Annotated in this window: 70 protein-coding genes; 37 read left to right on the top strand and 33 right to left on the bottom strand. The window is 45.8% G+C overall.

The window, feature by feature from the left end; genetic code table 11:
* The first annotated feature begins 307 nt into the window (after window positions 1-307).
* Window positions 308-556, top strand: a complete 249-nt coding sequence (locus JNN12_14620; protein ID MBL7979570.1) for a hypothetical protein — start codon at window positions 308-310, stop codon at window positions 554-556.
* Here the strand turns inward: JNN12_14620 and JNN12_14615 are convergent.
* Window positions 553-966, bottom strand: a complete 414-nt coding sequence (locus tag JNN12_14615; protein ID MBL7979569.1) for a hypothetical protein — start codon at window positions 964-966, stop codon at window positions 553-555. The genes JNN12_14620 and JNN12_14615 overlap by 4 nt on opposite strands.
* Window positions 967-1,297: 331 nt before the next feature.
* On the opposite strand from JNN12_14615, the gene JNN12_14610 reads away from it, so the two are divergent.
* Complete coding sequence (locus JNN12_14610; GenBank protein ID MBL7979568.1) at window positions 1,298-3,751, top strand: TonB-dependent receptor; 2,454 nt, start codon at window positions 1,298-1,300, stop codon at window positions 3,749-3,751.
* Window positions 3,752-3,847: 96 nt separating this feature from the next.
* On the opposite strand, the gene JNN12_14605 is transcribed toward JNN12_14610, so the two are convergent.
* The gene (locus tag JNN12_14605; protein ID MBL7979567.1) at window positions 3,848-4,267 is read right to left on the bottom strand and encodes a hypothetical protein; all 420 of its coding nucleotides are present in this window, start codon (window positions 4,265-4,267) and stop codon (window positions 3,848-3,850) included.
* Between the two features lie 163 nt (window positions 4,268-4,430).
* Between JNN12_14605 and JNN12_14600 the strand changes: the two genes are divergently transcribed.
* On the top strand, window positions 4,431-5,795 hold the full coding sequence (locus JNN12_14600) for a peptidoglycan DD-metalloendopeptidase family protein (protein MBL7979566.1): 1,365 nt from the start codon (window positions 4,431-4,433) through the stop codon (window positions 5,793-5,795).
* A gap of 106 nt (window positions 5,796-5,901) precedes the next feature.
* A complete protein-coding gene (locus JNN12_14595) occupies window positions 5,902-6,216 on the top strand; it encodes a hypothetical protein (protein ID MBL7979565.1) in 315 nt (104 codons plus the stop codon).
* A 281-nt stretch (window positions 6,217-6,497) separates the two neighbouring features.
* Here the strand turns inward: JNN12_14595 and JNN12_14590 are convergent, their stop codons facing one another.
* The 3 genes from JNN12_14590 to JNN12_14580 all read right to left on the bottom strand — a co-directional run bounded on the left by JNN12_14590 (window position 6,498) and on the right by JNN12_14580 (window position 10,034).
* On the bottom strand, window positions 6,498-7,997 hold the full coding sequence (locus tag JNN12_14590) for a cysteine--tRNA ligase (GenBank protein MBL7979564.1): 1,500 nt from the start codon (window positions 7,995-7,997) through the stop codon (window positions 6,498-6,500).
* A gap of 194 nt (window positions 7,998-8,191) precedes the next feature.
* The gene (locus tag JNN12_14585; protein MBL7979563.1) at window positions 8,192-8,551 is read right to left on the bottom strand and encodes a P-II family nitrogen regulator; all 360 of its coding nucleotides are present in this window, start codon (window positions 8,549-8,551) and stop codon (window positions 8,192-8,194) included.
* A gap of 61 nt (window positions 8,552-8,612) precedes the next feature.
* Window positions 8,613-10,034 (bottom strand): ammonium transporter, encoded by a 1,422-nt coding sequence (locus tag JNN12_14580; protein MBL7979562.1) that lies wholly within the window; start codon window positions 10,032-10,034, stop codon window positions 8,613-8,615.
* A 323-nt stretch (window positions 10,035-10,357) separates the two neighbouring features.
* Between JNN12_14580 and JNN12_14575 the strand changes: the two genes are divergently transcribed.
* Window positions 10,358-12,013, top strand: coding sequence for a T9SS type A sorting domain-containing protein (locus JNN12_14575; protein MBL7979561.1), 1,656 nt, complete (start codon window positions 10,358-10,360; stop codon window positions 12,011-12,013).
* A 320-nt stretch (window positions 12,014-12,333) separates the two neighbouring features.
* On the opposite strand, the gene JNN12_14570 is transcribed toward JNN12_14575, so the two are convergent.
* The 3 genes from JNN12_14570 to JNN12_14560 are packed head-to-tail and all read right to left on the bottom strand — an operon-like array spanning window position 12,334 to window position 14,338.
* Complete coding sequence (locus JNN12_14570) at window positions 12,334-12,948, bottom strand: hypothetical protein (protein MBL7979560.1); 615 nt, start codon at window positions 12,946-12,948, stop codon at window positions 12,334-12,336.
* 13 nt (window positions 12,949-12,961) lie between these two features.
* On the bottom strand, window positions 12,962-13,987 hold the full coding sequence (gene arsB / locus JNN12_14565; GenBank protein ID MBL7979559.1) for an ACR3 family arsenite efflux transporter: 1,026 nt from the start codon (window positions 13,985-13,987) through the stop codon (window positions 12,962-12,964).
* Between the two features lie 39 nt (window positions 13,988-14,026).
* Window positions 14,027-14,338: a winged helix-turn-helix transcriptional regulator gene (locus JNN12_14560; protein ID MBL7979558.1), complete on the bottom strand. Its 312-nt coding sequence runs from the start codon at window positions 14,336-14,338 to the stop codon at window positions 14,027-14,029.
* A gap of 216 nt (window positions 14,339-14,554) precedes the next feature.
* Between JNN12_14560 and JNN12_14555 the strand changes: the two genes are divergently transcribed.
* On the top strand, window positions 14,555-15,124 hold the full coding sequence (locus tag JNN12_14555) for a GNAT family N-acetyltransferase (protein MBL7979557.1): 570 nt from the start codon (window positions 14,555-14,557) through the stop codon (window positions 15,122-15,124).
* Here the strand turns inward: JNN12_14555 and JNN12_14550 are convergent.
* The 5 genes from JNN12_14550 to JNN12_14530 form a co-directional block, all read right to left on the bottom strand.
* Window positions 15,121-15,549 (bottom strand): hypothetical protein, encoded by a 429-nt coding sequence (locus JNN12_14550; protein ID MBL7979556.1) that lies wholly within the window; start codon window positions 15,547-15,549, stop codon window positions 15,121-15,123. The two genes, JNN12_14555 and JNN12_14550, sit on opposite strands and share 4 nt — an antisense overlap.
* Window positions 15,550-16,101: 552 nt before the next feature.
* Window positions 16,102-17,505, bottom strand: a complete 1,404-nt coding sequence (locus JNN12_14545; protein ID MBL7979555.1) for an inorganic phosphate transporter — start codon at window positions 17,503-17,505, stop codon at window positions 16,102-16,104.
* A gap of 119 nt (window positions 17,506-17,624) precedes the next feature.
* Window positions 17,625-21,038 (bottom strand): transcription-repair coupling factor, encoded by a 3,414-nt coding sequence (mfd, locus tag JNN12_14540; protein MBL7979554.1) that lies wholly within the window; start codon window positions 21,036-21,038, stop codon window positions 17,625-17,627.
* Window positions 21,039-21,141: 103 nt separating this feature from the next.
* A complete protein-coding gene (gene murQ / locus JNN12_14535; GenBank protein MBL7979553.1) occupies window positions 21,142-22,056 on the bottom strand; it encodes an N-acetylmuramic acid 6-phosphate etherase in 915 nt (304 codons plus the stop codon).
* Window positions 22,057-22,118: 62 nt separating this feature from the next.
* Entirely contained in the window at window positions 22,119-24,830 is a 2,712-nt protein-coding gene (locus tag JNN12_14530; GenBank protein ID MBL7979552.1) for a CHAT domain-containing protein, read from the bottom strand.
* A 313-nt stretch (window positions 24,831-25,143) separates the two neighbouring features.
* Between JNN12_14530 and recF the strand changes: the two genes are divergently transcribed.
* Window positions 25,144-26,265: a DNA replication and repair protein RecF gene (gene recF / locus JNN12_14525; protein ID MBL7979551.1), complete on the top strand. Its 1,122-nt coding sequence runs from the start codon at window positions 25,144-25,146 to the stop codon at window positions 26,263-26,265.
* 36 nt (window positions 26,266-26,301) lie between these two features.
* On the top strand, window positions 26,302-27,804 hold the full coding sequence (locus JNN12_14520) for a M48 family metalloprotease (protein ID MBL7979550.1): 1,503 nt from the start codon (window positions 26,302-26,304) through the stop codon (window positions 27,802-27,804).
* A 52-nt stretch (window positions 27,805-27,856) separates the two neighbouring features.
* Here JNN12_14520 and JNN12_14515 read toward each other — a convergent pair whose 3' ends face one another.
* Window positions 27,857-28,063 (bottom strand): hypothetical protein, encoded by a 207-nt coding sequence (locus JNN12_14515; GenBank protein ID MBL7979549.1) that lies wholly within the window; start codon window positions 28,061-28,063, stop codon window positions 27,857-27,859.
* Window positions 28,064-28,250: 187 nt separating this feature from the next.
* Between JNN12_14515 and JNN12_14510 the strand changes: the two genes are divergently transcribed.
* Window positions 28,251-29,936, top strand: a complete 1,686-nt coding sequence (locus JNN12_14510; protein MBL7979548.1) for a CTP synthase — start codon at window positions 28,251-28,253, stop codon at window positions 29,934-29,936.
* An 820-nt stretch (window positions 29,937-30,756) separates the two neighbouring features.
* Here the strand turns inward: JNN12_14510 and JNN12_14505 are convergent.
* On the bottom strand, window positions 30,757-33,219 hold the full coding sequence (locus JNN12_14505; protein MBL7979547.1) for a DNA internalization-related competence protein ComEC/Rec2: 2,463 nt from the start codon (window positions 33,217-33,219) through the stop codon (window positions 30,757-30,759).
* A gap of 149 nt (window positions 33,220-33,368) precedes the next feature.
* Between JNN12_14505 and nusB the strand changes: the two genes are divergently transcribed.
* Both nusB and JNN12_14495 read left to right on the top strand, forming a co-directional pair.
* Window positions 33,369-33,863 carry a transcription antitermination factor NusB gene (nusB, locus tag JNN12_14500; GenBank protein MBL7979546.1) on the top strand — a complete coding sequence of 165 codons (495 nt, stop codon included), beginning with the start codon at window positions 33,369-33,371 and terminating at the stop codon, window positions 33,861-33,863.
* Window positions 33,864-33,952: 89 nt separating this feature from the next.
* Window positions 33,953-34,627 (top strand): serine/threonine protein phosphatase, encoded by a 675-nt coding sequence (locus JNN12_14495; GenBank protein ID MBL7979545.1) that lies wholly within the window; start codon window positions 33,953-33,955, stop codon window positions 34,625-34,627.
* Window positions 34,628-34,684: 57 nt separating this feature from the next.
* Here the strand turns inward: JNN12_14495 and JNN12_14490 are convergent, their stop codons facing one another.
* Window positions 34,685-35,185: a hypothetical protein gene (locus tag JNN12_14490; GenBank protein ID MBL7979544.1), complete on the bottom strand. Its 501-nt coding sequence runs from the start codon at window positions 35,183-35,185 to the stop codon at window positions 34,685-34,687.
* 170 nt (window positions 35,186-35,355) lie between these two features.
* On the opposite strand from JNN12_14490, the gene ychF reads away from it, so the two are divergent.
* Window positions 35,356-36,456 (top strand): redox-regulated ATPase YchF, encoded by a 1,101-nt coding sequence (gene ychF, locus JNN12_14485; protein MBL7979543.1) that lies wholly within the window; start codon window positions 35,356-35,358, stop codon window positions 36,454-36,456.
* A 55-nt stretch (window positions 36,457-36,511) separates the two neighbouring features.
* Here the strand turns inward: ychF and JNN12_14480 are convergent, their stop codons facing one another.
* Entirely contained in the window at window positions 36,512-37,618 is a 1,107-nt protein-coding gene (locus JNN12_14480) for an AI-2E family transporter (GenBank protein MBL7979542.1), read from the bottom strand.
* A gap of 306 nt (window positions 37,619-37,924) precedes the next feature.
* Between JNN12_14480 and JNN12_14475 the strand changes: the two genes are divergently transcribed.
* The 4 genes from JNN12_14475 to JNN12_14460 all read left to right on the top strand — a co-directional run bounded on the left by JNN12_14475 (window position 37,925) and on the right by JNN12_14460 (window position 43,227).
* Entirely contained in the window at window positions 37,925-38,620 is a 696-nt protein-coding gene (locus tag JNN12_14475) for a succinate dehydrogenase cytochrome b subunit (protein MBL7979541.1), read from the top strand.
* Window positions 38,621-38,665: 45 nt separating this feature from the next.
* Window positions 38,666-40,585, top strand: a complete 1,920-nt coding sequence (locus JNN12_14470; GenBank protein MBL7979540.1) for a fumarate reductase/succinate dehydrogenase flavoprotein subunit — start codon at window positions 38,666-38,668, stop codon at window positions 40,583-40,585.
* 81 nt (window positions 40,586-40,666) lie between these two features.
* Window positions 40,667-41,413, top strand: coding sequence for a succinate dehydrogenase/fumarate reductase iron-sulfur subunit (locus JNN12_14465; GenBank protein ID MBL7979539.1), 747 nt, complete (start codon window positions 40,667-40,669; stop codon window positions 41,411-41,413).
* Between the two features lie 419 nt (window positions 41,414-41,832).
* Window positions 41,833-43,227: a hypothetical protein gene (locus JNN12_14460; protein ID MBL7979538.1), complete on the top strand. Its 1,395-nt coding sequence runs from the start codon at window positions 41,833-41,835 to the stop codon at window positions 43,225-43,227.
* Window positions 43,228-43,301: 74 nt separating this feature from the next.
* Here the strand turns inward: JNN12_14460 and typA are convergent, their stop codons facing one another.
* Window positions 43,302-45,131, bottom strand: coding sequence for a translational GTPase TypA (gene typA, locus JNN12_14455; GenBank protein MBL7979537.1), 1,830 nt, complete (start codon window positions 45,129-45,131; stop codon window positions 43,302-43,304).
* A 271-nt stretch (window positions 45,132-45,402) separates the two neighbouring features.
* Here typA and JNN12_14450 point away from each other — a divergent pair, with 271 nt between their 5' ends.
* The 3 genes from JNN12_14450 to JNN12_14440 all read left to right on the top strand — a co-directional run bounded on the left by JNN12_14450 (window position 45,403) and on the right by JNN12_14440 (window position 51,959).
* Window positions 45,403-47,004: a PKD domain-containing protein gene (locus JNN12_14450; GenBank protein MBL7979536.1), complete on the top strand. Its 1,602-nt coding sequence runs from the start codon at window positions 45,403-45,405 to the stop codon at window positions 47,002-47,004.
* A gap of 348 nt (window positions 47,005-47,352) precedes the next feature.
* On the top strand, window positions 47,353-48,813 hold the full coding sequence (locus tag JNN12_14445) for a PKD domain-containing protein (GenBank protein MBL7979535.1): 1,461 nt from the start codon (window positions 47,353-47,355) through the stop codon (window positions 48,811-48,813).
* A gap of 119 nt (window positions 48,814-48,932) precedes the next feature.
* Window positions 48,933-51,959, top strand: coding sequence for an N-acetylmuramoyl-L-alanine amidase (locus JNN12_14440; GenBank protein MBL7979534.1), 3,027 nt, complete (start codon window positions 48,933-48,935; stop codon window positions 51,957-51,959).
* Between the two features lie 67 nt (window positions 51,960-52,026).
* On the opposite strand, the gene JNN12_14435 is transcribed toward JNN12_14440, so the two are convergent.
* Both JNN12_14435 and JNN12_14430 read right to left on the bottom strand, forming a co-directional pair.
* Window positions 52,027-53,808 (bottom strand): M28 family peptidase, encoded by a 1,782-nt coding sequence (locus tag JNN12_14435; GenBank protein MBL7979533.1) that lies wholly within the window; start codon window positions 53,806-53,808, stop codon window positions 52,027-52,029.
* Window positions 53,809-53,958: 150 nt separating this feature from the next.
* Window positions 53,959-54,897: a hypothetical protein gene (locus tag JNN12_14430; protein MBL7979532.1), complete on the bottom strand. Its 939-nt coding sequence runs from the start codon at window positions 54,895-54,897 to the stop codon at window positions 53,959-53,961.
* 212 nt (window positions 54,898-55,109) lie between these two features.
* On the opposite strand from JNN12_14430, the gene JNN12_14425 reads away from it, so the two are divergent.
* A complete protein-coding gene (locus JNN12_14425) occupies window positions 55,110-56,864 on the top strand; it encodes a formate--tetrahydrofolate ligase (GenBank protein ID MBL7979531.1) in 1,755 nt (584 codons plus the stop codon).
* Window positions 56,865-56,967: 103 nt separating this feature from the next.
* Entirely contained in the window at window positions 56,968-58,113 is a 1,146-nt protein-coding gene (locus tag JNN12_14420; GenBank protein ID MBL7979530.1) for a hypothetical protein, read from the top strand.
* A gap of 124 nt (window positions 58,114-58,237) precedes the next feature.
* Here the strand turns inward: JNN12_14420 and JNN12_14415 are convergent, their stop codons facing one another.
* The 4 genes from JNN12_14415 to JNN12_14400 form a co-directional block, all read right to left on the bottom strand.
* A complete protein-coding gene (locus tag JNN12_14415; protein ID MBL7979529.1) occupies window positions 58,238-60,940 on the bottom strand; it encodes a hypothetical protein in 2,703 nt (900 codons plus the stop codon).
* Window positions 60,941-61,645: 705 nt separating this feature from the next.
* Window positions 61,646-62,260 carry a hypothetical protein gene (locus tag JNN12_14410; GenBank protein ID MBL7979528.1) on the bottom strand — a complete coding sequence of 205 codons (615 nt, stop codon included), beginning with the start codon at window positions 62,258-62,260 and terminating at the stop codon, window positions 61,646-61,648.
* Window positions 62,241-63,464, bottom strand: coding sequence for a 6-bladed beta-propeller (locus JNN12_14405; protein ID MBL7979527.1), 1,224 nt, complete (start codon window positions 63,462-63,464; stop codon window positions 62,241-62,243). Before JNN12_14405 ends, JNN12_14410 begins: the two co-directional genes overlap by 20 nt.
* Before the next feature lie 72 nt (window positions 63,465-63,536).
* Window positions 63,537-63,902, bottom strand: a complete 366-nt coding sequence (locus tag JNN12_14400; GenBank protein MBL7979526.1) for a hypothetical protein — start codon at window positions 63,900-63,902, stop codon at window positions 63,537-63,539.
* 667 nt (window positions 63,903-64,569) lie between these two features.
* Between JNN12_14400 and JNN12_14395 the strand changes: the two genes are divergently transcribed.
* On the top strand, window positions 64,570-65,088 hold the full coding sequence (locus JNN12_14395) for an NUDIX hydrolase (protein ID MBL7979525.1): 519 nt from the start codon (window positions 64,570-64,572) through the stop codon (window positions 65,086-65,088).
* Here JNN12_14395 and JNN12_14390 read toward each other — a convergent pair.
* Window positions 65,058-65,396: an antibiotic biosynthesis monooxygenase gene (locus JNN12_14390; protein MBL7979524.1), complete on the bottom strand. Its 339-nt coding sequence runs from the start codon at window positions 65,394-65,396 to the stop codon at window positions 65,058-65,060. The genes JNN12_14395 and JNN12_14390 overlap by 31 nt on opposite strands.
* A gap of 239 nt (window positions 65,397-65,635) precedes the next feature.
* On the opposite strand from JNN12_14390, the gene JNN12_14385 reads away from it, so the two are divergent.
* From JNN12_14385 to uvrB, 9 genes are all read left to right on the top strand, one after another.
* Complete coding sequence (locus tag JNN12_14385; protein ID MBL7979523.1) at window positions 65,636-66,898, top strand: acetyl-CoA hydrolase/transferase family protein; 1,263 nt, start codon at window positions 65,636-65,638, stop codon at window positions 66,896-66,898.
* Window positions 66,899-67,232: 334 nt separating this feature from the next.
* A complete protein-coding gene (locus JNN12_14380) occupies window positions 67,233-68,726 on the top strand; it encodes a CoA-acylating methylmalonate-semialdehyde dehydrogenase (protein MBL7979522.1) in 1,494 nt (497 codons plus the stop codon).
* Window positions 68,690-70,063 (top strand): aminotransferase class III-fold pyridoxal phosphate-dependent enzyme, encoded by a 1,374-nt coding sequence (locus JNN12_14375; GenBank protein MBL7979521.1) that lies wholly within the window; start codon window positions 68,690-68,692, stop codon window positions 70,061-70,063. The genes JNN12_14380 and JNN12_14375 overlap by 37 nt, the downstream gene beginning before the upstream one ends.
* A 71-nt stretch (window positions 70,064-70,134) precedes the next feature.
* Window positions 70,135-71,841, top strand: a complete 1,707-nt coding sequence (locus tag JNN12_14370; GenBank protein ID MBL7979520.1) for an NCS1 family nucleobase:cation symporter-1 — start codon at window positions 70,135-70,137, stop codon at window positions 71,839-71,841.
* A gap of 23 nt (window positions 71,842-71,864) precedes the next feature.
* On the top strand, window positions 71,865-73,247 hold the full coding sequence (gene hydA / locus JNN12_14365) for a dihydropyrimidinase (protein MBL7979519.1): 1,383 nt from the start codon (window positions 71,865-71,867) through the stop codon (window positions 73,245-73,247).
* 72 nt (window positions 73,248-73,319) lie between these two features.
* Window positions 73,320-74,153 (top strand): acyltransferase, encoded by an 834-nt coding sequence (locus tag JNN12_14360; GenBank protein ID MBL7979518.1) that lies wholly within the window; start codon window positions 73,320-73,322, stop codon window positions 74,151-74,153.
* A gap of 85 nt (window positions 74,154-74,238) precedes the next feature.
* Window positions 74,239-75,573, top strand: coding sequence for an FAD-dependent oxidoreductase (locus JNN12_14355; protein MBL7979517.1), 1,335 nt, complete (start codon window positions 74,239-74,241; stop codon window positions 75,571-75,573).
* A 28-nt stretch (window positions 75,574-75,601) separates the two neighbouring features.
* Window positions 75,602-76,954: an NAD-dependent dihydropyrimidine dehydrogenase subunit PreA gene (gene preA / locus JNN12_14350; protein ID MBL7979516.1), complete on the top strand. Its 1,353-nt coding sequence runs from the start codon at window positions 75,602-75,604 to the stop codon at window positions 76,952-76,954.
* 146 nt (window positions 76,955-77,100) lie between these two features.
* Window positions 77,101-79,143, top strand: a complete 2,043-nt coding sequence (uvrB, locus tag JNN12_14345) for an excinuclease ABC subunit UvrB (protein ID MBL7979515.1) — start codon at window positions 77,101-77,103, stop codon at window positions 79,141-79,143.
* An 83-nt stretch (window positions 79,144-79,226) separates the two neighbouring features.
* Here the strand turns inward: uvrB and JNN12_14340 are convergent, their stop codons facing one another.
* The 4 genes from JNN12_14340 to JNN12_14325 all read right to left on the bottom strand — a co-directional run bounded on the left by JNN12_14340 (window position 79,227) and on the right by JNN12_14325 (window position 86,021).
* Window positions 79,227-80,648 (bottom strand): RtcB family protein, encoded by a 1,422-nt coding sequence (locus JNN12_14340; protein ID MBL7979514.1) that lies wholly within the window; start codon window positions 80,646-80,648, stop codon window positions 79,227-79,229.
* Between the two features lie 29 nt (window positions 80,649-80,677).
* A complete protein-coding gene (ribD, locus tag JNN12_14335) occupies window positions 80,678-81,799 on the bottom strand; it encodes a bifunctional diaminohydroxyphosphoribosylaminopyrimidine deaminase/5-amino-6-(5-phosphoribosylamino)uracil reductase RibD (protein MBL7979513.1) in 1,122 nt (373 codons plus the stop codon).
* A 362-nt stretch (window positions 81,800-82,161) separates the two neighbouring features.
* Window positions 82,162-85,131, bottom strand: coding sequence for a TonB-dependent receptor (locus JNN12_14330; protein ID MBL7979512.1), 2,970 nt, complete (start codon window positions 85,129-85,131; stop codon window positions 82,162-82,164).
* 206 nt (window positions 85,132-85,337) lie between these two features.
* Window positions 85,338-86,021, bottom strand: coding sequence for a DUF3592 domain-containing protein (locus tag JNN12_14325; protein MBL7979511.1), 684 nt, complete (start codon window positions 86,019-86,021; stop codon window positions 85,338-85,340).
* Between the two features lie 172 nt (window positions 86,022-86,193).
* Here JNN12_14325 and JNN12_14320 point away from each other — a divergent pair, with 172 nt between their 5' ends.
* Window positions 86,194-87,927 (top strand): NAD+ synthase, encoded by a 1,734-nt coding sequence (locus JNN12_14320; protein ID MBL7979510.1) that lies wholly within the window; start codon window positions 86,194-86,196, stop codon window positions 87,925-87,927.
* A gap of 188 nt (window positions 87,928-88,115) precedes the next feature.
* Entirely contained in the window at window positions 88,116-88,733 is a 618-nt protein-coding gene (locus tag JNN12_14315; protein MBL7979509.1) for a YIP1 family protein, read from the top strand.
* Between the two features lie 85 nt (window positions 88,734-88,818).
* On the opposite strand, the gene JNN12_14310 is transcribed toward JNN12_14315, so the two are convergent.
* Together JNN12_14310 and JNN12_14305 are read right to left on the bottom strand one after the other, a co-directional pair.
* The gene (locus tag JNN12_14310) at window positions 88,819-90,177 is read right to left on the bottom strand and encodes a hypothetical protein (GenBank protein MBL7979508.1); all 1,359 of its coding nucleotides are present in this window, start codon (window positions 90,175-90,177) and stop codon (window positions 88,819-88,821) included.
* Between the two features lie 123 nt (window positions 90,178-90,300).
* Window positions 90,301-91,446, bottom strand: a complete 1,146-nt coding sequence (locus JNN12_14305; protein ID MBL7979507.1) for a pyridoxal phosphate-dependent aminotransferase — start codon at window positions 91,444-91,446, stop codon at window positions 90,301-90,303.
* Between the two features lie 384 nt (window positions 91,447-91,830).
* On the opposite strand from JNN12_14305, the gene JNN12_14300 reads away from it, so the two are divergent.
* The 4 genes from JNN12_14300 (at window position 91,831) to JNN12_14285 (ending at window position 95,687) form a co-directional block, all read left to right on the top strand.
* Window positions 91,831-92,667 (top strand): ParA family protein, encoded by an 837-nt coding sequence (locus JNN12_14300; GenBank protein MBL7979506.1) that lies wholly within the window; start codon window positions 91,831-91,833, stop codon window positions 92,665-92,667.
* Window positions 92,668-92,711: 44 nt separating this feature from the next.
* The gene (locus JNN12_14295) at window positions 92,712-93,656 is read left to right on the top strand and encodes a ParB/RepB/Spo0J family partition protein (GenBank protein ID MBL7979505.1); all 945 of its coding nucleotides are present in this window, start codon (window positions 92,712-92,714) and stop codon (window positions 93,654-93,656) included.
* 7 nt (window positions 93,657-93,663) lie between these two features.
* The gene (locus tag JNN12_14290) at window positions 93,664-94,284 is read left to right on the top strand and encodes a hypothetical protein (protein ID MBL7979504.1); all 621 of its coding nucleotides are present in this window, start codon (window positions 93,664-93,666) and stop codon (window positions 94,282-94,284) included.
* 131 nt (window positions 94,285-94,415) lie between these two features.
* A complete protein-coding gene (locus JNN12_14285; GenBank protein MBL7979503.1) occupies window positions 94,416-95,687 on the top strand; it encodes an aminotransferase class I/II-fold pyridoxal phosphate-dependent enzyme in 1,272 nt (423 codons plus the stop codon).
* A gap of 208 nt (window positions 95,688-95,895) precedes the next feature.
* Here JNN12_14285 and JNN12_14280 read toward each other — a convergent pair whose 3' ends face one another.
* Together JNN12_14280 and JNN12_14275 are read right to left on the bottom strand one after the other, a co-directional pair.
* Complete coding sequence (locus tag JNN12_14280) at window positions 95,896-97,281, bottom strand: FAD-dependent oxidoreductase (GenBank protein ID MBL7979502.1); 1,386 nt, start codon at window positions 97,279-97,281, stop codon at window positions 95,896-95,898.
* A 296-nt stretch (window positions 97,282-97,577) separates the two neighbouring features.
* Window positions 97,578-98,279, bottom strand: a complete 702-nt coding sequence (locus tag JNN12_14275; GenBank protein MBL7979501.1) for an SDR family oxidoreductase — start codon at window positions 98,277-98,279, stop codon at window positions 97,578-97,580.
* Window positions 98,280-98,435 lie beyond the last annotated feature (156 nt).

Below are 98,435 nucleotides of genomic sequence, written 5' to 3'. Positions count from 1 at the left end.
GGCAACGCTGACGAAATGCGTGGCTCTTGCCATTTCGATAGCCATGTTCCAGTTCTGCACGCTGTTTTGCGCTTAAATTGATCTCTAATTTTCTACCCATGTATTTTTAGGGGTATTAAAATAGTAGTCAATTATTTTATTACCGTACTTATATGACTTTTTTATATAATTTCTTAATGTGTTTTGGAGCATAAATTTACCCTACATATTTTTGAATCATGCTCCCTATTACCATCCTAACTTTTATAATAAAAAAGCTGTGGTTGGTGAAAAATTTAGCGTTTTGTATGGTTTTAATACGGATATCATGAGTGATTGTGTTTTTAAACAAACGCCCCACCTGCGATTAGAAATCTCGGACGAGACGGTTGTGAAGTCACTTTTACCACCCATAGACCCTAAAAAAACACAAGAAGAGCGTTCTTATCGTTCACATCCGCTTGTGGCACGGCGTCCGGGAAAAGCAGAACTTTACCTACATTATACCAAACTTTATCCACGCAAGTACCACATTGGCCGCGTTTGGGTGAGCGAGAAACCGCCCGAGAAGCCTTAGTATGGCCCAAAGGAAGGCGTGGTGAGATAGGTTGCCCGTACTTCTAGGCGGTTGTTACTATGCGATAGAATTTGCCATTGTTGGATTGTGTTTTGTTCCGGGAATTCCGAATAGGTGACGATCAATTTATCGGGTTTGGATAATTGCCAAGTCCCCTTTAGTTTGTAATAGACCAAGGGCGGGGTTCCACAAAAACCAAACGTGTTCATCTCCATTTTCCCATTGCCCTTAAAAGTAATCCACCATGCGTCTTCTTTTGGGGTGGTCTTTTCATAAACCAGCCGATATTCGTCTGCCTCCACGATTTTCCACGTCCCAATAAAAGGGGCGCTTTCTTCGTGTGTATCAAACATAGAGCAGCCAGTAAGGGGCATAAGAACCACAAACAACAAGTATATCCACTTTTTCATTTCAGTACGGGTTATGGAGTAGGATTTGTTTTATTACCCTGCTGTGAGTACCCATACCCAACGCCTCCTTCACATCCTTCATCTCCAATTCAAGAAACGGTGTAACCATTTCCCCGTCTTTCCCGTAGTTAAAACCCGTTGCCAAACCAACTGCGCTCTTTTAACCGTGTAACACACGTCCTCCACTGTCCCCTATGCAGTTATCAGGCGTTTGTCTTCCACCCTACTTGGCTTAGCGCTTCCTTATTTGCAACATGGCCCATCCTCGGTTTTTGTCGGGGACACGTTTTTTACGTGCTTTTTATTGAAACCAAACCAATACACACAGAAAATGAACCTCCATCGTATTGCATCCCTCGTTTTATGGTGTTTTCTTATAACACCCGTTTTTGCCCAGAATCAATCCTCTGTACGTGGGAAAATTCTGGATCCAGAAGGCAAGGCCATGCCGTTTGCCACCGTTATGCTCATGCGTAGTGCGGATAAGGCTTTTGTAAAAGGGGCCCTTACCGATACCGCAGGGGTTTATCTGTTACCCAAGGTCGCTGCCGGGCAATATTATGTATCCGCCTCGTTTGTGGGGACTAAAACAGCTACCTCCGAGCCGTTTATGGTTCAGGCTGGAGACGAGGTTCAGGTACCTCTCCTGCGCCTGCTTCCCGTCGAAAACAGTACGCAAGTAACCATCACAGGGCAACGCCCGCTCATACAGTTAGAGCCAGACCGCGTGACGATGAATGTGGAAGGAACCACGAATGCAACAGGCTCCAATGGTCTCGAATTGCTCCAGAAAGCACCAGGTGTAACCATTGATAACGACGATAACATTAGCCTTCAAGGCCGGAACAGTGTTAAAATCTATATTGATGGCCGCCCAACGCAGATGACGGGGAAAGACTTGGCCAACTTCCTCCGTTCCATGCAGTCCAGCAACGTAGATCGGATAGACCTCATCACCAATCCTTCGGCCCGTTACGATGCCTCTGGCAATGCGGGCATTATAGACATCCGGCTGAAGAAAAATACCGCTTGGGGAACGAACGGAACCTTTTCGACGGGTGGCGCACAAGGTCGAAATACACGGTATAACGGAAATATGACATTCAACAACCGTAGCGAGAAAACCAATATTTTTGGCTCGGTTGGGCATAATGGCGGCCCCAATGCCAACGACCAATTGATTTACCGCGTGCAAGCAGGTCAGATATATGACCAAACCTCTAAAACAGTGGCCGATTACAACAATACCAACCTAAAATTGGGATTGGACTACACCTTAGACAAGAAAAAAACTTTGGGGCTAATGGCCGACGGTAATTATGCGACTGGAACTTGGTCTTCCAATGGACGCACCCCAATCCTCAACTTAGACAATACCCCAAAAGAATTGCTTGTAGCTTCCAACCGCATTCCTGGTTCTCGGAGCAATTTTAACATAAACCTGAACTACCGATTTGCGGATACGCGGGCCAAAAAAGAGTTTAACCTGGATGCAGATCGCGGGGGTTTCCGGAATCGTGGTGATTCCTACCAACCCAACACCTACTACAATCCTGCTGAAACCACGATTCTACGCCAATTTATTTACAAAAACAGCACCCCGACTGATGTGGATATTTATACCCTCAAAGGGGATTATACCCAACCACTTGGGAAAGCAAAATTAGATTTAGGCTTTAAGGTGTCTTATGTTATAACGGATAATACGTTTACCTTCTGGGATGTGATCAATAATGTGGATGTAAAAAACTTAGACCGTAGTAATCAATTTACCTTTAAGGAAAACATCAATGCGGCCTATGTAAACTACGGCAAGCGCCTTACACCCAAAGTCAATCTGCAAGCTGGGTTACGCTTGGAACAAACCAATTCGGAAGGCCTACTTACCAGCGCCAAGCCACAAAACGATGACGAAGTAACCCGTAATTATTTAGATGTCTTCCCGTCGGCTTCGGTTAGCATGAACCTTAATCCAAAGAACATGCTCAATGTATCGGCCACTCGCCGGATAGACCGCCCGTCTTATCAACAACTGAATCCGTTCGAGAATAAACTCGATGAATTGACGTACCAAAAAGGAAATGCGTTCTTGAAACCTCAGTACACCAACAAACTAGATTTGGCGCACACCTATAAGTATAAATACACAACCACCTTTAGCTTTAGCCGTACCCGCGACTTCTTTACCCAGATTATGGACACAACCGAGACCAACCGGACGTTCATTACGCAGAAGAACTTGGCCAAACAAGAAGTGATGAGCCTGAATATTGGTGCCCCCCTTCAGATTAAAAAAGGTTGGAATGCCTACTTAAACGCTAATGTGAACCGTTCGTTTTATAAAGCCGATTTCGGGCAAGGAAAAATAATTGACCTGACGGCGATTGGTTATACCTTCTATGGACAATCCACCTATGCTTTGAGCAAGAACGCCACTGCGGAGGTTTCCGGTTTTTATAATGGCCCCTTTATCTGGGGTGGGACGTTTAAAAGCAAGCCTATGGGAGGCTTGGATGTGGGTGTCTCGCAAAAACTCTTTAATGACCGTGGAAGCCTGAAAGTGACCGTTTCGGATGTTTTGGGAACCTTACGTTTCAAAGGAAGCAGCACGTTTGGCGGTATCAACACCACCGTTGGCTCCAACTGGGAGGCGCGGCAGTTGCGGTTTACGTTCTCTTACCGTTTTGGCTCCAACGAAGTAAAAGGTAGCCGACAACGCAAAACTGGTTCCGAGGACGAGTCTCGCCGGAGTTCTGGCGGTGGCGGTGGCATCGGTAGCAAATAATCCGAAGGTGTAGCCAATTACAGCAAAGGCCGTTCTCTTTTTAAGTTCTAGAGAGAACGGCCTTTTTGATTTGTAAGTTCTGGTATGCGTTGACTTCTATTGTACTTCTTTCCATTTTTTCCTCAGTTTGCGCCAGAGGGCTTCTAAAGAAACGTATAAAATCAAAACCATCAACATCCATTGTAAGGCAAGTCGGGCCCATACTCCTCCCCCGCCAGCCCACAGCACTCCCATCAACAACAAGCTAAATACGATACCGAACGAAAACAACATCATGTCTTCCTGTTCCAGTTCTAACCACCGAGAAGCAATGATAAAAGCAGGTATGAGCGTCCCAAAAAGCGGTGGGGTGATAATCTCAAAGATGTTTTGGGGATTCCATGGACCACTTCGATGTAAATAATCGTAAACAAGGCCGCCTCCAAATATAAGTAGCCATAGGATGATTAGTGGAATGGTGATGGGTAAAAAATCTCGTTGAAACAACGACCTGTTTGTCTTGTGTTCTGTAGTCATAGGTAGGTATTACAAAGGAAGAGACTCAAAATTAAGAAACCAGAAGGCCCAAGTACAAAAAACGAGTCTGAAAATATATTTATTTTGAATGCCAATCTTCTTTCGCACGCTTTTTGAGGGGTATATTGGGTGTTTGTGATCCATTAACCCATGTTTTATTTGTATGCGTTCGTTGCCACTGCTCATTTTAATATTATTGCCACACCTTCTTTCTGCGCAAGATGGTGGCGGAAGCCTCTCATTGCCCGAAGATCACTTGACGTCCGGTGATTATTTAAGGATTCACGCCGATTTGGCGAACCAAACCTACCTCCTTGCCCAGCAAGGACTTCTTCTACAAAAAACCGAAGCGGTGAGTTTTGGATGGCCGATACGTACGGCAGCGCACATCGCGGATCCGGCTCTTTATGGCATCTCCAATTTTGTAGATCAAGATAAAACGACGGGCATCCGTGATTTTAATTGTGGCTCTCGAACGTATGATGGACATAATGGAACTGATATTTTTCTGTGGCCTTTTCAATGGCTGGCCATGGACCAAAATAGTGTAGAAGTGGTTGCCGCTGCACCGGGTGTTATCTTGCAAAAAGTGGACGGTAACTATGACAGAAGATGTGACTGGACCACCGACCCCAATTGGAATGCAGTCTTTATTCGTCATGCCGATGGGTCCACCACATGGTATGGTCACCTTAAACGGGGTTCACTTACCTCAAAAGCCATTGGCCAAAGCGTGGCACAAGGAGAATATCTTGGTTTGGTTGGTAGCTCTGGCAAGTCCACCGGACCGCATCTACACTTTGAAGTATATGATCCTGCGGGGAAACTAATAGACCCTTATGCTGGAAGTTGTAATTCACTCAATACTTCCTCTTGGTGGTCAGAAAATAAGACCTACTACGACTCTGGCATTAATGCACTACGACTACATAGCAAACCACCCGTGTTTAACACCTGCCCAACACCGGAATCTACCTTTGACAAAACAGTTTTTACACCGGGATCACAACTAATTACAGCCGCATACTTCCGTGATCAGCAAGCTGGCCAAAGTGTGAGTTATCGCCTTATTCAGCCTAATGGCAACACGTGGCTTAGTTGGTCACAAACCATGAATACGTATTATCCGGCTTCTTATTGGTATTGGACCTATTCACTTCCGGCATCTCCGACAGGAACATGGCGATTTGAGGCTATCTATCAGGGGAAAACCGTTTCTAAAACTTTTACGCTATCAGCAATTGCCTCAACCGACAATGAAATGCCGGATCAGTCTTATGTTTCTATGCTATATCCAAGCCCCTTTACTTCAAAAATCAGCATAGACCTCCATCTGAATAAGTCTCAGAAAGTAAATGCCATTTTGTACAATACACTGGGGCAATCCATTAAAACAGTATTTGATGGGGTTCTTCCTGCCACTGGTATGGTACATTGGGAGATAGATACATCAGGCTTGCCACATGGCATGTATTTTGTTCAGGTTCAGGGTGAAGATTTCACGATAACACGAAGTGCCGTGAAGTGATATTGGCGGAATTCAGTCGTATCTACAGAGTGCTGCCAAAGGAATAACCTATTTTGCGGTTTCAATTTCAATATCGTTCCTTATTTTCCTATTGATTGTGTGTTGCATGAGTAAACGAACACCTATCCAGAAAACAAAACTTCGGTTAATTATTTTTCAGGCATTGTATGCAATTGGCCTTCCCTTTTGGCCACAGGCCGTTGGGCTTTCTCGACGCGCATTCATGGATGGCCCATCCTTAGATGCCTTTATGTATGTATTGCCTATTTGGCCTTATCCATTTATTTTTATTGGGTGTTCGTTGGGCGCATGGTATTATTTGCGGCAAGGTGAACTTCGTAAGGCCAAGTTCCTAAATATCATACCACTACCTTTTTCACTCGCCATGTGGACAATGCTTCCTTTATTGGGTGTGTTTTAACGCACAAAAGAAGTTGCTCCTATAGGATAAACAACAATTTCGTGGATCTTAGGGTAACCGAAACCGTATTGCGATCATGATTAAACACGATGTTCTTTTCAAAGACTCCTCCAGTTCTCGGACGGGCACGAACGGCCAGAAGTGGACATGCTCGTTGAGGTCACAGCCCGTGTATCCCATTGCCATTTTATTTTCGACACCCTGCTACGCCCATATAATTGGCTGTGCGCATTGAGACGTGGTATGGTTTCGCTTCCGTAACGTTCGCTAGAGCCGAAGTTTCAGGATAGCTTCTTAGTTACCTTGCTTCCTTCTTTAGTAGTCCTGACTTCGAATCCTTTTTCGAGTAAATCTGCACGGATCGCATCCGCACGTGCAAAATCTTTTTGACTACGAGCAGCGTCTATAAGTTGCGCAAGTGCTTGGGCTGCTTCCATATCAGCGTCGGTTGTGTCATCGGTTTCGTTTGAGGTTGGGTCACGGCGAATAAATCCCAATAGGGCATTAACTTTTTGAAACCAATTTGAAGCTTGTTTAGCGGCTTCCCTTCCCATTCCAGACAGCGCGCCTTGAACCATTTTCTGACCCGCGTGGGCCTTTGCAAGGGCTTCGGGTGTATTCAGGTTTTGGGTCATTGCCAAAAGAATTGCATCATAGTTTTCATTCAACCGTTTACCCAGAAAGTCTGTCCCGTTTGGTTTGTCGGAGTGCAGTATTTCTTCTACGAGGCTCCAAGCGTCTTGGTAGCGGCGAACGATTTTGGCCGCGTCTTTCAGGTTCTGAATCGTAAAATTAAAAGGTTTCCCATAATGGCCAGAAAGCAAAGCAAGCCGTAAAGCAAGTGGGTCAAACCCTTTTCCACCCTCTGTATCTGGTGCTACTAAGTCCTTTACCCTATAAAAATTGCCTAAAGACTTAGACATTTTCTGGCCTTCAACTTGCAAAAAGCGGGTGTGTACCCAATAATTTGCAAAGGGTTTTCCAGTTAGTGCCTCTGATTGTGCAATTTCGCATTCGTGATGAGGGAACGCAAGGTCTTCGCCGCCACCGTGAATGTCAAATGTTTCCCCCAGATACTTCATTGCCATTACCGAACATTCTAAGTGCCATCCGGGAAATCCCCACCCCCATGGAGAAAACCATTGCATCAGGTGTTTATCATCTTTTTTCCACAACGCAAAATCTCTGGGATCCCGTTTGTTAGTGTCTTTTACGACATCCCGTACCCCCTCTTCCAATGCATCTGCACGGGTATTGCCAGAAAGTTGACCGTATGCCTTAAAACTCGGTACCGAAAAATAGACGGCATCTGGTGTTTCGTAAGCATGTCCAGTTTTAATAAGTGATTGAATTGCTTCAATTTGTTCTCGCATGTGCTCGGTTGCACGTGGGCGGACAAAGGGCTTTCGGAGGTTAAGTTGCTGCCATTCTTCTACAAAAGCATCGGTATAGAACCGTGCGAGGTCCCAGACATTTGCAAAGAGTTCACCTTCCTTCGACCGAAGGGCTTTGGCCATTTTATCTTCGCCTATGGCATCCGCATGGTCATCATCGGTAAGGTGGCCAACATCTGTAATATTGGTCACATAAGTGACTTGCCAACCGAGTGCTTCTGCCGTCCGAACAACGAGGTCTGCCGTCAGGAATGTTCGAAAGTTCCCAATATGTGCATAAGAATAGACGGTGGGGCCACAAGAGTAAAACCTTAAATGCCCAGACTCTATCAATTTAATGGATTGTTCTTTTCTGGTCAGGCTATTATATAAAATAAAATCTGGCATGTGAATTAGATGCAATTCAGAAATACAAAGGTATTATGTAAAGAAATTTCTTTTTTTGAGAAATTGTTCCAAATCTACTACATGTCTTGAGAAAATCCCCGAATTTCCCAGCAACCTCACATTATACCAAAAGAAAACAGGCAAATAACCGAATTGGTCATCTGCCTGTAAGCACACCAAGAACTATTGTTGCATTAGATAGAGAGCGGAACCGGTGTAACAGCCGCTGCATCTTCTTCCCCTGTTCGGATACGATAAACCTTATCTAGTGGGAGTACGAAGATTTTACCATCCCCAACTTCACCCGTTCGAGCCGCACTCATAATGGCCTCCACCGTTCGTTCCACAAAAGACTCCGATACGCCTATTTCTAGCCGAACTTTTTCGTTCAGTGTCATTTTTACGGTCGTTCCGCGATAGGTTTGAACGACCTCGGCTTCGGCACCATGGCCTTCTACCTTTGAGGTTGTAAAGCCGCGTACATCAATTTTATACAAGGCCCTAAGCACATCATTTAGCTTTTCAGGGCGGATCATGGCAACTATCAGTTTCATACAAGTACCTATTTATAAATTTGTTTAATCAGTACATACTTCGTTCACCATAGGTGATTATTTAGGTGAGTGCCGGACGAAATTCACGAACCGGCGCGGGAGCCTCAACTGACTGAAGTTCCGAGTCTAAAACCAGAATGGCTCCTTCGCCAGACGTATAGGCTTCCTCGCCATGCTGGGTAATGTCCATCCCCAATCCTTCTTCTTTTTCGTTGGGACGAATAGGTAAAACCAGCCCGACCAACTTCACCAATAGGTACGTCATAACGGCACTAAAGACAATCGCAACCAAGATTGCAACAAATTGGATGACCAACTGAGCAGGGTTGCCGTATAACAAACCGTCCAATCCAGCAGCATTAACCGATTTTTGAGCAAAAACACCCGTGAGAATGGCACCCGTAAATCCTCCAACTCCATGAGCAGCCAAAACATCCAAGGAATCATCTAATTTTGTTTTAGCCCGATACTCAATCGCAAAGTAGCAAGGGAAAGCTGCAATTAATCCAATAAGGATCGCATTAGAGGTGGACACAAATCCTGCAGCAGGTGTAATGGCTACCAAACCAACCACGATGGCTGTGGCAGTTCCAACGGCTGTGGCATGGCCCTTTTTAAAAATATCCAATAAGTTCCAGGCGACGAGTGTAGCCATTGGTGCAACAGCAGTATTGACAAAAGCAACAGCGGCCAATTCGCCCGAAGCCCATGCACTTCCAGCATTAAACCCGAACCAGCCAAGCCACAAGAGGGCAGCACCCAATAATACAAACGGGACATTATGCGGCAAGATTGCTTTTTTTGCATAGTCCTTCCTTGGACCAACCATCAGTGCTACCACTACTGCAGCAACCGCTGCATTGATATGAACCACCGTTCCACCAGCAAAATCTAAAGCAAAAAGACTGACAAAAGAGCCGCCCATCAAATCACCGATTTTTGCCATGATACCGCCACCCCAAACCCAGTGGGCCATAGGCGCATACACCAAAACGGCCCACAAGGTGATAAAAGCGATGTAAGCTGGAAACTTCATCCGCTCTACAACAGCGCCTGAAATAAGCGCGGCTGTAATAATTGCAAAAGTACCTTGATAAAGCGCGAATAGCAAATGCGGGATGGTAATTGCGCCTACGCCTAAACCCGTATTATCTGCCGCAGTGGTAACATTGTTGAAAAAGGCAAAGTTAAAGTCTCCAAGAAACAGGTTTCCTGCACCAAATGCCATTGTATAGCCAACCGCTATCCATGCGATCCCAACAAACCCCAAGGCCGAAAAACTCATGGACATGGTGTTGAGAACGTTCTTGGAACGAACCAAGCCGCCATAAAAAAAAGCAAGTGCAGGCGTCATCAGCAAAACCAATGCCGCAGATAACAGCATCCAAGCAGTGTCTCCACTGCTTATTTCCTGAGGATCTGCCCATGCCATATGGCTAAACACAAGAAACAGAGCAAGTGTTATGAATGTTTTACGCATCATTTTTTTGATTAAATAAATAAGGTTGATTGATATAATATCTTAATTAATTTAGAATCTACGACCTTAAATCTTGATTTGAAAGTACTCCAACACCTTACAAATTAAATAAAAGCGCTTTCATTTCCTAAATTTATTATTTCTTTACACTATCCAACCATATTAAATAAGAAATCTTATTTCGATAGCAATGAAACCCGTCTATGAATCGCATTCATCAGGTCGAAATGTTTCATTCATCTGTTGTCTCGCCTTATATTAAACGTCAACCCTCGATTTACTTTTAACGGATGCCTTGTCTCGTGAATTCACTCTACCGCATATCCATGCTGATAGCGATTTTTCTTTTATGCAGTATAGAAAGGTCGCAAGCGCAATTCACCGAAGTTGCCGAACCTATTTGGGTTCGGGAAGGACAAGAAGCGAATCTTTTTTATCAATGGCAGGGCAGAGAACCCATAGAGGGTTTTCAGCTATCTCTACCGCGTGGCCTACACCTTATAGAGGCCTTTGTGGTAGCTTGGGCAAACCCAACTCCACAGGCGATGCATATCCGTTATGCTGGTAAACAGGCATTTATCATCCCAAGGGCCACACTAAGAGGAGGTTGTACCCTCGTATTACGCGCCATTGCGGAACGTGAGGGACGTGATGTTATCGAAATAGTACCCATAAAAGGATACGACCCCAATAAATCCGCCTCGGCGGAAGTACTTCTACATGGGCTCTCTATCCGGAGAGAAGTACAAATTGCCCGCTCATTTACAAGTTCGAATGGAAAAGCTTTATATCTAACAAAACACCTTTCCAAGCCCTTAGAAATTCGACGAAATGCGTTGCCCTTACTACATCAGGATGATCCCTACTCTCTTTTTTGCTGGATAAAGACAGTTGGCTTAAATGTTGTTGTTTTAACTACGTGGAATGGCAAGGAGTCTTCTGCATATCCTTTAGAGATTCGGATTAATGCAATGGGGCACCTTCAGGCTTTCCGAGGCCAACCGGGTTATCATGAATCCCTTGTATCACGAAAACCAGTTGCCGACGGACAATGGCACCATATAGGCGTGGTTAATAATCCTCAAGCACGCAAAACCTATTTAGTTGTTAATGGGGTCTATGTGGATTCTCTTGTCCATCGTGTACAATTAAACACGTATAGTAATCGGCAAAATCTTATGATTGGCATGAGACCCGACGGAAGCCGAGGAGGCTCGTTCGAGGGACATCTCCAAGAATTGATGTTTTGGAACCGTGCCCGAAGTGCAGGTGCCATTCGAAGCACAATGCGCCAATCTATTCAATGGAGCAACGATGGGCTGTTTAAAATTACTTTTAATGAATCTGGGCGGGAGCCCTTCGCTTATTGGCCCCCAGAGGCAAGACTGGTCTCGTCCGACCTTCTTTTACGCTACCCCATTCAAGATCTTTCGGTTGTGCAGCGGGCATCCTCTGTTTTTTTAACGTGGCGTTCTCAACAAGATGACTCACGACTATTTGAGGTAGAGCGTTCCGATGATGGGCAATATTTTGAGAAAATCGCCGCTATTTCTGGAGATAAGGGAGTAGGATTTGAAGGTGGGAAAACATATAGTTTCAATGACCAAACCGCTCCCAACGAGGGCGTGTTGTATTACCGCGTAAAGCAATATTTTACTGATGGTGCAGAACGGTTCTCTGGTTTAGTCAAAGTGGGCCGCGGAGTTGGGGAAGCTTTGGCTGCGGAGCTGATCGGAAATTCGCCCAATCCATTTAATCCTCAAACCCGTATCAGCTATCAGTTACGCAAACCACAAACGGTGGAACTGACCGTTTGGAGTGTTGCAGGGAATCTGATTAGCACCTTGGTTGCCACCGAATACCAAGAGCCGGGGATATACTACGTAGATTTTAATGGGAGTGACTGGCCGAGTGGCACTTATCTGGTACGGCTTCAAACCGAAGCTGCAGCACAAGTTATCAAGATTGTATTGGCTAAGTAATGTACTTTTGATCGGTGCTTGACAGGGCCTCATATCACTATTCAAATTAAATGGTTGCAAAAAATATCATTACAAAGAAGCGATAAAAAAACAACCAAAATACACCTCTTAATGACTATTTACCTCATCTAAATTTAAGAAAAAAAATCATATACCATTATTTCTTGAATATTTCTTTTTTAATTAATAATATAAAATGGATATTTTACAATTAATTATTGATTAATATCTTTCATTTATTTACATTAGACACAACCTGCCTATAATATTTATAGGGCTTTCAGACGCGTTCTTATTTTCTTATTTAATGATGGAGCAAATTATTTAATTAAAGAAAAAACATACATCATTTCGGTTGCAATTTGCAGAAACCGAGCACTGTAAGTCTGGCTTTCTAAGGGTGTACCATCAGAGGATTTGGGGTCTTGATACGTGGTTCCAACCCTCAACTCCGCACCAAAAATTACAGGGCAATTCTGGTCTGCATCCGAGCAAGTCATGATAGCAGCAAAATCTTTAGGTGGATTGGAAGGGTGGTTATATACTTTTGAAAAACAGGTGGTAGTAGCATTTTCCCCAAAACGAACCAACCAGAGCGGGTTTTTTATATTTTGGTCTGCTGTGGTCACCTCAAATCCCAAATGATTAAGGGCTTGTATGGCATTTGAATGAAATGCTGTTGCCTCGGTTCCACCGGAAAAAACGCGCACGTTTTCGATGCCATAATAATAAGCAGCCACTGCCGCTGCAACTTGACCAAAATGACTGCGGCGAGAATTGTGGGTACAGATAAAAACGAGGTTAATAGGCAAACCTTGTTCCTTTTTGCCTTGAATATATGTGGATATTTTTTTAAGGATTTCTTTGCGACTTTCAGGAATGGCCTCAAATTTAAAAGCCAATTCTTGGAAAATAATTTGCACCTTTGAAAACATTATTATCTATGGTTTAATATTTATAGAATAATTTTTTACTTGTATTAACCAATAAAATTAATACTGGAACTTCTACCAAAGGACCAATGACGCCCACAAATGCTTGTGGTGAATGAATTCCAAAAACAGCAATCGAAACGGCAATAGCCAACTCAAAATTATTGCCTGTAGCTGTAAAAGAAATGGAAACATTTTTATCGTAAGGAACTCCCAAATATTTATTTAAAAAGAAACTAAAAAAGAACATCAATGCAAAATACATAATCATTGGGATAGCTATTTTAAATACATCAGAAGGTAATTCTATTATTTGATCTCCTTTAAGACTAAACATTAAGACAATAGTAAAAAGGAGAGCATATAAGGTAATGGGCGAAATTTTTGGTATAAACTTACGGCTATACCATTCTTTTCCTCTATATTTAATTAAAAAATAACGACTTAAAAACCCTGCAATAAACGGGATTCCTAAATATAGGAAAACACTTTCCGCAACGTCTTTTAGCGGAACAGAAATGCTAAATTGGCCCATACCCAATGTTGAAGGTAAGACATTAATGAAAAGCCAAGCATAAAAACTATAGGTAAAAACTTGAAAAATGCTATTTAGTGCAACCAATAAAGCGCCATACTCACGGCTTCCGCCTGCCAGATCGTTCCATACGATCACCATGGCAATACAACGGGCTAACCCAATTAGCATTAGACCTACCATATAATTTGGTTCATTTGATAAAAAAATAATGGCAAGAACAAACATTAATACCGGACCAATAATCCAATTTAATAATAAGGATAAAGACAATATCTTTTTATCTTTAAATGCAATAGGTAAGAGCGAATAATCTACTTTTGCTAAAGGCGGGTACATCATCAAAATCAATCCAATAGCGAGAAAGATATTGGTGCTTCCGATAGAGAAAGTGTTTGTAAAAATGGCAATTTCTGGAAAGAAGAATCCGAGCACAACACCAAGGGCCATGGCCAAAAATATCCAAAGTGTTAAATAGCGATCGAGGAATTTAAGTTTTGTTTTCATGATGATCCTGATGACTGCGGGGTATGTGATGGGGAAAACTCAGCAACATTCGGTGAACAATTCCTGAAACAACAACTTGGCTTCGTTCCAATTTTCTTTGTTTATGCAGTAACGAATTGTGGGTGGATTGATCGCCCCTTGAATTAAGCCCGCTTCCTTGAGCGCAGATAAGTGCTGCGAGACTGTGGAGTTTGCTATTGGCAATTGTTCCGAAAGGTCTCCCGCAAAGCAACTGCATTGGGTTTCTAAAAAGCGCAGGATAAAAACCCGTGCTGGATGCGCAAGCGCCTTGGCATAACGGGCTACTTTTTTATCAATAAGGGGGTAAGGTAATGCGGTTGTTTTTGACATAGATTTTGTATTTCGTAAAATAACGAAATACAAAATAAAACGTTACGAAGAGTGGCCTTGTTAAGTACGCAAAAACATTGCAAGAACACGAAGTGAAGTAACTTGCCATCGGTTGAAACTTGCAACCCGATTGGTTGTTAATTACGGACCTTAACAAAAGACAAAGCCTTTTATGAACAGAAGATACAGACCTGATGCCCTCAACCATCCACCTTTATGATTCATATACACCCCTTGAGTGACCGCTTTGTAGCGGAAATACAGTTTCATGCCAGTAATCCAAACGTGGCGGCGATGACCTATTTACCAGAGCCTTATCCCGAAAATGGAGCACAAACGTTTGTGGATTTATTTGTACCATTGCTTGAACAAGGGGTAGAATTTCCCTATATGATTTTGGAGAACGATCATTTTGTGGGTATGACGGGCATTACTCGGATAGATTTTGGTACCATGACGGGCGAAGTAGGATATTGGCTGGGTGAGTCATTCTGGGGTAAGGGGATAGCAAGCTACGCTTTAGCTTTGGCAACTGAAATGGGATTTACGGTTGTAGGGCTGGAAAAAATTGTAGGCATTGTCCTTTCCCGCCACCCCGCCTCGATGCGGGTATTAGAAAAAGTGAGATACATATGTACCGGAACCATCATCGAAGATGCCCCAAAATTTAAGGGGGAGACATCGGTGGTTTATGAAATGGAAAAAAACCGCTGGCAACAAGTGCGGCCAAAACATATCCGGCTACTGACGTTTCCCAAAAATGGCTTCAGCCTTGAAGAAGATTAAAACTGCTTTACACCCGACTTTAAAGCCCGCAATGCACCTACCCACCAATCGGCATCACGAGTGATTTCTCGAATAGTGACCTCCGAAAAACGTGGTAAGAGAGTGATCAAGAAGTCTGGAATTTTTTGCCATTGATCAGCCAGTACAAGTTGTGTCAACTCTTGTGCCGCAGTACGACTCCAACGCCATTTTTCACGCATGTCTTCGGCCTTTTTCCAATAGTTCCGGTCGTCCCAAGCCTGTACGCTCTCGTTAATGGTTTCATAAATGCCCCGAAGGTTAAACACCAAAAAAGCGGTCATATCTTTGGCTTCGTCATCGAAAGTTGGTTTGGAAGCAAGCAGCCGAATGACCTCGGCACAAGAGCGGATATGGTTTTGGCGCAGTTTTGCTGAATCGGTGCTACCAACACGTTTAAGGGCCATGTTTTTGGTTGCAAAATAAGGGGAAAATGAAAAAGGTCAAGGGCGTTTAAGGGTAAAAAATATGGTTCTCAGACAATTTATGAGATGCCCCCTTGCCTGCATAGACCGCGTCTTCGGAGCTGAGGCATCTCCTCTACGTAGCTTTTCAACAATAGGTGGCTTTGCGACAAAGAATATCTACCAACCTCGGAGCGGCTAATCCTAATGGTGCTTTTTCATCATTACGCATACTTCCTTCTGGCAAAGACCTACGCAAAGAGCCTTGTTGGTTGGCCGTCCAACGTAGCCTGTTCAAAAGATGAATTAAGTTGTGGACATTTTAGAACGGCGATATCCATTTATAATAGCGGTGATAGCACTTGCGCAAGAGGCTACTTTATAAAGAATGTCACACACCTAAAATTGATTGCGGTATTATGTAGTGATCACGATTTGGATTATCGCTTTTGGCTACCTCTTCAATCTAATCCTATAATTACTTTCTATGCTGGTCTTCAAGCAAAAAGCCCCAATTCAACAAAATGGGGCTTCACTATAAAAATTTATTTTTCTTTAGTTTACAAACAACGTGCTAAACAGCCAGAATAGACATCCTGCGAGAAGCATCGTTACGGGCAAGGTAAGTACCCATGCCGATAGAATGTTTCGGATGGTTCCAACTTGTAGGTTTCGTAGGCCACCATGTGCCACCATCGTTCCGGCAACCCCTGAAGATAAAACATGGGTGGTACTCACAGGAAGCCCTAAATAGGTGGCTGCAAAAATAGTACTAAAGGCCATAAGCTCGGCCGAAGCCCCTTGCGCATAAGTAAGATGCGTTTTCCCAATTCGTTCTCCGATGGTCACCACAATTCGCTTCCACCCAACCATTGTCCCAACGCCAAGAGAGAGTGAAATACCAAAAATCACCCAAAACGGCGCATAATCGGTGTAGGTTTTTAGTTCTTTCAAATCCGCTTTTATACTTCCAGCCGCCTGGCCCGAAAGGGTTATTTTTCCACTCTCAAATGCCTTTTCTAGGTCTTTACTGGTTTTTGTAATGTCTGCACGAACACGGACATGTTCTTTTTCTGGGATAAAGCCAGCAACCTTAGATTCTGCCAAAACCACTTTCAGATCGGAAATTTTGGCTTTAGATTTTTCCAACACTTTTTTGCCCTCGGCACCAGATACCGCCGCATCCGAAATAGCGGCCAGTTTTTGTTCCAATCGTTCAACCGTCGGTTGCATGGTCATCAGATTCTTTGAATGATCCAGTGCATAATGAGCAGGGATAATAAGAATGAGAATCAGCATCACCAAGCCCACCCCTTTTTGGCCGTCATTTGAGCCGTGTGACAAACTAACCCCTGTACATGTTGCAATCAAGACCAGCCGAATCCACATGGGGGGTGGATCTTCCGAGGCTTCTTCGGCGAATAGACGCGGGTCTTTAATCAATTTTTTCACCATAAAGACCAAGCCCATCGCACATATAAAGCCAAATAAGGGTGAAATTAATAGGGCCAACCCAGTTTCTTCCGCTTTTTTCCAGTTAACACCAGCCTCGTTCCCCATAAGCATAAAAGCAATCCCTACCCCTAAAATAGAACCAATGAGTGTATGCGAGCTAGAGGCTGGAATACCAAAATACCACGTCCCCAAATTCCAAATTATGGCTGATAGCAGCAGAGCCATCACCATTGCAATCCCTTCACCTGCATGGGTAGCTACCAAAGCCTCGGCCGGTAATAGGTTAATAATACCCATCGCAACCCCAATTCCACCGATAAATACGCCCGTAAAGTTACAGATGCCAGACCAAATTACAGCCGTCCATGGACGTAACGACTTGGTGTATATTACGGTTGCCACGGCATTGGCTGTGTCATGAAAGCCATTTACAAATTCAAAGGCAAAAGCACAGGCCAAACAAACCATGAGCAGAATGAACAAGGCAGGTTCTAATCCAAACATGTTTTTTTATTTTTCTGAAAAATAACAGTTTGGCAATTTACACCTAACCCCTTGGGCCAGTATTTTTATAATGTTAAGTTGCGCTTTATCTACATGTAGATTTGGATAATTAATTTTCGCTATAAAATCTTCCGGACAACCCTTACGGCCTCTTCCATATCTGGAATTTGTTGAATAATGATCCTTAACTTACCTTCGGTGTCTTTAAGTACATACCGATTACCTGTTTTAGCTACTTTTTCAAGAATATTTTTGAATATATTTTGATAAAAATAAACATCTTCATTAGGAGGCATGGTAAGGAAAAGTCTTTGGTTTTTGAATTGTACTTTGGGTAAACGCAGTGGTTCTACTTGTACTTTGAGTTCCATCACTGAAAGTAGGTTTTGCGCCTCTATCGGAATAGGTCCAAATCGGTCCTGCCATTCCTCTCGAATCTCGGACAACCGTTTTGCATCTTTACATTCACTCAACGCCCGATAAAGGTTAAGACGTTCCACCCGATCCTCTACATAATAATCCGGAATGTAGGCGTCCACGTCCAAATCAATGAGCGTTTCGGTTAATGGTTTAGGTGGCAGATTGCTTTGCTCAAAAAGATCACCAAATTCCTCCGCCTTAAGTTCCAGAATAGCCTCTTCTAGAATACGCTGATATGTTTCATATCCGACATCGGCAATAAAGCCACTTTGCTCGCCTCCCAAAAGGTCTCCGGCTCCGCGAATATCCAAATCGCGCATGGCAACATTTAACCCACTTCCCAACTCGGAGAATTGCTCGATCGCTTGAAGCCTTTGTTTGGCTTCTTTTGTCATGGATTTAATGTTTTGCACCAATAAGTAACAAAAGGCTTTCCGATTAGAACGCCCCACCCGACCTCTTAGCTGGTGTAGTTCTGCCAGACCAAATCGCTCTGCATGATTAATGATGATCGTATTCGCATTGGAAATATCCAAACCACTTTCGACAATATTGGTACTCACCAAGACCTCGTATTTCCGCTGCATGAAATCCATCATTTCTTTTTCCAGACGTTCACTATCCATTTGACCATGTGCGGTTTTTATGCGTACTCCCGGAACCAATTGGCGCAAGGTGGTTGCCATTTCCTCGATTGACTGCACCCGGTTATGAATAAAAAACACTTGTCCTCCTCGACCAGTCTCATATAGAATGGCATCTCGAATCAGGTTTTTATCAAAGCTATGGATTTCCGTTTGGATAGGCTGACGATTTGGCGGCGGTGTATTGATGTAGGACAAATCCCTGGCTCCCATTAACGAAAATTGGAGCGTTCGCGGAATGGGCGTTGCCGTAAGGGTTAGGGTATCCACGTTGGCCCGCATTTGACGTAAACGCTCCTTAACCGCCACTCCAAACCGTTGCTCCTCATCAATGACCAACAAACCTAACGCTGGAATATCCATACGCTTCGCAGCAATCCGATGTGTTCCAATAACAATATCCACCTTACGCTCTTTCAAACGTTTCAAGGTCTCTTTAATCTGGACTTCGGTCTGAAACCGAGACATCACTTCTACAGTCACCGGAAATTGCGCCAAGCGTTCTGTAAATGTTTTGTGGTGTTGGGCAGCAAGAATAGTGGTTGGTACCAAAACAGCCACTTGCTTACCATCTTGAACAGCCTTAAATGCTGCACGGACTGCTATTTCGGTCTTTCCAAATCCCACATCACCACATACCAAACGGTCCATAGGAATGCCCTTTTCCATATCTGCCCGCACTTCATCCCATGTTTTGGCTTGGTCTGGTGTGTCCTCAAACTCAAAAGAAGCTTCCAGTTCCCGAGACCAAACCGAGTCTGGCGTAAACCCAAAGCCTTTGGCTTTTTTGCGTTCCGCGTATAACTTTATTAAATCACGCGCAATGTCTTTAACTTTTTTCTTGGTGCTATTTCTAGTGCGTTCCCATTCTCCAGTACCTAATTTGGACAGTTTGGGCTGATGACCTTCTTTACCTGTATAGCGATGCAGTTTATAAAGAGCGTTTATGTTTACATACAAGACATCGCTATCCCTGAACACCAACCGAACCACCTCCTGCTGTTTACCCCGCACCTCAATTTTCTGAAGCCCCTCGTATTTTCCAATTCCATAATCAATATGCGTTACAAAGTCTCCAGGTGTCAGGTTTATCAATTCTCGGAGACTAAATCCGCCGTACCGCTGTTTTTGCTTCCTGACCGTTGGGCGATGATACCGATTAAAAATTTGATGATCGGTATAGAGTGCTACTCCAATCTCATTCCACTCAAACCCTTCTGCTAATGAAGCCAGCATAAACCGAAGCCCTTTTTTTTCGGTGGCCTCTTGTTCTTCCTCTTCTTCTATATGCCAACTTCTGGCATGATTCCGTTCCTGAGAACTATAAGGATCCAACAATTCCCTAAGCCGTATTTCCTGCCCTCGGCTATCACAGAGCAGAAGGGTTTGCCAACCTTTTTCGTGATTGGCTACTATTTTTTTACGCACAAAATGGATCTTGCCGTTAAAATCTGGCGGGGGCTGTGTCCTAAAAGCAATTTCAACACAGGGCTTATGTCCCAAGCCTATATAACTCCCATAATGAACTTGTCGAAAAGGTGTAATTTCTTCAACCAAATGATTGCCGTCTAAATACAGTTCTTCAGGAAGTAACAAATTTCCCTCCTCCCCTCCTTTTCTTTTGAATACTTCGGCGGCACGACCAAAAAGCTTATTTGCAACCTCTTCCACATGCAACAAATCCCGAATAAAGACAACAGCGTCTCTATGCAAATGTTTCAGCAAAGAGGTACGTGCACCTTTTTGAACTTGCCGAAGGTTCGGCACAATCGTTACTTGTGTTAAACGACTAACGGAACGTTGATTAGAGGGGTCAAACTCTCTGATGGTATCTAACTCATCTCCAAAAAACTCAAACCGAACCGGATAATTCCCCACATAAGAAAAGACATCTACAATCCCACCCCTTCGGGCAATTTCTCCTGGATGCTGTACATACGTTACCAACTCAAATCCTTGCTCTATCAGCAGTTCTACCAGCAACTCAGGCCCCAACATATCCCCTATTGCCAATGACATAGATGCTTTTTCGAAGACTTCTGGCAACGGAACCATCTCTGCGAGAGCGTCTGCGCTTGCAACCAATACGCCCTTAAACCCTTTGCTCAAACGTTGAAGCACTTCCGATCGTTGAACCATGCGTTGATTATCCGCCACCTGTTCCACGTCGTATGGGTGTTGATCTGTTGCGCCAAACAGCAATAAATGCGCTTCATTTTTGCTGCCCAAAATCTGCGATAAATCAGAATAGAGATATGAAGCCATCTCGTATGATGGCAATATACAGACCACAAGCGACTCTTTTCGCAAAACTGACGCCACCAAAAATGCATCCAACGATCCAGAAACGCCTTTTAGCAACAACGGCTGAGCCTCAAAAGCCCCCGAAACACCCAATAAGTGGGACTTGAGCTTTTCAACCTGTGAATTTGAATCAATTTTATCTAATAGCAGAGATAGGTTTTTCACAACGCTTACCCTTTAGAATGTTTCACGTGAAACACTGTTTAAACGAATGGCTTTACTTACAACGAACTTGTTTCACGTGAAACATTGGTCACAACATATTTATTTACTGAACCAACTTTCTGACAAAACCACCCGCTTCCAACAGCCTTGAACGTGCTTCACTGGCATCAATCTTATTCAAAATCATTACGATGGCCACCTTTACATGTCCATCGGCGGCCTCTAATGCGGCATGTGCTTCGTCGTAGGAGGCTTCGGTTGCAATCATAACAATACGTTTAGAGCGTTCAATTAGCTTCTCGTTTGTCATTTGAAGATCCACCATCATGTTCTTATATACCTTCCCGAGCCGAATCATCGCAGCGGTTGTGATCATGTTTAATACCAATTTTTGTGCGGTTCCAGACTTCATGCGCGTTGAACCCATCACCACTTCAGGCCCTACAACCGGACAAATCACCAAATCCAAAAAAGTATCTTCTGAATTCCCTGGATTAGTCGTCACCAGAATTGTCTTGGCGCCCACTTGATGTGCATATTCCAGTGCACCAAAAACAAAGGGTGTTCGGCCACTGGCGGCAATTCCACACACCACATCACGCCCTGAAACCGATCTATTACGCAATTCCTGCATTCCATCCTCAGGATCATCTTCAGCACCTTCTTTTGAGCGAAATACAGCATCAGGACCACCCGCAATGAAGGCATCAACCCATTCTGGCGGAACGCCATATGTAGGTGGACACTCAGAGGCATCCAAAATACCCAACCTGCCGCTTGTACCTGCTCCCACATAAATCAGCCGGCCACCCGAACGAAAGGCCATTTCCACCCACTCTACTGCACGGGCAATTTGTGGAATCTCGCGACGAACAGCTATTGGCACCAAATGGTCTTCCGTATTTATAATTTCGAGAATATTCCAAATAGACTCCATGTCAATGTTTTCAGAGGCAGGATTACGCTGTTCGGTCGTAAGGATTTGTAACGTTGAAAAGAGGGCTGGATTGGCGTTCATATACAAAATGTTTGTGGTTTACAACATCCTTTAAAACCTATTTATGGGTTAAAGATTCCGCTTTAAGCAAATCTCTTATTTTGATGCTGAAATTGCCACTGATAGAACAACAACAACAATATCAACAACAAAAAAGCAGCAACGTGCTGACGAGATAGTGCAGCAAAAACAGGTTTAAAAGAAAGCGGAGAAGAATCACCATACAAAAGCAGGGATGCCCAGTAATAAGGGCTTTTCTCTATACGACTCCCAGAATGTAGCAGGTGTAATTGGGCATTTCGCAAAGCCTGATCTTTCGGAAGGCCAGACTTAAGACCTCTATAAAACTTTTGCATCAAGTTAGGAAAAGCATTATCAGCTGCTGGCCAATTGGTTGCTAAAACACTTTTAACCCCCGCAGACCGCAAGGCATATTGCATCCCTGCAAATCCTTCTCCAGATAGCCGCTCCCCTACCCCAGAGTTACAACTGCTTAGGGTCACCAATTCCGTATGAAGTCGGTTATAAAAAAGCTCAAACAGAAAAAGTTTTCCATCATTGTTTCCAGATTTCCGCAACGACAAAAACGTATATAAGGGGTTTTCTGCATTCATAATGGTGTGGGATGCCAAATGCATTAAATAGCTCTTTGCCATATCTCGCTTAAAATTAAACTCCTTTGCCCCACCGTCTAAACCAATTTTCACCCACGGCAAAAGGCTGCCAATAGTCTTTACTTCTGGGTAAACACCAGGTAAAGGGGCAAGAAACTCTGCACTTCCAAACTGGCTCCGACCAAAAATCAGATTGTGGGAAAAGGAAGTAGGAGCATTCCGACGCTGAGATTGTCCTGTATAAAGAGTAACCGATAATTCCTGAGAGAATGAAAACCGGCGAACTAAAAAATCCGCATGACCATAGTCAAATCTATTTTTGGGTGGCTGAGCTACCAGCATAGAAAAAGGCAAGCGAACCAATACATCATCTTTAAACAGAACCACCCTTTGATACCCATTAATCACATTTTCTACAGGAGCAAAGAGCCCCTGATATAATTGATAGAGAGTCCGAAGATCGAAATGTATAGAGCGCTCTCTGGTACGATATAAGGAGTTTAGCAAGTTCCCCACCTCTTGTCCATGAACCCTAAGCGGAACAAAGTGAACAGATTCTGGAGTGACCACCACCACATATGATTGGATGGCCCTAAGAATTGTTGGATCGGTCTCTCGATCTAAGTAATAAAAGAGGGCCACCTGATGTTGCTCACGGAGTCTTGCCTGTAACTGCTTCAAAAAATCAGAGGAATACTGATCTCTTTTCATCTGCGTAAGGCTATGGCTGGATTTCCACAAACGATTCGCCTTAGACTGAAGTAATATCTGTTCTACATAAGTCTTTAACTCCGATATATGATTATGATTCCCTTGTTGTTTGTCATTCTTTGTAGCACTTGCACGAAGGAAGGCAATACGGCTTTCTATGGTACTTAACTCGCGCTGTTGACTCTGAGGTAGTCCTGCTACCCAGTTTGCGTATTCATTTAGATTTTCTAAAAAACGCCCCCGAGTGGCATCTAACCAATATAAAGCCTCTTCAAACCGCTTGGTCTGAATGAGTATCCGCACCAAACCTAAAAAACTAGCGTTTTCGTTACTCAAAAAATTGGTCTTACCAAAATCCGTAATACCCATATCCGCTCTTGCATTTTCAGCATCCAAAATGTACTGTCTATAAACAGCCTCCGCCTCTACAATCCGACCAGCCTGCTCAAGAGAAAATCCGTAACGATTTTGGATACGCGAAATCAGGTAACGACTATTGGTACTTGTTGCCAAATGAAGCGCTTTTTCAAAAAATAAAATCGCTTGCCTGATTTGGTTCTGTTGTTGGGAAAGCTGTCCCATTCGGTAATAAATAAATGCAAGTCTTTCTGTCTTTTGAACCCTAATTGCGATCTGACGCGCTTGTTCATAGGAAGAATAAGACAAATTAAATTCTTTCAAATAAGAATACAATTGACCAATACCAATGTAAACATTAATCAATTGATCATATTTATTATTTTTTTCCAACAAAATTATATCTTCTTTCAATGGCTGGATCAGTTTTCTTAGCTCTACATTTTCTTCCATGCTCCCTTCACTCAGATCCACCTTTTCCAAAATATAATTATCTACCATCACAGAATGAAGACGAGATTTCAAGGAGACGATTTCCGAAGGATTGCCCTTGTAATGGTTCAAGAGCTCCTGCGTGAGTGTCAAAAATTTTCGAGCATCTTTAGGATTGTTGCTGTTCTCCAAAACCAATGCCATACTCAGCGCGATTGCCGCCTGTTCGTAAGGAGAAGTAAGGGAGTCGAAACGAGAAAACGCTTGAGCATAATTCCATGCGGCCTCAAACTTAGACCTCCTCCAGGCGAGGTTTCCATTGAGGCGAAACCAAATAGCTTCTTCATTTCCAGACAGGTATGGAAGTGTTTTTTTTGCAAGATTCAAAAGATGGCTCACCTCGCCGTATCCTTTACCGCCCATTTGTGCCGCACGTATCCCCGTAATCAGTACCTTAAATTGTTCTGCCTTGGAGGTCTTGCAGAAATATAAATTTCGTGAGGTGGTAAATATGGTCTCTAAGCGGGTATTGTCCCAGAGTTCAAAATGGACGTTATAGAAAGGCTTCCAACGTAACTCTAAAGCAGCACACGATTCTTTTCCGGCTGCATGTATAAATTGAGGTAAGGCACAAAAAAGTAGTACGAAAAAAAATTCTCCGAAGAGGTTATGTTTAATCACGACTGTTTGTCTAATAAGTGGGTAGTTCTGCTGTAATAATATACCCAACATTCAGAAACAACAAAACCCATAAACAGATGGCAGATGAAGAAAAAAAAGAAGAATACCCAACAGGGGATGATGGCAGTGAGAGTACCACCCCTCCACCTGGACCAGAGGGTGATGGCGGTGGTAATACCACCCCTCCCCCAAACCCGACTCCGAATCCATAAGTAAACCCAAAGAGCCTTTGAGCAATACGAAGGCTCTTTTCATATCTTACCCCTTTTAGTTCCATGTTAAAGCAAGCCGTGTGCGGCAGCAAGGCAAGGCCATGATCATAGAGACTATACACCTACACAACTTTCGTTCGCATGAAGACAGCCACTTCGCGTTTGGGCCGAAGATTAATCTGCTTTATGGAGACAATGGAATGGGGAAGACCAATATTCTGGAAGCGATCCACTATCTGTGTCTAACAAAAAGTTTTCTGGCCTCCAAAGATCAATATGTTCTCCGGTTTGGGGCAACATCTTTTGAAACCGCAGGAACGTTTATACGGGAAGACGGAGTACACATGCACGCCAAATTGGTTTTCGTACCTAGTGAAGGCAAACGCATTTTTATTAACAAAATCCCCCAAAACACCCTTTCTCAGGTCATCGGCAAGTTTCCGCTGGTGATTTTTTCGCCAGATGACCGGGCGTTGACAAGTGAAGGACCCGAAGTACGACGTAAGTTCTTAAATAACATTTTGTCTCAGGTAAAACCGCTATACCTACACGATTTATTGTTGTATCAACGGGCTGTTGCTCAACGAAACGCACTCCTCCTGCAACTAAAGCGACAACGATTAAAACAAAGTGAACAATTGCTGTCTTGGAATGAAGAACTGATTCAGACAGGAAGCCGAATTATCCGTCAAAGAGTTCGTTTTTTTCAGACCTTTATGCCATTTCTTCAACAAGCCCATCAGTCTATCTCGGTAGTGGGCGAAGTCCCCCATATCCGTTATCAAACAATTGAATTTGGTGCTCCAGAAGAAATTGAGCAGGCCTTCAGAAAAAAACTCACTCATTTACAACAAAGCGAGATAGAGATGGGGCGTTCGCTTGTAGGCCCCCACAGAGATGAAATGATTTTTTTATTGAACAAATTAGAAATAAGAAGATTTGCATCGCATGGACAGCATCGTACCTTTGGTCTTATGCTTCAATTGGCAAAATATTTTTACCTTGCGGAGCATATGAACGAGAAACCAATTCTTCTGCTGGATGATATTTTTGGAGACCTTGATTCCAAACGATCGAAAATCTTCTTAGATTTATTGTGTTCGGAACAAATTGGGCAATGCATCATTACCGCCGTAGAAGATCAAACCTTCAATACAGTTATTTCTTTTGAAGATATACGAAACAGGTGCTTCCACATAAACCACAAAAGTTCTCAGCCATAATCAATACTTTCACCTTATATAAACCTCATACATACCATGACAAACAAGTATCATAACATAATTAGGGGCTTTATCCTCGCCAGCATTACCTTTATTGCAGGTTGTGGCGCAGTTGATCAAAGCCTTGTCACCGGAAACAAGCGGTCTTATGCCTACACCTGGGCTCAGGAAGTTGAGCTTGGCAAACAGACCGATCAGGAAATTATCGCAGAATATGGCCTTTATGAAAACACGAAACTTTCAACCTACGTAAATCAACTGGGGCAAGAAGTTCTTAAATATAGCCATGCACGCAGACCGGAGACATCGGAGGAAATTCGCAATACTCCATTTACCTTTCGGGTGTTAGATAGCCCTATTGTGAATGCGTTTGCATTGCCCGGAGGATACATTTATGTAACCCGTGGTCTTTTGGCGCATACAGACAACGAGGCACAACTGGCCGTGGTTCTCGGTCACGAAATTGGGCATGTGATTGCAAGACATACCTCTATCCAAATGGGGCGCCAACAACGGACACAGATTGGGACCATACTGGGCGTATTAATTGGCGCAGCAGCCGGATTACCGCAAGACATGCTCGAAACCGGTGCTCAGGTTCTCTCTACGGGCCTCAGCCTTAAACTCCTCTCGTATGGACGTGAAGCAGAGCGGGAGTCCGACGCACTCGGGGTGGAATATGCTGCCATGGCTGGATACAAGGTAGGAGAAGCCTCGCGGTTCTTTCAATCTCTGAAGCGCATCCAACAATCAAGTGGTCAAGCAATTCCGGCATTTATGTCCAGTCACCCCGATCCCGGAGAACGAGAAGCAACCATGATACAACTTGAGCAAAAGTATGCGCAAACCATGTCGCTAACGAAGATTAATCAACAGTCATTCTTTACACAAATTGACGGCATTACCATTGGAGAAAACCCCAGACAAGGCTTTACAGAAAACAATGTTTTTTACCATCCAGACCTGAAGTTCCAATTTCCGGTACCGCAGGGCTGGGCCTTACAAAATGGGAGCTCAGCCGTTCAAATGGTCAATGCACAACAAGATGCAGGGATGAAGTTTTCCTTTGCAGCAGAAAAAACAGCACGCGAGGCTGCCACAAAATTGGCCAATACTCAAGGGGTTAAGACGACTTCTTCAAATGCCGTCACCCTTAACAATGGTATTTCGGGTGTCGTGGTAGATGCTTATACGGTAGATCAGAACGGACAAGCCCAGATGGGAATTCGTTCCTATTTTATAGAATATGGCGGAAATGTCTTCAATTTTATGGGACTTGCCGCTGCAAGCAATATTGCCACTCATCGGACCACCTTTGATCAAGTGGTGAATGGATTTGCTACTTTAAAAGATCAAGAAAAACTAACTCGCCAACCTTCTAAATTGGTATTGCAACGAGCAAACAAAAACGGCATTTTCCAAACCTTCCTTCCAACACGGCTCTCCAACAGCCTGACGCCGGAAACGCTTGCTATTATGAACCAACTACAGCTCAACCAAACGATTAATTCTGGCACAACGTTAAAATTGGTCCGATAAAAGGCTAAATGAAACCCTAAAAAAAGGCGGTTAAATCCATAACCGCCTTTTTTTATGCTTGTCCTACAACCGAAGGATAAATTTCAGGCATGGATAGCTGTGATATATCTGCCAATTGCTGATGACTTGAATCAAAGTATTGTTCGACGGCTTCACAGAAGAGGGCATTAAAAATCTCCCGTTTTTCCTCTACTAGCTCGGTTAAGGCCTCTTTTACAAGTTGTTTAAGCACTTCTGGATCCAAATTTTTGTTTTTCATTTTTGTTAGATTGGTCAATATGCTTAGTGTAAGATGTGCGACCAATACAAAATGATTAATTTTTCCAACGGACATCATCAAACCCTGAATCTTCGTCCCAAATTGATTCAGGGAACCTCTGCACAAAGTCTTATTTTGGGAAGGCAACTCTTACTTGCCAGCTTCCCCGTACTAAACCAAACCTCTTGTGGAAACCAAGTATATTTTTGTAACCGGTGGTGTAACATCGTCTCTTGGAAAGGGCATATTAATTGCTTCGTTGGGCCGACTTTTAGAAGCCCGTGGCCTACGAGTAACCATTCAGAAATTCGACCCCTATATCAATGTGGATCCCGGAACAATGAATCCTTATGAACACGGCGAGGTATATGTGACCAATGATGGAGCGGAGACGGATTTAGATCTAGGGCATTATGAGCGGTATCTCGGCATTCCAATGTCGCAGGCAAATAGTGTTTCTACCGGAAGAATTTATTCTGAAGTCATTCGTAAAGAGCGGGCAGGAGAATACTTGGGAAAAACCGTTCAAGTGGTTCCTCATGTAATTGATGAAATCAAATCTTGGATGACAATGTTGGGCAACAGTGGCGATTATGATGTGGTGATGATTGAAGTAGGTGGCACGGTTGGTGACATCGAAAGTCAGCCATATTTAGAGGCTATCCGACAACTTAGTTTTGAAATGGGTCGTGGAAACACTTGTGATATTCACCTCACCTTGGTTCCTTATCTCTCGGCAGCCGGAGAACTAAAGACTAAACCAACGCAATATTCTGTCAAAACATTATTGGGACATGGGATACAGCCAGATATACTCGTTTGCCGATCGGAAATGCCGATCGAAGAAAGTATCCGAAAAAAAATTGCACTGTTTTGTAATGTGCCACAAAGTGCGGTTATTGCAGCATTAGACGCAGGAACCATCTATGACGTCCCACTTCTTCTTCAACAAGAAGGCTTGGACAAGGTTGTTTGCGAGATTCTACGGCTCAATGATGCCTTACGAAAAACACCCGACATGCGAAGTTGGATTCAGTTCCTGAAAAGACTTAAACACCCCAGACATACCATCCGAATCGGATTGGTCGGTAAATATGTGGACCATCAGGACGCCTACAAGTCCATTACAGAGAGTTTTGTTCTCGCTGGAGCAGCAAACGAAGTGGCCATTGAGTTAAAACTTATTCATTCTGAAAACATTACACCGGAAAATATTGCGGAACAGATGGAAGGGCTCACAGGAATTCTGGTAGCCCCCGGATTTGGTTCTCGTGGCATTCCAGGTAAAATCTCGGCTATACGCTACGTGCGCGAACACAACATTCCCTTCTTAGGTATTTGTCTGGGAATGCAATGTGCTGTAATTGAATTTGCCCGTAATGTTTGTGGGTGGACTTCGGCAGACTCTACCGAGTTTGATCCTGATACCCCTTATCCAGTGATCAATCTGATGGAGAGCCAAAAAGAAATTACCCAAAAAGGCGGAACCATGCGCTTGGGCTTATACGAATGTGTTGTAGAAGCAGGAACAAACGCATACGAAGCCTACGGTAAAACTGACATCCAAGAACGACACCGACACCGCTATGAAGTGAATAACGACCTACGGTATAAACTTAGGGAAAATGGATTGCTTTTTTCCGGGATAAACCCAAAACAAGACTTGGTTGAAATCATTGAATGGCCAGAGCATCGTTGGTTTGTTGGAGCCCAATTTCATCCGGAGTACCAATCAAATGTCAATGCACCACATCCGCTTTTTCTATCATTCACCAAAGCCTGCATCCAATTTGCGAAAGAAAAAGGGCTTATAGAAGTGCCAAAGCCAAAAAGAAAACGGAACAAACCGGAATTGGCCTCTTCCGATGTGTAAAATCGCCCGCTATATTTCTTCTTTTCTAAAAGGCATCATCGTTGAGCAATCCGATTATCCCCCCCTTGTTTACCATCAAAAGCATTGCTTTCTTAAACAAACAGGATAGCCATCCTTTATTTGTTTGAACAACTCCCCAATCTGAACGACCTTTTTGGGGAGCGTTCTTTTCCACATAGTATCCTCTGAAGAATTATACAACAAGCAGCTTTTTCCACAGACAATCCAGCAATTAAGAACACTTAACAAAGAACTTATCCACATTTTTTCCCCAAAGAGATAATTTTCGACCCCTGAGCGGAGAGGTACAAAATAATAATGACCGGTTATACACACTTTATTCACCGCTTGTGTAATTCTCACTTGGGCATAAGGGCAAGCAGTGGAAGGCTATACCAAAAGCAGTGGATAAACTGGGGATAAGCATGCGGATAAAACGTGCAAAAGCCACCTTAAAGTCTGGAGTTGAGAGTTCGTGTTGAAAGTTGACCACTTATCCGTGTTTTATCCACCGTTTTCCACACCCAACACGATGTGGAAAATGGTAGGATAATGTGTTCAAAACAAAATCGGACAGTGGGCTAAAAAGGAGTGGAAAAGTGGGCATAAGGTAAAAGGCTTCCCCCATTAGGTAAAAATAAACGATTCGGAGCGATTAGCATGAGGATAACATGTGGAAAAGCACTTAACAACTTTAAAATAAGTTGAACAGGGAAATGTGGAAAAGTTGCTTATGAACATATCCCCACCCCCTACAACTAATACAACTAAAAATTTAAAAACTTAATTATTATCATCATTAAAAAGGATTTGTGGAAAACTAACGCCAAGCGACTTGTTTGACCCCTTTTGCACTCGCAGTAAAAATGATAGCACCCTCTGATCTGGTTTCTACAACCTCTGCCCCAAAATACCGCCAACGTCCTAAAACGTTTTCGTTGGGAAGACGATAAACGTTCCGTTCTGCAACGCTCACCACTGCTTTGGTCTTAGGCTTCATCACCCGCTGGATAAACTCAGGGGTACTACTGGTAGCGGATCCGTGATGACCTACCTTAACGACATCGGAAGCAAGTGCCACAGGATTGGTTTGTATCAAGCCGTATTCTGTAAATGCAGTACCATCACCCATAAATAAAAACTGATGTGTACCATGTTGAATACGCAATACAATGGAATGACTATTCACATCTTGATGTGCAAGTGGCTTAGAAACAGGTGCAAGTACTTCAACCAAAACAGAAGGGTCTAATTGTAAAAACATGCCCCTTTGTAAGCCCTTGATCGCCACATTTCGCACAAGAGCCAGTGAATCTACCTCTATACAGATATTGGACTGGCAAGGTTGTAAATTGGTAAATACCTCTCCTATATCTAACTGTGTCAATAAAGAGGGCAATCCGCCCATATGGTCTTGGTGTGGATGCGAAATGACCACCACATCTAACCGATTACGGTTTAACTTTCGGAGGTGTGGAATAATCGTGGATAAGCCCGCATCATAAAACTCATTTCGGTCTCCTGCATCAATTAACAGCGTTTTACCATTTGGAAACTCGATCAGTGCAGCATCCCCTTGCCCAACGTCAAAAAAAGTTACCTTGAGCTGAGGACTAAGGCTCGAGGATATACGAGGAAGTGTAAACCCAATCAGTGCAAAAAAGAGGGCAGCAATTGCCGTGCGGTAGCGTATTCTTGGGAAATCCCATTGAGCAAACATAAAAAGTGCCAACAAAAGGCTCAAGATCAACCATAGACTGGTAACGAAACCATGAATGCGAAAGTGTCCAAAGTAGGTATCACTGATCGAAACAAAACCAGTAAATAAGGAAGTAAGTGCACTGGCAGTGTTCCCCATCACAAAGGCCACACTTGGTACAAACCAATCAAGAACTACGGTAAGCAAAATGGAAAGAATGGCTAAATCGGATAGCGGAATGGCAACCAGGTTTAACCAAACGCCAGCAAGAGATACTTGGCCAAAATGATATAGGAGGATAGGTGCTGTGGCCGCAGTAGCCACCACAGAAACACCAATAGACTGTATGCCTGCCTTCTGCCAATCGTGGCGAATAGGCTTGTACTTGGTTATACGTTGGAGTGATGGCTGGAAAATGACAATGCCAGCAACCGCAGCACAGGAAAGCTGAAAGCCAATGTCGTATAAAGTTCCGGGTTGTAGCAACAGCATGATGAACATAGCCACTCCCAAACTATTCAATCCAGAGGTGTCACGTTGTATAAGCGTTGCCGATAGAAAAACCGCAGCCATAACAACAGCCCGAATAACCGAAGGACTACCACCTGTAATCCACAAGAAAAAAATCAACACCACAAACGTAACCGTACAACGAATGACTTCGATTGCAGTCCAGCTAAGCCGTTTGATGCGGCCTAATAGCGGACGTAGTAGATTGAATAATACCATACCGATAAGTAAAACGTGTAATCCCGAAACAGCCAACAAATGCGTTAGTCCTGTATTATTGAAAGACTGTTTGAGGTTTTCTGGCAAGTCGGTACGGTCTCCGATAAGCAAAGCCTTTTGCATAGATGCCATCTCATTAGAAGCGGTGTAATGTGTAATGGTATGACGGATCTTTTCCCTAAGATGATTAACAGAACGATGAATCCACCCATTCGTATTACCAGTCCGCGATAAGGTTTGTGGCTCACGCACATACAAGACGGACTGGATGTTTTTATGGGACAGATAGGTCGCAAAGTCAAAATCTGCGGGATTTCGTTTTGGTTTTGGTCGTTCTAACCGTCCTGCCACTTGAATGTGATCACCCCAGTGCAAATCTGGCAATCCACTTTCTGGGTTGAGTTTTAGGTAAACCAGTACCTTTCCAGAAGCCACTTGGTAACGATTCTGCTCTATCCCAAAAACCTTGAGGGTAAACCTAAGCCCGCTGCGGTACCGAACGGGAAAGTCTGAAACTTCTCCATAAACCAGCGTTTGCCCGGATGTTATTGGCTCTGTGATGAAATGTGAAATATCGTTGGGAGCGCTATTCAAGTCTGCAGACATACGTAAACCACCAAAGACAAAACACAATAGCCCCAACCCAATTCCCCGAAAAAGTGGCCTTAGGCTAACCAATTTGCGTTCAGGTAACAAAGACGTTGCAAAAATCCAACAGAGAAGCATAATCGTACCCAAGAACCAGTCCTCATGGGCGAATAGGGGTGCCGCCATAATACCTGATCCCATCAAGAGAACGACCATAAGCATAGGAAACGAACGCCAACGGGCAATAAGAGAAGCGGAAGAATACATGTGAAATAAAGGTTTAGAAGATACTTTTTCGCTTAGACACCATAAATCTGAACCATATAACCTGATAGGTCACTGATTTTCCATCATCCCTTCATTCCATAAATCGTAGCTTGCAATGCGCCCCAATACATACCTTGAAAAATTGTAGCATGAGTACCAGAAGACAAGCACGAGAACGGGTAATGCAAGCCCTTTATGCCTTTGAACTTAGTGGATCTGATGCACAAGAGATCATTCGCACGGTACTCAAGCGAGAGTTGGATCCGGCTGCCCATGCCTTTGCAACCAGCTTATTCTTACAAACGATTGATTCTAATGCAGAGACAGCCGAGATCATCAAGCAGCATACACGTAATTGGGAGTTACGACGGATAGCCCTGATAGACCGCATTCTGATGCGTATAGCCATTACCGAGTTGCTTGGTTTTCCGGATATCCCACCCAAGGTTACGATTAACGAATGTATCGAAGTAGCAAAAGAGTACAGCACTGCGCAAAGTGGTAAATTTATCAATGGTATTCTGGATGCCATCTTGGGCGACCTAACCAAGGCAGGCAAAATCAGTAAAACGGGGCGTGGATTGGTTGAGATATCGGCTTCCAATCCGGTTCGTCAGAAAGCGTCCGTAAATGAAGCAGAATAAAAAACTTATTTTGTGTACCATTCGTGCCAGAATGGAAGTATATTGTTTTTCCGTCAAACTGTTTCAGGCACCCGAAAGGCAAATAAAGAATGGGTTTCGTTGCAATCGGTGATGTTCATGGCTGTCGAGTTACTTTAGAAGCCCTGTTGAAAGAAATTGCGCCCAGAGAGGACGATATTCTGGTTTTTATCGGGGATTATATAGACCGTGGCCCGGACTCTAAAGGGGTTATAGATTTTCTCTTGGCATACCGCAAAACTCAAAATTGCGTTTTTTTGCGTGGCAACCACGAGCAAATGTTACTGGATATGCTGGATGGCGGTATCGAGGCCCTTTGGCTTTCCAACGGTGGCCGTGATACGATGGAAAGTTACCGTCGTGCAGGATTTGAACAGATTCCCGAAGAGCATATCCGTTTTATACGGGATACACTGTTTTATTACGAAGCAGAAGAGTTCTTATTTGTGCATGGTGGACTTAAGCCGCGCTTTACCGTTGCACAAAATCTTAGCCTCTTCGACCAAGAAATCTTTCTATGGGAGCGTAGTCACCTGCGCACCGAATTTAATGAGTGGGAAAAAACCGTTATTTGTGGCCATACTCCTCAGCCCCATGTGCTGATGCAAGCCAATTTGATTTGTATTGACACGGGGTGTGTGTTTAATTATATCCCCCAGTTTGGAACCCTTTCTGCTATACGGTTACCCGAACATCAAATTATTACCATACCCAATCAAGAAAGACCAGTTCCTCTAAACGGTTAAATAGAAAAGCCTGTCTCGCTATAGAAACAGGCCTAAAATACTGTTCAACGATACCAATCAGTTTAGTTGTACCCACATCCCAAGCCGCAAGTAAGGCTCATTGGTCCCAGCCTCGAAGTATGCCTGATTTCCGCTACTCAGCCGTGTAACCGCCCGAAGAAATGGTTCGACTTTTAGTTTGAGGTCTGCCGGAATTTTAAGTTGTGGTCCTACCCGAAACCCCACATCTATATCAAGGTTTTGGTTAATGGGTTCATTCACCTGATTGATCAGGCTTAGTACCCGAATGGCACCGCCTACAGAAGCAGAAAGGTGAAATGCCGTATCATGATTGCGGTAGGCAGGCGTGAAATTTAGTTGAGCCATCGCTTCTGCCGTAACAATCTCATACGGAAAGACAATCCCTGCTTGTGCGCCCAATCCTGGTAACACCCCTAAACCAAATTGGGCGTTCCTTGGAAAAACACGGCGTGGGTTGTAGTTCGCGGTTGTTTGAGCGGTCAGTATCTCTGGCATGATCAACCCCACCAGAAAGAGCAGAAAGAAAAGTTTCTTCATAGCCAATTTATCGTTCGTTAAAAGTACTTTGGTATCACAATAATACAGCCTCAAATTTAGGGAAGAATTTTGTACTTCCGAAACGATGTTCGCAAGAAATTTCAATCCAGTCATTAAAAGACCGAGTATATTATCAGGCTTAATAAATTATAAACCCCAAATAAACTCCGATGGCATTACGTTGTGGCATAGTTGGGCTTCCGAATGTAGGAAAGTCCACTCTTTTTAATGCACTCACCTCGCAACAATCTGCACTTGCAGCGAATTATCCTTTCGCCACCATAGAGCCTAATGTGGGTATTGTAGCTGTTCCTGATGTGCGCCTACAGGTTTTGGAACGCTTGGTGAAGGCGCAGAAGGTGGTTCCGGCTACTATAGAGTTTGTGGACATTGCGGGCTTGGTGGAAGGTGCCTCGAAGGGTGAAGGATTGGGCAATCAGTTTTTGTCACACATTAGAGAAGTGGATGCGGTCATTCAGGTGGTACGTTGCTTTGACGATCCGAATATTGTACATGTCAACGGTTCTGTGAATCCAACTCGCGACATGGGGGTGATCAGTTTAGAGTTAATCCTTAAAGATCTGGAGAGCGTTGAACGACGGATAGATCGGGTACAACGTGCGGTAAAAGCTGGGGATAAAAAAGCAGCACAGGAACTCGATCTGTTGAAGCGGGTTCAGGCCCACTTGTTAGATGAAAAAGCTATTCGCACAATGCCGCTTATGGGTGACCATGAAAAAGAACTCTTAGACAGCTTTTTTCTTCTTTCTGCCAAGCCCATTTTGTATGCTGCAAACGTTGCGGAATCGGAGATATTAAGCGGCAATGCGTATGTACAAGAAGTGCAGGCATGGGCAGAAGGGGAAGGATCGGAAGTGGTAGTGGTGTCAGCGGAGATTGAGTCTCAATTGGCACAATTAGCGCCCGACGAAAAAGTCATGTTCTTAGAAGATATGGGACTTGAAAATAGTGGATTGGAACGATTGATCAAAGCTGCCTATCATCTTTTAGGATTGATCACATATATTACAGCAGGTGTAAAGGAAGTACGGGCATGGACTATTACACGGGGCACAAAAGCACCGGGTGCTGCGGGAGTAATTCATTCGGATTTTGAACGTGGTTTTATCCGTGCGGAAACCATAAAATATGAAGATTACGTGCGCCTTGGTTCCGAGTCTGCGGCGCGTCAGGCTGGTTTACTGCGTGCAGAGGGGAAAGAATATGTCGTTCAAGACGGCGATGTCATCCATTTTCTGTTTAATGTCTAAGCAAAAATCACCTACATAAAACAGAAGAATGCTGATCTGGGTTAACCTTTTTGGGTTAACCCTTTAGGTTAACAGGCTCAAGTTGTTCCTCTATCTTCTCCAATACCTCTTCTTTTAAAGGAATTTCGCCACTCATTAAAATAGAAAGCGGGTGTAGTGGTACAATGTTCTCAAAAATAATTTTTATGGTTGCGGTAAGTGGGACCGCCAAGATCATGCCACCAATTCCCCACAACCAACCCCAAAAGATTAAGGAAATTAATACGAGAACCGCGCTCAGGTCCAAACTGTTGGCCATGATCCGTGGCTCCAAAACATTACCGATAATCATGTGGGCTGCAAGCGGCAGCGTTAATACCAATACGGGTTGCACCCAGCTATCGAACTGCAAAATAGCCAAGATGACGGGCAATGCGGTTGCAATGGTTCCACCGACGTTCGGGATGTAGTTTAGGAGAAACGCAATAAAACCCCACATAATTGGAAAATCCAACCCGATGAGCCAAAGGATTAGACTCGTCACAATGCCCATAAGTAAGCTCATTAGGGTCTTTACAAAAAGATATTGCCGAACCTGCTTGTCTATATTTTCTATAATTCCTGCCATAGCATTGGCATATCCTGGCTGAAAGGCTGACTTTACTTTTTGGGTAAGTTGACCGGAAGTAGCGAGAATAAACATCATGTATAAAATAACAATGAATGTATTGGTCAGAAAGTGCAAAAAAGAACCAACCCCAGATGTTACCGAGTCTGCAACCGATGAGACGCTCAAAGCGTCTTGCCACGGAATGTCCTCAATCCGCATGTCAAAGTTCCCAAGAACCTGCCTGAGTTGATACTCCATGTCCACAACCAACTGGGTGAGTTTGGGTTGATAAATACGGATACCATCTACAAAAGAAGCAATGCTGGAATAGATTAGCAATCCCAAGACCGAGACCATTAATCCAAATACCAGCAATACCATTAAAAGCCCAATAAAAGCCGGAAATTTCCGCTTCTTGAAATAAAGCATAATGGGCGAAAACAAGTTCGATAGCAGGAGGGCAATAATAAGCGGTAATAAAATAGAGGCGAGCAGGTGCATCACAAAGCCTAGGGCTATAGCGACCAGAATGCCAAGCAGTAAGAGGATAAGGTTATTGGAACTTTGAACCATGACGTTGAGAGAAGAAATGATCGTTGCAGGGAAATGTACGGAATTATTCTGCAAATAGGTAAGGGATTTTTTGTTTACATCGTAGGTATTTCTTGATATAACCATTTGTCGCACATCTTCACGCTGCTTTGTCTGTATCTTCACCTAAATTTTTGTTCAATCATAAAGGTAAAGTCTCATTTGGCTTTGTTAATGGTTTAATTTACAAAGATACAAAGCAGGTATATCGGCAGTGTCTAACGAACAAGTTCATGAGAGGTATATCTGGTTAATTGTTTTTAACGGGCATAAACATTGTGAAATACCATGAGCCAAACTTCAGAATCCAAAATCCTTAAGTTTTACCGTTCTCAGACAGGCCGCAAGTTTATAACGGGGGTTACCGGTATTGGCCTGATGGGGTTTTTAGTGGTGCATCTGGCGGGTAATTTGGGCTTTTTTATAGGTGCAGACGCCGTAAATGCCTATACTGCAAAGTTGCACAGTTTGGGTCCATTGGTTTTGATCGTTGAAATTGGTCTAATTGCGATCGTTCTTTTTCATGCGATTTTAGGCATCAGCATTGCACAAGAAAAGCAAAAAGCACGTCCTGAAGGATACGCCCTGCATGTTTCGGGCGGTGCTCCGAGCCGCATGTCTCCTGCTTCCAAAAGCATGATATGGACGGGTCTCATCTTGTTGTTCTTTATCGTATTGCACGTTTGGCAATTCCGGTTCGGACCGCATTATGATACCATGCTCCCTGGTGGGGTTGAGCCTGTTCGGGATATGTATAAGGTGGTGGTAGATGTATTTGTTAATCCTTTGTGGGTCGCGCTCTATATGGGGGTGATGGTTTTATTGGGTTTCCATTTGCGCCATGGCTTTTGGAGTGCTTTTCAGAGCATCGGGGCAATGAGTTCTCGGCTCTCCAACACAATGTATGCGGCGGCACTGGTCTTTGCAGTATTAATTGCGTTGGGATTTTTTGTCTTGCCGTTGTATTTGCATTTGAAGCCTTAATCTTATTAAATCTGGAAAATCCTTTCATCTTATAGAATAACCGCTATGTCGAAATTAGATGCGCGTATTCCTGCCGGTCCCATTTCAGAGAAGTGGACCCGATTCAAGCAGAACATGAAGCTTGTGAACCCGGCAAACAAACGCAAGCACACCATTATCGTAGTCGGAACTGGTTTGGCCGGGGCAGCAGCCGCCGCAAGTCTGGCAGAACTTGGCTATAACATAAAGGCTTTTTGTATTCAGGACTCGGCGCGGCGTGCGCACTCCATTGCTGCACAAGGCGGTATTAATGCGGCCAAAAATTATGCAGGAGATGGTGACTCGATCTACCGATTGTTCTATGATACGGTAAAAGGGGGCGATTATCGGGCGCGCGAAGCCAATGTTTATCGGCTTGCTGAAACCAGTGTGGATATTATAGACCAGTGTGTGGCACAAGGCGTTCCGTTTGCACGGGAGTATGGCGGCTTGTTAGATAACCGCTCTTTTGGAGGAGCTCAGCTTTCTCGGACGTTTTATGCACGTGGCCAAACAGGTCAGCAATTGCTTTTGGGTGCTTATGGCGCGCTAAATAAGACCATCAATGCGGGTCAGGTGCAAATGTATGCACGTCACGAGATGTTGGACGTTGTGGTTGTAGATGGGAAAGCGCGTGGCATTATCTGCCGTAACTTAGTAACCGGAGAATATGAGCGCCATTCTGGTAGTGCTGTGTTGTTGTGTACAGGTGGTTATGGGAATGTTTTTTATCTTTCAACCAATGCCAAAAACTCAAACGTAACAGCCGCTTGGAAGGCGTATAAAAGAGGTGCTCTCTTCGGAAATCCATGCTTTACGCAAATACACCCAACCTGTATTCCTGTTTCCGGAGATTACCAGTCTAAACTCACCCTAATGTCTGAGTCGCTACGGAACGATGGCCGGGTTTGGGTGCCTAAGAAGAAAGAAGACTGCCAAAAGCACCCGAATCAAATTTCGGAAGAAGACCGAGATTATTTCCTCGAGCGGCGCTATCCTAGTTTTGGGAACTTAGTCCCCCGTGATGTGGCATCGCGTAATGCAAAGTATGTGTGCGATGAAGGGCGCGGGGTTGGCGAAACTGGATTGGCGGTTTATTTAGATTTTGCGGACTCTATCAAGCGTTTGGGCAAACATACCATTGAAGAGCGGTATGGTAACTTGTTTGAAATGTATGAGCGGATTACAGGTGAAAACCCATATGAAGTTCCCATGCGCATTTATCCGGCTGTACACTATACAATGGGCGGTCTTTGGGTAGATTATTCTTTGATGACTACTGTTCCTGGCTTGTTTGCGTTGGGTGAAGCCAATTTCTCGGATCATGGAGCAAACCGATTGGGCGCAAGCGCATTGATGCAAGGTTTAGCAGATGGTTACTTTGTGGCGCCTTATACCGTGACGGATTATATTGCAAGCAATTCGTTGGAAGCAATTAACGAGTCTCATCCGGCTTTTGAGGAAGCAGAAAAAGAATCAAGCGATCGCATTCAGAAGCTATTGAACATTAAGGGCAAAAAAACCGTATTGGAGTACCATCGCGAATTGGGTAAGATTATGTGGGATCAGGTAGGTATGTCCAGAAATAAAGTGGGCCTCGAACAAGCTATCAAAGATATTCAGGCGCTCCGGGAAGACTTTTGGAAGAATGTGTACGTCCCCGGCGAAGCCAATACCATGAACAAAAGTCTTGAGTTTGCAAACCGGGTGGCGGACTTTTTAGAACTGGGGGAATTGATGGCGCGTGATGCATTTTACCGGGAGGAATCTTGTGGAGGCCACTTCCGGGAGGAATACCAGACAGAAGATGGTGAAGCTTTACGAAATGACGAAGACTACGCTTATGTATCAACATGGGAATATAAAGGCGACCATGCCGAACCTGCCCTCCACAAAGAATCTTTGGTATTCGAAAACGTTAAACTAACCCAACGGAGCTATAAGTAATGCTGTCACCGACGTTTCGTCTGAAGACTGTCTTTTATTTATAGATAACCAGAAAAAAGAAGTGCTATGAGCCACGATAACATGACCATACACCTGCGGGTTTGGCGACAATCCGGCCCGAATGCCAAAGGAAACTTTGAGCAATATACCCTTGACACGGTAAACCCCCATATGTCGTTCCTCGAAATGCTGGACGTGTTGAACGAAAGGCTTACGAAGGAAGGACAAGTCCCCGTCGAATTTGACCACGACTGCCGTGAGGGTATTTGTGGTAGCTGTGGAGTAGTGATTAATGGGACGGCGCACGGACCGCAACAACGCACGGCTTCGTGTCAGTTGCATATGCGCCACTATAAAGATGGTGATGCGATTACCATTGAACCTTGGCGTGCAAAAGCCTTCCCGATTGTTCGGGACTTGGTCGTAGATCGTACAGCATTCGATCGGATTCAAGAAGCCGGAGGATATATTTCTGTAAAGACGGGATCAGCCCCTGATGCCCATGCTCTTCCCATTGGCAAGGAGGTGGCAGATGAAGCGTTCGATTATGCAGCTTGTATTGGATGTGGGGCATGTGTTGCAGCGTGTCCTAATGCCTCGGCCTCGTTGTTTACCGCAGCTAAAATCAGTCAGTTGGCCCTGTTACCACAAGGTCAACCGGAGCGGAAGCGCCGTGTGATCGCAATGGTGGATCAGATGAAGGCTGAAGGATTTGGCGACTGCTCCAACCATGGTGAGTGTGAGGCTGTCTGTCCGAAGGGAATTTCTATTGCTGGTATTGCTAAAATGCGTAGAGAGTATTTTAAAGCGATTCTTACGGGTAAATAGGCGCTTATTTGCGTTATAGTTTATGAATCTAAACCCTCTAAGCATAAAGTATTGCATAGAGGGTTTTTAGCTTATACAGGGATACAAAAGAAAACCCGAAGCAGGGAGACTTCGGGCCTTCTTTTAAAATGCTTGCCTGAACAACCAGTGACTGGCGACCAGGCATAGTCATCTATTAAACCACCACACTTATAGATACCCGAAAAAAAATTAAAAAGCGACATTGGTACGAGAAAAAAAATGAGAAGTGCAAAAAAAAGTATGCTTTGGCTAAACGTAACCATAAAAAATCCGATCTTATAAGTGCCTCCCCTTGCAATTTGCAAAATACTTTATTAGCATTAAGATACTAGCTACCTTTGTTCCTGAAACCTTTTTGGGTGTGCAGGACATTTAACATACCAATCCACTATATAACTATGAAGCGGATATCAATCCTCCTATTTGTCTTCCTGATCGGCATGTTGCCTGCATATGCCCAACTACCAGATGCCTACCTGCGCTATCTGAAAGCTGGGAACTCGTTGCGGGAAGCCAACCAATTTGATCAGGCCGAGTATTACCTGAAGCGTGGGCTCGAAGATGCCCGTCAACGAAAAGCGACCTACTGGGAAGCAGTGGCTCAAGAATATCTGGGCCTTTTGTATCGGGACACAAGTAGAAATGTGGAGGCTATACGGGCTTTTAATAAATCAATTGAGTTATACAATAACATCAATATGGGTGTCAGTGCGCGTGCAGTTCGTGAACTTTCGAGCGGTATCAGAGGGGTTGATGAAGTATATGCTGGGGTAGATATTGGCTCTAAAGGTGTAAAACTGAGTCTTATAGGGGTCTCTTTAAACGCACGCGGGCAATACGAGTATGCCACAAAATACGATAATACCAAGAATACCGACCCTATGGTGCTGTCTTCGCAATCGAATGCTGCCACCTTGGCGGCTGTTCAAGCTTATTTGAACGAGGCGGAAACCAAACATGGGATTCCTAAAGACCGCATTTTTGTGGTTGTCAGTAGTGGTTTGAAACAAGAAGTGGATAAAAAAAATCAACAAACCACTTTTGAAACGCAGATCGTGACCCCTATCAAAAATGCGGGTTATAAGTTCGACTACATTACGCCCGAGCAAGAAGGGCAATATTTGGCCAAAGGCATCGTACCCCCTAGGCAACTTCAAACGGTTTCTGTATTAGATGTTGGCAGTGGTAATACAAAGGGTGGTGCTTTCACGGGCAATGATTCCTTTGATCCCATTTCATTTCCTTTTGGGACAAAGTCATTTACCAACGAGATTAAAAAGTATCAGTACGCCTCGCCTCAGGAATTTGGGAATATGGGCAAACTGCTGATTGACGGGCGTTTTAAATCTGAGATTGCAGATGAGGTAAACCGTCATCCTGTCTTAAAGAATCGTCCTAACGTCTATCTGTCTGGTGGAATCGTATGGGCAATTGCTACATATCTAAAAGCAGATAAAGTGAATGAGCTTTTTGTGGAATTGACCCCTGCCGACATACGGAAATTCAAAGAGATGGCTATAAATGATTACCAGTCACTGACCAATCCTAACTTGGCTGGCATCGAGGATGATGCACTTTTCGAGAAGGCGAAAACCGAAGTAGGGCGGGTAACCTCTACTTTTGAACAAGAAGCGCTGATTTCTGGATCCATCTGGCTTGAAGCATTGGTAAATGAATGGTCTGCTTCTGGCCCTAAGAAAAAGTTGTACTTTGCGCGACAAGGTGTAGTTGGGTGGTTAACTGGTTATATTGTTTACACAGTAACCGAGCAGTATAAGAAAGAGACAGAATAAGCATAAGAGGCCCATCTTACAAAAGATGGGTTCCGGAAAAGATTCTGGAACCCATCTTTTGTAAAGGGCTTTGCTTAAGACTGTTCTGACTTTTGCATATTCATGTATCGCTTCCGGTCATTGATGTCAAGGTATCGCTTGCGTAGCCGGAGAGATTTGGGTGTTATTTCGATGAGTTCGTCGTCCCGAATAAATTCAATCAATTCCTCCAAGGACATTCTCCGTGGTGGAATCAATTTCTCGAATGAGTCGGCACTGGCGGCACGCATATTTGTCAACTTTTTCTCTTTGGTGATGTTCACATCTAAATCGGCATCACGGGCATTTTCGCCAATGATCATGCCACTATAGACATCTTCGGCAGGTTCAACAAAGAGTTCGCCCCGTTCTTGTAAGCCTAAGATGGCATAGGCGGTTGTTTTACCGCTCCTATCCGAGACCAAGGCCCCCGTAGTACGGTGTACGATGTTGCCAGCCCAAGGCCGATAAGCCAAGAAGAAGTGGTTTAAGAGGCCAGTACCCTTGGTATCGGTCATAAATTCGGTGCGGTAGCCTATAAGACCTCTACTTGGGATTTCAAATTCCATCCGAACCCGTCCGAGACCATGATTAATCATTTTGGTCATGGTTCCTTTTCGGAGTGCCAGTTTTTGAATGACTACACCACTATACGCTTCGTCCACGTCCACCAGAATTTGCTCGAAAGGTTCATGCTTGCTGCCTTTTACCATTTTGACCAAGACTTGTGGTTGTCCGACAGCAAATTCGTATCCTTCGCGACGCATTTGTTCGATTAGAATTGCCATTTGGAGTTCACCTCTACCGAATACCATGAACTTATCTGCGGATTCGGTGTCTTCTATTTTCATGGCCAAGTTGGTTTCCACTTCCCTATAGAGGCGCTCGCGCAATCGTTGACTGGTAACGAACTTCCCATCGCGCCCCACAAACGGAGAATCGTTGATGCGGAATTCCATAGAGAGCGTGGGTTCGTCCACATGCAAGGGCGGTAAGGGTTGTGGGTTTTCGGCATCTGCAATAGAATCTCCCAGGCCAATGCCAGACATACCTGCAATGGCGATGATATCACCCGGCCCTGCATTCTCTACTGGAACGTGTTTAAGCCCTTCATAATCGAACAAGCCAGTGGTTTGCATATACGTTTGGGTTCCATCGGTTTTGCAGAGCGCCACCCGCTGTTTATTCCGGATGCTGCCTTGCATCACACGTCCAATGGCCAGAGGGCCTAGGTACTCGTTCGGAATGACATTGGTGACCAAAAATTGAAAAGAGGCTTCTGCATCGCCAGCAGGGGGAGGAACATGATTTAAAATGGTCTCAAACAAGGGTTTAAGATCTGTCAAAGGCTTTTCGAGGTCGTTGGTACATTTGCCTTCGCGGGCAACTGCATATAGATATGGGAACTCTATTTGCTCATCGTTTGCATCCAAATCCAGAAACAAATCATAAATCTCGTTAAGTACCTCTTGTGGTCGTGCGTCCTGCCGATCAATTTTATTGATTACAATGATCGGAGGAAGGCCGAGGGATAAGGCTTTCTGGAGCACGAACCGGGTTTGTGGTAAAGGGCCTTCTGCGGCATCTACGAGGAGTAAGACACCATCCACCATGCGCAGTGTTCTTTCCACCTCCCCACCAAAGTCAGCATGTCCTGGTGTATCAACAATATTGATCTTAAAATCTCCATAGTGAATGGCGGTGTTCTTCGCCATGATGGTAATGCCCTTTTCCCGCTCCAGGTCCATAGAGTCCATAACCCGAACCGCTACTTCCTGATTTTCCCGAAACGTGCCACTTTGCCAGAGCATGGCATCTACCAAGGTGGTCTTGCCATGATCCACGTGCGCAATAATGGCAATATTTCTGATTTGTTGTTGCTTCATAAATAAAGACTTGTTGTTTTAGGGTAAGTTCTTTAAAAAAAGAAAGATAGTGGCTGTTTGAATTAATCAACCGTGAAAACCACCTCGTTAGCTGAAAATACACGGTCTTAAACTTGTCTAAACAAATATAGTATTTGTTTAGACAAGTTTATAAATAATAAATACTTACGTAGGTGTTTTTTAAACCCTTCTATGCAGTGATACATCTCATCTTCGGTAAAAAACAAATCCTGTCTATAACAAAACACTTTTACATAAATAACCAACCACCATGTTTATCACCAAAAAAATAAGCCAAGCATTCCTTTTACTCCTCTTAGTTTATGGTGGAGCAATGGGACAATCGGCCACCCAAGTTGTACAACAAACACGAAATGGTAAGAGTTTGTATGTTAAGCTAATGGGAGGGCTTAACGTATATGGAGGCGATACCGATGGTATTCCGCATTACAAAAAAATATCACTGATTGAACTTGGGGATTACCTGAAATCAATAGGTTACTCTGGTCGTTTAGAAGTAGGGCTGCCCATCACCAAGCGTATTGATGTGGCTTTGGCTGGCGAATACGGTTACTATCCTAATATTGAGCCTAATGAAGGTCCGTTTGCCCTTCCTTTTTCACAGGGTAAAATCAGTGATGAAAAACGGCTACATTTAGACTTATTGGGTCGGTTTAATATCTTGCCAGACAATAGCATCAACCCCTTTGTTCAATTGGGGGGAAACCTGACTTTTGGTAAGACAACAGATATTGTGACTTCTGCCAAATCTACCAAACTGGGTTTTGGACCTTCTGGCGGATTTGGGGTGGACGTGAAGATCAATGATAAATTAAGTGTGGTATTAGAAAACAACCATGCGTTGGTTTTTCCTGATATTGCGGTAGATGGTGCTGATTATGCGAAGCAACTGGGTTCACCAGGAGATGATCAAGACCATGATTGGCTTAGCTTTTATGGGATCGGCGCTAAATTGAAAATTGGTAGTGGACTGGGATGTTCTCCGATTGATGTACTTCAGATCAATGGGCCGCGCAGCATAAACATAAATGAGGAAGGAAAATTTAACTCCACTTTAAATACGGCATCCAGCCTACCTGCGGAGTATTACTGGGATTTTGGGGATGGAACGGTGGTACAGGGGATGAACGCTACCCATAAATTTGCAAAACCAGGTACCTACACCATAACCTTCTCTGCCACAAATTGTGGCGGGACAGATGTAGAAAGTTTTCCGGTGACGGTTGCAGGACCAACAACTCAGCCTTCGCTTTCTATTGTTTCGCTCACGCCTTCTATGACTTCAGCAAAGGTAGGAGAAGTGATTCGTTTTAATGCCGAGGTAAGGGGAACGGCTCCAATTTCCTACCGCTGGAACTTTGGAGACGGTAGTACTTCAAATGCGACTACACCTACCCATGCATATAGTACGCCTGGAACCTACACCGTAATTCTGGAAGCCCAAAATGCAGCAGGAATAGACCGTCGGATGCAGACGATCGAGATTACAAAATCTGTGGTGGATGCATGTGATGCAATCACAGAACTCAATTCTGTTTATTTTGCTTTCGGTAGCTCACAGTTAGACGCCAATGCACAAAGTCGCTTAATGGAAAACGTGGATGTACTCAAGGGCTGTTCAAATCTGAATATTCGGATTAATGGGTATGCCGATCACTTAGAACCGAATGAGATGACCATCACGCAGCGTCGGGCACAAGCCGTTTCCGACTTCTACCAGTCTAAAGGTATTCCGGCAAGCCGTTTAGGAATTTTGGGAAAAGGACGGGATGCCGTGTCGTGTGATAAAGAAGATCCAGGAAAAGGATGTCGTAGAAACCGACGAGTAGAATCTATACCTGTTAAAAGATAAGACTTGGTCTTAAACATAAAGAAAGCGCGGGCGAGTAAGTAAACTTACTGGCCCGCTTTGGTTTTGATATAGCCATTATGTTAAGTATCTTTAATAAACCCACAAAGGATTGCCTCATCTCAGCACAGGCAATGCCATATATGACATCACAAAAACCAGATAAAAAGGCAAAATGCCTACATATTTGGCTATATAGCGATAAAGATGATTGGTACACCATTGATCCGTATGAAGCGAGGCTTACGACTTTTACCCTTCATAATCTGTTTGGCTTCGGTTGTGGTTGTTCATTCGCAACCCACTTTGAAGCTACCTTTTACATTGCCCTTAGATCAAAAGCGGATTTTTTTGAGTGCTAAACTGGGTTGGACCACATACGGAGGAGATACAGATAATAACCGTTTGGGGCAATGGGGAACCTACATCAGGGACCGTGGGCATTTATTCGGATTAGAAGCGGGTTATCGTTTAAGCAATCGCTATGAAGTAACCGTGGGGGGCGTTATCGGGAACTACCCGAAAATTGAACCCGATGAATACGTGCCACAGGCAAAGGATACGAGACGGTTCCAACTGATTAGCAGTGCTCGGATGATCTTGAACCCAGGGGCCGATGTGCAAACTTACCTTAGCATGGGGGGGAATATACTATTCGGACATTATTACCGACCCCAAACCCTTAAAAAAGTCTTTCAGCCGGGGATTGGGGTAACAGGAGCGATTGGGTTGACATACATGTTGAATAGACAAGCCTCTGTTTTTATGGAAGGTAGCATCGAGGCTACGTTTCCTGATGCTGCCGCAGATTCAGGAGACTATGGACGAGACTTTGGCTCTGTCGGCAATCCAAATGTGGGTGGTGATTTGTCTAATTCTGACTTACTGGGTTTTTTTGGGGCAGGGCTTCGATACAACTTGTCTAAAGAAATTTCGTGTACACCTGTACGAATAGCCGCTTTAAATGTGCCGAATCAGGTAAACGCAAATCGAGTAGCAACCATGATTGGTGCGGTCAACGAAGCGACCCAGCCTGTAGAGGTAATATGGGATTTCGGAGACGGTCGGATGGGGACCGGTAAGGTTGCCGACCATCGTTTTCCAGGGCCTGGTGCATATATGGTCTCGTTTTCTGTAAGCAATTGTGGTGGAACAGACACCCGCACCGCACGAATTGTTGTAGAAGAACCTCCTATACAATGTGAAAAACCAGTCATTCGTCACATTACTTCAAAGAGAGATGGTTGGGATGGCGTAACAGTCAGTTTTGCGCCCGAAGTAGAGGGGACGCTTCCGATGGAGTATATTTGGGATTTTGGAGACGGGAATACCTCCATTGCACAATTTCCGCGCTACACATATCCCCGAATCGGGAGTTACAATGTGTCACTACAGGTCCGCAATTGTGGCGGAGAGGATATAAAAACAGAAACATTAAAAATTTCGTCAGAATTAATTCGGGAAAGTTCTTGTATCGGTTTAGACCTGAAAACCGTCCACTTTTCACAAAATAGTGCGGTTTTAGACGAAGAAGATATGGCAGCATTGCGGGACAATCTTGCTTTTTTACAACGGTGTAAATCGGTTTGTGTACGAACATCTGGATACTTTGATTATCTGGAGGCCTCGAACGATCTGGCAACGAGAAGGGCATTGACGGTAAAAAACTTTTATGCTCAAAATGGGATTCCCGCGAGTCGGATACAAGCCGCAAGTGCAGGACGCTCGTTTATTAATTGCGAAAATGAAGACCAGACATCAGGCTGTAGTCGAAATCAAAAAGTGGAGAGTAGTACCAAACAATGTAATTGACTTTTCAGTCACCAAAATAAGCCTCGATTGATTCGAGGTTTGTTTTTGGTACTTGGTGTAATGCTTTCCAGAGGAGGAGCAATTTTGTACTTTGGGGTTCTCATTAATGGAAGATAGTCATGAAACGAAAAGTAGTACTCATACTGTGTCTGGTCTGGACGGCTTGTTCTGGCCCTAAAAACGAAGGTAGTCATGCGCAAATACCCCAATTACCTGTTCAGGAGGTGACAAAGACAAGTGTACAAGTGGCAAATGAAGCAGTAAAAACCTCACTTGCGTCTATCATGGCAATGCCCACTTTAGCAAAGCGGGCGGCTACATGGAAAATAGATACCTTGTTGGTGTATGAAGCCGATCGGATTATAGAACTGAAAATGAATGATGGTATGGGTTATGTGCCCTTTCGGGAAGAACAGGTGCAGCGGATTTATGAGGCATTTGAAGCCGTGTTAAAGCCAATCTATCCGGATTTTCGTGTAAAAATAACGGTTCTGCGTCTGCCTTTGTACGAGCTGGTCCCGAATCTTTACCGGAGTAAAACGCCCAAAGATTCTTCACGTATGCCTCAGGTTGTTCAACGTGGAAGCCCAATCGTTCAAAACAAAAGTAAGACATATGAACCAAGAAAGGGGCTTTTTAACCGCAATATTGCCCTTTGGCATAGCCATGGCTGGTACTACGAACACAAATTGAACCGTTGGGAGTGGCAACGTGCCCGGAGTTTTCTGACGGTCGAAGACCTCTTGCCGATGCAGTTTGTGTTACCCTATTTGGTTCCGATGTTGGAGAAGGCTGGTGCAACGGTTTTTTTGCCTCGGGAAAGAGATCCTAACCCCAATGAAATAATTATAGACAACGATGGTAACTGGCGAAATGTGTCGGGCGGAAAATCGGAGTACAAAGAAGTGGGGAATTGGCTTAGGGGCGATGTTGGATTTGCGATGGGGCAACCGCCTTATCCAGAAGGGGTAAATCCGTTTCAACTTGGAACATATCGGATGACAACCTCCACCAAAGAGGCAACAGCCCGCATCACTTGGGCGTCCGATGTACCTGAATCCGGGGAGTATGCTGTTTATGTGGCCTATCAGTCGTTACCGGAAAGCATTGAAAATGCACGATATACAGTTGATCACACGGGTGGTACAACGGTATTCGAAGTTAACCAAAAAATAGGTAGTGGGACGTGGATATATTTAGGCACGTTCCACTTTGATTCCCTGCAAAAAGCGCGTATTACACTTACCAACCAAAGTGACGAGACTGGAAAAATAGTAACGGCAGATGCAATTCGTCTGGGTGGTGGTCTTGGCATGATGTTACGAAATGGCACAGTAAGTGGGCGGGCCAAATATGTGGAGGGGGCACGATACTGGTTGCAATATGCAGGAATGCCAGACTCGCTGGTATATAATGTTTCACCTCCGAAAGACGATGATTATCGTGACGACTTTCAGAGCCGAGGTGAGTGGGTTAATTACCTGCGTGGCGCACCGTTTGGCCCCAATAAAAACAGAACGGTAAAAGGTTTGGGCATTCCAATAGACCTTTCTTTGGCCTTTCATACCGATGCCGGGCTTACGACCAATGCCAATGTGATTGGAACCTTGATGATTTACTCCAGCAAAACGACGGGTGGATCCATCACTTTTCCAGATGGACAATCACGATTTGCCAACCGAGACCTTGCCGATATCTTACAAACACAACTCACAGATGACCTTCGGGCGCACTACGATTCGTCTTGGACACGCCGCGAACTTTGGGATAAAGACTACTCTGAGGCGTTTAGGCCCAATGTGCCAGCAGCGCTGTTAGAGCTACTTTCCCACCAAAATTTTCAAGACCAAAAATTTGCCCAAGACCCCCGTTTTCGGTTTGATGTAGGTCGGGCAATATATAAGGCCATGTTGCGATTTATTGCTGGACAACATGGCTTCGAGCCTATTATCCAGCCGCTGCCCCCCTCCCATTTCCGCGTACAGTTAGAAGGAGGCGATGCGGTACTATCATGGCAGCCAGTTGCGGACCCGTTGGAAAAAACAGCAAATCCAGAGCGTTATGTGGTCTATATGCGGAAAAATGATGGCGGATGGGACAATGGAACAGGCGTAACAAGAACCGACTTTCGTTTCCCGAAATTGGAAGCAGGGGTGGTATATGCATTTAAAGTAGCTGGCGTAAACGAGGGTGGAGAAAGTTTCCCCACCGAGGTTTTGTCGGTAGGGCGTCTTGAAAATAGCAATCCAAAAATCTTGGTTATGAATGGATTTGACCGAGTTTCGCCGCCGCATATATTCAAAGAAGGAAATTTGTCCGGATTTGCACATTGGGTAGATGAAGGGGTATCAGACGGGGTAAGTTATGGGTTTACAGGTGATCAATTTAACTTCGAAACGTCTTCTGTCTGGAGCGACGACGATGCCCCCGGTCATGGGGCCAGTTATGCAGATTTTGAAGGGAAGCCGATTGCAGGCAATACAAAAGACTTCACAAGGGTTCATGGCAAAGCCCTTCTTGCCGCCGGATATTCGTTCGATTCGGTAAGTGACGAGGCCGTTATGGCGAATATGGCCCTTCTTTCACCATATAAAGCCATTGATTTGATCTTAGGAGAAGAAAAAGAAACCCCTTGGCCCAAGCCAAACGGAACACGCCCCGCTATACCACCCATGTTTAAGGCTTTCCCTGAGCAACTCCAGCAAGGTTTAGAAACCTATTTGGGACAAGGGGGGAAACTCTTCGCTTCTGGTTCCTATCTTGCTACGGACTTGGTAAAAGGGAAACCCAGCCTACATCCGGATATCACCTTTGCAAAAAATGTTCTTCGCATGACGTGGCGTACCGATCATGCTGCCACTGTGGGTGATGTACACAGCGTGGAGGCCGATTTTCTTCCTCCGAACTTCCGTTTCCGCTTCGAGACCAAACGAAATCCTAAAATATATGCTGCCGAGGCGCCTGATGGCTTAGAGCCTGCAAGCTCTGCCGGAAAAACCCTTCTTCGGTATAGCGAAAACAATATCAGTGCGGGTATAGGGGAAAAAGAGAGAACCGTACTCTTGGGCTTTCCATTTGAAGTGATCGCCGATGAAAGGGCGCAAAAGATCGTTATGAAAGCGGTAATGCAATGGCTTGGACTTTAGCAAACGCAAAAAAAACGGGGCTGCCATTTTTAAAAGACAGCCCCGTTTTGCCTTTACAGCCCTTGGATCAATTAAATCCAGTTCCAGAAACTGCCGGACGTGCATCCTGGTTGGCCACTTGCCAAGCAGTAGCAAAAATCATACGGCCAATATCTGCCATACGTTTGTATTCAATTTTTTCCGGTTCATCTTCCAAACCATGATAGTCTTCATGGGTTCCGGTGAAAAAGAAAATGAACGGGATCTTATGCTTACCGAAGTTCCAGTGGTCAGAACGGCGGTAGAACTGATTTGGATCATTTTTGTCGTTAAAGCGCTCAGAAAGAACCAAATTGGTGCCAGTAAGTTTGTTCACCTGTGCATTTAAATCGTGCAACTCTTGTGAAATAAGTTTTGAACCAATGATGTAAACATAGTTCTTTTCATCCTTGACCGGATGAGTGGGGTCAAATCTTCCAACCATGTCTATGTTTAGGTTTGTTACGATCTTATCGAGGGGCACAACGGGGTCTTTATCGGCAAAATATTCGGAACCAAATAAGCCTTTTTCTTCTCCCGACACATTCAGGAAAATAATAGAGCGGCGAGGACGGTAGCCATCTGCGGCTGCGCGTGCAAATGCTTCAGCAATAGCAATCGTGGTGACCGTTCCAGATCCATCGTCATCGGCCCCATTAAAGATATTGTCCCCCTCTTTTGTTGGGTCCCAACCTACGTGGTCTAAGTGACTGGAAATAATCACATATTCATCTTTCAGATCGGTACCTTCGATCATGGCGACCACATTTTCCGTATCAGCCAGTCGGGTTTGATTTTCAACCTTGCCCTTTAATTTGGTGTCGGTCAGTTCAAAGACAATGGGTTTAAGAGAGGTATTAATTTCAGAACGCAACGATTCTACACTTTTTCCGGAAGAGGCGAGCAGTTGATTGGCAAAAGTGGTAGAAATTTGGGCAAAAGGTGGAATTCTGCGTCCACCACCTGATTGTCCCTCGACAGGCATCCGGAGTTGCCCTACTTTGTTTGCCAGCGCATTTGCTTGTTGCTGTACAAAAGTGCCAAATTCAGGACGGTCTGAAATGATAAGAAAGCCAATTGGTTGTCCGCCAGAGAAAGCCGGAGCCATTTTGCTCCACCATTGGGTGGACCATTTGGTGGGTTTACCATCCGCTGAAAGCAGGCTATTGTCTCCATTCATCGGTTCTTTGTCAAAAATCAACAACCATTTACCAGCCCATGAAATATTGGCGGCTTTTAGCGCGGCATAGTCATCGTATTTACCATCCTCTTTGATACCATATCCGGCAAACACGATGCCGCCTTCTGCGTCCATCGCCGATCCCAGCTGCAAAAAGACTTGGCCGTCTGGCCCGGTTGCACTGTATTGGCTTTTCACCTCTTTGCCCCCACTGGTTCCGGAAAGGCTAAAGGATTTTAGTTTTTCTTCGTTGAGTTTGAAAGGTTGCAAATAGGCGCGTGGATCGCGGGAGTCGGTTACGCCAGAAGTTCCTTTAGGCGAAATACCAATACGTTGGTACTGAGAAGCCAGCCAAGCGGCTGCCATTCGTTGGCCGGGAGCGGTTGTTTCGCGCCCCTGAAAAAAGTCGGAAGCATAAAAATACAAGTGCGAGGCCAGAATTTCTGGTGTAATCACTGCTTGGTATTTTTTAACCAGAGCTGGATTTTGGGTAACAGACGGCGTTTTATTGCCTGCTTTGGGACGGGTTTCTTTCGGGACATTCACCCGAACCTGATCACTCGGTTTGGTTTTACCTCGGTTTTGGGCAAACGATGGATTCACCGAAGAAAGCACGACGAGAGCAACCAGAATAAGTTTTAAATGGTTCATAAACGTATTGTGGGATTGTAAAAAAAGTAACGCAATCAGGACGTTCGCTGGTGTCATTCGGTTTCAGAAAGGCGCAAAAGAAAAGGGCGTCTCTCTACGAAACGCCCAAAGTACAAAAGAAAAGCTTCGGAATCCAACCCGAAAGAGGAATTACCACGTAGGGACCTTGGTTTTTTTCATGTTGCTATCCCCTTTTATCAGATAGGTGGAGGAGTGATTCATGTTGTCTTTTCCGGATTGCCCATTTTGCCATTCGCTGTTTTCAATCCACTGATCGGTAAAGTAGTCTTTTGCACAATCATGGTCTCCCAAGACTGTTTTTCCAAATGGACAACCTCCCCACTCGCTTTTGGTGGCAGTAGCGTCACCCAAAATGTAGAGTTGGCTGGCTGTACGGGAAGCGGCAGTGTCAGCCTCGTCGCGTGCAGTTTTTACGGTTTCGTTGTCGTTCCATTCTTTCGCAAATTTCTCGAACTGATTCGGATAGAAGTTTACATAACGAGGTGCAACTACCGTTTTTGCGCCAATAGATTGCCACTCGTCGGCCCAAGTATTGCCATAACAGGCTACCGTATAAACCATGCGTATGGGCATGGAGGAGCGTCCGGCATAAGAAGGGATACCAGTGATATCGGAGGTGGAAAAGGTGGAATTACTCCCGTAGGTTCCGGTACTAGCCCTAAATCCGCTCGTGGAACCATGTGAGAATATCCAAAGATCAATGATGTAGCCCTTGCTGGCAAGATCTTTAAGTTGGTCTTTTAAGTTGGTTTCAGTAGGTGTTTTTTTGACATCTGCCAATTTTTCATCTTTTTCGGAAAGGTCCCAAAATGAACTAACATTATCGTGTTTCAGCAAAACCACGCGGTCGTAGCCTTCCATGGCGTGCTTCAACTGGACGGTTTCTTGTCCGAGCGAGGTAAACTTACTATCGCCAAAATAAAAAAAGACCACCGAAGCAAATTTTTGTGCGCGTTGAACCGTTGGTTGGTTATTATTGGGAATTGGTAGCGGTGGTGTTGTTTCGGTAATGGCCGATAATAACAGCAAAATGCCTAACAGAACATGGGATTTGAATGTGTGGTACATGATTTTTGTGTTTTAGAAGTGTTAGAGATAGCGGATGAATAGGATGCAGCTATTTCTATACGCCAAAAAACGTGCGGAATCTGATCATGCTCACGCCCAAAATTGCCGTCAAATTCCCTACAAAGTAGCGCGTAGGGTACTTACAAGTGAGCGGATCAAAAAGGACTACTTTCCCCCTTTACAACATATCTAACAAGCCGTCCTTGATCATCATGAATATATCCTCTTTCCCAAGTGATCTGGCCATTTCGCGCCAAGCCAAACTTCGTCCTATTCAAGACGTTGCCGCCGACTTAGGGCTTTCTCCTTCCGATCTACAGTTATATGGAACCACGAAGGCGAAAATTAAACTTTCTGTCTTAGACGATCCACGGTTTAAAGATCGGTCAAATGGGCGATATATAGATGTGACTGCTATTACGCCTACGCCGTTGGGCGAGGGGAAAACCACAACCCTTATTGGGCTTACACAAGCATTAGGCAAACTGGGGCATAAAGCCGCTTGTTGTATTCGACAGCCTTCGATGGGCCCTACGTTTGGGATTAAAGGTGGCGCTGCTGGCGGCGGATATGCGCAGGTGGTACCAATGGAGGAGTTTAACCTGCACCTGACTGGCGATATCCATGCCATTAGTGTGGCGCATAATTTGGCGGCAGCTGCAATTGACGCACGATTATACCACGAAAGTCGTTTGGGGGATGTTGCGCTGGAAAAATTAGGATTAAAGCGGTTAAATATAGATCCATATAACATCACATGGCCACGTGTGGTGGATGTGAATGATCGTTCGTTGCGACACCTGACCGTGGGCCTGGGAGGGGCATTAGATGGGATTCCTCGTGAAGGTGGTTTTGATATTGCCGTGGCTTCCGAACTGATGGCCATCATTGCTCTTGCCACCGATCTCCAAGATCTGAGGCGTCGCGTAGGACGAATTGTCTTTGGACTGAACCGCGCCGGGCTACCGCTGACATTGGAAGACCTACAAGTGGCAGGAGCGGTAACAGTCTTGTTGCGGGATGCGCTATTGCCGAACCTAATGCAAACATTGGAAGGCCAGCCAGCCTTGGTACATGCCGGGCCATTTGCAAATGTGGCGCATGGGAATTCATCTGTCTTAGCCGATCGTATTGCTTTGAAGTTATCGGACTTCGTGCTCACGGAGTCTGGTTTTGGATCGGATATTGGTATGGAAAAATTTGTACACGTAAAATGCCGGACAAGTGGTCTGGTGCCAGATGCGGTGGTATTGGTGGCAACTGTTCGTGCTTTGAAAACCCACGGGAATGGTCCTCCTGTAATCGCAGGACGGCCTTTAGATGTGGCTTATACCCAAGAAAACCTACCCTTGCTCCGAGAGGGTTTGCCTAACCTCATAAGGCACATCGAGATTGCCCGGAAGTTTGGCATCCCAGTTGTTGTTGCGATTAATCGCTTTCATACCGACACCGACGCCGAGATTGCGGTTATTCGAGAGGCCGCGCTGAGAGCAGGTGCCGAGGATGCGGTCCCCACAACACACTTTACAGAGGGAGGGGCTGGTTCTGTAGAACTGGCGTATGCGGTAATGAAGGCTGCCGATCAACCCAAAAACTTTCGCTATTTGTATCCCTTGGAATTGGGAATTGCGGAGAAAATTGACATCGTGGCACGGGAAGTCTATGGAGCAAAAGGGATTGCCTTAGACCAGAAAGCGCGAAAGCAGATAGAGCGCTACGAGGCTGCCGGATTTGGAAACTTGCCCATTTGTGTGGCCAAAACCCATTTGAGCCTTTCTCATGATCCGACAAAAAAAGGTGTCCCGAATGATTTTATCTTTCCGATTCGTGAAGTTCGGGCTGCTGTTGGAGCTGGTTTTATTTATCCCATTGCTGGGGAGATGCGTACCATGCCTGGTTTGGGTGCAAAGCCGGCTTATATGCAAGTGGATATTAACGAGAAGGGCGAAGTGGTAGGCTTGTTCTAAATTTAAGCTACTGAGTGTTTCAATCGGATCTTACCCAAGAATTTAGGGTAGCAGAGTAAGGCTTTTTGTACCTTTTCTCCTGCTTTAACAAAACACTGCTTGTGTGGCTTACTTATACGAAAGAAATCGTCGGTTTTTTGCCCAAATTGCTGGAGGGAGCGAAGGACTGGGAATCCGTGAATTGGTTAAATTGGGCGCAACCGATGTGGAGGCTGCCTATCGGGGTGTGTATTTTCGTGCCACGAACGAGGCACTCTACCGAATCGCGTATAATGCCCGTCTGCTCTCGCGAATCTTGGCACCATTGGTGTCGTTTGATTGTCACAACGAAGAAGGGTTATACCAATTTGCACATACCCATATGAGGTGGGATGATTTCCTAACGCCCGATCATACCTTTCTGATTTTTTCAAATGTAGGGAATAGCCGCATTAACCACTCGCAATATGCAGCCCTAAAACTTAAGGATGCAATTGTAGATCAGTTTCGAGATCAATATGGAGCACGGCCAAGCATAGATAAAGAAGCACCAGATGTGTCTTTTAATCTGCACATAGACCGGAACAAGGCAATCATTAGTTTAGATGTTTCTGGTGGATCGCTTCACCGGCGTGGGTATCGGCGCGTTTCGGGGCCTGCACCCATGCAAGAGACGGTTGCAGCAGCCATTCTTGAATTGGCCGAGTGGAAAGGCGATACGCCCCTTTATGACCCCATGTGCGGCTCTGGAACGCTTTTGGCCGAGGCGTTGATGGTGGCAGGAAAGTTGCCTGCCGGATGGCCACGGCCTCATTGGTGTATTCCACACTTGCCCGATTATAATAAACGACTTTGGGAAGTCGTCCGTAAACAGTCAGATGCGGCCATACAGCCCGTTCGCCAAAGTCTAATCCGGGGGAGTGATGTAGATCAAAAAGTGCTACGTGCGGCGCGAGAAAACCTAAATCGTCTCCCAGAAGCCAATAAGGTGGAAATGCGTTGCCTGGATTTTCGTGAGATTCCAAATTTGGAGGATCATACGATTGTGGTAAACCCACCTTATGGTATCCGGATGGGAGATACCCGCGAAACCGCAGCTTTGTACAAAGCATTCGGTGATTTCCTTAAACAATATTGCAAAGGTTCTACGGCATATATCTATTGCGGCAACCGTGAACTTATCTCTGCAATCGGCCTGAAGCCCGCATTCAAAAAACCGCTTGTTAATGGGCCTTTGGATGGTCGTTTGGTGAAAATAGAGCTGTATTGAGGGGTGTAATTCGGAAGCGTCTATGATAGCGCATCGTGCATCGCACTTGAAAATGTCAAAGGGACGAGTTTGCAGCCCTTCCCTTTGACATTTTTTGTAAAAATGCACTGGTTTTATGATGCCCTCAATGGCTAATGCGTAAGGTAATTTGTACGCGGTTGGGGGCATTGGGATGAGGCACAATACTGATCTTTTGCCCCGTCTTGAACTGGGCTACATCTCCGAAAATTTGTTTTCGCGAAATGTCGTAATATAAAAACAAATCCTCTCTGTTTTCCGCCGGAGTAATGGTACATGGGTCAAGCAGGTCCTCTCGATCTTCTGCATTGGGTGGTTCAGTGTCTATGTCGTCTAATGCAATGCGGATAGGAATCATAGTGCCAAAAACCATTTCGCTAAAAACGGCAGCTTCTCGAACATGAGATTGGTTGTCTTTGAAGCGTTTAACGCACGATATACCCGAAATGTCCACCCTAAGGCGAAAATCTGCACCTGTTAGAGTGGGTTTTTTTTGACCCAATCCTATAAAAAGTGCTTCCGCCTTTCGTAGCTCTTCGTCTTCGGGGTCTAATTCTTCTAAAGCCTTAATTTCTAAAATTTCTACCTTTACCTTGTTTTTAAGGACATTGGCCTCGGAAGGTGGGCGGGTGTTTTGGGGATCATATAGGCTTATTCGGGTACTTCCTTGCTGGGTGAGATAAGGGCCTGCAAATTGCAGCAGGTAGTCACGTATCCATCTTCCGGTTGCAGGGTTAAACATCAAAGATCCGTGATTGTCCAACTCCCAAGGCAAAAGCGTTCCGTAACGATCCCCGTAGATGCCAAACCAATGTGTGCCTTTTATACCGATACCATGTGAAGAAGGGAAAGAAACAAAGCCGTCGCTGTCATATTCATTGTCTGGTGAATTGTGCCCTGAGGCATACCCACTGCTGCTTAAAGAGCCATAATAACCTGCTCCGAGTATTGTGGTAGCGAGTACATCACCCGTTGCAGAAGCGCTTAGACCATATCCATTTCGTAGCGTACCAATTTTGGTGCCTGAAAGGGCGCTACACAGGCGTGGGGCGGTGCGGCGGTCGCCTTCTGGAATGCGCCCCGATTGTGACACCATTCCCCAAGGACGACAAGGTTCTGTTGATCCAGTTAGCCGTCCGTATCTGAGCCGGCTAATGAGCAAATCGGTCAACAGCAAAACACTTGCTTCCATACCCGCACGATTAGTCATCAGGCCCAAAACGTCTATCTCGTCGGAGGCCAGAAGATGTCTCTGGCGGTCGAAGAAGTAATGTCCGGGACTTCTTCCAGCCATCGTGTAAACCGGAATCAGGCTACCATCCGATCGTTTTGAAGTGTGGGGCGGAATAAAAGAGGTATTGTGCTTATGAATCTGCATTAAGTCATCAAAAACAGGACGATACGCCGAAATCGCGGCTTGTGCGGCTGAAATGACATTCTGGGCAGACTCAATTTTCTTCCGGACGTGTTGATCCACAGAAAGATTTCCTGAAACCCCAACCGGAAGGTACTGTTTTGGTGGTTTCAAAGAACCAAGTTCATTTTTTAGGGCCTGAAAGTCGCTATGGAGTTCGTTGGCAAAACGTGGTGTTGGCGACCCTTCATGTGGGGTGGAGAGGGTGCTTAGCCAAACCGTTCGGTCTCGGATAAATGTAGCTTTCTCGCGTAATGGCGCTGAAAGTTGCTTACCAGAGACGGGGTCACGATTTTCTGGATTACTTAAAATGGCTCTGGCTACAATCCCCCCAAAACTATGTCCCAGAAGATATATTTGTGGCTGATCTTTTTCATCTAACGCACCGAAAATGGCTTGGTATGTGTGGTAGATTTGAAGAATTGCTTGCTCTGTTTGCTCAACCAGATGCAGGTGGCCTTCTCGAAAGGTAATCATGGCTGCCGTAAAAGGTTGCTTGGCACCTCGTGCTCTCTGGGCAAAAGGTCCGTTTGGTAAATCCACCAAAACAGGGGCTAAGTCTGGGAAGGCGATCTCGTCTATGGTCTGGTTCAATGATTGGTATTGTTTTTTATCGAAAACAAAATCCCATTTTGAGGCAGGGAAAGACGTTCCATTAACCATCGAAAGGGTTCCATTTGGGTTCTTGCGTGGATGCAGGTATGTAAAGTTGTCCGCTTGGTGCATGCCCAATAAATTACTTAAAAGCGCGCTACCCCAATAATAGCGGGGGTGAAAATGTGTTGCGATACGTGCGTCAGGGTCATGGTTGGGAAAAGGGGTAATGCCATGTAATAATACAATCACCTTATTGCGGGTAGGACTAAACGCAAAAGCCGTATGAGTGGGGATGGATAAGGTGACGGCTTCATATTCTTGAGGTACTGTTGATTGATCTGAAAAGCTTGAACATAAATATGCCGTGCTATCATAGACCTTTTCGGTAGCCTTTGGAAAAATCGTATAATGGTAATCAATAATCTTTCTTCTATCTTGTACCATGTTCTGAACCGAAGCCTCAGGATGAGAAAAGGTTTTATCCACGAGTGGGAGGATTATTTTCTTATGGCGTGTTTCAGACAAAGCAATTTCAATTTTTCGATTTGTACATTGGTCATTATATAGTTGTTCTGTGGCGAGTGAAGAAACGATGGCGCTGTCTTTTTTGATGAGTTCCGCATTGGCGCTCTGATCAATCTTGGCAGGTACTGAAAGTCCTATATGGGAGGAGGTGTTTTCTATACCAAGAGACCCATAATTCCAATAACTTGATGGTATCTGACCGTAGAGTGGGTCTTTGCCCGGATAAAGACAAAGTACAAGAATAAAAAACAGCAAACGATAAAGTCTGTTCATAGGTGTATGGAAAGGGTTTGAGAATGGGGGGTATAAAGAAAGGTTGTAGCTTGAAAAATCGTAAAAGTTTAGTCCTATCCCCAATTTATGTAAAAGATGGAGCTTAATACTCCCAAGTTGTGTAAATTTGTTTAGTACAATGATCTGGTGTATGACGCTATCAAATGACAATCGGTATTAAAAGACTTGGTCGGTGCTTTGTTGATCTGGATTTGAGGCATTGGAGGCCGAAAACGTTGCCCTCAAAGCGGAGAATGCCGAATTGCGTTTGAACCTTAATAGGAAAAACAGCCATAAACCTCCATTGTAAGATGGTTTGAAAAAGCCCGGCTTACCCAATGCCCTATGTGGCCCACCTGTTGCGGGAACTAACCCATTTCATGTAAAAAGGTTCAAAGTGGGCCAATGCACCGCTTCATCCTTGACTTTTACCAAAGTAGCCCCAAAGCGACTCCAATGGTGGTGGCAGGTAGGCAAACTGGGGAACAGGAATTTAGCAAACATTCAATGAACGTATTCCCAAACATGATCAACGTCTTTGATAGAAAATCTATCACTTTTCAGGCAGGCTAAGTTTTTACAATAAATTTTTCAACAACCTGATTACAAATAAATTTCAGGATAACCAGCACCATTTTTCCTAAAAATGAGATCGCCAAACACGAGAAAACCCGCTATCGATTGGAGTAGGGGAAGAGAGAAGCGCTAAAACAACTCACGCATTGATTCTTCGGCATAATGAAAGTTGTCATAAAGGAAATCTAATTTTCGCCACATCATTTGTTCTTTCGGATTGGGGGAAGGCTTAATATAATATGAATCTATTACTCTGAAATGCCGATCTACAATGAGAATTTGAGGTAATTTTACTTGTGATTTCTTACTTGTCTGAATATCAATTTCTTCATAGAATAGTTCTTTGGCTCTTGGAAAACGTATCCCAAAGGCCATCTGATCCTGCTCGGTATGAATATCTGTTGATATGAATTTAACATCAATATGCTTATCAGACAGATGTTTTACGGTTAAATAATTAGCAAAACGATCGAATCTGTTTGAGCAACCGTTTTTTGAGAAAATTAGGTAAACCTTTGGGCGGCGTGAAGCATGGTCAAGTATTTCTTGTGTGCCCCATTGCTTAATCTTTACCCTAAAAAATTGAAACGATGGAGGTGAATTTTCTTCCTCTATCCTATTAATCTCTTGTCTTAAAGCCTGTACATGCTCTTTGTTATAATAAATTACATATAAAAGGCTAATATTTGCGATGATAAATAAAGCTAAAAAACTATATAACACCTTAATTGAAAAAATCTTCATTGATTTTGTATCTCCTTAAAATAGGGTTGTCTAATATATCTTTTTTGGTGAATGAAAAGTCTAATTCATAGATATAGTCTGCATCTGCATAAATAAAATTCGGAAAGCTTTTTACAGTAAAATCATCTTTTTTTATATTTTTATATATAAAAAAATCTGGTTCAACATGATATTGTTTATTTGTTCTTGTGTCGTAAATGTGATATCTGTTATGTGGTGTGTTGTTTTTGTCAGTATATTGAAATTTTCGTATCAAAAATCTATTTTTTAAAAAGTAAGCAGCATAAAATGAATACTTCTCATTAAATTTTTCCCAAGAATCGTTTAAAGTTATCTGTATAGCTGGCGGCAAAGGTGGGATTGGTTCAAAAAAATATGGCGAAGGTATTGTCGTTTTGGCTACAACTGCAATCTTTGGTTTTATATTAATTTGTTGAATGTCTTTTAGCAAAGTATAGGACCAATGTAATTCATTATCTATTGTAAAGAATTGTGAGTTTAAGTAGCCATGAAGTTTATAAGTTTTATAACGACTCATATCCTGCTGTTGAGCAATTAAGTGATCCGAATAAGTCTGAAGGTTTTTTAAATCTAAATCTATTGTAGCAAAAATATAATCATGCCAACCGTAGGTTAAGTTCAAATATATTTTGTTGTTAAAAACATATATTTTTCCTACATTTCGGAGTAAAGGATTTTGCAGTTGGGATAAATAGACTCCTTGTGAATTAAAAGATTGGATTTTCCCAACCATACTATCAACGACATACAAGGTATCTTCTGAAGCGAATAAAGAAGTCGCTTGGTTGTACTCTCCGGGGCCTTCTCCTGTTTTGCCTATTTGACGGATAAATGCGCCTGTTTTCTTATTAAATTGCACTAAATATTGCCCCATTCCACCAATGTATATACTTGTCTTATTTGTACTCAAATTAACACCGCCATTCATAATCAAGCTGTTCTCCGTTGCCTCCAATGAAAGTGGGGTAGCTTCGGCAATTATATCGGATAAACGAATAGTTCCTTTTGTATTGAGATGAGTTACACTGCTTTCGGCATCTTTGGTTTTCTTATTCGCTGTTTCGTTTTTTTGGCATGAAGTGTTCAATAAACTAAATAGTATAATGCTACATAAAGATATATAATTCATTGAATTATTAATTTTATAAGCCTCACTAAATTGATTTTGCATTGTATTTTTCATATGTTATTTTGGTTTTAAAACAAATCTCCAGTAAAAATGTAAATCATTGTACGACATTTGATGATTTACATTTCATGTCGTACAATGATTTCTTAGTAATGATTCAATGTATGCAGGCAACATTGTTGCACCAAGGATTTGGTGAATGATGCCAGTCTCCAGCAGCACAACCCTCATGCTTTTCTGGATTTCCTTGTGGGATATAATCACAAACATGAGTTTGAACTGTACGCTCATTACCGTTAACTTGTTGTCTTGATTGCGAGTATGATGCACTTCCTCCAGTTCCTCCAATTCCAGAATAGCTTCCAGAGCCTGAATAAGCATTTTCTCCATAAGACCAAGGACATCTATGTGTCCAAGATGCTCCGCGAACGTAGTAATGAGTAGCACGACCACCACCATTTCCTCCAGTACTACCTTTACATCCGTTACCATCGTCACCGTATGCTGTGCAAGCTGCCCAAACAGCCCGTGGCGAAAGAATCAATACAGCCGAAACGGCCAATAAAGATAGACACATCGCGAAACTGAATACTCGCATATAGCGCATTGACCTGAATCCCTTCATAACATCCTCCGAATTTGTTTAGTGAATTGAATTGAATTGAATTGAATTGAATTGAATTGAATTGAATTGAATTGAATTGAATTGAATTGAATTGAATTGAATTGAATTGAATTGAATTGAATTGAATTTACAACCACTGTAAAGTAAAGTCAATAGTGGTATAAAATTTTTTTGATTATAATAATATGATTTTTTCCTCATTTTTTTTGTACGGAAAACATGGCTTTGGTCTTTCTGGATATTGGATTAGGTATAGTAGGGATAAAAAAAGCCCCTTCTCGTACCAAATACATGGTGCCGTGGGTAGGTGGCAACGCTCCATATTTCAAGTACCAATTGTAAATTGGGTCTCGTGATTGCTGGATATAAGCTTATAAGTTTATTCTGCAACGTGTGCATCTATGGATGGTAGTTTGATAACCATACAAAAGATTTCATTGGCAATATAAAAAACATGCTGAACTTCACCGCCCATTGCACTTTGGGGAATACGTATATTCGGAAGTTCAATCACGTCTTAACCCGCTACACCCAATGCCCCGTCCGGAAATCGTTGTACAATATGGCCACCGTATTCGGGTGAGGGCATGTGGTCTTTTATTTGATTCGTCCAGTCATCCGGAATCGTTGTTGATGGTTTCTTTTCGGGATATGTATGACCAATCTTTTTGGATGCCACCAGGTGGAGGCGTGGAATTTGGCGAAACACTTGAAGCAGCCTTAAAACGCGAAATACGGGAGGAAACAGGCTTAACGGTGGTGGTTGGCCCCTTAATCTATGTTTCCGAGTTTATAAATGGTCCATTTCACGCACTTGAGTATTACTTCTTATGCCAAAAAGCAGGAGGCCAACTCCAAGTAGGTTCCGATCCAGAGTTGGCCACGCAGGTCTTGGAACAGGTCGCGTTTATACCACTTTCTTCCTTTGAAGATCAAAACATCCGTCCTTCGTTTATCCGTGATTATTTGCAAATGGACCAACGTGTTGGCTTCAAAATGGGTATTCGCTTCTTCAGAGACCATCAAATATCCGCTCCCAGCCCAGACCCATAATCCCGCTCCACCAAGCAAATACGGGTTTTATAGGCCGAATACCACTGCTTACGGCCCTTTTCTTGTGCGATCAGATGCTCGGCATGAGACTTCCAGGCATGTATAGCGGCCAAACTATCCCAATATGAAACCGTAATCCCCAAGCCATCCCTCGCAGACTCGGTTCCCAAAAATCCGCTTTGCTCTGCTGCAAGTGCCACCATGCGTTCTGCAGTTTCCTTATAGCCTGCTGGTGTCGGGTCCAAAATACTGGTAAAGATGACCGCGTAATACGGGGGGGCAGGTGTTGATGCAATGAAACCGTTCATCGAATATTAAAGGTTATAGGAGTGATGAAGAAGCAGAATCTACATATCCGGAAGCGCTTTTATCATGCACTTTATCCTGGGATTGATGTATTTTCCAATCTAAACACATTTAAAACGCATCAGAATTTATCGTACATCCGATGCAGTAAAATGAATTTAATCGTACAGTTGTTTCTGATCGTATCATGGAGCGCTAAAACAGGAACCCCCTTCCACAATCTATCATAGACCTAAATATCATGGAAATGACGGCCGAACAAGCGGTTTCTATTGTCAAGCCTTGGAACCGCGTTTTTATCCATACCGCCGCTGCAACCCCACAACGTTTGGTGGCAGCCCTCTCGGCACGCGCCGGAGAATTGAATGACGTTGAACTGATCAGCCTGCACACCGAAGGCCCTGCGCCTTATTTAGACCACCCCGAAAGTTTTCGGCTGAATGCCATGTTTGTGGGTGCCAATGTCAGAAAAGCTGTTCAAGCGGGCCATGCAGACTATCTCCCTGTGTTTCTCAGCGAAACCCCATTGCTCTTCCGTCGGGGTATTTTGCCTTTAGACGTGGCCTTGGTTCAGGTAAGTCCGCCCGACCAACATGGGTATTGCTCACTCGGAGTCTCTGTAGATGTATCGAGGGCAGCCATTCAAACCGCCAAACATGTGATTGCACAGGTCAATCCTAACATGCCACGCACCCACGGCGATAGTTTGATTCATACCAGCAATATACATGCTTTCGTAGCGTGCGACGACGCTATTCCTGAAATTCCGCCCTCTACCCCCACCGATGTAGAACATGCCATCGGACGCTTTTGTGCCGAATTGATTGAAGACGGAGCAACCTTGCAAATGGGGATTGGCACCATTCCCGATGCCGTGCTGGCCGCCCTTACCGGCCACCGAAACCTAGGGGTACATACCGAGATGTTCTCGGATGGCCTGATTCCACTCATTGAGCGCGGAGTGGTTACAAACTCGGAAAAAGTGAACAACCCAGGCCATGTGGTGGCCTCTTTCGCTATGGGAACGCGGAAACTTTATGATTTCATGGACGACAATCCGCTGATCCGGATGTTAGACTGTGGGTATGTAAATGACTCAGCGGTGATCCGCCGTAACCCCAAAGTAACCGCCATTAACTCCGCGATTGAAGTGGATGTTACCGGACAAGTGTGTGCAGACTCTATCGGGATCAAGCAGTTTTCAGGAGTGGGTGGCCAGATGGACTTTATCCGAGGTGCTTCTCTTTCCGATAATGGGAAACCGATTATCGCGCTTCCGTCCACCACGAAAAAAGGTGAAAGCCGGATTGTCCCACACCTCAAACACGGTGCAGGCGTTGTAACGACCCGGGCACACGTTCACTATGTGGTAACAGAATATGGCGTAGCCAACCTGTACGGAAAGAACCTGCGCCAGCGTGCACGTGCGCTCATCGAAATTGCGCATCCCGATCACCGCGAAGGTTTGTTAAAAGCTGCACATGAGCGAGGGCTTGCGGTCTAAGCCTTTGTTCTATGGCCATAAACCGATTTGCCTTAGTCCCAAAACAGGGCTAAGGCTTTTTTGTCTGATAACACCAGTCAACCAACGCCTCTAATTTCGCTGCACGAGAAGTCTATGCCAATGGAGGATGGTTTGCCAATGGAAGATGGTTTTTATAAAATTTTAGACCTGAATTTCGTTGAGCATTTTGTTGATTCTTTGCCACTCATTCGAGTTATAACACCTTCATCACAAGGATTAACCGTTTTTTTCGACAAACGCTTGCTTTTTTTTCGTCATATCCCGATCTTAGTCCTTTACCTTCAATTCACATATTCATAATATTGCGCAGCAAATGACAACAATCGCTGAACCTATTTTCGGAACCGCTTCCAAAAAAGTGTATGACGTAAAAAACTATATTGGTGGTCAATTTATAAATGGAACCGAACGCTCTCTGGAAATCCTCTCGCCCATAGATGGCGTCCAATTAGGACACGTCCCCCTTTCGACGGTAACCGAGTTGGATGCGGCCGTAGCTGCCGCAAAAGCTGCTTTCCCGGCTTGGAGTGCCAAGACCATGAAAGATCGTGTACAGATTTTCTACCGTTATCGGACGCTTCTGGAGCAACATATGGCCGAACTCTCGGAGTTGATCCAATTAGAAAACGGCAAAACGTTTGAAGAAGCCCGTGCAGAGATAGAGAAAAGTATTGAACTAACCGAATTTGCCTGCTCGCTCCCGCAAATGATGGCGGGCGAGATCATGGAGGTGAGCCGAGGGGTAGAGTGTCGGATAGACCAAAAGCCCTTGGGTGTGGTGGCCTCTATAGCGCCGTTTAATTTCCCGCATATGGTTCCGCATTGGACGATTCCGAATGCGTTGGTATTGGGAAATTGCATGATTTTCAAGCCTTCGGAGGTGGTGCCGATTACCGCCAACCGCATTGCCGAAATGTTGAAAGAAGCTGGGTTGCCGGATGGCGTGTTTAATGTCATAAATGGGGATCGCGAGATCGTGGAAGCCATTTGCGATCACGAAGGCATAGAAGCGGTCTCGTTTGTTGGTTCAACACGGATTGCGAAAGTGGTTTATCGTCGGGCAACGAGTAACCTGAAGCGGGCACTTGCACTGGGCGGTGCCAAAAATCATTTAATCGTGATGCCAGATGCACATCCCGAAATGACGGCGAGCAATGTCACGGCCTCTATGTCGGGTTGTGCGGGTCAGCGCTGTATGGCTGCCTCGGCAATGGTGGGCGTAGGTAACATTGAGCCTATCATTGAGCGTATTTGTGACGAAGCACGTAAGGTGGTTCCGGGCGTAAATCTTGGATCAGTCATTAGCCAAGCGGCCAAAGAACGCATTGAGCGGTACATTACCGAAGCAGAAGCGGCTGGAGCGAAGGTTTTGGTGGATGGCCGGAATGCGGTTGTTGCCGGAAAAGAGGGAGGTTTTTATGTAGCGCCAACCGTCATAGACCATGTAACACCAGACATGGCGATTGCCCAAGAAGAGGTTTTTGGTCCAGTTTTGGCCATTATGCGCTCCACTTCATTAGACGACGCTTTGCAGATTGAGAATGGATCGGACTATGGAAATGCGGCGGCGGTCTTTACGCAAAATGGTGGAATTGCGCGTCAGGTGATGGAACGGGCAAGCGCGGGTATGATTGGGGTGAACATTGGCGTACCCGTCCCCCGCGAGCCGTTCTCGTTTGGCGGCTGGAATGAGTCTAAGTTTGGCGTGGGTGATATTACAGGCGTTAGCTCGATTGAGTTCTGGACGCAACGCAAAAAAACCTCGATCAAATGGAATCCCGAATCACGTACAAACTGGATGAGCTGATGACACGCGCACAGGAAATCTTAGAAAACAACCTGAATTATACCCTTTTTTCGTGGTCGAAGCAGTCCGGCCTGAACCCGCTTAATATCCAGACCGCAAAGGGAGTCTATCTTCATACCCGCGACGGGAAACGATACATAGACTTTTCGTCGCAGTTAATGAACATGAACATCGGGCATGGACATCCACGGGTAAAGGAAGCGGTTATGCGCCAGATGGACGAAGTGGCCTTTGTGCATCCGGGAATGATTACGGAAGCTCGTGGGAAGTTGGGTAAAAAATTGGCCGAGATCACGCCCGGTAGCTTGCAAAAAGTGCTTTTCACCAATGCCGGAGCCGAGTCCATAGAGAATGCCATCAAATTTGCACGGCTTTATACTGGACGTTATAAAGTGGTGACGCTCTACCAAAGTTATCACGGAGCCTCGTATGGCGCACTTTCTGCCGGCGGCGATCCCCGCGGCATTCCGCATGACCAACAAGGGGTTCCCAACATAATCCATGCCGAGAACCCGTATTTTTACCGTTGTCCGTGGCATAGTGAAACACCAGAAGAATGTACCGAGCGTGCCGCCGATCATATGGAGCGGGTGATTCAGTATGAAGGCCCCAATCAAGTTGCGGCGGTTCTGTTGGAGGGCGAAAGCGGAACCAGTGGTTGTATTAAATATCCACCCGGATACATCAAACGAATCCGCGAAATCACATCCAAATACGGCATTTTACTGATCGCAGACGAGGTGATGAGTGGATTTGGGCGTACTGGAAAGTGGTTCGGGATGGATCATCACGGGGTGGAGCCAGACATCATGTGTTTTGCCAAAGGGCTTACGTGTGGCTATGTGCCGTTGGGCGGGATGATGGTAACGGAGTCTCTGGCCAATGCCTTCAATGATCGTCCGTTGCCGCTGGGGCTTACGTACTCGGCCCATGCCGTTGCTTGTGCTGCTGCAAACGAGGTACTCTCCATTTATGAAGACGAACACCTGATCGAGAATGCGGCGCAGATGGGGCAATACATGGAGGTAGAAGTGGCCAAATTACAGGAAAGACATCCCTCCATTGGAGATTTTCGGAATACAGGGCTTTTGGGCTGTATCGAATTGGTCAAGAACCGTGAGACCAAAGAACCGATGGCTCCGTTTAATGCCACACCCACCGAAATGGAGGTAATGAACAAGGTGGCCGCCAAATTGGGCGAGTTGGGGCTGTTCACTTTTGTGCGCTGGGGGTATATTTTTACTGCTCCGCCACTCTGCGTAACCAAAGAACAGATTGACGAAGGTTTAAATATTATCTCTAAGGCCATTTCGATTGCGGATACCTATTGTCATTAATTTGTAGAGGGGCTTTTGTTTGGAAATTCCATCGAAGTCCCTTTTTAATTTTCTATAGACCTTCATTTCTTATGTCGTTACCCTCCGATGTGTTATCGTCGCCGCTGTATAGCGAAGATATGGCTCCTGTTCCACCTGAAAAACGAACGTGGCAAAAGTGGGATTTGGCCGCTCTTTGGGTGGGTATGGCGGTTTGTATCCCCACCTATTTATTGGCTTCGTACATGATGCGGTCGGGTCTTAGTTGGCAAATGGCCTTGCTCATTATCGGCTTGGCCAATGTGGTGATTACCATTCCGATGGCGCTGAATGGTGATGCGGGTGTACGGTATGGGATTCCTTTTCCAGTGATTGGACGGGCGGCATTTGGTATAAGGGGCATTCATTTGGCCTCGTTGGTACGGGGTTTTGTGGCGTGTGGTTGGTTTGGGGTACAAACATGGATTGGCGGTCTTGCCTTTTATTCTATCTGGAATGTACTTACCGGTAGTGAAGGCGTGGTGGGCCTCTCGGTTGGGAAGTTTCTGGCTTTTGCGCTGTTTTGGCTACTAAATATATATTTTATTTGGCGCGGAACCGAGAGCATTAAGTGGTTGGAGGACTTTTCGGCTCCGATTCTTATAGTGATGGGTTTGGTGTTTATTTATTGGGGCTATCAACACGGAGGTGGGTTTGCGGAAGTATTGCGGATGGGCGAGCAGATGCAAAAACCTACGGTGGTTTGGATGCCTAATGCGTCAAACGGAGAGGAAAATGCCACGCTCAGGGTGAAGTTCAATCCGCTAAAACATCCCGATGGGCGTTTAAAAGCCTCGGAGGTGCAACTTGCGGTTTCTGGGGAGGGGGAAGAGACCTCCATAGGGTGGCAGACGATTCCGGCCAGTGGTTTAGTGGAAATTCCGGTGCAATCTTTATCTGGCGTTGAACCAACCATCAAAGCCCAGTTCCGAAATAGCAAAGGCCATACATCGTCTTGGGTTGCGGCTGCGCCCGAAAACGCCAACCAAGGCGTTCCATTTTGGCAGTATATATTGTGGTTTACGGCCATGGTGGGCTTCTGGGCTACGATGTCTATCAGTATCTCGGATATTACCCGCTTTGCGAAAAGCCAAAAAGATCAGGTGGCGGGGCAGTTTATCGGATTACCCGGAACCATGATATTCTATTCGTTTGTAGGCATTTTTGTAACGGCTGCGGCGTTGGTGGCCTTCGAAGACGTACTGACCAGCGAGGATGCGCCTTGGGATCCGGTCTCGTTGGTGGCCAAGTTCCAAAATCCGGTGGTGGTGGTGTTTGCGCAAGTGGCCATGATTATTGCCACGCTCAGCACCAATATTGCTGCCAATGTGATTGCACCTGCCAATGCGATTTCTAATCTATTCCCGCAAAAAATTAGTTTTCGGGCCGGAGGTGTTCTCGCCGGAGTCGTGGGGATCGCCTTATGCCCGTGGTGGTTGATGGACCAAATCAGCTCCATTCTGGTTTTTGTGAGCGGCTTACTGGGGCCTGTTCTTGGTATTTTGCTTTGCGATTATTTCGTGATCCGAAAAAAACAACTCGCCCTTGCAGACCTATACCGCACAAACGGGCCATTTGCTTATGGTGGGTCAGGCGTTAACCTGGCGGCAATCGTGGCACTTTTGGTGGGTGTTTTGGTAGCGCTTTCAGGTTATTGGATTCCTGCACTGGACTTTCTCTATACGCTTTCTTGGTTTACTGGATTTATAGTGGCCTTTGGGGTGTATTTTGCCCTGATGAGAAATCGGAACTATGCTTAGTCACTCTTTTAACGCTTAAAATCATGTCTATCCTTATTCAACATGGGACGATCGTTACAGCGGATGCCGTTTATCAGGCCGATGTTCTGGTGGAGGGCGAGACGATCTCGGCCATTGGACAACATTTATCCGTACAGGCAGATCGCGTATTGGATGCGTCTGGACTACTGGTGATGCCGGGTGGAATTGATCCGCATGTACACTTGGATATGCCGTTTATGGGCACTTTTTCCAGTGACGACTACACATCGGGAACCACTGCTGCCTTGCATGGCGGAACGACGATGGTGATTGATTTCGTCCTTCAGACGCAGGGCAAGTCGTTGCGCCACGCACTCGAAGCGTGGCAAGGACGTTCCAACGGAAAAGCGTGTTGCGATTATAGCTTCCACATGGCCGTTACAGACTTTAACGACGAAACACGCAAGGAAATTCGTGAAATGGTGGAAGACGAAGGCATTATATCGTTCAAAACCTTTATGGCTTATAAAGGGGCCTTGATGATAGACGACCGCCAGATGGTGGGGTTGATGAATGAGGTGAAAGCCCAAGGCGGAATGGTGACGGTTCATGCCACAAACGGCGATTTAATAGACTTCTTGGTGGCCAAATTTCGTGCCGAGGGCAAAAGAGCGCCGTTGTACCATTATTTGTCGCAACCCGAAATCACGGAGTCTGAGGCATCTGGGCGTTTCGCAGATTTGGCGCATTATACGGGCGTTCCGGCCTATATCGTCCATATGACGTGCGAGGGTGCGCTCAACCAAGTGCGACGGGCTGCACACCGTAACCAAAAAGTCTATGCCGAAACTTGTATCCAATATCTGGTGCTGGATGCCACGCTCTACGAACAAGACTTTGACGGAGCGAAGTGGGTGATGAGTCCGCCCCTGCGCGAGAAAAAAGACCAATCTGCACTTTGGGCCGGAATTAACCAAGGCTCGGTTCAGGTAGTGGCCACCGACCATTGCCCGTTTAGTTGGGCACAAAAGCAAATGGGCATAGAAGACTTCTCCAAAATCCCCAACGGCCATCCGGCCATCGAACACCGTATGGAGTTGTTGTTCTCGGAAGGGGTGAACAAAGGTCGGATTTCGCTGAATAAATTTGTGGAGGTTTCTGCTACGAATGCCGCCAAAATCTTTGGAATGTTCCCTAAAAAAGGAACCATTGCCATTGGAGCCGATGCGGACTTGGTACTGTTCGATCCGAACGAAGTCCATACCCTCTCTGTCAAGACCCACCACATGAATACCGACTACTCGGCATATGAAGGGTTTGAAGTAAAGGGTAAAACCAAAACGGTCTTGATGCGGGGCGAGGTGGCCATCGAAAATGGAGAACGCAAGGTATCTCCCGGTTACGGCAAGTTTATCAAACGAAAAAAAGTAAATGGTGTGATTTAAACGCCTTTTTACTCCATTAACCCTATAAACCTATTTCCCATGCCCAGAAAAATAAAATCCGGCCTCATACAAATGAGTTTGCCCATGACAGAAGGCGAAGGCTCCATATCCGAAATTATGGAGGCGATGGTTTCTAAGCACATCCCCTACATCGAAAAAGCAGGCCAGCAAGGGGTGCAGATTTTGTGCTTGCAAGAAATTTTTAATACGCCCTATTTTTGTCCGGGACAAGACAACAAGTGGTATGCCTCGGCAGAGGCCATCCCCGGTCCAACGGTGGAGCGAATGCAGGAATACGCCAAAAAATACCAAATGGTGATTATCGTCCCGATTTATGAGCGGGAACAGGCGGGTTTTCTTTATAACACGGCGGCAGTAATTGATGCCGATGGCTCCTATTTGGGTAAATACCGCAAAAACCACATTCCCCATACGTCTGGTTTTTGGGAGAAATACTTCTTCCGACCGGGAAACTTGGGCTATCCGGTGTTTCAAACCGCATATTGCAAAGTGGGGGTTTATATTTGCTACGACCGCCATTTTCCAGAAGGAGCACGTGCGCTTGGCCTGAATGGGGCCGAGATTGTGTATAACCCTTCGGCAACGGTAGCCGGGCTGTCGCAATACCTCTGGAAGTTGGAGCAACCCGCTCATGCCGCCGCGAATGGCTATTTTATGGGCTGCATCAACCGAGTGGGGGAAGAAAAACCGTGGAGCATTGGCAAATTTTATGGTTCGTCTTACTTTGTGGATCCTCGCGGGCAAATTTTTGCCATAGCCTCCGAAGACCAAGACGAACTTTTGGTCGCAGAGTTTGACTTAGACATGATAGAAGAAGTACGATCCACGTGGCAGTTTTTCCGTGATCGCCGACCCGATTCCTACGGCCCCTTAGTCGCACCCTGATTTACGTTTTTTTGTTTATAAACACCCGCCAGATACCAAACGCGGACTCTGGCGGCGTTTTTCCATCTCCTGAACCCTTGAAAAGATGGCCCTTTACCAGCCCCCTGCCTCGGAATCTGATTTTGAGCGCAATTTCTCACAGCTTAAACCGCTGATGAACCAAACCGAGGCATACTACGAAAGTGCCCGCTGCCTGTTTTGTTATGATGCACCCTGTGTTACGGCCTGCCCGACTGGCATAGACATTCCTCTCTTTATTCGGCAAATCCATGCCGATCATGTAACGGGCGCGGCCAAAACCATCTACGAATCCAATCCGTTTGGGTATGCCTGCGGAAAAGTCTGCCCAACAGAAGTGCTGTGCGAAGGTGCTTGTGTGTATAACCTGCAACACGTAAAACCCATCGAAATTGGCCGCCTGCAAAGCTATGCAACAGGCGCGGTTATTCGCCAAGAAAAGCAATTATTTGTGTTGCCTCCAGCCAATGGAAAGAAGGTGGCAATCATTGGAGCCGGGCCTGCAGGGCTTTCGTGTGCGTGCGAACTACGGATGCGTGGCTTCGAGGTTGTGGTTTTTGAAGCAAAAGACAAACCTTCCGGCCTAACGGTCTATGGGGTTGCACCCTATAAAATTACCAATGAAGAGGTTTTGGATGAGATGGTCTATCTCGAAAAACAATTTGGCTTCCAGATTCACTACAACCACCGGATCGAAACCCGCGAGCAATTGGCGGAACTGGAACAGGCGTATGAGGCTATTTTTATTGGTATTGGTCTTGGTGAAACTGCTCCGCTTCGCATCCCCGGCGAGGATTTGGAAAACTACATGGGTGCGGTAGAGTTCGTAGAACGACTACGTATGGAACACCATGCGGTGGCCGTTCCGGCACGTGTGGTGGTGCTGGGTGGCGGGAATACAGCGATGGATGCCGCATCAGAATGTGCCAGAATGGGTGCAGAATCGGTGATATTGGCCTATCGGAGGTCGCCCAATGACATGGGTGCGTATCATTTTGAATACGATCTGGTGAAAGAAGCGGGCGTACAGAGCCTGTTTAATGCCGCACCTGTGGCCATTTTGGGGGACAACGGGCGTGTGGCAGGGGTGCAATTCCAAAAAACAATCCTCGAAAACGGGAAATTAACCCTTATTCCCAATAGCGATTTTGTGGTGGAAGCGGATTGGGTGATCCGTGCAACGGGGCAAGCACGCCAAACCTCTTTTTTGGGTCTTATCCCTAATCTTGAGACCGATGCGAAAGGCCGCATTGTATGGAACACAACCACAGGTCAAACAGGCAATCCTAAGTATTTTGCGGGAGGAGATGCCGCAAATGGGGGTAAAGAAGTGGTAAATGCCGCCGCCGAAGGCCGAAAAGCCGGTCAACACATAGCCCAATGGCTCTTGTCTCCGTCCTGATTTATCCAACCGCAAAACAAAAAAAGACATGGCAGATTTATTGGTAAACTTTGCAGGCATTCAATCGCCAAATCCGTTCTGGCTCGCGTCTGCACCGCCCACCAATAGTGGGTATCAGATTATGAAGGCATTTGATGCCGGATGGGGCGGGGCGGTCTGGAAAACATTGGGCATTCCCGTTGTGAATGTTTCGAGCCGATACGGTGCGGTCAATTACCGCAATAGCCGGATGGTGGGATTTAATAATATTGAATTGATTTCGGATCGGCCGCTCTCGGATAACCTCCGCGAAATAGAGGAGGTGAAAAAACGGTTCCCGCATCATGCGGTCATTGCGTCCCTGATGGTGGGGCCACGCGAAGAATGGCATCAGATTGTACGAGACGTAGAAAATGCGGGAGCCGATGGCATTGAACTGAATTTTGGCTGCCCGCATGGAATGTGTGAGCGTGGCATGGGATCGGCAGTGGGGCAAGAACCCAAAGTGCTGAAAACCATTGTTGAATGGGTAAAAGAAGTCTCGACCGTGCCCGTTATCACTAAATTAACACCCAATATCACCGACATTACTCAACCAGCACGAGCCGCAGTAGCAGGTGGAACCGACGCGCTCTCGTTGATCAATACCATTCAAAGTTTGGTCGGGGTGGATATTGACCGCTTTGTACCGTATCCGATTGTGGATGGCAAAAGCACAAATGGTGGTTATTGTGGGCCAGCAGTTAAGCCAATTGCCCTAAATATGACCAAAAATTGTGCGCAAGATGCCGGAGTTAATGTGCCTATTTCGGGCATTGGTGGTATCGAAAACTGGCGCGATGCCGTAGAGTTTATGCTACTCGGCGCGGGTACGGTACAAGTATGCACGGCAGTCATGCACTTTGGCTTTGGGATTATCCGCGAAATGGTTGCTGGGCTTGCGGGCTATATGGACGATAAGGGATTTAAAACGATCGAGGACTTTCGGGGGAAGGCATTGGATCAGGTACTGACATGGGAAAACCTGAACATGAAGTACAAAGTGGTGGCCGAAATTAACGAAGAGAAGTGCATTGGTTGTCAGCTTTGTTATACCGCCTGCGAAGATGGCGCACATCAGGCCATCAAACTAACGCCCGGTAGTCGGGTGCCGCATATCGTAGAGGAAAACTGCGTGGGGTGCAACCTTTGCTCGTTGGTGTGTCCGGTAGAAAGCTGCATCACCATGGAGCGCCGCGACGACGGGTCGGAACACCTAACATGGAGCGAACGCACGATGGCAGGTAATGTCCCGCTTACATTTGATGACCCACTTGCAGGTGGTCTGCATCACTCGGTTCCAAATCCTACGGAAGCCTTGAGTACACCTGTCCCGCGCCACTATCGGCTCCCCCAAGACTGAAAGTTGCTTTGGTGATAATTTAAGAAATGTCCCTGTCACACGGTTGTCATAGGGACATTTTATCTTATGGGGTTGTTGGAACAATCGTTTATTGTAGCTGTTGTGTGATATTCAGCCAGCAACTTACCAACCTTAATTTTTAGCCTATGCCTGCCTTTCAATTGATCTCGGAATTCAAACCGATGGGCGATCAGCCTACTGCTATTCGGGAATTGGCAGAAGGGATCCTACGCGGTGATAAACACCAGGTATTATTGGGTGCAACGGGTACGGGTAAAACTTTTACGGCCTCTAATGTCATTGCACAAGTAGAACGGCCTACACTGGTAATGAGCCACAACAAAACGTTGGCCGCCCAGCTTTATGCGGAGTTTAAATCTTTTTTTCCAGATAATGCGGTCGAGTTTTTTATCTCGTACTACGATTATTACCAACCTGAGGCCTATATCCCGTCTTCAGATACGTACATCGAAAAAGACTTTGCCATTAATGACGAGATAGACCGTCTCCGGCTCCGTGCAACAAGTTCCTTGGTATCGGGGCGGCGAGATGTCATTGTAGTGGCGAGTGTTTCGGCCATTTACGGCCTTGGTGAGCCCGAGGTTTTTGCCCAAATGGTGGCAACCGTAAAGCGTGGACAGTTATTAGAACGCAACGACTTGCTCAAGAAAATGGTCTCGATGCAGTACAATCGGAACGACATTGAATTTAAACGTGGGACCTTTCGCGTACGCGGAGATGTTGTGGAAGTAATGCCTGCCTATTACGACGACCAGGCCTATCGCGTCGAATTTTGGGGAAACGAAGTGGAACGCCTCACCCGATTTGATCCGTTGACGGGTAAAACCTTTGGAGAAGAATCGGAGCTGACCTTGTACTCGGCTAGTTTGTATGTCACGTCACCCGACCTGTTAGAGAAGGCCATGCACAGCATTCAGGAAGAATTAACCTGGCGGCTGGCAGTCATGCGCAATGAAGGAAAGTTATTGGAAGCCCAAAGATTGGAACAGCGAACGATCTATGACTTGGAAATGCTCCGTGAAGTCGGGTTTTGTAATGGAATTGAAAATTACTCCCGACACCTAACAGGACGTAATCCCGGCGATCGTCCCTATACTCTGTTAGACTATTTCCCGAAAGATTACCTTCTCATTATTGACGAGAGCCATGTCAGCATTCCACAAATCAGAGGAATGTATAATGGTGACCGAAGCCGAAAGTTAAACTTGGTAGAACATGGTTTTCGGTTGCCCTCGGCCTTGGACAACCGACCGATGAAGTTCGAAGAATTTACCGAACTGACCAATCAGGTTATTTATGTCTCCGCCACGCCCGCCGATTATGAGTTAGGTCAAGCCGGAGGTGTTTTTGTGGAGCAGGTCATCCGACCTACGGGTATTGTAGATCCAATAATCGAAATCCGACCCATCGAAAATCAAATAGATGACCTTTTAGACGAAATTCATACCCGTTCTGGACGTGGTGAACGGGTGTTGGTCACAACCCTCACCAAGCGCATGGCCGAGGATCTAACTGACTATCTGAAATCTTTTGATGTCCGGGTTCGGTATATGCACGCCGATATTGATGCCTTGGAACGGGTGGATATTCTGCGCGATTTACGACTGGGCATATTTGATGTTTTGGTGGGAATCAACCTGCTGCGTGAGGGATTAGACCTGCCGGAAGTCTCGTTGGTGGCCATTTTGGATGCTGATAAAGAGGGTTTTTTACGCTCTGATCGGTCGTTGATTCAAACAGCGGGACGTGCTGCCCGTAATGCAGAAGGCTTGGTGATCCTCTACGCCGATCGGGTAACTGGTTCTATGGCACGGATGATGGAGGAAACGGAAAGACGAAGAGCAGTACAAATGGCCTATAACCAAGAACATGGGATTACACCAAGAACGGTGGTGAAGTCTATTGACGATATCCGAAAAGGAACCATCATTGCAGACCACAAGCCAGAGCAACCCGCGAATGTCTATTCGATGCATCACTATGGTGGCCCAGAACAACTTAGATTGGTGGCTGATCCGGTAACGCAGTACCTAACCGACAACCAAAAACGAGACCTCATTGCGCAATTAACCAAAGAAATGCACCAAGCTGCCGAAGATCTGGCCTTTGAACGGGCAGCAGACCTTCGAGATACCATTACCCAATTAGAGCGGGAACTGGAGGGTTAAGGCAGGAGACGTGCGACATATGCATCTTACGCTTCCCATGAGAAGACGCTTGCGTTGGTCGGGGGGGCGTTCACCATAACGGTTTATGCCATCCGCACAATGGCAGGCTTAAAACGTGCAATGGTTTCCACCAAATCGGATTCAGCAGTCATTACTTCGCCAATCGGTTTATAAGCTTGTGGGGCTTCATCTATCCCACCACTGAGCAGTGTAATACCACGCGCTTTTAGGTAGGCATCTCGATCATGCTTGGTAATGCTATTGTTGGCTGCCTTACGGCTAAGGAGTCTTCCGGCCCCATGTGAAGCCGAGTTGAGGGCAAGGGCGTGGCCCAATCCACGGACTAAAAACCCGGTATCCCCCATAGAGCCGGGAATGATGCCAAGGACACCGGGGCTGGCTGGGGTTGCCCCTTTGCGGTGAACCACCACTTCTTGCCCGTCTGCGAGGTATTCTTTCCAAGCAAAATTGTGGTGATTCTCTACCATAAAAAAGGCTTCAAGACCTGCTGCACGCGCTACTCGCTGATGAATAAGGTGGTGGTTTGCCTGTGCAAATGCTCCTGCCAAGTGCATGGACTGCCAGTAGTCTTCGCCTGCCTCGCTGTCCAAATTCAACCAAGCCAAATGTCGGACTTCTTGTGCCAGTGTGGGATGAAGGGCTGTGGCTACACGGGTAAAATGCTCGGCAATGCGTGCCCCCACGCCTCGCGAACCAGAATGCGAAAGTAATGCAAGATATTGGCCCGGCTGAAGTCCTGTTTCAGCGTCGGGGGCCAAAACCGTTATGGAGCCCCATTCTACAAAATGATTCCCCGTACCCGAAGTTCCGAGTTGGGCATGTGCCTTGTCTCGGAGGGAACGCAAGAGCGGGGTTGCATGCCAAAGGGGTGCATCTAAGACGTCATGATCGGGAGTATTGGGGTCGTGGGGGCGCCAGCGATCTCCTGTACCAAAGTGTGTTTCATTCAGCAGGGCCTTTCGTAGTCTCTTGTGCTGTGCTTGAAGCAAAGAAGGCGGCTCCGGGAACACGGAAAGCATCATCCGGCAGGCAATATCCACACCCACGGCATATGGAATGACTGCGTTTTGGGTTGCCAACACCCCACCAATGGGTAGGCCATATCCAATATGGGCATCCGGCATCAATGCCCCTGCTACTGCAATAGGCAATCGCATAGCCGACCTCATTTGCTGCTGCGTGCCCTCATCTATCAGGTGCGTGCCCCAAGTCTTAAAAGGAAGTGGCTCTGGGCGTAATGCGATAGGGGAAGGTGTTGGCACAGGTGTTTGTTCTTGAATGACGGCCTCCGCCAAGCCGCGAAGGGTTAAGTGATCTATGAAGTTGTTAGGCGTAACCCGAATATCTTTTAGGATGTTCAAAACGGTTTGTTTGTTCAAGCCTTCTAAAAGCAAAGACTCGGCGGCTGCTTTCGCCATACCCAAGAGTTTGCCCGGCTTCCAGCCGATTCTTTGTAGGTCTTTTCCGGTAATAATTTCACTCATCGTGTATGGTTTGTCTGATGAGAAATGTTTTAAACGGTACGCTTCCAGCCAGTAAACAGTAAATCATGGCCTATTTGTTCCCATTTATGTTCATTAAAATCAATGGCTTGACTCATAGTTGAAATGCCAAGCCCACGAAAAGAAGGCACTCCATCGCCCACCAATTTGGGGGCAATAAACAGCGACAACCGATCTACAAGGTCTTCTTGCATCAAGGCAGTGGCAAGCCCCGGTCCGGCTTCGACCAAGACCGACTGTATTACTTGTCCCAATCCACCGTGCCCCAATTGCCTGAACAAGGCCGACAATGCAAGATGTCCCTCGTGCACAGGGTTATGCACAAGTTTTCCACCACCCTTGTGGAGAAGTTCCGCATAAACTGGGTTGACACCTGGTGCCACGACAACCCAAGTCTTAGACACCAGCCCATCCCGAAAGATTTGCAAGGTATCTGGTAATTGGCCCATTCGGTCTAATACGACCCGGATGGGTTGTCGGCCTTCTACATGACGAACGGTCAGTGCAGGGTTGTCGTTCCGTGCGGTTTGATATCCCACCAACACGGCATCGTGAGAAGCCCTCCACAAGTGTACCTTTTTTCGGGCCTCGCTACCCGTCACCCATTTTGAGTGCCCGGATGCCGTCGCTACCGATCCATCTAACGTTTGGGCAATTTTAAGATGAATATGTGGATAACTTGTCCCCAAATGATGGGTAAAGGGTTCGTTCAAACGTTTGCAAGCATGTTCCAGCACGTTCTCTATCACCTCTACACCATGCGCACGCAACCGTTGAATTCCCGTGCCAGCAACGATCGGGTTAGGGTCTTTCATACCCGTAACCACCCGTGGTATGCCATGTTTAAGGATAAGATCGGCGCAAGGAGGGGTTTTTCCATAGTGGCTACAAGGTTCCATATTAACATACAAGGTGCATGATCTAAGTAATTGATTTGTATGTATTTGAGATGCAGAATAGATGGCCTCCACCTCGGCATGAGGGCCGCCAAATCGCTTATGCCAGCCTTCTGCCAAGACCTCATTTTCCGGTGATACTAATACACATCCCACTAATGGATTTGGGCTGACTGCCCCTGCCCCTTTTTTGGCAAGTGCTAAGCACCGTTGCATCCAATGCGCATGAACTTCCATTAATAAATGACTCCTTGGTTGAATAATGTGGATAACTGGTGGAAAAATCGGACTGGGCACGTGGGTTGATGGGCGTCAAGCGACTTCGTTACAAGACAATCTCACACCCCATGAACACATTTCGCCTGTAAAGGATCGGAAAATGGGCTTCGTTCCGTATTGCTCGTGCATATCATTTACCCGTCTCAAAGAGGCTTTATCAGTGATTCGATCCTGTAAAATAAATATACAAATAACCAGCCCACTGTTTCCTGCACAAACGGTGAGACATTCGTGTAACCAAGTTTGTGGGAGTGCCGAAATCAAAACGGGCACATTGTTTTTGCAATGCGCCCGCAGAGGATTGGATATTTGTGGAAGGATTAGAAGTCGAACGTTAAGCGAAGGGTGCTGTAACGGCCTACGACGGGAGCGCCGTAGAACTGACGAACTTGGTTATCGGTCACATTTTGTACCAAGGCGTCTAAGCGTAGCCGTTTGCTGAATTCATAGCCTGCGCCTAAGTCCAAAAGATAATAGTCTTCTACACCCACGTCGTCAATTTTACTGGTGTCGTTGTTGTATGGGCTGGGCAAACCTCCCAAATAAGGACCGGAAGCAATGGGGAACCCTTGGTTATACCGGAAAGACACATTGGCAGAGAAGCCACTTTTTAGTTTATAGTCACCGCCTAATTTTACCTTCATTTGCGGTGCGTTCATCGCCAGATACAAACCACTTCCTGGTTCATTCACTTCTGTTTCATCAAAGAAATCGTCGGAAGTGTAAGACATATTGGCAAAGATGCTTAATTGGTCGTTGGCGATCAAACGAAGCGATGTATCTAAGCCCCAATAACTTACATCTCCAAAGTTTCGGTACGAGAGCATCAATTCTGGCATTTTGCCTACGCCCGGATTGTTTTCTTTGGGTTGTGCGATTGCAACTGGCACACGGGCGAGTGCATTGTTTTGATTGGCAAAGCCCACGACCAAGCCAGCCACTTGTGCAGATGGAATGCCTAATTGCGCAAGTGCGCCCTTCAGTTGAGGGTTTGCTTCGATGGCAGCAGCGAGTTGGGCGGTAAGGTCGTTCGTAAAGCCTTGTGCCAAGAAAAGGGGCGTTTGCATGAGCAATGGTCCAACAAAATCTTTCTTTTTGGAGTAGTAGGCATCTACGGCTACAAGCAGTTTGCCCCCAAAAATACCTTTGTAACCCAATTCTATGGTTTGGGTTTTTGTTTGCTTCAGCGGATCTACGTCTGTGACGGCATTGACCGGAATGGCCTGTCCTGTCTGGACGTTGATCATCACCATGAGTGCATCTATTCCGCCTTGTACTTGGGTTGCTGCGGGTGCAAGCAATTGTTTCAAGGTACCAACGGTGGCTTCATTTACTTTTTGTGCACCCAAAGCCTGGTTAATGAGGGCGGCCAAGGTTGCATTTGGGGTTGCATTTAGCCCAGGATAGATCAGGTTGCCATATAATTCTCCATAATTCAGACGGCCTGCAACGTCAGCACCACGATTCCAAGGCAAGATACTGGAAGCTACTACGCCACCTGGATAAGCGGCATTTCGGTTAAACGTAAAGCCCTCATAGGCACCTCGTCCGCGTACCAATGCCGTACCGAATGCGCCAAAACTGGTTTGACTGGCCGGAATGTCTAAGAACATAGAGTTGTTGCCCGGCGAGGAGAAGGCTTGGTTGAACGTGGCGCGTACCGAAGACGTGTTGGAAGGTTTAAAAACGAAAGCCAAGCGTGGAGAAACCGCGAATGCATCTATTACATTGTTGTAGTCTCCACGTGCCGCAAGTGTAATGTCTAACTTGGGGGAGACTGCATATTGTGCTTGGGCATAGGCGCCCGTTTCCATAATGGCATCGTTTTCTTCGTTGCGGCCATAGATGGTTCCGTCGGTATCGGGGATCGTGTATTGCATGTCTGCACCATAGATCAGACGGAGTTTTTCCAATGGCTTGCTGTCATTTTGCAACTGCACATTCCACTTTTGCGAGTGGTCATAGACCGTACCCTCTGAACCGGAAACCACATTGCCATTGTTGTCTAAACGGCGACGGTTGATGATGTATGAACCACCGTGGTTGTTGCGGTTCAAAGAGGCTGCCGCAAAGAAGGAGCCCGATTGGAAGCGAACTTGCCCATAGGTATATCCAAAGTCAATGGCTTGCAGGTTGCCGATACCGGACATATAGGTACCAGAAGAGACCGAGTAACCACCATTTACAATCAGGGCCGATTTACCCCCCAATTTGTATTCTACCATACCGTTTAGGTTCAGTTTATCGGTATCATAGTCGCGAGGCACATCTCGGATGGCTTGGAGTGCTGCTTGCGTATAAGTACTGGTTACATCGGATACAGCAGATTGGTCTGCGTTGAGGGCATAAGCTTTCAGGCTGCTTCCGTCTTCTATCACGACCAATTTATCTCCTGTGGTATCCAACTGAATGAAGTCTTGCGGCGCCATAACGTCCATTGTGAAGTCTTTTGCCTGCGAGTATTGGCCAGCAAATTTATAGCCCAATTTGTTGTTGGAGGTTACACCTGCGTGCCGCCATGCAGCGGCAGCCGTAGATTGTTGCCCACCACCAAGCGAAACCGTTGTGCCCTGATGGTCGAAAGGGTTTTTGGTGATAAAATGGACTACGCCTGCATCTACGCCGGGGCCATACAATGCAGAACCAGGGCCACGTACAATTTCTACCCGTTCCAAGTCTATGTTCGAGATAGGCATCATGCTGTAGGCATTGGCATTTAAGGAAGCAATTGCGCCCTGACGATAATCAATCAGCGTATAGGCGGCGCCCGAAAAGGCATTGTTAAAACCACGTAGAACCACTTCGTAGCGGTCAACACCCGTTTGGGCCATATCCACCCCTTCTACGTTCCTCAAAATCGCAGCTACGCTTGGTGTGGCTTGGTTTTGCACTTCACGCGCATCCAGCACCGAAACAGAAGCCGGTGCATCTAAAATTTTCTCCGACTGGCGCGAAGCGGATACCACCACTTCGTTCAGTGTATTGCCTGCGTCGGCCAATGAGAAGTCTAATGTTACGGTTTGTCCGGCCCTAAGCGAAACCGTTTGGCGCAAGGCCCGGTAGCCTACATATGTAACAGATACATCGTAATTCCCAGCAGCGACAGAAATTCGGTATTTACCGCTAAGGTCCGATGTGGCCCCGGAAACGAGGTCGTTGGTTCCGGATTTTAACAGAGAAACCGTAGCACCAATGAGCGACGTACCATCACCGCCATCTTTTACAGTTCCTTGAAGGGTTGCGTTCTGCGCAAATCCTGTCCCGACTGCGAGCAGCAGGGCGAGGAACACAAAAAGCGGTCTAAAGCATTTTACCATGTGCATCTCCTTTGTTTGATCTTTTTTGGGTTTGGGGATAATCTGCGGATGGTGGGTGTCCGAAGTAACTGCGTTAATTAAAGCGCTTTCATAAATGTAAAAATAACAAGAACAGTGTGTTAAAGCAATGTGGTTCTATAAAAGATAAAAACAATCTCTTGGAGGGCGGTAAAACCGGGTTAATTACCGAATGCTGGAAGGGCAGAAAGGTCCATATGGTAATCTTGCGGGTTTTCCGGGTTAATATATATCGGAATGGTCTTCTCATTGAGAAAGGAAGTGGGATTATACCAAAGGTGGTCGCTCTGGAATTGATATACCTTGAGGTCTTTGGGGTTTTGCCATTGCGCCCAAATGACATATGGACTTCGGCCATTCACGCGGAAACTTGGGTCTGGGGCAATTTGCTCGATCTTGGCCCAAATTTTCTGGCCGTTTTGCAGTAATACACGTGCCATTTTTTGCTTCCGCCAATGGTAGATAAGTCCACCAAAGCCTAAAGCGGTGAAAATGGTGCCCAGTGTTCCAAAAATTCCCGGAAATAACCAAATGGTCCAATCAATAATGTGGGCATTGTTTGGATTTGCAGGTTGGTACTTGATAGTAGCTGTTTCGCCGATGGAATAAGAGGGAGGAGAAGAAAAAACGTCGCCGATCACTTCATATGTTTGGCCGTCTCTTGCGCGGAAAACCACCACAGGTGCGGTACTTCCTTTGGCATTACGGACCATGTCCACCACTTCGCCTTCTGTACGGAGGGCGGTCTTAGAAAATTGATAGAGATCGTAACCGAACCAAATACCAATTAGCATGAAGGGCAAACCAATCAGCGCAAAAATGCCCCAAAACCAGCGAAGAGACATAATAAGAAGTGTTTAAGGATGAAGGGAGCTGTTGATATGCTGAAAGGTAAGGGCTGGGTGGTGGGAATGCAAGCATCGGCAGGGGTTTTGAAAAGGGGGCTAGGGTGAAACTTGGTGGGTCGCAATTTCATACCGTATATTCCAACGCCATTTTACATCTTGACCACTCATTATGCGTATCGCTCTTGCTCAGATCAACCCGATTGTCGGGGATTTGCCCGGAAATGTCCAGAAAATTTTGGATGTCATCCGGGAGGCCGCCCAAAACCAGTCCGAATTGGTGGTTTTCTCGGAGCTGGTCTTGTGTGGTTATCCTCCGATGGACTTGTTGGATAACCCTTTGTTTATTGAGGCTTGTGCCGCCGCCATCCAACAAATTGCCCGCGAGTCGCCACCCAATATCGCTGTCATCTTGGGTACGCCCGTCCGAAATCCCAAAACCACTGGAAAACGGCTTTATAATGCAGCCGTCTTATTAGAAAAGGGCGAGGTAGCGGCAACGGCGTATAAGGTCTTGCTTCCTACTTACGACGTATTCGATGAATACCGCTATTTTGAACCTGCGGATGTGTGTACGCCCATCGTGTGGCGTGGCATCCGTCTGGGGCTTCATATCTGCGAAGACATGTGGAATAATGAGGCTTGGGCGCAATTCCACCTCTATGACCGCAATCCGATAGACGAATTGGCAGCAGCGGGTACAGATATTTTTATCAATATTAGTGGCTCGCCCTACTCGCACAACCAATCCCAAACCCGCGACCGACTGATTATTGAGAATTGTCGCGAACACCAACGACCCTTCTTGTATGTCAACCAAGTAGGAGCCAATACCGAAATTATCTTTGACGGGGACTCTTGTGCATTCGATGTAGCCGGAAATATGGTCTTAGAATTGCCACGGTTTCGGGAGGCACTGGCTTATTTGGAGTTTGATCCCCAAACGCGACTACTGACGCCCATGCACCCCGAAACAGCTCATACCCCCGCTCCAGACCGCATCCGAGATTTGCACGACGCCTTGGTTTTGGGAATCCATGATTATTTTCATAAGTCCGGCTTTTTCAAAAAAGCACTCATCGGCCTTTCTGGTGGGATAGACTCTGCTGTTACATGTGCCTTGGCTGTTCATGCACTCGGAGCAGACAAGGTGATGGGTGTGACCATGCCTTCCAAATATTCCTCGTCTGGTTCTGTAACCGACTCGGAGGCGCTCGCACGGGCAACTGGAATTGAGTTTCTCCATATTCCCATTGTTCCTGCGGTCTCGGCCTTCGACGAGATGCTGGCGGACGTTTTTGCTGGACATCCGCCGGATGTGGCCGAGGAGAATATTCAGGCACGGGTACGGGGAACTACCCTGATGGCTTTGTCTAATAAATTCAATCATTTGCTGCTGACTACGGGAAATAAATCCGAGATGGCAGTGGGCTATTGCACGTTATATGGGGATATGAATGGCGGCCTCGCGGTGTTATCGGACGTATTTAAAATGGACGTATATGCACTGGCTTCCTACATCAACCAAAAAGCAGGTCATGAGGTGGTTCCGGAGTCCACTATCCAAAAAGCGCCCTCTGCCGAGCTACGACCGGGACAAAAAGACCAAGATTCCTTGCCGCCATATCCTGTCTTGGATGAAATCCTCCGGCGATATATAGAGGAATGGCAAGAGTTGGAAACCATTTCCGATGAAACCGGATACCCTTATGATACGGTCTCGGCCATGCTCCGAAAAGTAGATGCAAATGAGTTTAAACGAAAACAGGCCGCGCCGGGTTTGCGGGTAACACGCAAGGCATTTGGTACAGGACGTCGTTTGCCGATCGTCATGCGGTGGGATCGGCGCTGGGCCTCCGAAATGACCGGAGCCGATCAGGAGGAGACGCCGGAAGCGTGGGAATAGCCTTTGTGTCAAATTGAGATTGATTGCTTTCGAGGTCGTGTTTTAGGGATAAAAAACATGGTGCATTGTATTTTTATGGGTCTCACCTTTGCATTTGGTTCATAAACATCCTACCTTCAGGAGGAACACGCTGTTAGTGTCTTCTTTACATTCACCCCACTTATACCTTATCTATCGGAGGTCTTATCATGAGTCTTGTAGATCGTGCAAAAAACATTCTTCTCAGCCCCAAAGCCGAATGGGAGGTCATTGACGGCGAATCGTCGAATATGGCATCGCTGGTTGTTGGCTATGCCTTGCCCTTCTTGGTGCTGGGTGCATTGGCGGGTGCTATTGGAAACTCGGTGTTTGGTGTGACTGTTCCCTTCGTCGGAACCGTGAAAACGCCTTGGTTGCAATCTATGATTACGGCTGCCGCAGGAATTGCCGTTGCTGTTGTGATGTTGTATATCTTGTCAATGATCGTAAACCTTTTGGCACCCAACTTTGGTGGGGAAAAGAACGACAACCAAGCGGCCAAATTGGTGGTATATGCTTCCACTGCAGGCTGGGTTGCTCAGATTTTTGGCATTATCCCCGCTGTTGGTGGCATTATGAGTTTAGCTGGTGCTGTTTATGGCATCTATCTGTATTACCTCGGTCTGCCCGTCCTGATGAAAAACCCCCAAGACAAAACCATTGTTTATATGATTGTAGTGGCCATTGTTGCCATTGTGATTAATATGGTGCTGGGCGGCATTATTGTGGGTGCTATTGTGAGTGCTTTCGGATTTGGTGCAATGGCCGCCGGAGGTTTAGGAATGTAATTTCTACCAGAATAGCTTTAAAGAAAAAGGCTCCAGATTGGGGCCTTTTTTTGGGTGTTGTAACGGCATTTTCTCTTTCGCTGGCTCACTCCCACGCAATTACCGAAACCTCGAAACGGCTAAAGGTAGTATATCCCTTTTTAAGTTCTGTAAGCAGGCTACCCGTAAAGGTTGCTCCCACAAGAATGGGGGGCGAGGAAGCACCGCTGACAAAGAAAGATTCCTTGCTTCCGATTTCGGATCCTGAAGCATCATAAAAAACCGTCCGCAGTTGTAATGTCCTCACCGATTGCGGGCCTTTGTTTTTAACGACCACCTCCAGCCAAACATTTCGTGTACTTCCAAATCCGGTAATGCGGGCATTGCGCAAAAAAGTCTCCACCATAAAGCCCGAAGGTTTGGGAATGTCCCATTTTAGCGCCAAGGGCTGATCTGCTTGGTATTGGGATGGTGCGGGTTCTAAATCAGCCTCGGCGATGGTGAGTAGAATAGCATCCACTTTCGGGGCTTTTTGTGCTTTATAATGAAGTAAGTCCACGGGTAGTACCTCTCCAGGCCGGATATTGGTTTCGTAGGTAGGCAAAACCTCTTTAAACTCGGTAAATAGGGTTGCACCAGTGGCATCTAAGGCTTTTAGTTGTATCTTAAATTGTATCATTTCTTTGGTTTTGGAGGAAAGATATCCGCGTAAAACATATGAAAAGGCGTCTTCATAGGGCGTAAGTACCGATTTGTGTACTTCGAATGATACGTCATGTGTACCAAAGGCTGTTTTAACTGGAATTTGCAAGTCGTCGGTCAACTCGTTGGGATTGCTGTGGTTTGCATTGCCGCGTATGGATAAACTGCCTGATGGTTTCTGGGTGGTTTTAGAAGAAGAAGGTACGAGCCAGAAAAACAGTATCAAGGCCAACACGCCCAATATGCCCAGGCCCGTCCACAAGGCATTTCGGTTGTGCGGGGTCGCTTTTGGGGAGGTCCGAGGCGAGGTCGCTTCGTTGGGTTTGGTCTTGGGCGTGTTCTCCCCAAGTGCCGATAGTACTACATATGCCGGACGGTAGTGTGGGTCTATTTCTACACATCGGCGGGCAAGTGCTTCGGCTTGTTTGCGGTCATCGGGGGTTTGCATCTGGTTCCATCGCTGGCGGTGTGCCTCGGCAAGTTCATATAATACGCGCAAATCCAACGGGCGTACCGAGATCACAAATTGTAATTCGCGGATGGCATCGTTCCAAAGTTTATGTTGCTTAAAGTTGAGGGATCGCTCCAAAGACGCCTGTGCGCGGGCTTCGAGAGCGGTTTTTTGCGCTTCGGTAATGCCCAGTTCGCGCGCCGCACGGTCTAAGTCTGCTTGTGTGAGGGGCGGAAGTGCCGGATTGTCCTGGGCGTCCATCAGGCGTTTGAGGTATTTTTGCAGAATCGCTTCGGGGTCGTGATGTGGCATATGCCTTGTGATTTAGAGGATGGGTTCAAATAAATCTACAAAGAAAAACCGATACAAAAAACGAGTATCGGTTACTTTCTATTAAACAAACGTAAACAAGATGCAATGAATCAACAAAGATGATTACTGCAACCTATCCAACGCCACTTTCATCCGGTGGCATGCTTCAACCAATTTATCTAAGGAAGTGGCGTAAGAAATACGTAACCCATTCGGATCTCCAAATCCTTCTCCTGCAACCGTTGCCACATGGGCTTCACGGAGTAGGTAGAGCGCAAGTTCCTCTGCTGTCTGAATCAAGTTGCCGTCTGGTGCTGTTTTGCCAAAGAACGAAGAAACATCTGGAAAAAGGTAAAAAGCACCCTCCGGTTTAGGGCATTTAATCCCATCTATATCATTTAACAAGGCCAAGACGGTATCGCGGCGTTCGCGGAAAGCTCGTACCATTTGTGCAATGGGCTCAAAATCCATTTGCAGGGCTGCGATTCCGGCCAGTTGACTCAGGTGGCTGGGGTTAGAAGTGGTTTGGCTCTGTACTTTATCCATTGCCTTGACTACATCTAAAGGTCCTGCTGCATATCCTAGGCGCCAGCCCGTCATCGCATAGGCCTTGGAAAATCCATTAATGGTAATCGTGCGCTCCTTCATCCCCTTCAACGAGGCGAAACTTATGTGCTTGGCATCAAAAATGACGTGTTCATACAATTCGTCCGAAATAACCCAAACATTAGGATATTTGCTCAAAACATCGGCTACGGCTTTCAGTTCTTCAGGAGAATAAACGGATCCAGTTGGATTAGAGGGCGAACACAAGATTAAAACACGGGTATGCTGAGTGATGGCGGCTTCCAACTGATTGGGGGTGATGCGGTATTCGGTCATAACCGAAGTGGGCATGGGGACGGGTGTACCACCAGCCAGAACGGTCATTTCGGGGTAGCTCACCCAATACGGGGCAGGAATCAAAACCTCGTCGCCAGGGCGGCAAAGAACCATTAAAGCTTGAGCAACCGACTGTTTACCACCATTGGAGCAGATAATTTCGTTAGGACTATACTCTAAGTAGTTGTGATTTTTAAGCTTTATAGAAATTTCTCGCCGCAATGCCAAAAGCCCTGTATTATCCGTGTAGGTAAAGCCACGTCCTCCACTAAGTGCTTCCATTGCGGCGCTTACGATGGGTTGTGGCGTCGGGAAGTCAGGCTCACCAGCACTAAGGCCAATAACGGGAATGCCTTGTTGACGAAGTTGGTTGGCCATAGCCGTCATCGCGAGAGTGGCCGAGGGGCGCATGGCTTCTACAAGGGGATTAAAGTGGGTCATGGTTTTTTTGATAAAGGCAGAGATCTTTCAAGTGTACCCACTATAAAAAAAGCTAAGGCAAATTGGCGTGAAACTCCCAATAAAAAAAGGCTTAGGGAGTATGAAGGTTCATTATGGAAAAGTCTTGAGGCATGGTTCTGGCCTGGAAAGATGCGGACTGTTTTGGCATACTCCTTGAAGAATGAAATAAGTGGTTTTGTTAAAAGCCATTAAGGAACACCTAAACCACATAAGCCCATTAAGCTACGGATGTTCTAAAAAAACTTATTAGGCTTAAACCCTCGGGATACAGTATCTTGATACTTTCAAACCCTTAGACGCACAGCACATATGGGAAAAGTTATTGCCATCGCCAATCAAAAGGGCGGCGTAGGGAAAACAACGTCTGCGGTTAATATTGCCTCGTCATTGGCTGCCATGGAATTTGCAACCGTGCTGATTGATATGGACCCGCAGGCAAACTCTACTTCGGCATTGGGTGTTAATCCGCGCGAAGTCCCTACATCGGTTTATGAAGTGCTGGTTGGAAATGTGCCGATGCAGGAAGTGGTGCTCCAAACCGAGATGCCGCATTTAGACCTGGTTCCAAGTCATATTAACTTGGTAGGGGCCGAATTGGAAATGATAGATTTGCCGGAGCGGGAGCATGTGCTGTTGAAAGCCCTCAAACAACTCCGAACCCAATACCAGTTTATTATTATAGATTGTCCGCCTTCGTTGGGATTACTCACGCTGAATGCTTTGACAGGTTCAAATTCAGTGATTATCCCGGTACAGTCCGAGTATTTTGCCTTAGAAGGATTGGGTCAGTTGTTGAATACCATCAAATTAGTTCGCCAAAACCTGAATCCGGCCCTCGAAATCGAAGGGGTCTTGCTGACGATGTTTGATGCCCGTCTCCGACTCTCGAATCAAGTGGCTTCGGAAGTACGGCGCTACTTCGGAGACAAGGTTTTTACCACCATGATTCATCGAAATGTCCGAATTTCGGAAGCGCCCAGTTTTGGAAAACCTGTTATCTTATATGATGCAACCAGTATTGGGACCCGAAACTATATGGCGGTATCAAAGGAAATTATCCAAAATAACTTAGCCCAGTTTACGGCATCAGCGGGGAAAACAACCCCAAAAGCAGCCGAGCACTCCGCCCAAGAGCCTGAAGCATAAGATGCGGCTCTTTGTAACCTCGTAACGCGATCCTTTTCAGTTTTATGGCAAAGAAACCAGCCCTTGGCAAGGGGTTAAACGCCCTCCTTCCAAATGCTCCTGTCGGTAATGAGGTCCTTTCCGGTGCCGAAAACCCGGTTGCAGCCCACTTATACCGATACGACGACAAGTCGCGGGCCTTGGGCCGCGTGGCCGAGATCGAAATTAGTCAGATTCGGCCCAATCCCTATCAACCACGCCGCGACTTCGACGAGCAGGCATTAGAAGACCTGGCCTCTTCCATCCGGCAATTAGGCATTATTCAGCCGATTACTGTACGGGCTGGTGGAGACGGCGAGGGGTATGAACTAATCTCTGGGGAACGCCGCTGGCGGGCATCCCGGCGGGCGGGCTTATCCAAAATTCCTGCTTATATCCGTGAGGCCGACTCCGAGGCGATGCTGGAAATGGCCATTGTGGAAAACGTGCAGCGCGAAGACCTCAATCCGATTGATGTGGCACTGGGGTACAACCGTCTGATGGAGGAGTGTGGTCTTACACAAGAACAAGTGGCCGAAAAAGTGGGCAAAGACCGTTCTACGATCACCAATTTTCTACGCCTTCTTAAACTCCCACCTACAGTTCAGGCCGCATTGCGCGATGGTTCCCTCTCCAATGGTCATGCACGTGCCCTTTTACCGCTGCCCGATGCGCAGGTGCAAGCGGCTTTCCTCAAGTTGATTCAGGATCAGGCACTTTCTGTCCGAAATACCGAAGACCGCGTCCGAGCCTATCTCCGAAAACTGAAAGAAGCCGAAGAAGAACCAGAGACATCGGCCATACCCAGTGTGGATGAACTTCAGGTAAATGAGTTTACCAATCGCTTGCGCACTTATATGAGCACAAAAGTGGATATTAAACACCGACAAGATGGAACCGGACGTGTAGAAATTGCCTACTACTCGCAAGATGATTTAGAGCGCATCATGGACTTGCTCATGAACAAATAAGCGCCTTATGCCTTTCCGTTGCTTTTCTGTATATTGGTTTTTGTGGGTGTCTTTGATACCGCTGCTACATGGGCAAACGCCCGATTCATTGCACATAGAACCACCGACAGCATCGGGAATGGCCGTGCCCGATTCAGCCAGATGGATTCCCAACCCCCGTATGACGTTACGTTGGGCCATCCTGCCGGGGGGAGGGCAATACTATAACCGCGAACGCTGGAAGGTTCCGGTGGTCTGGGCGGGTGTAACAACTGCTACGGGGTTTACAGTGTACTTTATCCGACAGTACCGCTCCTATTTTAGGGCACATGCCTATCAACTCAATGTAGAGCGGGTTGCAGCAGGTCTTACCCCCACCAAATCAGATTATCTCGTGTGGCAATCGTCTTATGACGCCATTGCACAAGGACGCCCCATTGCTTCAACACCGCTCAAACAAGTACGAGACTACCACTATCGAAATTCAGGATTTGCTATTTTGTCGGTGGCCGGCGTGTGGGCACTGGCAACTGCCGAGGCCTATATTAGTGCCCAACTCAAAGATTTTGATGTGGCGGAAATCCAACCTTCGCTTTCGTTCCTGCCGATCTCTGGAACGCCCATATTGTCCTTGTCCCGAAGATTTTAAGGTCTGTACATAACTTGTATTCCATGGCCTTCGTCCGTTCTTCCTGATTAAGTCATTAACTTAATTGTGGAAACACATTATATTTCATGTTCTTGTATCCTCCTTTCCCACCTTTGCATTAGAAGTTTGCTATGGCCGATACGCAAAAGCACGCCCAATTTGCTGCCCAAAGAAACCGTAATGATATCTCGCTTTTTAAAAAGGCGGAACGTTTTTTTGACCCTGATGGCGATTATGCCCGTGTTACAGGTGCGGGTTTATACCCCTATTTTCGTCCTATTCAACGGAACGAAGGCGCACGTGCCGTGATAAATGGCCGCGAAATCATTATGGCAGGCTCCAATAATTATTTGGGACTCACCTCCGATCCTCGCGTGAAAACAGCAGCCAAAGAAGCCATAGACAAATATGGGACGGGGTGTACGGGTAGCCGTTTTCTGAATGGAACGTTAGACATCCATATTGAATTGGAAGAAAAATTGGCCCGCTACATGAACAAAGAGGCCTGTGTGTTATACTCTACAGGGTATATGACCAATCAGGGCGTTTTGTCCAGTTTGGCAAGTAAAGGCGATTTTATTTTTTCCGATAAAGACAATCACGCCTGCATCGTAGCTGGACAACAAGTCTCGCTTGCAGAAACAAAACGGTTCAACCACAATGACATGAAGCACCTGCGGCGGTTATTAGAGCGGGTGAGTGAGGAGCATCCTCATGTGGGCAAACTCATTGTCTCGGACGGTGTTTTCTCCATGAGTGGATCGGTGGCAAAAGTGCCAGAATTGGCTGCACTGGCCGAGGAATTTGGGGCAGCCCTTTTATTAGACGATGCCCACGCTTTTGGGGTGATTGGAGAGGGTGGGCGTGGCTCGGCGGCCTATTTTAATTTGGAAGATAAATGCCATCTTACTACAGGAACCTTCTCGAAGAGTTTCGCCTCGCTGGGTGGTTTTTGTGTGGGCGATTATGATGTAATCGAATATATCCGGCATACGTCTTCCACGCATATTTTTAGTGCCTCTATGCCACCTGCAAACGTGGCTACGGTGCTGAAGTGTCTCGAAATCTTGGAGACAGAAACCTGGCGTTTGGATCGTCTTTGGGAGATTTCAGATTATATGCGGAAAGGCTTTGCCGAACTTGGCTTTAATGTATGGAAAAGCCAATCGCCTGTCATTCCAGTAGTTGTGGGTGATATGTGGACGTGCTTCCAGTTTTGGACTGATTTGCTTGAGGAAGGCGTTTTTGTGAATGCGGTCATTCCGCCCGCTGTTCCTCCGGGGCAATCGCTGATGCGGACTTCGTATATGGCCTCGCATACCAACGAAGATTTGGACTTTATTTTGTCAGCTTTCGAAAAGGTGGGCAAAAAACATGGCGTCATTGGCCCCAAAGCGCTCTGAGGTCAGGCCATAACGCTTTATTAAGACGGAATCAAATACCTACAAGTGCAACTTAGACACCCTGCGTTGCACTTTTTTTTATGAGACGCCTTCAAAAAAACGGGATGAGTGGGGAAAGGAGGACGTGTCTGTTCATCCCATTCAATTCTTGAACACAAATACATCGTCCGCACAAGGAGTCTTTCTGGCCATAGAAACGACTCGTGTCTCACACACCCTTCCGTCGTGAGGCAATTTTTAATGCCTTTTCGGCCTCGACAACCTTAATACGGGGCCGTCCGGATGCAGTGCCTTGTTCTTTCTCGTGCTCGTCTAATATTTCCCAGTCGTTAAACGTAAGAAATTTAGTTTTCCGGCGATGGAGCAATGCAGCGACATCTTCTTGGGAATAGGCGCGTTGTGCGGCTTGGCGAAGGTCTTCCAATACAGAATGAGCCGTCTCTACGCCACACATTTTGTTGGTACCAATAACCCCCGTTGCGCCTCGTTTTATCCAACCCGCCACATATTCATGCGGAATAAAGTGTCCTGTTTCTGGGTTATAAATACGGCCTTTTTGGTTGGGGATCACCCCATTGGCTTCATCAAAAGGTAAGCCAGGTAAGGCAACACCTTTATATCCGACTGAACGCAAGACCATCCCCACTGGAATGGTTTCAAAGAGACCCGTTCCGCGTAATTTTCCTGCTTCGTCTAAGCGCGTTTGTTCTACCCGCAAACACGAAGCCCAGCCATTGGTTTCACAAATCTCGACGGGCGAGGCCCAAAAGCGAAAGTGTACCCTTCGGAGTTTATTTTCAAGGGGTCTTGCCGCATATACCTGAAGTTGGGCAAAGTTTTTGGCGGCGATCCTATCTGTAATCCGTTCTTTTTCGCTGTGGGCATCCAAGAGCATTGCATCTTGTTGTACCACCAAATCGGCTACTTCCAGATGTTCCATTTCCTTCAGTTCTGGTAGGGTCCATTTTGCCTGAATCGGCCCGCGTCGTCCAAGAATATAAATATCCCGAATCTGACTGGCCCTTAGGGCGTTTAGGGCATGTTCAGCCATATCGCTTGGATGCAGCTCATCGCCAGATTTTGCCAGAATTCGGGCAACATCTAACGCAACATTCCCCATTCCAATGACTGCTACCGACGGAACAGATAAATTCGGGTTTAAGGACACGAAATCTGGGTGGCCATTATACCAAGCCACAAATTCAGTTGCAGATAAACTTCCTGGTAAGAACTCGCCTGGAATACCCATTTGGCGGTCTGCCTGGGCACCAACAGTATAGACCACCGCATCATAAAGATGTCGCAGGTCTTCATGAAAAAGGTCTTTCCCATAATGGACGTTTCCAAAAAGCCGTACTCGGTCTGACCTAAAAATGGCGGAATACTTACTGGTCACGTTTTTGATGGACAGGTGGTCTGGTGCTACCCCATGTCGAACCAAGCCAAAGGGCGCTGGTAGCCGCTCGAACATATCTACATACAGATAGTGAGACGTATTTTTAAGCAATTCGATGGCGGTATAAAATCCGGCCGGGCCAGCCCCAATGATGGCAACACGATAAGGCTTTTCCGGACTTCCAAGAACGATTGACATCTTTCAACAACGCTAAGTGGATGAACAGGATGGGGAAGGGAGGTATCAAGTTAAGACCTTATGACAGAATTGCAAGCGTTTTCAGGAACAAAATATACCCATACTTTTGGAGTACGCTACTGTAGGGTGAGGCATTCCAATACCGAAGGCATTATGTTATGGCACACAGCAGCCATTTATCCAGGCAATAAAAACGTGTTCGGAGAGGGGCTTTATATAAGGAACTTGAGGTAAGAGACAGCCATATGTTATGAAATTGTAGATATTCCGTGGGCGTGAAAATAAGAAGAGCTAGATTAAATGTCTCCTAACTGGGGGCGAAGGATGACCTCTTCGACCACTGAGCGGTCCGATAAATGCCATATGTTACGTATGGTTTGGGCAATGTCTTCGGGGCGCATAAACCGCTCTTCTGGCAAATCCACTCCGTCCCAACTGGGTGTGAGGGTAGCGCCGGGCATGAGCGTGGTAACCCTGATACCTACTGACTTGGTTTCTTCCCTAAATGCCCGTGCCAATCCCAAAAGCCCATGTTTGGCAGCGGTGTATGCGCCTCCACCCGGATATGCCCGTAGGGAAGCGATAGAGGCCATAAAAAAGAGGTGTCCCCGTTTTTGGACCTGCATGGCAGGCAAAAAGGCTTGTGTTACATAAAAGGCACTGGTCAGATTAACCAATACCTGTTGCTCAAAGTCCTTGGAAGAAGTTTCTAATAGCGGCCCAGGCAAAAATAATCCAGCATTATTGATTAAAACATCGGTTGCTCCCCAGCGTTGCAAAACAAACTGTGCAACTTCTTGTACCTCTGCCTCATTCGTCACGTCACAGACGATTGCCTCGGCTTCGCACCCAAACGCACGGCAGGCTTGGGCAACCGCATCTAATTTTATTTTGTTACGTGCCAATAAGGTCAGCTTGGCATTGGGTTCTTGCGCAAATGCATACGCAGTGGCTGCTCCAAGTCCTTGACTGGCGCCAGTTATGGTCACGATGGGCATAAAAAAAGAATTTAGGTAACTGGTTAGCCTGATTCCAAAATTGTTATCGGGCATTGAAAAATAGTTTATTTTTGTGTTTCAATGGAACTACCCAACGACATAGCAAGCTGCCACCGGATAATCCTGGAATTGGTAGCCGTTATTGAAGGCTTCAAG

The sequence above is a fragment of the Bacteroidetes Order II. bacterium genome (assembly GCA_016788705.1).
Taxonomy (GTDB): Bacteria; Bacteroidota; Rhodothermia; order Rhodothermales; family UBA2364; genus UBA2364.
The sequence above is the reverse complement of the archived record's forward strand: the minus strand, read 5'-3'. Positions and strand labels throughout refer to the sequence as shown.

Bases quoted from the DNA above. Each gene is read 5' to 3' on its own strand.
- JNN12_14620 (MBL7979570.1), top strand. From the start codon at position 308: ATGAGTGATTGTGTTTTTAAACAAACGCCCCACCTGCGATTAGAAATC.
- JNN12_14615 (MBL7979569.1), bottom strand. From the start codon at position 966: ATGAAAAAGTGGATATACTTGTTGTTTGTGGTTCTTATGCCCCTTACT.
- JNN12_14610 (MBL7979568.1), top strand. From the start codon at position 1,298: ATGAACCTCCATCGTATTGCATCCCTCGTTTTATGGTGTTTTCTTATA.
- JNN12_14605 (MBL7979567.1), bottom strand. From the start codon at position 4,267: ATGACTACAGAACACAAGACAAACAGGTCGTTGTTTCAACGAGATTTT.
- JNN12_14600 (MBL7979566.1), top strand. From the start codon at position 4,431: ATGCGTTCGTTGCCACTGCTCATTTTAATATTATTGCCACACCTTCTT.
- JNN12_14595 (MBL7979565.1), top strand. From the start codon at position 5,902: ATGAGTAAACGAACACCTATCCAGAAAACAAAACTTCGGTTAATTATT.
- JNN12_14590 (MBL7979564.1), bottom strand. From the start codon at position 7,997: ATGCCAGATTTTATTTTATATAATAGCCTGACCAGAAAAGAACAATCC.
- JNN12_14585 (MBL7979563.1), bottom strand. From the start codon at position 8,551: ATGAAACTGATAGTTGCCATGATCCGCCCTGAAAAGCTAAATGATGTG.
- JNN12_14580 (MBL7979562.1), bottom strand. From the start codon at position 10,034: ATGATGCGTAAAACATTCATAACACTTGCTCTGTTTCTTGTGTTTAGC.
- JNN12_14575 (MBL7979561.1), top strand. From the start codon at position 10,358: ATGCTGATAGCGATTTTTCTTTTATGCAGTATAGAAAGGTCGCAAGCG.
- JNN12_14570 (MBL7979560.1), bottom strand. From the start codon at position 12,948: ATGTTTTCAAAGGTGCAAATTATTTTCCAAGAATTGGCTTTTAAATTT.
- arsB (MBL7979559.1), bottom strand. From the start codon at position 13,987: ATGAAAACAAAACTTAAATTCCTCGATCGCTATTTAACACTTTGGATA.
- JNN12_14560 (MBL7979558.1), bottom strand. From the start codon at position 14,338: ATGTCAAAAACAACCGCATTACCTTACCCCCTTATTGATAAAAAAGTA.
- JNN12_14555 (MBL7979557.1), top strand. From the start codon at position 14,555: ATGATTCATATACACCCCTTGAGTGACCGCTTTGTAGCGGAAATACAG.
- JNN12_14550 (MBL7979556.1), bottom strand. From the start codon at position 15,549: ATGGCCCTTAAACGTGTTGGTAGCACCGATTCAGCAAAACTGCGCCAA.
- JNN12_14545 (MBL7979555.1), bottom strand. From the start codon at position 17,505: ATGTTTGGATTAGAACCTGCCTTGTTCATTCTGCTCATGGTTTGTTTG.
- murQ (MBL7979553.1), bottom strand. From the start codon at position 22,056: ATGAACGCCAATCCAGCCCTCTTTTCAACGTTACAAATCCTTACGACC.
- recF (MBL7979551.1), top strand. From the start codon at position 25,144: ATGATCATAGAGACTATACACCTACACAACTTTCGTTCGCATGAAGAC.
- JNN12_14520 (MBL7979550.1), top strand. From the start codon at position 26,302: ATGACAAACAAGTATCATAACATAATTAGGGGCTTTATCCTCGCCAGC.
- JNN12_14515 (MBL7979549.1), bottom strand. From the start codon at position 28,063: ATGAAAAACAAAAATTTGGATCCAGAAGTGCTTAAACAACTTGTAAAA.
- JNN12_14505 (MBL7979547.1), bottom strand. From the start codon at position 33,219: ATGTATTCTTCCGCTTCTCTTATTGCCCGTTGGCGTTCGTTTCCTATG.
- nusB (MBL7979546.1), top strand. From the start codon at position 33,369: ATGAGTACCAGAAGACAAGCACGAGAACGGGTAATGCAAGCCCTTTAT.
- JNN12_14495 (MBL7979545.1), top strand. From the start codon at position 33,953: ATGGGTTTCGTTGCAATCGGTGATGTTCATGGCTGTCGAGTTACTTTA.
- JNN12_14490 (MBL7979544.1), bottom strand. From the start codon at position 35,185: ATGAAGAAACTTTTCTTTCTGCTCTTTCTGGTGGGGTTGATCATGCCA.
- ychF (MBL7979543.1), top strand. From the start codon at position 35,356: ATGGCATTACGTTGTGGCATAGTTGGGCTTCCGAATGTAGGAAAGTCC.
- JNN12_14480 (MBL7979542.1), bottom strand. From the start codon at position 37,618: ATGGTTCAAAGTTCCAATAACCTTATCCTCTTACTGCTTGGCATTCTG.
- JNN12_14475 (MBL7979541.1), top strand. From the start codon at position 37,925: ATGAGCCAAACTTCAGAATCCAAAATCCTTAAGTTTTACCGTTCTCAG.
- JNN12_14470 (MBL7979540.1), top strand. From the start codon at position 38,666: ATGTCGAAATTAGATGCGCGTATTCCTGCCGGTCCCATTTCAGAGAAG.
- JNN12_14465 (MBL7979539.1), top strand. From the start codon at position 40,667: ATGACCATACACCTGCGGGTTTGGCGACAATCCGGCCCGAATGCCAAA.
- JNN12_14460 (MBL7979538.1), top strand. From the start codon at position 41,833: ATGAAGCGGATATCAATCCTCCTATTTGTCTTCCTGATCGGCATGTTG.
- typA (MBL7979537.1), bottom strand. From the start codon at position 45,131: ATGAAGCAACAACAAATCAGAAATATTGCCATTATTGCGCACGTGGAT.
- JNN12_14450 (MBL7979536.1), top strand. From the start codon at position 45,403: ATGTTTATCACCAAAAAAATAAGCCAAGCATTCCTTTTACTCCTCTTA.
- JNN12_14440 (MBL7979534.1), top strand. From the start codon at position 48,933: ATGAAACGAAAAGTAGTACTCATACTGTGTCTGGTCTGGACGGCTTGT.
- JNN12_14435 (MBL7979533.1), bottom strand. From the start codon at position 53,808: ATGAACCATTTAAAACTTATTCTGGTTGCTCTCGTCGTGCTTTCTTCG.
- JNN12_14430 (MBL7979532.1), bottom strand. From the start codon at position 54,897: ATGTACCACACATTCAAATCCCATGTTCTGTTAGGCATTTTGCTGTTA.
- JNN12_14425 (MBL7979531.1), top strand. From the start codon at position 55,110: ATGAATATATCCTCTTTCCCAAGTGATCTGGCCATTTCGCGCCAAGCC.
- JNN12_14415 (MBL7979529.1), bottom strand. From the start codon at position 60,940: ATGAACAGACTTTATCGTTTGCTGTTTTTTATTCTTGTACTTTGTCTT.
- JNN12_14410 (MBL7979528.1), bottom strand. From the start codon at position 62,260: ATGAAGATTTTTTCAATTAAGGTGTTATATAGTTTTTTAGCTTTATTT.
- JNN12_14405 (MBL7979527.1), bottom strand. From the start codon at position 63,464: ATGAAAAATACAATGCAAAATCAATTTAGTGAGGCTTATAAAATTAAT.
- JNN12_14400 (MBL7979526.1), bottom strand. From the start codon at position 63,902: ATGGTAACGGATGTAAAGGTAGTACTGGAGGAAATGGTGGTGGTCGTG.
- JNN12_14395 (MBL7979525.1), top strand. From the start codon at position 64,570: ATGCCCCGTCCGGAAATCGTTGTACAATATGGCCACCGTATTCGGGTG.
- JNN12_14390 (MBL7979524.1), bottom strand. From the start codon at position 65,396: ATGAACGGTTTCATTGCATCAACACCTGCCCCCCCGTATTACGCGGTC.
- JNN12_14385 (MBL7979523.1), top strand. From the start codon at position 65,636: ATGGAAATGACGGCCGAACAAGCGGTTTCTATTGTCAAGCCTTGGAAC.
- JNN12_14380 (MBL7979522.1), top strand. From the start codon at position 67,233: ATGACAACAATCGCTGAACCTATTTTCGGAACCGCTTCCAAAAAAGTG.
- JNN12_14375 (MBL7979521.1), top strand. From the start codon at position 68,690: ATGGAATCCCGAATCACGTACAAACTGGATGAGCTGATGACACGCGCA.
- JNN12_14370 (MBL7979520.1), top strand. From the start codon at position 70,135: ATGTCGTTACCCTCCGATGTGTTATCGTCGCCGCTGTATAGCGAAGAT.
- hydA (MBL7979519.1), top strand. From the start codon at position 71,865: ATGTCTATCCTTATTCAACATGGGACGATCGTTACAGCGGATGCCGTT.
- JNN12_14360 (MBL7979518.1), top strand. From the start codon at position 73,320: ATGAGTTTGCCCATGACAGAAGGCGAAGGCTCCATATCCGAAATTATG.
- JNN12_14355 (MBL7979517.1), top strand. From the start codon at position 74,239: ATGGCCCTTTACCAGCCCCCTGCCTCGGAATCTGATTTTGAGCGCAAT.
- preA (MBL7979516.1), top strand. From the start codon at position 75,602: ATGGCAGATTTATTGGTAAACTTTGCAGGCATTCAATCGCCAAATCCG.
- uvrB (MBL7979515.1), top strand. From the start codon at position 77,101: ATGCCTGCCTTTCAATTGATCTCGGAATTCAAACCGATGGGCGATCAG.
- JNN12_14340 (MBL7979514.1), bottom strand. From the start codon at position 80,648: ATGAGTGAAATTATTACCGGAAAAGACCTACAAAGAATCGGCTGGAAG.
- ribD (MBL7979513.1), bottom strand. From the start codon at position 81,799: ATGGAAGTTCATGCGCATTGGATGCAACGGTGCTTAGCACTTGCCAAA.
- JNN12_14325 (MBL7979511.1), bottom strand. From the start codon at position 86,021: ATGTCTCTTCGCTGGTTTTGGGGCATTTTTGCGCTGATTGGTTTGCCC.
- JNN12_14320 (MBL7979510.1), top strand. From the start codon at position 86,194: ATGCGTATCGCTCTTGCTCAGATCAACCCGATTGTCGGGGATTTGCCC.
- JNN12_14315 (MBL7979509.1), top strand. From the start codon at position 88,116: ATGAGTCTTGTAGATCGTGCAAAAAACATTCTTCTCAGCCCCAAAGCC.
- JNN12_14310 (MBL7979508.1), bottom strand. From the start codon at position 90,177: ATGCCACATCACGACCCCGAAGCGATTCTGCAAAAATACCTCAAACGC.
- JNN12_14305 (MBL7979507.1), bottom strand. From the start codon at position 91,446: ATGACGGCTATGGCCAACCAACTTCGTCAACAAGGCATTCCCGTTATT.
- JNN12_14300 (MBL7979506.1), top strand. From the start codon at position 91,831: ATGGGAAAAGTTATTGCCATCGCCAATCAAAAGGGCGGCGTAGGGAAA.
- JNN12_14295 (MBL7979505.1), top strand. From the start codon at position 92,712: ATGGCAAAGAAACCAGCCCTTGGCAAGGGGTTAAACGCCCTCCTTCCA.
- JNN12_14290 (MBL7979504.1), top strand. From the start codon at position 93,664: ATGCCTTTCCGTTGCTTTTCTGTATATTGGTTTTTGTGGGTGTCTTTG.
- JNN12_14285 (MBL7979503.1), top strand. From the start codon at position 94,416: ATGGCCGATACGCAAAAGCACGCCCAATTTGCTGCCCAAAGAAACCGT.
- JNN12_14280 (MBL7979502.1), bottom strand. From the start codon at position 97,281: ATGTCAATCGTTCTTGGAAGTCCGGAAAAGCCTTATCGTGTTGCCATC.
- JNN12_14275 (MBL7979501.1), bottom strand. From the start codon at position 98,279: ATGCCCATCGTGACCATAACTGGCGCCAGTCAAGGACTTGGAGCAGCC.